At 70.6% G+C, this 115,343-nt stretch carries 73 protein-coding genes, 1 tRNA gene and 4 pseudogenes (2 of these 78 only partly in view); 53 read left to right on the top strand and 25 right to left on the bottom strand.

Features of this window, described 5'->3' with window-relative positions:
• Window positions 1-1,816, bottom strand: the 5' portion of a protein-coding gene (locus tag OHA11_RS25785) for a bifunctional SulP family inorganic anion transporter/carbonic anhydrase (RefSeq protein WP_266500140.1). The gene continues 563 nt to the left of window position 1, outside the view; the window shows 1,816 of its 2,379 coding nt (coding positions 1-1,816); its start codon is at window positions 1,814-1,816; its stop codon lies beyond the left edge, outside the window.
• Between the two features lie 329 nt (window positions 1,817-2,145).
• Between OHA11_RS25785 and OHA11_RS25790 the strand changes: the two genes are divergently transcribed.
• Entirely contained in the window at window positions 2,146-3,489 is a 1,344-nt protein-coding gene (locus OHA11_RS25790) for a hypothetical protein (protein ID WP_266500143.1), read from the top strand.
• Between the two features lie 156 nt (window positions 3,490-3,645).
• Here the strand turns inward: OHA11_RS25790 and OHA11_RS25795 are convergent, their stop codons facing one another.
• Window positions 3,646-4,626, bottom strand: a complete 981-nt coding sequence (locus OHA11_RS25795; protein WP_266500145.1) for an ATP-binding protein — start codon at window positions 4,624-4,626, stop codon at window positions 3,646-3,648.
• Window positions 4,627-4,726: 100 nt separating this feature from the next.
• On the opposite strand from OHA11_RS25795, the gene OHA11_RS25800 reads away from it, so the two are divergent.
• Window positions 4,727-5,578, top strand: coding sequence for an oxidoreductase (locus OHA11_RS25800; RefSeq protein ID WP_266500147.1), 852 nt, complete (start codon window positions 4,727-4,729; stop codon window positions 5,576-5,578).
• Window positions 5,579-5,998: 420 nt separating this feature from the next.
• Here the strand turns inward: OHA11_RS25800 and OHA11_RS25805 are convergent, their stop codons facing one another.
• Window positions 5,999-6,823 carry an HAD family phosphatase gene (locus OHA11_RS25805; RefSeq protein ID WP_266500148.1) on the bottom strand — a complete coding sequence of 275 codons (825 nt, stop codon included), beginning with the start codon at window positions 6,821-6,823 and terminating at the stop codon, window positions 5,999-6,001.
• A 594-nt stretch (window positions 6,824-7,417) separates the two neighbouring features.
• On the opposite strand from OHA11_RS25805, the gene ssd reads away from it, so the two are divergent.
• From ssd to OHA11_RS25840, 7 genes are all read left to right on the top strand, one after another.
• The gene (ssd, locus tag OHA11_RS25810; RefSeq protein ID WP_266500150.1) at window positions 7,418-8,521 is read left to right on the top strand and encodes a septum site-determining protein Ssd; all 1,104 of its coding nucleotides are present in this window, start codon (window positions 7,418-7,420) and stop codon (window positions 8,519-8,521) included.
• A 407-nt stretch (window positions 8,522-8,928) separates the two neighbouring features.
• Complete coding sequence (locus OHA11_RS25815) at window positions 8,929-10,266, top strand: TadA family conjugal transfer-associated ATPase (RefSeq protein WP_266500151.1); 1,338 nt, start codon at window positions 8,929-8,931, stop codon at window positions 10,264-10,266.
• Complete coding sequence (locus OHA11_RS25820; RefSeq protein ID WP_266500153.1) at window positions 10,250-11,131, top strand: type II secretion system F family protein; 882 nt, start codon at window positions 10,250-10,252, stop codon at window positions 11,129-11,131. Before OHA11_RS25815 ends, OHA11_RS25820 begins: the two co-directional genes overlap by 17 nt.
• Entirely contained in the window at window positions 11,128-11,934 is an 807-nt protein-coding gene (locus tag OHA11_RS25825; protein ID WP_266500154.1) for a type II secretion system F family protein, read from the top strand. Before OHA11_RS25820 ends, OHA11_RS25825 begins: the two co-directional genes overlap by 4 nt.
• 160 nt (window positions 11,935-12,094) lie before the next feature.
• On the top strand, window positions 12,095-12,316 hold the full coding sequence (locus tag OHA11_RS25830) for a DUF4244 domain-containing protein (protein WP_266500156.1): 222 nt from the start codon (window positions 12,095-12,097) through the stop codon (window positions 12,314-12,316).
• A 34-nt stretch (window positions 12,317-12,350) separates the two neighbouring features.
• Window positions 12,351-12,701 (top strand): TadE family type IV pilus minor pilin, encoded by a 351-nt coding sequence (locus OHA11_RS25835; protein WP_323186778.1) that lies wholly within the window; start codon window positions 12,351-12,353, stop codon window positions 12,699-12,701.
• A 167-nt stretch (window positions 12,702-12,868) separates the two neighbouring features.
• Window positions 12,869-13,354 carry an Rv3654c family TadE-like protein gene (locus tag OHA11_RS25840; protein ID WP_266500160.1) on the top strand — a complete coding sequence of 162 codons (486 nt, stop codon included), beginning with the start codon at window positions 12,869-12,871 and terminating at the stop codon, window positions 13,352-13,354.
• Between the two features lie 149 nt (window positions 13,355-13,503).
• On the opposite strand, the gene OHA11_RS25845 is transcribed toward OHA11_RS25840, so the two are convergent.
• On the bottom strand, window positions 13,504-16,047 hold the full coding sequence (locus tag OHA11_RS25845; RefSeq protein WP_266500163.1) for a DEAD/DEAH box helicase: 2,544 nt from the start codon (window positions 16,045-16,047) through the stop codon (window positions 13,504-13,506).
• An 80-nt stretch (window positions 16,048-16,127) separates the two neighbouring features.
• On the opposite strand from OHA11_RS25845, the gene bldG reads away from it, so the two are divergent.
• The 14 genes and pseudogenes from bldG to OHA11_RS25915 form a co-directional block, all read left to right on the top strand.
• Window positions 16,128-16,469, top strand: a complete 342-nt coding sequence (gene bldG / locus OHA11_RS25850) for an anti-sigma factor antagonist BldG (protein WP_003975386.1) — start codon at window positions 16,128-16,130, stop codon at window positions 16,467-16,469.
• 151 nt (window positions 16,470-16,620) lie between these two features.
• Complete coding sequence (locus OHA11_RS25855; RefSeq protein WP_266500180.1) at window positions 16,621-17,064, top strand: ATP-binding protein; 444 nt, start codon at window positions 16,621-16,623, stop codon at window positions 17,062-17,064.
• Between the two features lie 435 nt (window positions 17,065-17,499).
• Window positions 17,500-19,905: a sodium-translocating pyrophosphatase gene (locus OHA11_RS25860; RefSeq protein WP_266500182.1), complete on the top strand. Its 2,406-nt coding sequence runs from the start codon at window positions 17,500-17,502 to the stop codon at window positions 19,903-19,905.
• Window positions 19,906-20,131: 226 nt separating this feature from the next.
• Window positions 20,132-20,722, top strand: coding sequence for a small secreted protein (locus OHA11_RS25865; protein ID WP_266500185.1), 591 nt, complete (start codon window positions 20,132-20,134; stop codon window positions 20,720-20,722).
• A 195-nt stretch (window positions 20,723-20,917) separates the two neighbouring features.
• Window positions 20,918-22,438 carry a class I SAM-dependent methyltransferase gene (locus OHA11_RS25870; protein ID WP_266500187.1) on the top strand — a complete coding sequence of 507 codons (1,521 nt, stop codon included), beginning with the start codon at window positions 20,918-20,920 and terminating at the stop codon, window positions 22,436-22,438.
• A gap of 229 nt (window positions 22,439-22,667) precedes the next feature.
• On the top strand, window positions 22,668-22,811 hold the full coding sequence (locus tag OHA11_RS25875; protein WP_266500189.1) for a hypothetical protein: 144 nt from the start codon (window positions 22,668-22,670) through the stop codon (window positions 22,809-22,811).
• Window positions 22,812-23,087: 276 nt separating this feature from the next.
• Window positions 23,088-23,285, top strand: a complete 198-nt coding sequence (locus OHA11_RS25880) for a hypothetical protein (protein WP_266500190.1) — start codon at window positions 23,088-23,090, stop codon at window positions 23,283-23,285.
• A 349-nt stretch (window positions 23,286-23,634) separates the two neighbouring features.
• Window positions 23,635-26,448 carry a type I DNA topoisomerase gene (topA, locus tag OHA11_RS25885; protein ID WP_266500192.1) on the top strand — a complete coding sequence of 938 codons (2,814 nt, stop codon included), beginning with the start codon at window positions 23,635-23,637 and terminating at the stop codon, window positions 26,446-26,448.
• Window positions 26,449-26,699: 251 nt separating this feature from the next.
• Entirely contained in the window at window positions 26,700-30,089 is a 3,390-nt protein-coding gene (gene tmk / locus OHA11_RS25890; RefSeq protein WP_266500195.1) for a dTMP kinase, read from the top strand.
• Window positions 30,090-30,408: 319 nt separating this feature from the next.
• Entirely contained in the window at window positions 30,409-31,614 is a 1,206-nt protein-coding gene (locus OHA11_RS25895) for a DNA polymerase III subunit delta' (RefSeq protein ID WP_266500197.1), read from the top strand.
• A 91-nt stretch (window positions 31,615-31,705) separates the two neighbouring features.
• Window positions 31,706-33,361 carry an alpha/beta hydrolase gene (locus OHA11_RS25900; protein WP_266500200.1) on the top strand — a complete coding sequence of 552 codons (1,656 nt, stop codon included), beginning with the start codon at window positions 31,706-31,708 and terminating at the stop codon, window positions 33,359-33,361.
• 101 nt (window positions 33,362-33,462) lie between these two features.
• A tRNA-Thr gene (locus OHA11_RS25905) sits at window positions 33,463-33,536 on the top strand.
• 255 nt (window positions 33,537-33,791) lie between these two features.
• Window positions 33,792-34,430, top strand: coding sequence for a hypothetical protein (locus OHA11_RS25910; protein ID WP_266500202.1), 639 nt, complete (start codon window positions 33,792-33,794; stop codon window positions 34,428-34,430).
• A gap of 228 nt (window positions 34,431-34,658) precedes the next feature.
• Window positions 34,659-34,802: pseudogene (locus tag OHA11_RS25915) on the top strand (DNA helicase); the annotation flags it as partial.
• Window positions 34,803-34,917: 115 nt separating this feature from the next.
• Here the strand turns inward: OHA11_RS25915 and OHA11_RS25920 are convergent.
• Entirely contained in the window at window positions 34,918-35,808 is an 891-nt protein-coding gene (locus tag OHA11_RS25920) for a hypothetical protein (RefSeq protein WP_266500204.1), read from the bottom strand.
• Window positions 35,805-36,227 (bottom strand): hypothetical protein, encoded by a 423-nt coding sequence (locus OHA11_RS25925; RefSeq protein WP_266500206.1) that lies wholly within the window; start codon window positions 36,225-36,227, stop codon window positions 35,805-35,807. The genes OHA11_RS25920 and OHA11_RS25925 overlap by 4 nt, the downstream gene beginning before the upstream one ends.
• A 94-nt stretch (window positions 36,228-36,321) precedes the next feature.
• Here OHA11_RS25925 and OHA11_RS25930 point away from each other — a divergent pair, with 94 nt between their 5' ends.
• Entirely contained in the window at window positions 36,322-40,296 is a 3,975-nt protein-coding gene (locus OHA11_RS25930) for a CHAT domain-containing protein (protein ID WP_266500209.1), read from the top strand.
• A gap of 808 nt (window positions 40,297-41,104) precedes the next feature.
• On the opposite strand, the gene OHA11_RS25935 is transcribed toward OHA11_RS25930, so the two are convergent.
• From OHA11_RS25935 to OHA11_RS25950, 4 genes are all read right to left on the bottom strand, one after another.
• On the bottom strand, window positions 41,105-41,797 hold the full coding sequence (locus OHA11_RS25935; protein WP_266500210.1) for a response regulator transcription factor: 693 nt from the start codon (window positions 41,795-41,797) through the stop codon (window positions 41,105-41,107).
• Window positions 41,794-43,119 carry a sensor histidine kinase gene (locus tag OHA11_RS25940; protein WP_266500212.1) on the bottom strand — a complete coding sequence of 442 codons (1,326 nt, stop codon included), beginning with the start codon at window positions 43,117-43,119 and terminating at the stop codon, window positions 41,794-41,796. Before OHA11_RS25940 ends, OHA11_RS25935 begins: the two co-directional genes overlap by 4 nt.
• A 7-nt stretch (window positions 43,120-43,126) precedes the next feature.
• Window positions 43,127-45,406 carry an MMPL family transporter gene (locus OHA11_RS25945; RefSeq protein ID WP_266500215.1) on the bottom strand — a complete coding sequence of 760 codons (2,280 nt, stop codon included), beginning with the start codon at window positions 45,404-45,406 and terminating at the stop codon, window positions 43,127-43,129.
• Window positions 45,407-45,782: 376 nt separating this feature from the next.
• Window positions 45,783-46,520 carry an SDR family oxidoreductase gene (locus tag OHA11_RS25950; RefSeq protein WP_266500217.1) on the bottom strand — a complete coding sequence of 246 codons (738 nt, stop codon included), beginning with the start codon at window positions 46,518-46,520 and terminating at the stop codon, window positions 45,783-45,785.
• A gap of 146 nt (window positions 46,521-46,666) precedes the next feature.
• On the opposite strand from OHA11_RS25950, the gene OHA11_RS25955 reads away from it, so the two are divergent.
• Both OHA11_RS25955 and OHA11_RS25960 read left to right on the top strand, forming a co-directional pair.
• Entirely contained in the window at window positions 46,667-47,239 is a 573-nt protein-coding gene (locus OHA11_RS25955) for a TetR/AcrR family transcriptional regulator (RefSeq protein ID WP_266500219.1), read from the top strand.
• 111 nt (window positions 47,240-47,350) lie between these two features.
• Complete coding sequence (locus OHA11_RS25960) at window positions 47,351-47,764, top strand: Tn3 family transposase (protein ID WP_266500221.1); 414 nt, start codon at window positions 47,351-47,353, stop codon at window positions 47,762-47,764.
• 696 nt (window positions 47,765-48,460) lie between these two features.
• On the opposite strand, the gene OHA11_RS25965 is transcribed toward OHA11_RS25960, so the two are convergent.
• On the bottom strand, window positions 48,461-49,651 hold the full coding sequence (locus OHA11_RS25965; protein WP_266500224.1) for a pyridoxal phosphate-dependent aminotransferase family protein: 1,191 nt from the start codon (window positions 49,649-49,651) through the stop codon (window positions 48,461-48,463).
• A 106-nt stretch (window positions 49,652-49,757) separates the two neighbouring features.
• Between OHA11_RS25965 and OHA11_RS25970 the strand changes: the two genes are divergently transcribed.
• Together OHA11_RS25970 and OHA11_RS25975 are read left to right on the top strand one after the other, a co-directional pair.
• A complete protein-coding gene (locus OHA11_RS25970; protein WP_266500227.1) occupies window positions 49,758-50,051 on the top strand; it encodes an acyl carrier protein in 294 nt (97 codons plus the stop codon).
• 29 nt (window positions 50,052-50,080) lie between these two features.
• Window positions 50,081-51,271: a beta-ketoacyl synthase gene (locus tag OHA11_RS25975; protein ID WP_266500228.1), complete on the top strand. Its 1,191-nt coding sequence runs from the start codon at window positions 50,081-50,083 to the stop codon at window positions 51,269-51,271.
• Here OHA11_RS25975 and OHA11_RS25980 read toward each other — a convergent pair.
• Window positions 51,200-52,078 carry an SDR family oxidoreductase gene (locus OHA11_RS25980; RefSeq protein ID WP_266500229.1) on the bottom strand — a complete coding sequence of 293 codons (879 nt, stop codon included), beginning with the start codon at window positions 52,076-52,078 and terminating at the stop codon, window positions 51,200-51,202. The two genes, OHA11_RS25975 and OHA11_RS25980, sit on opposite strands and share 72 nt — an antisense overlap.
• 364 nt (window positions 52,079-52,442) lie before the next feature.
• Window positions 52,443-53,888 carry a wax ester/triacylglycerol synthase domain-containing protein gene (locus OHA11_RS25985; RefSeq protein WP_266500230.1) on the bottom strand — a complete coding sequence of 482 codons (1,446 nt, stop codon included), beginning with the start codon at window positions 53,886-53,888 and terminating at the stop codon, window positions 52,443-52,445.
• Window positions 53,889-54,394: 506 nt separating this feature from the next.
• Between OHA11_RS25985 and OHA11_RS25990 the strand changes: the two genes are divergently transcribed.
• The 4 genes from OHA11_RS25990 (at window position 54,395) to OHA11_RS26005 (ending at window position 59,520) form a co-directional block, all read left to right on the top strand.
• Window positions 54,395-55,819, top strand: a complete 1,425-nt coding sequence (locus OHA11_RS25990) for a cytochrome P450 (protein ID WP_266500231.1) — start codon at window positions 54,395-54,397, stop codon at window positions 55,817-55,819.
• A gap of 163 nt (window positions 55,820-55,982) precedes the next feature.
• Window positions 55,983-56,858, top strand: a complete 876-nt coding sequence (locus OHA11_RS25995; protein WP_266500234.1) for an SDR family oxidoreductase — start codon at window positions 55,983-55,985, stop codon at window positions 56,856-56,858.
• A 64-nt stretch (window positions 56,859-56,922) separates the two neighbouring features.
• Window positions 56,923-57,948, top strand: coding sequence for a 3-oxoacyl-ACP synthase III family protein (locus OHA11_RS26000; protein WP_266500236.1), 1,026 nt, complete (start codon window positions 56,923-56,925; stop codon window positions 57,946-57,948).
• A gap of 273 nt (window positions 57,949-58,221) precedes the next feature.
• Window positions 58,222-59,520 carry a wax ester/triacylglycerol synthase domain-containing protein gene (locus OHA11_RS26005; protein WP_266500237.1) on the top strand — a complete coding sequence of 433 codons (1,299 nt, stop codon included), beginning with the start codon at window positions 58,222-58,224 and terminating at the stop codon, window positions 59,518-59,520.
• 99 nt (window positions 59,521-59,619) lie between these two features.
• Here OHA11_RS26005 and OHA11_RS26010 read toward each other — a convergent pair whose 3' ends face one another.
• From OHA11_RS26010 to OHA11_RS26025, 4 genes are all read right to left on the bottom strand, one after another.
• The gene (locus OHA11_RS26010; protein WP_266500239.1) at window positions 59,620-60,981 is read right to left on the bottom strand and encodes a cytochrome P450; all 1,362 of its coding nucleotides are present in this window, start codon (window positions 60,979-60,981) and stop codon (window positions 59,620-59,622) included.
• A gap of 241 nt (window positions 60,982-61,222) precedes the next feature.
• Window positions 61,223-63,010 carry a hypothetical protein gene (locus OHA11_RS26015; RefSeq protein WP_266500240.1) on the bottom strand — a complete coding sequence of 596 codons (1,788 nt, stop codon included), beginning with the start codon at window positions 63,008-63,010 and terminating at the stop codon, window positions 61,223-61,225.
• Window positions 63,011-63,148: 138 nt separating this feature from the next.
• The gene (locus tag OHA11_RS26020; protein WP_266500247.1) at window positions 63,149-65,806 is read right to left on the bottom strand and encodes a trypsin-like peptidase domain-containing protein; all 2,658 of its coding nucleotides are present in this window, start codon (window positions 65,804-65,806) and stop codon (window positions 63,149-63,151) included.
• Window positions 65,807-65,930: 124 nt separating this feature from the next.
• Window positions 65,931-66,323, bottom strand: a complete 393-nt coding sequence (locus OHA11_RS26025; protein ID WP_266500249.1) for a CU044_2847 family protein — start codon at window positions 66,321-66,323, stop codon at window positions 65,931-65,933.
• 467 nt (window positions 66,324-66,790) lie between these two features.
• Here OHA11_RS26025 and OHA11_RS26030 point away from each other — a divergent pair, with 467 nt between their 5' ends.
• The 3 genes from OHA11_RS26030 to OHA11_RS26040 all read left to right on the top strand — a co-directional run bounded on the left by OHA11_RS26030 (window position 66,791) and on the right by OHA11_RS26040 (window position 71,644).
• The gene (locus OHA11_RS26030) at window positions 66,791-68,068 is read left to right on the top strand and encodes a DUF3500 domain-containing protein (RefSeq protein ID WP_266500252.1); all 1,278 of its coding nucleotides are present in this window, start codon (window positions 66,791-66,793) and stop codon (window positions 68,066-68,068) included.
• Window positions 68,065-69,522 carry a HupE/UreJ family protein gene (locus OHA11_RS26035; RefSeq protein ID WP_266500254.1) on the top strand — a complete coding sequence of 486 codons (1,458 nt, stop codon included), beginning with the start codon at window positions 68,065-68,067 and terminating at the stop codon, window positions 69,520-69,522. Before OHA11_RS26030 ends, OHA11_RS26035 begins: the two co-directional genes overlap by 4 nt.
• A gap of 67 nt (window positions 69,523-69,589) precedes the next feature.
• The gene (locus OHA11_RS26040; protein WP_266500255.1) at window positions 69,590-71,644 is read left to right on the top strand and encodes an NB-ARC domain-containing protein; all 2,055 of its coding nucleotides are present in this window, start codon (window positions 69,590-69,592) and stop codon (window positions 71,642-71,644) included.
• Window positions 71,645-71,682: 38 nt separating this feature from the next.
• Here OHA11_RS26040 and OHA11_RS26045 read toward each other — a convergent pair whose 3' ends face one another.
• The gene (locus OHA11_RS26045; RefSeq protein ID WP_266500257.1) at window positions 71,683-73,344 is read right to left on the bottom strand and encodes a translation initiation factor 2; all 1,662 of its coding nucleotides are present in this window, start codon (window positions 73,342-73,344) and stop codon (window positions 71,683-71,685) included.
• 341 nt (window positions 73,345-73,685) lie between these two features.
• On the opposite strand from OHA11_RS26045, the gene OHA11_RS26050 reads away from it, so the two are divergent.
• The 8 genes from OHA11_RS26050 (at window position 73,686) to OHA11_RS26085 (ending at window position 90,526) form a co-directional block, all read left to right on the top strand.
• Window positions 73,686-74,177: a hypothetical protein gene (locus OHA11_RS26050; RefSeq protein ID WP_266500260.1), complete on the top strand. Its 492-nt coding sequence runs from the start codon at window positions 73,686-73,688 to the stop codon at window positions 74,175-74,177.
• 644 nt (window positions 74,178-74,821) lie between these two features.
• On the top strand, window positions 74,822-75,448 hold the full coding sequence (locus tag OHA11_RS26055; RefSeq protein ID WP_266500262.1) for a restriction endonuclease: 627 nt from the start codon (window positions 74,822-74,824) through the stop codon (window positions 75,446-75,448).
• A 187-nt stretch (window positions 75,449-75,635) separates the two neighbouring features.
• Window positions 75,636-77,204, top strand: coding sequence for an MFS transporter (locus tag OHA11_RS26060; RefSeq protein ID WP_323186662.1), 1,569 nt, complete (start codon window positions 75,636-75,638; stop codon window positions 77,202-77,204).
• A complete protein-coding gene (locus OHA11_RS26065) occupies window positions 77,149-80,583 on the top strand; it encodes a type I polyketide synthase (RefSeq protein ID WP_266500265.1) in 3,435 nt (1,144 codons plus the stop codon). The genes OHA11_RS26060 and OHA11_RS26065 overlap by 56 nt, the downstream gene beginning before the upstream one ends.
• Entirely contained in the window at window positions 80,580-86,504 is a 5,925-nt protein-coding gene (locus tag OHA11_RS26070; protein ID WP_266500267.1) for a MupA/Atu3671 family FMN-dependent luciferase-like monooxygenase, read from the top strand. The genes OHA11_RS26065 and OHA11_RS26070 overlap by 4 nt, the downstream gene beginning before the upstream one ends.
• A complete protein-coding gene (locus OHA11_RS26075) occupies window positions 86,501-87,811 on the top strand; it encodes a M18 family aminopeptidase (protein WP_266500270.1) in 1,311 nt (436 codons plus the stop codon). The genes OHA11_RS26070 and OHA11_RS26075 overlap by 4 nt, the downstream gene beginning before the upstream one ends.
• Before the next feature lie 21 nt (window positions 87,812-87,832).
• Window positions 87,833-88,606, top strand: a complete 774-nt coding sequence (locus OHA11_RS26080) for a thioesterase II family protein (RefSeq protein ID WP_266500272.1) — start codon at window positions 87,833-87,835, stop codon at window positions 88,604-88,606.
• A gap of 33 nt (window positions 88,607-88,639) precedes the next feature.
• The gene (locus OHA11_RS26085) at window positions 88,640-90,526 is read left to right on the top strand and encodes an amino acid adenylation domain-containing protein (RefSeq protein ID WP_266500275.1); all 1,887 of its coding nucleotides are present in this window, start codon (window positions 88,640-88,642) and stop codon (window positions 90,524-90,526) included.
• An 86-nt stretch (window positions 90,527-90,612) separates the two neighbouring features.
• Here the strand turns inward: OHA11_RS26085 and OHA11_RS26090 are convergent, their stop codons facing one another.
• Window positions 90,613-93,414 carry a hypothetical protein gene (locus OHA11_RS26090; RefSeq protein ID WP_266500279.1) on the bottom strand — a complete coding sequence of 934 codons (2,802 nt, stop codon included), beginning with the start codon at window positions 93,412-93,414 and terminating at the stop codon, window positions 90,613-90,615.
• A gap of 350 nt (window positions 93,415-93,764) precedes the next feature.
• Window positions 93,765-94,712 (bottom strand): M56 family metallopeptidase, encoded by a 948-nt coding sequence (locus tag OHA11_RS26095; RefSeq protein WP_266500282.1) that lies wholly within the window; start codon window positions 94,710-94,712, stop codon window positions 93,765-93,767.
• A gap of 256 nt (window positions 94,713-94,968) precedes the next feature.
• Between OHA11_RS26095 and OHA11_RS26100 the strand changes: the two are divergent.
• The 4 genes and pseudogenes from OHA11_RS26100 to OHA11_RS26115 form a co-directional block, all read left to right on the top strand.
• Window positions 94,969-95,508 (top strand): annotated as a pseudogene (locus OHA11_RS26100) (glycosyltransferase family 2 protein); the annotation flags it as partial.
• A 127-nt stretch (window positions 95,509-95,635) separates the two neighbouring features.
• Window positions 95,636-96,814, top strand: a complete 1,179-nt coding sequence (locus OHA11_RS26105) for a tyrosine-type recombinase/integrase (protein WP_266500284.1) — start codon at window positions 95,636-95,638, stop codon at window positions 96,812-96,814.
• Window positions 96,815-96,822: 8 nt separating this feature from the next.
• Window positions 96,823-99,411: a site-specific integrase gene (locus OHA11_RS26110; RefSeq protein ID WP_266500285.1), complete on the top strand. Its 2,589-nt coding sequence runs from the start codon at window positions 96,823-96,825 to the stop codon at window positions 99,409-99,411.
• Complete coding sequence (locus tag OHA11_RS26115) at window positions 99,408-100,019, top strand: DUF6262 family protein (RefSeq protein WP_266500287.1); 612 nt, start codon at window positions 99,408-99,410, stop codon at window positions 100,017-100,019. The genes OHA11_RS26110 and OHA11_RS26115 overlap by 4 nt, the downstream gene beginning before the upstream one ends.
• Before the next feature lie 93 nt (window positions 100,020-100,112).
• Here the strand turns inward: OHA11_RS26115 and OHA11_RS26120 are convergent, their stop codons facing one another.
• Entirely contained in the window at window positions 100,113-100,781 is a 669-nt protein-coding gene (locus OHA11_RS26120; protein WP_266500289.1) for a TetR/AcrR family transcriptional regulator, read from the bottom strand.
• 57 nt (window positions 100,782-100,838) lie between these two features.
• Here OHA11_RS26120 and OHA11_RS26125 point away from each other — a divergent pair.
• A pseudogene (locus tag OHA11_RS26125) lies at window positions 100,839-102,283 on the top strand (MFS transporter).
• Window positions 102,280-102,684 (top strand): cupin, encoded by a 405-nt coding sequence (locus tag OHA11_RS26130; protein ID WP_266500292.1) that lies wholly within the window; start codon window positions 102,280-102,282, stop codon window positions 102,682-102,684. The pseudogene OHA11_RS26125 and the gene OHA11_RS26130 overlap by 4 nt, the downstream one beginning before the upstream one ends.
• 183 nt (window positions 102,685-102,867) lie before the next feature.
• On the opposite strand, the gene OHA11_RS26135 is transcribed toward OHA11_RS26130, so the two are convergent.
• Window positions 102,868-103,749: a glycosyltransferase family 2 protein gene (locus OHA11_RS26135; RefSeq protein ID WP_266500295.1), complete on the bottom strand. Its 882-nt coding sequence runs from the start codon at window positions 103,747-103,749 to the stop codon at window positions 102,868-102,870.
• 132 nt (window positions 103,750-103,881) lie between these two features.
• Here OHA11_RS26135 and OHA11_RS26140 point away from each other — a divergent pair.
• Window positions 103,882-104,238 (top strand): annotated as a pseudogene (locus OHA11_RS26140) (glycosyltransferase family 2 protein); the annotation flags it as partial.
• Window positions 104,239-104,867: 629 nt separating this feature from the next.
• Window positions 104,868-108,374 carry a BTAD domain-containing putative transcriptional regulator gene (locus OHA11_RS26145; protein WP_266500298.1) on the top strand — a complete coding sequence of 1,169 codons (3,507 nt, stop codon included), beginning with the start codon at window positions 104,868-104,870 and terminating at the stop codon, window positions 108,372-108,374.
• A 177-nt stretch (window positions 108,375-108,551) separates the two neighbouring features.
• Here the strand turns inward: OHA11_RS26145 and OHA11_RS26150 are convergent, their stop codons facing one another.
• A complete protein-coding gene (locus tag OHA11_RS26150) occupies window positions 108,552-110,351 on the bottom strand; it encodes a bifunctional 3'-5' exonuclease/DNA polymerase (RefSeq protein ID WP_266500299.1) in 1,800 nt (599 codons plus the stop codon).
• A 188-nt stretch (window positions 110,352-110,539) separates the two neighbouring features.
• Window positions 110,540-111,271 carry a Clp protease N-terminal domain-containing protein gene (locus tag OHA11_RS26155; RefSeq protein ID WP_266500301.1) on the bottom strand — a complete coding sequence of 244 codons (732 nt, stop codon included), beginning with the start codon at window positions 111,269-111,271 and terminating at the stop codon, window positions 110,540-110,542.
• Window positions 111,272-111,378: 107 nt separating this feature from the next.
• Here OHA11_RS26155 and OHA11_RS26160 point away from each other — a divergent pair, with 107 nt between their 5' ends.
• Window positions 111,379-112,560, top strand: coding sequence for a DUF2786 domain-containing protein (locus OHA11_RS26160; RefSeq protein ID WP_266500303.1), 1,182 nt, complete (start codon window positions 111,379-111,381; stop codon window positions 112,558-112,560).
• A 24-nt stretch (window positions 112,561-112,584) separates the two neighbouring features.
• On the opposite strand, the gene OHA11_RS26165 is transcribed toward OHA11_RS26160, so the two are convergent.
• Window positions 112,585-113,151, bottom strand: coding sequence for a DUF4232 domain-containing protein (locus OHA11_RS26165; protein ID WP_266500305.1), 567 nt, complete (start codon window positions 113,149-113,151; stop codon window positions 112,585-112,587).
• 233 nt (window positions 113,152-113,384) lie between these two features.
• Between OHA11_RS26165 and OHA11_RS26170 the strand changes: the two genes are divergently transcribed.
• A protein-coding gene (locus OHA11_RS26170; protein ID WP_266500306.1) for an FUSC family protein crosses the window boundary here: on the top strand, window positions 113,385-115,343 show its 5' portion. Its footprint extends 507 nt past the window's final position; the window shows 1,959 of its 2,466 coding nt (coding positions 1-1,959); it begins with the start codon at window positions 113,385-113,387; its stop codon lies off the right edge, out of view.

The following is a 115,343-nucleotide window of genomic DNA, read 5'->3' on the forward strand; positions in this document are numbered from 1 at the left end:
AGTCGGCGCAGGTCAGGAAGAGCTGCGAGGGCTGCTGCCCCTCCCGCGCGAGCCGGGCCAGCTCGCCACGCACCAGGGGTGCGGTGTTGCGCTGGAACGTGCTGATGCCGCTGGCCAGTTGATGCCCGCTCGGGCGCCCGCCGGGCGGGGTGCTCTCGGGGCGCTCGCAGTGGTGGTTGCGCCAGGGGGTCCAGGGCCGGCAGTGGCAGTGCGAGGTCTCGCCGGTGCCCCCCTTGACGTGGGGTGCGGCCAGCCGGGCTCCGGTGCGTCCGGTCAGCTCGACGGAACCGCCCTGCGCGAGGTGCGTGCTCTGCCAGTCGTGCAGCGACTCGTACGCCGCGTGGTCCATGAAGGAGCCGTCCAGCTCGACCACGGCATCGGCGCCCTGGGGCACGAGGTGCAGTGTCCGGCTGAGGCGCGGCACGGCGAGGAAGGTCAACTGCCCGCGTACGCGCACGTGGTGGACGCCTTCCGAGTCCACCTCGTGGATGATCCGCGTGCGGGTGAGCCGGTGCAGCGCCACGGCCACGGCCACGGCGACACCGACCGTCACGCCTTCGAGGACGCCGAAGCACACGATTCCGGCCGTCGTGACCGCGTACACCGGGATCTCGCGGTGGCGGGTGACCGTACGGATGTGGTGCAGGGACACCATCTGGATGCCGACGGCCATCACCAGGGCGGCGAGCGACGCGAGGGGGATCAGCTCCAGGACCGGGATCATCAGGAGCGCGGCCACTACTACCCAAACGCCGTGCAGCATCGTGGAGCTCCGACTGACCGCGCCCGCCTGCACGTTCGCCGAGCTGCGGACGGCCACCCCCGCGACGGGGAGCCCGCCCAGCGAGCCGGAGACGATGTTGGCGGCGCCCTGGCCGAGCAGCTCGCGGTCGAGGTCGGCGCGCTTCTGCTGAGTCGGCCGCCCGGTCGTGAGCTTGTCCACGGCGATGGCGCCGAGCAGTGATTGGACGCTGCACACCAGCGTGATGGTGAGTACGGCGGCGATGAGCCCGAGCACCGGACCCTCGGGCAGTCCGGCCAGTGCGTGGCTCCGCCAGGACGGCAGGTCGACCTTGGGGACGGTGAGCCCGGCGAGTGCCGCCGTCGCCGTGGCCAGGGTGACGGCGACGAGCGCGGCAGGCGCCCTACGAAGAGCTCGTCCCGCGCTTCCGGGGATCCGGGGCCAGGCCAGCAGGACGACCAGCGTCAGGGCGCTCATCGACAGCGCCGCCACCTGGGAGTGGGCCAACTGGGCGGGCAGCTCCCGCAGGTTGGCGACGACCGAGCTGCTCGGGGAGCCGCCCAGCACGATGTGCAGCTGGGCGACGGCGATGGTGATGCCGATGCCGGCCAGCATGCCGTGCACGATCGCGGGGCTGACGGCGAGCGCGGAACGGGCCACCCGCAGGAAGCCCAGCCCGAGTTGGGCCAGACCGGCGAGGACGGTGATGGCGCAGGTCGTGCGCCAGCCGTACTTCTGGATGAGGTCGGCGGTGACCACCGTGAGCCCGGCGGCGGGGCCGCTCACCTGGAGCGGCGCGCCGCCGAGCCGGCCCGCCACGAGTCCGCCCGCTGCGCCCGCGACAAGCCCCGCCTGCAGCGGCGCTCCGGTGGCGAGGGCGATGCCCAGGGACAGGGGAAGGGCGATCAGGAAGACGGCGATCGAAGCGGACAGATCGGCACCGTCGATACGAGGGATACGAGGGATACGGGGGATCCGTGGGGCTCGGCGGCGGAGTCGGGGCGGGCTGTGGGGCCGCCCCTCGTCCGGCAGGTGTGAAGAGTCGTCGGTGCGGGTGGGGACGCAGGCAGGCATGGTTCCCGTCTTCCTCCGGGGCTACGCGGTCGCTTGGGGTGCGGCCGTGGGTCACGGCGTACAGCGGCGGGATTTTCTCAACGCTCGGTAAATGAATCGTAATGGAGAGTAAAGGACGTGTGCGAAAAAGTAGCGCAAATGGGTCAAGGATCCACTCCGAGGGGTGATTAATCATTTTGATCGGCTTGTCGTATTAATTCCTTCTCGGGTCCCTGAGATCTTGGGGGAGCTGTCGATTTCTGTCCGTTTTTCCCGGGGTTCTCCGGGATTTCACCGAACGGAATCCCCTCCGCGTTGGGCCCGACCGAAGGAAGAAAGGTGGGCGGAACATGGCCGCCACTCAGAGGATCGCCGCGGGCGTCACCGCCGCCGTGGCCTGCGCTGCCGCGCTCGCCGGCTGCGCGATCGGTGACACCGGCGCTGAGGAAGGAGCGTACGGCGACGGCGCACGCGCTGCGACGAAGGGCGCGGGCGCCCCGGCGCCGAAGGCCGCGGCGCCCGAGGCCCCGGCGCCCAAGACCGTGGTCCGTCTGATCGGTGACGGTTCCACCGCCTTCACCGGCGCGCAGCCGCATCTGCCGCGGCCCGAGCGGCTGAAGCCCGGTCAGAAACCGCCCCAGTTCGTGGTCTTCTCCTGGGACGGTGCCGGCGAGGACAGCCAGCGGCTGTTCTCGCACTTCCGCAAGGTGGCCAAGGCCAACAACGCGACGATGACGTACTTCCTGAGCGGCGTGTACATGCTCCCGGAGGGGAAACGGCAGCTGTACCGGCCGCCGCAGCACTCACCGGGCCGCTCCGACATCGGCTTCAATGACGAGCAGGGCGTCAAGGACACCGTGCGGCAACTGCGCGGCGCCTGGCTCGAGGGCAACGAGATCGGCACGCACTTCAACGGCCACTTCTGCGGCGGCGGAGGCGGTGTGGGCCAGTGGTCGGTCGAGGAGTGGAAGGACGAGATCGCCCAGGCCAAGTTGTTCGTCAAGTCCTGGAAGACCAGCACGGGGACGACGAAGGCCTCCCCGCTGCCCTTCGACTACGACGAGGAGCTGATCGGCGCCCGCACGCCCTGCCTCGAAGGGCGGAAGAACTTCATGGGCGCTGCCCGCGAGTTGGGCTTCCGCTACGACTCCAGCGGCGTCGGCAGCCAGGTCTGGCCCAAGAAGGACAACGGCCTGTGGGACCTCTCGTTGCAGCTCGTCCCGGTCCCGGGCCGCGCCTTCGAGACGCTGAGCATGGACTACAACTTCTTGGTCAACCAGTCGGGCACCACCACCCAGGGCAACGGGGCCAAGCACGTGTACTGGGGCGACCAGATGCGCGACGGCCTGCTCGCGGGCTTCTCCCGCGCCTACGAGGGCAACCGCGCGCCCCTGATCATCGGCAACCACTTCGAGTCCTGGAACGGCGGCACGTACATGCGCGCCGTCCGGGAGACCATCGAGCGCGTCTGCACCAAGTCCGAGGTGCGTTGCGTCTCCTTCCGGCAACTCGCCGACTGGCTCGACGCCCAGGACCCGAAGACCCTGGACAAGCTCCGCACCCTGGAGGTGGGCAAGGCCCCGGAGCAGGGCTGGGAGTCGTTCCTCGCGGAGCAGCCCGAGCAGCCCGAGCAGCCCGCACAGCCCGCACCGGCCCCGAAGGGGGTCCCGGGGGCATCGGCGGTCAAGCCGTAGCCACTGGGCGGGCCGGTGGGCGGGTATGCGGGCAGGTATGCGGGCGGGTGGCCAACCAGGCCGGGCAGCCAGTCGGGCAGGCGGTCGGGCAGGCGGTCGGTCAGTCGGGCACGGCGGACCAAGTGCGGGCGCCGCGCCGTCCGTTCGACGTGAGGCTCAGGCCGTGGCGGACTCGGCCTCACGCAGGACGAAGGCGGGGTCGACCTGGGCGGCCAAGTCGGCGCCCGTACGTTCGTTGCCCCAGGACTGCGCGTTCTTCAGGTGGAAGTGGACCATCTGGCGCGTGTAGCGCTCCCAGTCGCGCTGCTCGTACGTGGCGTCCGCGGCGGCCTGGAGGGCGTGCAGCGCACGGCGGTTGTCGTCCTCCAGCTGCTCGAACCGGGGCGGGCGGCCCTTCTCCATGGCGCGCACCCAGTCCGAGTGCCCGACCGTCAGCAGCAGGTCGTCGCCGACCTCGCCCTTCAGGAAGTCGATGTCGTCCGGCCCCTGCACCTTGTTGCCGACGACCTTCAGGGTGACGCCGAAGTCGCGCGCGTACTCCTTGTACTGGCGGTAGACGGAGACCCCCTTCCGGGTCGGCTCGGCGACGAGGAACGTGATGTCGAAGCGGGTGAACATGCCGGACGCGAAGGAGTCCGAGCCCGCCGTCATGTCGACGACGACGTACTCGCTCTGGCCGTCGACGAGATGGTTCAAGCAGAGCTCCACTGCACCGGTCTTGGAGTGGTAGCAGGACACTCCCAGGTCGGCCTCGGTGAACGGGCCGGTGACCATCAAACGGACGGCGCCCCCGTCGAGTTCCACCGGCCGCGCGCAGGCCTCGTACACCGGGTTGTCCTCGCACACCCGCAGCAGGCGGGAGCCCTCGCCGGGCGGGGTCGTCTTGATCATTTTCTCGGTGGACGTGATCCGGGGGTTGGAACCCCGCAGGTAGTCCTTGATGAGCCTCAGCCGGTCGCCCATGGCGGGCATCCGCTCGGCCTCCGCGTCGTCCAGGCCGAGCGCGGGCCCGAGGTGCTGGTTGATGTCGGCGTCCACCGCGACGACGGGCGCTCCGGTGGTCGCGAGGTGACGGACGAAGAGCGAGGACAGGGTGGTCTTGCCACTGCCGCCCTTCCCAACGAAAGCAATTTTCATGTTCAGTAAGGTACCGGCGTGACGGTGTCCGAGGGTCGTCAAACGTGAAGAAGACCACTCATTAGTGGGGTGCGGGCCAGGTGTGCGTAGGGTCGTACTCATGAGTACGACAGGTGCGAACGCCGACCCGCTCGCGGCGCTGGGGTCGCTGCCCGGCGTGGCCGAATCCGTGGAGTCCGTACGCAAGGCCGTGGACCGGGTCTACGGGCACCGCGTCATGCGGCGCCGCAGCAACGCGATCACGTCAGAGGCGGCGCTGCGCGGCTCGCGCGGTTCCGCGGCGCTGTCCGGCGCCGACTGGGGGCTCGAAGAGGTGCGCCGGCGAACCGACTTCAGCGGTGACGACGAGGCCCGGGTGGTGGGCGCCGCGCTCAGGCTGACCGCCGAGTCGGGCCAACTCCTGTCCATTTGGCGCCAGTCGCCCCTTCGGGTACTGGCGCGGCTGCATCTGGTGGCCGCCGCCGACAAGGGGGAGGCGGTCGGGCGTCCGCGACGGGACGGCGAATCCGTCACGGAGACATCCGCGGCCGCCGCCGCGGGACCGCCGTTGATCGAACTCCCGCTGCCGGACGCGGCCGAGGTCGAGGGCCGTCTCGACGGCCTCGCGCGGCTGGTCATCGCGGGGGGTTCCGCACCCGCCCTGGTGACCGCCGCCATCGTGCACGGCGAACTCCTCGCGCTGCGCCCTTTCGGTTCCCACAACGGCCTGGTCGCGCGCGCGGCCGAACGCATCGTCCTGGTCGGCAGCGGCCTCGACCCCAAGTCCGTCTGCCCGGCGGAGGTCGGTCACGCGGAACTGGGCCGCGCGGCCTACGCGTCGGCCCTCGAAGGCTATGTCTCCGGCACCCCGGAGGGCGTGGCCACCTGGATCGCCCACTGCGGCAAGGCGATCGAACTCGGCGCCAGGGAGTCGACGGCGGTGTGCGAGGCGCTTCAGCGGGGGGCTGCGTAGGTCTGCCTGTCGGTACCAGGGTCCCCAGGTCGCTGGGTGCTCTGGGCCACTGGGTGCTCTGGGGCCACTGGGTCGCCAGGTCCCTGAACAGGGTTGCGGCGGTACGGGATCCGTACCGCCGCTGGCATGTTCACCCGGTTACCAAGCGTCCTCGAGATATTGCCCATCAGGTCGGGAACTGTGCCCGTCGCCTGGTGCGGCTGGCCCGTAATCGACGGGTCGACGTCGCGTGGGTGCCCGGTGTTCATGCGCGGTCCGTGGGGCCTCGGTTGCGTTTGAAGGTGATCCTCTCGGATGTCCTTGGTCTCGCGGGCCGTTAACCCCTTTGTACTCCAGGTCCGGAGGAAGCGGAACCCCTCGCTGTACTTCTTTACTTTTAGGCAGATAGGGAGCGAATCGGGCGCGGATGCGGCCGGTGGATCACACGGCTGCCGCCCGCCGACGGCTCGCGTACCAGACCAGCCCCGCCGTGGCGGCCGCCGCTCCTATGGCCGCGGCGGCAACGAGGGCCGGCCGGGGCGGCACGGACAGACGCTGCTTCAGCCGGACCGGGTGGTGGAAGTCGAGGATGGGCCACGCGCGCGCGGTGGCCTCGCGACGCAGCGCGCGGTCGGGGTTCACGGCGTGCGGATGACCGACCGCCTCGAGCATCGGGATGTCGGTCGCCGAGTCGCTGTAGGCGTAGCAGCGGGAGAGGTCGTACCCCTCCGACGCGGCCAGGTCCATGACGGCCTCGGCCTTCGTCGGACCGTACGCGTAGTACTCCACCTCGCCCGTGAAACAGCCGTCGTCTCCCACGACCATGCGGGTCGCCACCACCCGGTCCGCGCCGAGCAGTTCACCGATGGGCTCGACGACCTCCGCCCCCGATGTGGAGACGATCACGACGTCCCGTCCGGCGGTGTGGTGCTCCTCGATGAGGGACGCGGCCTCGTCGTAGATGATCGGATCGATCAGGTCGTGAAGGGTCTCGGCGACGATTTCCTTCACTTGTTGGACGTTCCAGCCGCGGCACAGCGCGGACAGGTACTCGCGCATCCGCTCCATCTGGTCGTGGTCGGCGCCGCCTGCGAGGAAGACGAACTGGGCATATGCGGTGCGCAGCACGGCGCGGCGGTTGATCAGGCCGCCTTGGTAGAACGACTTGCTGAAGGTGAGCGTGCTCGACTTCGCAATGACCGTCTTGTCCAGGTCAAAGAAGGCCGCTGTGCGGGGCAAGGAGTGGTTTTCCACGGGGTCGAGCATATGCGCCCGCCATTCGGGCTAGTGTGGGGCGTGTGGGTTTGCCTGAGATGGCTCTCGGGTACACCATGGAAGTCACGGATCGTTCGCGACCGTGCTAACCCGGTCCGGCTCCTCCCCCCCCGAGTCAGACCGTGGGGACGACCCCCGCTCTCCCCCCCGGCGGGGGTCGTCGCATGTCCGGGTGGGTTTTTCGCCTCACTTTTCTGAACGCCGGGCCCTGTTGTGCGGGCCACGGCGTTCCTTTGTGCGTGCACAGGATTCGTCACTGTGGGTAGTCGCCTTGCTGCTCTAAGAGAGTCGTACAACAGTCACCTATCGGTCACCCGTCGGTCACCGGTTTGGGTGAAGGCGATATTCACAACCGCCGAGTTGTCCACAGTTATTGACCAAGATCCACACGATTTCCTGGATCGCTGCACCGTGATTCCAGCGCGCACCGCTCGCGGAAGTTCATGGCCGGTTCTGTTTGTCCGGCGGCTATGGCTGGTTCGTATCGGCGGTTCATATGGAGGGCCGGTTGCCGGTTCTTCGCGCGGGCGGGAATCGCGGGGCCGCAGGGGCTTCGCGAGCAAGCAGCGAAGGGGGCTGGAGATCGTGGCGGGAGCCATCACACATGACCGGCTGTCGGCCGCCGAGGGGCGGCAGGGCGGACCGTTGATCGTCACGGAGGACGCGGATCTGCTGGACGACCTGCTGAGGCTCTGTGCCGCGGCCGGCGCCCGGCCCGAGGTCCACCACGGGGTGCCTGAGCGCGGCGGCGGCTGGGAGACGGCGCCACTGGTGCTCGTCGGCGACGATGCCGCGCGACGGGTGCGGGGAGCCGCGCGCAGGCGCGGAGTGGTGTTGGTGGGGCGGGATCAGGACGATTCCGGGGTCTGGCGGAGGGCTGTGGAGATCGGTGCCGACCATGTCCTGTTGTTGCCGGATGGCGAACAATGGTTGGTCGACCGGATCGCCGACGTGGCCGAAGGAGTCGGACCGCCTGCCCTCACCGTGGGCGTGATCGGCGGTCGCGGCGGCGCCGGATCCTCCACGCTCGCCTGCGCGCTCGCGGTCATCTCCGCGCGCCAGGGACGGCGCACGCTCCTCGTCGACGCGGATCCGCTGGGCGGCGGACTCGATGTACTCCTCGGAGGAGAGGCCGCCGAGGGTCTGCGCTGGCCGGCCTTCGCCGCGTCGCACGGGCGGGTCGGCGGCGGCGCACTGGAGGAGTCGCTGCCCTCACTGCACGCCCTCCGGGTCCTCAGCTGGGACCGCGGCGACTGCGTCACCATCGCACCCGAGGCCGTCCGGGCCGTGCTGGCCGCCGCCCGGCGGCGGGGTGGGGCCGTGGTCGTGGACCTGCCGCGCCGGATCGACGAAGGGGTCGCGGAAGCCCTCGCCCAGGTGGACCTGGGCCTGCTCGTGGTCCCCGCCGAACTGCGCGCCGTCGCGGCGGCCGGCCGGGTGGCGTCCGCGGTCGGCATGGTCCTGAAGGACCTGCGCGTCGTGGTCCGCGGACCGTACGCCCCCGGTCTGGACGACAGGGAGGTCGCCCGACTCCTCGGGCTGCCACTGGCCGGCGAAGTGCCGGTGGAGACGGGGCTGTTGGCTGCCCAGGAGCGAGGCGCTCCGCCCGGCGCGGACGGCCGGGGGCCGCTGGCCCGCTTCTGCTCGGCGTTCTGGGACCGGGCCGCGGTCGCGGGAGGGACCGCATGAGCGGGGGCACGCGCACGCGTGGCGCCGCGCCGACGCAGGCGGGGTTCTCGGGCGGGCGTACGGATGCGAGTCCGCCTCCACGTCCGGACACGAGGGTGACGGGTCAGTGGGCGGGTGGCGGACTGCCTGCGGATACGGGGCCGACGGGGCGGCGGCGTACGGGCATGACTGAGCTTTCTGACATGGAGGTAGCGGGTCGGCGTGCGGGCGTGGCTGGGCCTGTGGAGGTGGGGCTCGCGGGTCGGCGTGCGGGCGGGATTGGGGCTGGGGAGGCGGGGACGACGGGTCCCCGTACGGACGTGGCTGGGCCTGGTAACGCGGGGCTGACAGGTCGGCGTGCGGGCGGGACTGGGGCTGGGGATGCCGGGCTCGCGGGTCGGCGTGCGGGCGTGGCTGGGCCTTCTGGCATGAGGGTGACCGGTCGACGCACGGGCGGGAGCGGGCCTTTGGACACGGGGCTGCTGGACGGGGTCCGGCAGTGGCTGGCCGAGAGTGGGGCCGAGCCGACTCCCGCGCGTGTGGCGCAGGCCCTGCGGGAGCAGGGGCGGGTGCTCGGGGACGCCGAAGTACTCGGGGCGGCCGAGCGGTTGAGGTCGGAGCTGGTCGGCAGTGGGCCGCTGGAGCCGTTGCTCGGGGATCCCTCGGTGACCGACGTGCTGGTCTCGGCGCCCGACCGGGTGTGGGTGGACCGTGGCGGCGGCCTGGAGTTGACGGACGTCTCCTTTCCGGACGCGGCGGCCGTACGACGCCTCGCGCAGCGCCTGGCGGCCGTGGCCGGGCGGCGGCTCGACGACGCACATCCCTGGGTCGACGCCAGGCTCCCGGACGGCACCCGTCTGCACGCGGTGCTACCACCGGTCGCCGTCGGCTCGACATGCCTGTCGCTGCGGGTCGTACGGCCACGGGCCTTCACACTCCACGAGTTGGTGGCGGCGGGGACAGTGCCGCCGGGCGGGGACCGGCTGCTGCGCGCGCTGCTGGACGCGAGGCTGTCCTTCCTGATCAGTGGGGGCACGGGCAGCGGCAAGACAACACTCCTGAGTGCCCTGCTGGGCCTCGTCGGGCCGGGCGAGCGGATCGTGCTCGCCGAGGACTCGGCGGAGCTGCGCCCCGACCATCCCCACGTCGTACGGCTGGAATCGAGACCCGCGAACCAGGAGGGCGCCGGACTGGTCACGCTCCAGGACCTGGTCCGCCAGGCCCTGCGGATGCGGCCGGACCGGCTGGTCGTCGGAGAGGTACGAGGGCCCGAAGTCGTCGCTCTGCTGGCCGCGTTGAACACGGGTCACGAAGGCGGCTGCGGGACCGTACACGCCAACGCGGCCTCCGGAGTGCCGGCCCGTCTGGAGGCGCTGGGCACGGCCGCCGGGCTCGACCGGGCCGCTCTGCACAGCCAGGTGGCGGCCGCGCTCTCGGTGGTGCTCCATCTCGTACGCGACCGGGCCGGGCGGCGGCGGATCGCCGAGGTGCATGTGCTGGAGCGGGATCCGGCGGGGTTGGTGGTGACGGTGCCGGCGCTGAGGTGGGGCGCGGAGGCATTCAGGTACGAGCGGGGGTGGGAGCGGTTGCGGGAGCTGCTCGGAGGCGGCGGTGACATCGGCGGCATCGGCGGTGTGGGCGGCATTGGTGACATCGGCGGCATCGGGGATGGCGGGGTTGTCGCGGACGGCGGTGTGGCATCGGCCAATTCGGTGAATTTCGTGGGCTCGGTGGGAGGGGTGAGGGGCTGTGACGGGGGTCGGTGAGGTGTCGGTGTCCGTGAGCGCGGCGGTGGTGTGTGCCGGGGCGGCGGCCTGGCTGATGGGCGGGCAGGGGCCAGGGGCGCGGCGGACGCGGTTGGTGTGTGCGGGCGGTGGGGCCGTGGGGGTTGGGCCACCTGCGTGGGAGTGGGCCGTGCGGGCCGGAGAGCGGCTGCGGCGGTTGCACCGGATGCGGGGCGAATGGTGGGTGCTGGTCGCAGGGTTGGTGGTTGGTCTGCTGGGGGCGTCCGTGCTGCCGCTCGTCGTGGGGGCGCTCGGGGTGCCGCTGGTCCGACGGGCCCGGCATGCCGGGGCGGAGCGGCGGGCGCGGGAGCGGCGGACCGACGCGGTTATCTCGTTGTGCGCGGCGCTCGCCGGGGAGGTACGGGCCGGGCGACAGCCGGGCGAGGCCTTGCTGAGCGCGTCCCGGGACTCGGACGGGCTCGGCGGCGGGCAGGCGGTGGTGCTGGCGGCGGCCCGGTTCGGCGGGGATGTGCCCGGTGCGCTCGCCGACGCGGCGCGGCGACCGGGAGCCGAGGGACTGCTGGGCCTCGCCGCGTGCTGGCGCGTCGCCGTGGACCGGGGTGCCGGACTCGCGGTCGGGCTCGACCGGCTGGAGGGCGCGTTACGTGCGGAGCGGGACCAACGGGCCGACCTGCGTGCCCAGTTGGCCGGGGCGCGGTCGACGGCGGTGCTGCTGGCGGGATTGCCGTTGCTCGGACTGCTCCTCGGCACCGCGCTCGGCGCCGATCCCCTGCACGTCGTGCTGCACACGGGCGCGGGGCTGGGCTGTCTGCTCGCCGGTGGGGTCCTGGAGGGCGTCGGCCTGTGGTGGGTGCTGCGGATCGTACGGGGAGCGGAGGCGGGATGAGCACGGAAGTTGTCCACAGGCTGGGGGTCGTGCTGTGCGTGGCGGTGGGGATGTGGGTGCTCGCCCGGGCCCTGGGCGCGGCGCGGCGGGAGCGGAGGGTGCGAAGGCGGTTGAGGGCGGTGTCGGCCGTGGATTCCGCCGTGCTGAGAGGGGCGGCCGCGGAGTCGGTGTACGGCGGGCGGCGTCTGGACATGCGCGGTGAGCTGAGGCGATGGCTGCCGGTCTGCGGGGCTGTGAGCGCTTGTTGGGCGGTCGTCGGGGGTGGGACCGGGGTCGTGGTCGGGCTGGTGGCCGGCTTTGGAGTGTGGCGGTGGCAGCGGAGACCGGCGCCCGTGGAGGAGTTCGACGCGGCGTTGGCCACGCGGCAACTGCCGCTCGCCGCCGATCTGTTGGCTGCCTGCATCGCGGCGGGGGCCAGTCCCGCGGTGGCCGCCCAGGCGGTGGGGGAGGCGCTGGACGGGCCCGTGGGGGAGCGGCTGGCGCGGGGTGCGGCCGAGGTGCGGCTCGGAGGCGAACCGGCCGAGGCGTGGCGAGGGTTGGCGGCCTTGCCCCGGGCCAGGGCGCTGGCCAGGTTGCTGGAGCGGGCCGGCGAGTCCGGCGTACCGGCGGCGGGGCCCGTCGCACGCGTCGCCGCGGAGGCCCGTGCGGAGTGGGGGCGCACCGCCACGGCGCGTGCTCGGCGGGCGGGTGTTCTGGTCACCGCGCCGGTGGGGCTGTGTTTCCTGCCCGCGTTCATCGCGATCGGCGTGCTGCCTGTGGTGATCGGGCTCGCGGGTGGAGTGCTGGGCGGAGGTGGTGGCTGACGTACGGAACGGGGTGAACGACGACTGATCAAGGTCAGTCCGAGGCCCGAGGCCCGAGGCCCGAGGCCCGAGGCCCGAGGCTCAAGGCCCGAGGCAAAGGTCAATGGCCAAAACGTCAACGACCGAAACATCAACGGAACAGAGCTGTACGGGGGTTCGGATGAGCAAGGTAATGCGGGTACGAGTGCGGGTGCGGGCGTGGGTCCTGGCGGGCAGGGTCTGGAAGGCGCGGCGGGATGCCGGAATGGTCACCTCCGAATACGCCATGGGGTTGATCACGGCGGTGGGGTTCGCCGTGGTGCTCTACGAGGTGCTGACCAGCGGGCAGGTGCGTGGCGCTCTGCAGGACATCGTGGGGCGGGCGCTCAATGGGCAGTTCTGAGGCTGGGGCGTCCGGTGCGGAAGTGTCTCTGGAGATGTCCCGCGACCGGGGTTTCGTGACGGCGGAGGCGGCCGTGGTGCTGCCCGCACTGGTCGCGCTCACGATGGGGCTGGTCTGGGCGTTGATGGCGTCGGCCGCGATGATCCAGTGCGTGGACGCGGCCCGGGCGGGCGCCCGCGCGGCGGCCCGGCAGGACCCGCCGGGCACGGTGATGGCGGTGGCCCGTGACGCGGCGCCGAGCGGCGCGCGGGTCACCGTCCGGCGGGAGAGCGACATGGTGCGCGTACGGGTCGAGGCCAACTCGCCGGGGCCCGACGCGCTGGCCCTCGACCTGACGCACGAGGCAGCGGCCCTGGCCGAGGAGACGGTGGGGGCGACCGGATGAGGAGGCAAGGACTCCGACCGCGTACGAGGACGACGACTGGGGCGGCTACGAGAGCGAGTACGAGGTCGCGTATGCGGTCGCGCACAAGGCTCTTCGCAAGGCTTTTCGAAAGGCTTTTCGAAAGGCTCTTCGCGAGGTCCTCCGCAAGGTCGTCCGCGAGGCCCTTCGTGTCGGACCGAGGGTCTGCGACCGTCTGGACCGTGGGCGCGATCGCCGTGCTGTGCGTCGTCTTCGGTGCCCTCCTCGCCATGGGCCAAGCGGTGGTGACCCGTCACCGCGCCGGTGGAGCGGCCGACCTTGCGGCGCTCGCGGCGGCCGATCGCTGGATGGACGGTGGTACGGAAGCCTGCGCACAGGCGGACCGGGTGGCACGGGCCCAGGGCGCCCGCGTCGTGCGGTGTGCCGTCCAGGGCGAGATCTCGGACGTCACGGTGGCGGCGGGTCGAGGACCGTTGACGGCGGAGGTGCGTGCGAGGGCGGGCCCGGCAGGGCCCGTAGGGCCTGTGGTTCCGGCCAGCCCTCCCGGACTGGCGGGGCCGATGGGACCCGCTGGCCGGGCGGGATCGGCGGGATCGGCTGGTCCCGGCGGATCCACGACGTCGGTCGGCGCGACCGGCCGACCCGTCGAGGATGTCGAGGAGGTGGGGCCGTAGTCCTCAGCCCCCGCCGTAGACCGGCAGGAGCCAGGAGCCAGGAGCCAGGAGCCAGGAGCCAGGAGCCAGGAGAACAGGAGCCAGGAGCCAGGAGCCAGGAGAACAGGAGACAGGAGGCGGGAGACAGGCAGCAGACACCACACCGCGCCTCAGCCCTCCCCAACCTGCTCCTCCACGGCTTGCCCCTCTCCGGACGGCCCCTCTCCGGACTGCCCTTTCCCGGACTGCCCTTCCCCGGCCCGCCCCTCCGGCGCCCCCCTCAACAGCACCGTCAGCAACCGCACAGCGCCTCGCTTGTGCAACGGCTCGTTGCCGTTGCCGCACTTGGGGGACTGGATGCAGGACGGGCAGCCGGCGTCGCACTCGCAGGAGGCGATGGCCTGGTGGGTGGCGGTGAGCCACTCGCGGGCCGTGTGGAAGGCGCGCTCCGCGAAGCCCGCCCCGCCGGGGTGGCCGTCGTACACGAAGACGGTGGGCAGGAGGGTGTCCGGGTGCAGCGGGACGGAGACGCCGCCGATGTCCCAGCGGTCGCAGGTGGCGAAGAGCGGCAGCATGCCGATCGACGCGTGCTCGGCGGCGTGCAGGGCGCCGCCGAGGATCTCGGGGTTCACGCGGGCGGCGTCGAGCTGGTCCTCGGTGACCGTCCACCACACGGCCCGGGTGCGCAGCGTACGAGGAGGGAGGTCGAGTTTCGACTCGCCCAGCACTTCACCGGTGATGACGCGACGACGCAGGAAGGAGACGACCTGGTTGGTGACTTCGACGGATCCGTAGCACAACCGGCCGTCGCCCCAGGGGACTTCGATATCCGTCTCCAGGACGGAGATGGAGGTGGTGTCGCGGGCGACCGTCGAATATGGAGGGTTGGCCTCCGCGACCAGGGCGACGGAGTCGTCCAGGTGCAGCTTCTCCACCAGGTACGTACGGCCCTGGTGGAGGTGGACCGCCCCTTCGTGGACGGTTGCGTGCGCGGCCGCGGCGTCGACCGTGCCCAGCAGCCGCCCGGAACCGGCCTCCACGATCTGTACCGGACTGCCTCCGCCGCCGCGGATGTCGGCCAGGTCGGCGGCCCGCTCCCGGCGCGTCCAGTGCCATGCCTTCGTACGGCGGCGCAGCAGGTTCGCGGCCTCCAACTGCGGCAGCAGTTCGCCGGTGGCGGGACCGAAGAGGGGCAAGTCGTCGTCGGTCAGCGGCAGTTCGGAGGCCGCTGCGCACAAGTGGGGTGCGAGGACGTACGGGTTGTCGGGGTCTAGGACGGTGGACTCTACCGGCTGGTCGAACAGGGCATCGGGGTGGTGGACGAGGAACGTGTCCAGTGGGTCGTCGCGGGCGACCAGGATCGCCAGCGACCCCTGCCCGGCGCGGCCGGCGCGGCCCGCCTGCTGCCAGAGGGAGGCGCGGGTGCCCGGGTAGCCGGCGATGACTACGGCGTCCAACCCGGAGACGTCGATGCCGAGTTCGAGGGCGGTGGTGGCGGCTAGGCCGAGGAGTTCGCCGGAGTGGAGGGCGCGTTCGAGGGCGCGGCGTTCCTCGGGGAGGTAGCCGCCGCGGTAGGCGGCCACGCGGCGGGCCAGCGAGCGGTCGATCTCGGAGAGCCGTTCCTGGGCGATCACCGAGATCAGTTCGGCCCCGCGCCGGGACCGTACGAAGGCGACCGAGCGGACGCCCTGCACGGTCAGGTCGGTGAGGAGGTCGGCGGTCTCGGCGGTGGCGGTGCGGCGGACCGGAGCGCCCTTCTCGCCGTGGAGTTCGGTGAGGGGCGGCTCCCAGAGGGCGAAAACCAGTTCGCCGCGTGGTGAGGCGTCGTCAGCGACCTCCAGCACGGGCAGGCCGGTGAGACGGGAGGCGGCGACCGAGGGCTCGGCGGCGGTCGCCGAGGCCATGAGGAAGACGGGAGAGGAGCCGTAGCGGGCGCACAGGCGGCGCAGGCGGCGCAGCACTTGGGCGACATGGGACCCGAAGACGCCCCGGTAGGTGTGACATTCGTCAATGACGACATAGCGCAGGGCGCGCAGGAAGGAGGACCAGCGGGGATGTGACGGAAGTATCCCGCGGTGCAGCATGTCGGGGTTGGTGAGCACGTAGTTGGCGTACTGGCGTACCCATTCGCGTTCCTCGACGGGCGTGTCGCCGTCGTAGACCGCGGCGCGTACGGCATTGCCCAGGGGTTGTGAAAGTTCCTTCACGGATCGTCGCTGATCCGCTGCCAGCGCCTTCGTCGGGGCGAGGTACAGCGCGGTCGTGCCACGGCCGTTCGGCGCCTCGGAGCCGTCGAGGAGCGTCGACAGGACCGGGACGAGGTACGCCAGGGACTTCCCGGAGGCCGTGCCCGTGGAGACGATCACCGACTCGCCGTCCAGGGCGTGCTCGGCGGCGAGTGCCTGGTGGGCCCAGGGGTGTTCGATTCCCGCGGACTGCACCGCGGCGATGACCTCCGCGCGGATCCGGTCGGGCCACACGGCATGGCGACCCTCACGTGGGGGCAAGTGCTCCGTATGAGTGATGCGCGAAGCCCGGCTCGGCCCCGAGGCGAGCCGGTCCAGGATCTCGCCCGGCGCGGGGCGGGATGCGGTGTCCGTCGAGGTTCGATCGGATCGGTGATTCTTGGCCATCGGCATCGAGTGTGTCACTGGCGTGACGGACAATGGACCCAAGGCGTCGTGCACGCCTGCCGGTAAGTGATTGAATGCCATCGCGGCTGGCGAACCGTCCCGGGGGCTCTGCCGAGGTGTCCCTTGGGATGACCGCTCGATAGCAAGGTGCTGGAGGATCCGTGGACCTGTCCCTGTCGACCCGTACCGTCGGCGATCGTACGGTCGTCGAGGTCGGTGGCGAAATCGATGTATATACCGCGCCCAAGCTGCGCGAGCAGTTGGTCGAGCTGGTGAACGACGGCAGTTTCCACCTTGTCGTCGACATGGAGGGAGTCGACTTCCTCGACTCCACCGGGCTCGGCGTTCTGGTCGGCGGCCTCAAGCGGGTGCGTGCCCATGAGGGCTCGCTCCGGCTCGTCTGCAACCAGGAGCGCATTCTGAAGATCTTCCGCATCACCGGCCTCACCAAGGTGTTCCCGATCCACACCTCGGTCGAGGAAGCGGTGGCGGCCACCGACTGACCGGCCGCGGTCCGGCCCGTCCCTGACTGGCCGGTCAGCGACCGACAGCCGGATCCCGGGCCGTGCCCGGGAGGCAGAAGTCAATGGAGGGGGGTCCAGGTCTCGGCGACCCGGCCCCCCGACCGCACGCCCGTAGTTCCGAGGGGGATGCATGGCCACCGTTGAACTCCGCTTCAGCGCGCTGCCCGAGCACGTCAGGACCGCCCGACTGGTGGCGGCAGCGGTGGCGCGCAGGGCCGGAGTGGACGAGGCCGTTCTCGACGAGGTCAGGCTCGCCGTCGGCGAGGCCTGCACTCGGGCCGTCGGCCTGCACCAGAGCGGCGGAATCTCGGCGCCGGTGCGGGTGTCGCTGATCGAGGAGGAGAAGCAGTTCTCCATCGAGGTCGGCGACGAGGCCCCGCACACGGTTCCCGGCGACAAGACGTCGGGCGCCCATGGCGGAGCCGAAGACGCGGACGTCGAGACCGAGGAGGACGAGATGGGCCTCGCGGTCATCAGCGGCCTCGTCGACGACGTGGAAGTGACCGCCGGTGAGAACGGCGGCCTGATCAGGATGAGCTGGCCCACCACGCCGCCGGCCGCGCTCGTTCCCTGATCGACCCCCTGGTACTGCCCCAACCTGTGCGAAAGGGCCCTGCTCAGCAGGGCCCTTTCGCATGCCCGGACCGGCCTGGACATCCTGCCCGGCCCTGTCCGGACCTGCGAACCTGTCCCCTTCCGGACCTCCTGCCCGGCCCCTTCCGGACCTCATGAGCGGTCCTCTTCGGATCAAGCTCCGCGTTTTCGTGAATGAATTCACTATCCGGATTACGATCAACAATACGATCGTCTTTACGCCACGCCGGGCGCCGATGGATCACGCGTCAATGCTTTTGAGGCATTACCGCTTTCGGGTTCCGTGATGGCCCGTGGATCATTTGCTCAAGAGCATGTGAAGGCTGATTCCACTTACCGCGCACTGTTTTGATCAGGTTCCGGTACCTACAATCCGTCCACATCTTGAGCTCGGTCCAAGCGTCAAGGAGGACGAATGGCGGGGCTTTCTACCCCTCATCAGTTTGACCAACCCACAACCTTCGCAGCCGCAGTACTGACCGACGACAACCGTCTCATCGTGATGGTCATCGCGGCCGTCGCCCTTGCGGCGCTTGTCGTCGCCGGGGTCCTGGTACGCCAGGTACTCGCGGCGGGCGAGGGCACCGAGAGCATGAAGAAGATCGCGGTGGCGATCCAGGAGGGCGCGAATGCCTACCTGGGCCGGCAGATGCGCACACTCGGCGTTTTCGCCGTCGTGGTGTTCTTCCTGCTCATGCTGCTGCCCGCGGACGACTGGAATCAGCGCGCCGGACGATCGGTCTTCTTCTTGATCGGCGCGGCGTTCTCGGCGACCACCGGCTATATCGGCATGTGGCTCGCCGTACGCAGTAACGTCCGCGTGGCCGCCGCGGCCCGGGAAGCGACTCCGGCAGAGGGTGAGCCCGAAAAGGATCTCACCGCCGTCTCGCACAAAGCCATGAAGATCGCTTTCCGCACGGGCGGCGTCGTCGGCATGTTCACCGTGGGGCTCGGACTCCTTGGTGCGTCCTGTGTGGTTCTCGTCTACGCGGCCGACGCGCCCAAGGTCCTGGAGGGCTTCGGTCTCGGTGCCGCGCTGATCGCCATGTTCATGCGTGTCGGCGGTGGCATCTTCACCAAGGCCGCCGACGTCGGCGCCGACCTGGTCGGCAAGGTCGAGCAGGGCATTCCGGAGGACGACCCGCGCAATGCCGCGACCATCGCGGACAACGTGGGCGACAACGTCGGCGACTGCGCCGGCATGGCCGCCGACCTCTTCGAGTCGTACGCCGTCACGCTCGTCGCCGCGCTGATCCTCGGCAAGGCGGCGTTCGGTGACTCCGGGCTCGCCTTCCCGCTGATCGTGCCCGCGATCGGCGTACTCACCGCGATGGTAGGCATCTTCGCCGTGGCTCCGCGCCGTGCGGACCGCAGCGGGATGAGCGCCATCAACCGCGGCTTCTTCATCTCCGCGGCGATCTCGCTGGTGCTCGTGGCCGCGGCGGTCTACGCCTATCTGCCGTCCACGTACGCCGACTTGGACGGCGTCACGGACGATGCCATCCTCGGCCACTCCGGCGACCCGCGGATCCTCGCGCTCGTCGCGGTCGCCATCGGTATCGTCCTGGCCGCGCTGATCCAGCAGCTGACCGGCTACTTCACCGAGACGACCCGGCGTCCCGTACGGGACATCGGCAAGACCTCGCTCACCGGCCCGGCCACGGTCGTCCTCGCCGGTATCTCGCTCGGTCTGGAATCGGCCGTCTACACCGCCCTGTTGATCGGCCTCGGCGTGTACGGGGCCTTCCTGCTCGGCGGTACGTCCATCATGCTGGCGCTCTTCGCGGTGGCCCTGGCCGGTACCGGTCTGCTCACCACGGTCGGTGTCATCGTCGCCATGGACACCTTCGGTCCGGTCTCCGACAACGCGCAGGGCATCGCCGAGATGTCCGGCGACGTCGAGGGCGCAGGCGCGCAGGTGCTCACCGACCTGGACGCCGTCGGCAACACCACCAAGGCCATCACCAAGGGCATCGCCATCGCCACCGCGGTACTGGCGGCGGCGGCGCTCTTCGGCTCGTACCGCGACGCGATCCTCACGGCCGCGAACGAAGTGGGCGAGAAGGTCTCCGGCGAGGGCGCGCCGATGAACCTGATGATGGACATCTCACAGCCCAACAACCTGGTCGGGCTCATCGCGGGCGCCGCGGTCGTCTTCCTCTTCTCGGGGCTGGCGATCAACGCGGTGTCACGGTCCGCCGGGGCCGTGGTCTACGAGGTGCGGCGGCAGTTCCGCGAGCACCCCGGGATCATGGACTACACCGAGAAGCCCGAGTACGGGCGCGTCGTCGACATCTGCACCAAGGACGCGCTGCGCGAGCTGACCACGCCGGGTCTGCTCGCCGTACTGACGCCGATCGCGATCGGCTTCACGCTCGGGGTCGGCGCGCTCGGCTCGTTCCTCGCGGGCGCCATCGGCACCGGGACGCTGATGGCCGTCTTCCTAGCCAACTCCGGCGGCGCGTGGGACAACGCGAAGAAACTCGTCGAGGACGGCCACCACGGCGGCAAGGGCAGCGAGGCCCATGCCGCGACGGTGATCGGCGACACGATCGGCGACCCCTTCAAGGACACCGCGGGGCCGGCGATCAACCCTCTCCTGAAGGTGATGAACCTGGTGGCGCTGCTCATCGCGCCCGCGGTGGTCAAATTCAGCTACGGCGAGGACAAGAGCGTGGGCATGCGGGTCCTCATCGCGGTGCTCTCGCTCGCCGTCATCGTGGGCGCGGTGTACGTGTCCAAGCGGCGCGGGATCGCCGTGGGTGACGAAGGCGACTCCGAGCGGGTGGCCAAGTCGGTGGATCCGGCGGTGGTTTCGTAGGCACCGGACAGCCACTGGGTGGCCGGCCGGGCGATTGCCTGGTCGGGTTCCGCTCAACGGGCGGGCGGGCGGCGCGTATTGACGTGCCGTCCGCCCGCCGGTGTGTGTTCACGCCCTGTTCGTGAGCCTTCTCTCGCTTGGTGCAAATGGCTGCAATAGCGGATAAAGTGGACCTTCGTCACGCTGGTGTCGCCCACTCGGCGTGTATGTTCCGGGGCCGAGGGCCATGGAAGGGACCAATCCGGTGAACGAGAAGCTCGCGGCCGCACTGTCCGGCGGTGCGGTACTGGTACTGGCGCTGTCGGGATGCAGCAGTGACGACAGCAGCGACAAGCTGAACTCCTGGGCCAAGCAGGTGTGTGACGCGGTGCAGCCGCAGGCGGGGAAGATCGAGGCCGCCAATACCTCGATCCAGCAGCAGACCTCGGACAACAGCACCCCGGCGGACGTCCAGAAGACCGACGCCCAGGCCTTCCAGGACATGTCCGACGCCTACAAGGCGATCGGCGCTGCCGTGGACGAGGCCGGGGCGCCCGACGTCGACGACGGCGAGAAGAAGCAGAAGGACGCCGTCACCGAGCTGAACACCATCTCCTCGTCGTACGCCGCTCTCAAGAAGCAGGTCGACGACCTCGACACGAAGGACCAGGCGAAGTTCGCCGACGGGCTCAAGGGGATCGCCACCCAGCTCGACAAACTGAGCCAGAGCGGCAACAACGCCCTCAAGAAGCTGGAGGAGGGCGACGTGGGCAAGGCGATGGCCAAGCAGGAGAGCTGCAAGTCCGCCACTGGGTCGCCGTCGGCCAGCAAGGCCTGAGGAACGGACGAGACCTCCCAAGGGGCGCCCCCTGAGGCCGTCCCCTGGGGCAGCGATCGTTCGTCAACCGAAAGAGGGCCCGGTACGCGCGCGTGCCGGGCCCTCGGCATGGGGCCACAGCCGCTTTCCCCAGCCGTCGACTCCGTCTGTCCACAGGGCGCGCGCCACGACGGTGCGAGCGGACACAATGGAGGCGTGAGTAACAGCAGCCTGCCACCGTTGCCCTCGTCCGACCGCACCGACGTCACCGCACGGCTGCGGGACGCCCTCCTGGGCGCCTCCTTCAGCGCCGACGGGCTGCTCGACCTGCTCGGCGCCCCCGCGTACGCGGCGCTGGCCCGCAGCGAGACCGTGCCCGCGCTCCGGGCCACCCGGGGCGACTCGCCGCTGGAGGCGCTCGTCCGGCTGTTCCTGCTGCAGCAGCCCGTGCCGCACGCGCGCGTGGCGGACGTCCTGCCGGTGGCGGACTGCCTGGAGAGCGGCTGGCTGACCCGGACCGGCGGGGACGAGGTCGCGGCGACGGTCGACGTACGGCCGTACGGCGGACCGGGCGGCGAGGACTGGTTCATCGTCTCGGACCTCGGCTGCGCGGTCGGCGGCGCCGGCGGCATCGGCAGCCGTGACGAAGCGGTCGTACTCGGTGTGGGCGGCGCGTCCATGACGCTCGCGGGCATCACGGTGCGTACGCCGGTGGGCTCGGCCCTCGACCTCGGTACCGGCTCCGGAATCCAGGCCCTGCACGCCGTCCAGCACGCGACGCGCGTGACCGCGACCGACCTCAACCCCCGCGCGCTGCACGTCACCGCGCTCACGCTCGCCCTGTCCGGCGCCCCGGCGGCGGACCTGCGCGAGGGCTCCCTCTTCGCACCGGTGGCCGACGACGAGACGTACGACCTGATCGTCTCCAACCCGCCCTTCGTGATCTCTCCCGGCGCCCGGCTCACGTACCGCGACGGCGGGATGGGCGGGGACGATCTGTGCCGCACGCTCGTTCAGGAGGCGGGCGACCGGCTGAACGACGGGGGGTACGCGCAGTTCCTCGCCAACTGGCAGCACGTGGAGGGCGAGGACTGGCAGGACCGGCTGCGGTCCTGGGTGCCGCGCGGCTGCGACGCGTGGATCGTGCAGCGCGAGGTCCAGGACGTCACGCAGTACGCCGAGCTGTGGCTGCGGGACGCGGGCGACCACCGCTCCGACCCGGTGGAGTACCAGGCGCGGTACGACGCGTGGCTGGACGAGTTCGAGGCGCGGAAGGTGAAGTCCGTCGGCTTCGGCTGGATCACCCTGCGCAAGTCGGCGGCCGCACAGCCCTCGGTCGTTGTCGAGGAGTGGCCGCACCCCGTCGAGCAGCCGCTCGGCGACACCGTGCGCGCGCACTTCGACCGTGTCGACTATCTGCGGGCGCACGACGACGCGGCGCTGCTCGCCGGGCACTTCATGCTCGCGGGCGAGGTCGTGCAGGAGCAGGTCGGGCTGCCCGGCGCCGAGGACCCCGAGCACGTCGTGCTGCGCCAGCACCGCGGGATGCGGCGGGCCACGAAGGTGGACACGGTCGGCGCGGGTTTCGCGGGCGTCTGCGACGGCACGCTGAGCGCGGGCCGGATCCTGGACGCCATCGCCCAACTGGTCGGAGAGGACCCGGTATTGCTCCGGGACCGCACCCCTTCCCAGATCCGGCTGCTGGTCGAACAGGGGTTCCTTGAGCCTGCCCGGTGAGTTGCCGGGCCTGCCGAGCGAGTGAGTGGCGGGAGCGAGCGAGTGGGCTGGGCCCCGCCGCGTGAGTTTCCCGGGTACCGGTTGCTGCGCACGCCGGACGCGGGCGGCATGGGACGTGGGGCGTGGATTGCCGACGCGCTCACCGCGGGACACCGGATCGAGCCCCTCCATCGGGCCCCTCCATCGGGCCCCTCCATCGGGATCCGCTACCGGGATCCGCTACCGGGATGTGAAACCGGCCAACATCCTTCTGGCCCCGGACGCTTCGGGCGATCCGTACGCGCGCGTGCTGCTCACCGGGCCCGTCTCCCCGTACGGCGAACAGGTCGGGCTCAGCGAGCCGGTGCGAGTTGTGGGCCGTGGACTGCGGTGAGGTCCGGCCGTACAGCCGGATGGCCAGGTCGAGGCCGTCGACACGGCGGCCGGCCTCGCCGAAGCCCGCGTCGAGTGGGCGGCTCCGCCCGCCTGGCACAGTCGCCTGTGTGCGAGGTGTGGGCACGGCGTGGCGGATGCCGCATGAGGGTGCATGGAGCTGTCCGCTCCGCGTTCATCCAGGGTTCGTTTTCCGGCTTCCCGGAGGTGTCAGCGTCCCGATGCCGGGGTACCGAAGGGCGGACCCAGGGGTACCGAAGGGCGGAGGAGGCGAGCCATGGAGAGCGGACCTGCGATCTTCACGGGATCGGTGTTCGCCCTGTTCGGAGGCGGGCTTCTGCTGTGGACGGCGGTCCGGCTGCGGCAGCGCGCCCCGGTCGCCCACGGGGTGAATCCGGTCGCCTCGGCGGCGGTCGCGGGCTTTGCCGGGACGACCGCGCTGTTCCTCGCCGTGTGGTGTTTCACGCGCACCTGAGTGCCGCTCGCCTCATCGACGCCCCCGCCCTCACCTTGGCCGGGAATGGCCCCCGGGCGTCCGGGAATCGCCGTTCCGCAGCGGTCGTGGACAAGATCCGCAGCCTTCGAGAACGCGGACCTCCGGTAATTGAGAGGTCACCCTCCGGATAAGCCCGAAACGGCAGGTCGGCACTCCGGGCGGCAGGAATGGCGGGAGTCGGGTTACCGTTCGAGTGGCCGTTGCGAACTTTTCCCGTTTGACACGGGGGCGGGATGTACCGTCACACTCCGCAGCGTCAGCATGACCCGACCCCCGGGTTCCAGGCCTGGGGCGAGACCCCCTGCGTCGACCGGAGAGAAGAGCGAAGTTGTCCCCGACCAGCGAGACCGCACACGGCGGCCGCCGACTCGTCATCGTCGAGTCGCCTGCCAAGGCGAAGACGATCAAGGGCTATCTCGGCCCCGGCTACGTCGTCGAAGCGAGTGTCGGGCACATCCGCGACCTCCCCAACGGCGCCGCGGAGGTGCCCGAGAAGTACACCGGCGAGGTGCGCCGCCTCGGTGTGGACGTAGAACATGACTTTCAGCCGATCTATGTGGTGAACGCCGACAAGCGGGCCCAGGTCAAGAAGCTCAAGGACCTGCTCAAGGACTCCGACGAGCTCTTCCTCGCCACCGATGAGGACCGCGAGGGCGAGGCCATCGCGTGGCACCTCCAGGAGGTGCTGAAGCCCAAGGTCCCGGTCAAGCGGATGGTGTTCCACGAGATCACCAAGGCCGCGATCCAGGCCGCCGTCGCCAACCCGCGCGAGCTCAACCAGAAGCTGGTCGACGCCCAGGAGACCCGCCGCATCCTCGACCGTCTCTACGGCTACGAGGTCTCGCCGGTCCTCTGGAAGAAGGTCATGCCGCGTCTGTCGGCGGGCCGTGTCCAGTCCGTGGCGACCCGCCTGGTCGTCGAGCGGGAGCGCGAGCGCATCGCCTTCCGTTCCGCCGAGTACTGGGACCTCACGGGCACCTTCGGCACCGGCCGCGCCGGCGACGCGAGCGACCCGTCCGCCCTGGTCGCCCGGCTGACCACGGTCGACGGCAAGCGCGTCGCCCAGGGCCGCGACTTCGACTCGCTCGGTCAGATCAAGGGCGCGAACACGCTCCACCTCGACGAGGCGGGCGCCCGCGCGCTGGCCGCCGCCCTGGAGAACACGAACTTCTCCGTACGGTCCGTCGAGTCGAAGCCGTACCGACGTTCGCCGTACGCACCGTTCCGTACGACGACGCTCCAGCAGGAGGCCAGCCGCAAGCTCGGCTTCGGTGCCAAGGCGACGATGCAGGTGGCGCAGAAGCTGTACGAGAACGGCTTCATCACCTACATGCGTACGGACTCCACGACCCTCTCGGACACCGCGATCACCGCGGCCCGCGCCCAGGTCACGCAGCTCTACGGAGCGAGCTACCTGCCGGACAAGCCGCGTACGTACGCCGGGAAGGTCAAGAACGCTCAGGAGGCGCACGAGGCGATCCGCCCCTCGGGCGACCGTTTCCGCACGCCGGCCGAGACGGGTCTGACCGGTGACCAGTTCAGGCTGTACGAGCTGATCTGGAAGCGGACCGTCGCCTCCCAGATGAAGGACGCCGTCGGAAACTCCGTGACCGTGAAGATCGCGGGCACCGCCTCCGACGGCCGTGACGCCGAGTTCAGCGCGTCCGGCAAGACGATCACCTTCCACGGCTTCCTCAAGGCGTACGTCGAGGGCGCGGACGACCCGAACGCCGAGCTGGACGACCGCGAGCGCCGGCTTCCGCAGGTCAACGAGGGCGACCCGCTGTCCGCCGAGGAGATCTCGGTCGACGGCCACGCGACCAAGCCGCCGGCCCGCTACACCGAGGCCAGCCTCGTCAAGGAGCTCGAAGAGCGCGAGATCGGCCGCCCGTCGACGTACGCGTCGATCATCGGCACGATCCTCGACCGCGGCTATGTGTTCAAGAAGGGCACGGCACTCGTGCCGTCCTTCCTGTCCTTCGCCGTGGTCAACCTCCTGGAGAAGCACTTCGGGCGGCTCGTCGACTACGACTTCACCGCCAAGATGGAGGACGACCTAGACCGCATCGCGCGGGGCGAGGCCCAGGCCATTCCGTGGCTGCGCCGCTTCTACTTCGGTGAGGGCGACGCGACCGGTGCCGCCGAGGCCGGCAACGGCGACGGGGACCACCTGGGCGGGCTCAAGGAGCTCGTCACCGACCTCGGTGCCATCGACGCTCGTGAGGTGTCGTCGTTCCGCGTGGACGGCAGCGACATCATGCTGCGCGTCGGCCGCTACGGTCCGTACGTCGAGCGTGGCGAGAAGGACTCCGAGAACCACCAGCGCGCCGACGTTCCCGAGGACCTGGCACCCGACGAGCTGACCATCGAGCTCGCGGAGGAGCTGCTCGCCAAGCCGAGCGGTGACTTCGAGCTCGGCGCCGACCCTCAGTCGGGCCACCAGATCATCGCCAGGGACGGCCGCTACGGCCCGTACGTCACCGAGGTGCTCCCCGAGGGCACCCCGAAGACCGGCAAGAACGCCGTGAAGCCGCGTACGGCCTCGCTGTTCAAGTCGATGTCCCTCGACACGGTGACGCTGGCCGACGCCCTCAAGCTGATGTCGCTGCCGCGCGTCGTCGGCAAGGACGCCGAGGGCGTGGAGATCACCGCACAGAACGGGCGCTACGGGCCGTACCTGAAGAAGGGCACCGACTCGCGCTCCCTCCAGGCCGAGGACCAGCTCTTCACGATCACCCTCGACGAGGCCCTGGCGATCTACGCGCAGCCCAAGCAGCGCGGGCGCGCCGCCGCCAAGCCGCCGCTGAAGGAGCTCGGCGCGGACCCGGTCAGCGGGCAGCCCGTCGTCGTCAAGGACGGCCGCTTCGGGCCGTACGTCACCGACGGCGAGACCAACGCCACCCTGCGGTCCGGCGACAGCGTCGAGGAGATCACGCCGGAGCGCGGCTTCGAACTGCTCGCCGAGAAGCGCGCGAAGTCGCCCGCCAAGAAGACGGCGAAGAAGACGGCCGCCAAGAAGGCGCCGGCCAAGAAAACCGCCGCCAAGAAGACCGCGGCCGCGAAAACGGCGGCAAAGAAGACCACTGCCAAGAAGACGACCGCAAAGAAGGCGACGGCTTCCAAGGCGACGGCCGAGGACTGAGACCGAGAACTCGGGTCGCGGACTGTGGCCGAGGGCCGAGGGCCGAGGGGTGAGGTCGCAGACCGTGTCTGGAGAGGGCTGAACCCTTCGGTCCGCTTCCGGTGGGGGTCTTCGGGCGGCGCATCCGGCGCGGGACCGAGTTCTTCACCTTTGGTTCGTGAAACGAACGCCTCCGCACCACTTGGTGTCGGGGGCGTTCGCATGTTCGGGGGCCTCTTCGGGGAGTCAGTGCGTCCCGATAGGCTGGCAAGATGACGCGAGCCGAGCAGCCAACGGCCCACAACCCGGCCCCCGACGACGCCCTGGTCGCAGATTCACGGGAGCGCGCCGTCCGGGCGCTGCTGCGCGTGCCGCAACTGAGGCGGCTCTGGAGCGCCCAGCTGGTGGGCGGCGTCGGCGACGCCCTCGCGCTGCTGGTGCTGGTCCTGCTCGCCCTCCAGGCGGCGGTCTCCGACGGCTCCTTCGGCGGTGGCTACCGCGGTGTGGCCCTCTCCGTGTCGGCGGTCTTCGGGGCGCGGATTCTCGCCACGCTGCTCTTCGGGGCGGTCCTGCTGGGCCCGCTCACCTCCCTCACCTCCCATGAGGGGCCGCTCGACCGACGCTGGACCATGGTCGGCGCGGACGGCGTGCGGGCCGCGCTGCTGATCATCGCCCCCCTGTGGATCGACTGGACGCCGGAGAACGCGCTGGCCGTGCTCCTGGTGACGGCCTTCGTGATCGGGGTCGCCGAGCGCTTCTGGATGGTGTGCCGCGAGAGCGCGGCGCCCGCCCTGCTGCCCGCCCCGCCGTTGGAGGGCGCGACGGTACGCCCGCTGCCGGACCACATGGAGGCGCTGCGGCGCCTGTCACTGCGTACGGGATTCGTGGCGGTGCCCCTCGCGGCGGCCTCGCTGCTCGTCGTCGCGCTGGTCAACAACCTGCTGGGCGCCGGGATCGCGTGGTTCGAGCAGCATCAGGCGGCGCTCGCCTCGTACGTCGCCGCGGGCCTGTTCGCCGCGTCCCTGTCGGTGCTCACGTTCCTCGAACTGCCCGACGCGCGGACCCCGCGAGCGCGGTCGCCGCTCGAAGGGCTGCGCCGCCCCAAGACGGGCACCGGCATCGACAAGGGCCGCACCGGGGCCATCCCCCTCCTGGTGCTCGCCTGCGCGGCCGTCGCCGGGGCGATCGCGGCGGCCGTCGCCGTCGCCGTGCTGCACGCCAAGGACCTGGGCGGCGGGCCGGTGACGTACGCGCTGCTGGTGCTCGCGCTCACCGGCGGTGTCGTGCTCGGCATCCGTACGGCCGCCCAGTTGCTGCCGTCCCTGTCGCGGCGCCGGCTGCTCGCGCTGGCGATCGCCTTCACAGGGATAGCGCTGCTCGCCGCGGGGCTCGTCCCGGACGTCACCACGGTCGTCCTGATCGTCGGACTAGCGGGCGCCGGCGCGGGCGTCGCCGCCAACACCGGCCACGCCCTGCTCGACCAGGAGGCCGAGGAATACCGACGTACGCGTACGACGGAACACCTGCACGCCGTCGTACGGGTGTTCGTCGCCCTGGGCGCGCTGGTGGCTCCTCTGGTGGCCGCCGTCATCGGCCCGCACCGCGTGGAGAACGGCAAGTTCGTGTTCGCGCACGGCGGCGCGGCCTTCACGCTGATGCTGGTCGGCGCGCTGCTGCTGCCGGTCGCCGCCCTGGTGCTGGCCAAGGCCGACGACCGCTCCGGAGTGCCGCTGCGGCACGACCTGAGGGACGCGCTGCGGGGCGGCGACGACCCCGTGCAGGCGCACGCCGGGAAGGGCTTCTTCATCGCACTGGAAGGCGGTGACGGGGCCGGGAAGTCGACCCAGGCCGAGGCGCTCGCGGAGTGGATCCGCGCCAAGGGGCACGAGGTCGTGGTGACGCGCGAGCCGGGCGCCACGCCGGTCGGCAAGCGGCTCCGGTCGATCCTGCTCGACGTGTCGTCGGCCGGTCTCTCGCACCGCGCGGAGGCGCTGTTGTACGCCGCCGACCGCGCCGAGCACGTGGACACCGTGGTGCGGCCCGCCCTGGAGCGGGGCGCGGTGGTCGTCTCCGACCGTTACATCGACTCCTCGGTGGCGTACCAGGGGGCTGGGCGTGACCTGTCCCCGACCGAGATCGCCCGGATCAACCGGTGGGCGACCGACGGGCTGGTGCCGCATCTGACCGTGCTGCTCGACGTGCCGCCGGAGACCGCCCGTGAGCGGTTCACGGAGGCGCCGGACCGGCTGGAGTCGGAGCCCGCCGAGTTCCACGCGCGCGTGCGGTCCGGTTTCCTGACGCTCGCCGCCGCCGATCCGGCGCGCTATCTGGTCGTCGACGCCGGGCAGGAGCCCGAGGCCGTCACGACCGTGATCCGGCACCGGCTGGATGTGGTGCTGCCGCTCTCCGAGGCCGAGATCAAGGCCAAGGAGGAGGCGCGCAAGGCCGCCGAGGAGGAGGCGCGTCGGCGCGCCGAGGAAGAGGCCGCCCGCAAGGCCGAGGAGGAGCGGCTGGAGCGCGAGCGCCAGGAGCAGCTCGCCCGGCTGCGTGCGGAGGAAGAGGAGCGCAAGCAGCGCGAGCTGGAGGAGGCCCAGCGGCGCGAGGCCGAGCGCCAGGCCGAGGAGGCCCGGCAGCGCGCCGAGGCGGCACGCGTGCGTGCCGAGGAGGAACGGGCGCGGCGGCTCGCGGAGGAGCAGGCCCTCGCGGCCGAGGAGGAGCGCCGGCGCAAGCAGGCCGAGGAGGAGGCGCGGCTCCGGGCCGAGGCGGAGGAACGGCGGCTGGAGAAGCAGCGGAAGGCCGAGGAGGCGTTGGTCCGGGCCGAGCGGGCTCGCAGGGCGGCGGAGGCGCAGCGGGAGGCGGAGGCGGAGAGGGCGGCTGAGGCTGCTGCTGCCAGCGCGGCTGCTGCTGCGGCTGAGGCTGCTGCGGCTTCGAGTGCGGCTACCGGTGAGGCTGGTGGTGAGGCTGGTGGTGCTGCGGATTCCGGGGCCTCCGGCGGGACCGGCGGGCCCCGAGGGGCTGGTACCGGAGGGTCGGGTACCGGAGGGTCGGGTACCGGAGGGGCGGCCGACGAGACGGCTGTGCTTCCTTCGGTGCCGGCTCGCGAGGGCGGGCCCGACGCCGAGACAACCGTGCTGCCGCAGCCTCCGGCGCCGCAAGGAGCTGCGGACGAGACGGCTGTGCTGCCACCGGTTCCGCCGGTTGGGCAGCGGTTCGCTGCCGACGAGACGGCTGTGCTGCCGTCTGTCGGGCGCGGGGCCGATGCCGAGGAGACGGCAGTGCTTCCGCCGGTTGGGCAAGGGCCCGCCGCGGACGAGACGGCCGTCCTGCCGCCGGTTGGGCAGGGGGCCGCTGAGGACGAGACGGCCGTCCTTCCTCCCATACGGGAGGACCGTGGCGGCGTGCGGGGGAGTGATCCGGCGGACCGGGTGCCCCCGGGGTACTTCCGTGACGAGCGGCCGGGGTCCGCGGGCACGTCCGACGGCACCGACGCCCGCACGCGCGAGCTGCCTCAGGTCGACGAGGAGGGTGCCCCTCGGCGCCGTCCCCGTTCGGACTGGGCGGAGGAGACTCCGCTGGACGACCTCCCGTCGCTGGCGGACGAGTTGCTGGGTCCCCGTGAGGACGACGAGCAGGACGAGGGGCGGGGGCGCCGGCGGCGCTGACGAGCCTGTCGGCCGGAGGCCGGGCGGGTGTCGGCGCCTCTGACATGGCGGGATCGGCATTGGCGTCGGCCCCGGCATCGGCCCCGGCATCCTCGTGCTCGACGGCTGTGTTGACGTGTGCCGTGGGTGTCGGCGGTGAGCGCGCGGACCGCGTTGTCAGTGCCCTCCCGCACAATGGGACGCGCAGGGCAAAGACCCGCAGGGCACAGACCCGTAAGGCAAAGGCCCGCAGGGCGAAGATCTGTAAGGCCAAGATCCGCAAGGCAATGACGCGCAGGGCGAAATCGCGCACGGCAAGGTGCGACGGAAGGGCGGCCCCATGACCGTATGGGATGACCTGGTGGGCCAGGAGAAGGTGAGCGCGCAGCTCGACGCCGCCGCCCGGGACGCCGACGCCCAGGTCACGGCGGTGGCGGACCACACTCCGGTGTCCGAGGCCTCGAAGATGACGCACGCCTGGCTCTTCACGGGACCGCCGGGCTCGGGCCGCTCCACCGCCGCGCGGGCCTTCGCTGCGGCCCTCCAGTGCGTGAGCCCCGACCGGGCCCTCGGCGGAACCCCCGGCTGCGGTTTCTGCGACGGCTGTCACACGAGCCTGATCGGCACTCACGCAGACGTGCAGATCATCCGCACCGACCTCCTCTCGATCGGCGTGAAGGAGACCCGCGATCTCGTACGCCGCGCTCAGTTGTCCCCGGCGGGCCGCCGCTGGCAGGTCATCATCATGGAGGACGCCGACCGCCTCACGGAGGGCGCGGGCAACGTCCTCCTGAAGGCCGTCGAAGAGCCCGCCCCCCGCACGGTCTGGCTCCTCTGCGCGCCCTCCATCGAGGACGTTCTGCCCACCATCCGCTCCCGCTGCCGTCACCTCACTCTCCGGACGCCGCCCGTGGACGCGGTCGCCGACGTCCTCGTACGCCGCGACGGCATCGAGCCGGACGTGGCGGCCGCCGTGGCCCGCGCCACCCAGGGCCACATCGGGCGCGCCCGCCGCCTCGCCACGGACGAGCGTGCCCGCGCGCGGCGCGCCGCCGTCCTCAAACTGCCTCTTCGTGTCGACGACGTGGGCGCCTGCCTCAAGGCGGCCCAGGAGCTGATCGACGCGGCCTCCGAGGACGCCAAGCAGGTCGCCGAGGAGACCGACGTCAAGGAGACCGAGGACATGAAGGCGGCGCTCGGCGCGTCCCAGGGCGGCCGGATGCCGCGCGGTACGGCGGGCGTGATGAAGGAGCTGGAGGACAAGCAGAAGCGCCGCAAGACGCGTACGCAGCGCGACAGTCTGGACCTGGCCCTGATCGACCTCACGGCCTTCTACCGCGACGTACTGGCCCTGCAGTTCGGCACCGAACTCGCCCTCGCCAACACGGAGATGCGGGACACACTGGACCGGCTGGCGCGCGGTTCGTCCCCCGAGGCCACCCTGCGGCGGATAGAGGCGATCGCCGCCTGCCGCGAGGCCCTCGACCGGAATGTGGCGCCGCTGCTGGCGGTGGAGGCGATGACGATGTCCTTGCGGGCAGGGTGACGTCCCGCTCGGGTATTGACGGAGTCACTCGTACGAGGTCGGGTCGAAAACTCTGAGCAGTCGGTTGATCGCGCAGGGTTACGCTCGCTCGATGTACACCAGCCGCCAGCCCAGCTCACCCCGGGCCACCCGGCCCCTCCGGGCCCCCCGATCTCTCCCGGGCACCCCACCCCTCCGGGCCCATCGATCCCTTCGCGCGTGCGGCACGCTGCTCGCCGTCGCCGGACTGCTCGTCTCCGCCTGCTCCGCGGGGAGTTCGACGAGCACCGCGAGCCCGGCCGGGGCGGCTGTGCTGCGCGCGCTGCCCGAGGCCACCCCGTCGGCGCTGTCCCCGTACTACGGCCAGCGCCCGACCTGGCGCTCCTGCGGTGCCCCCGGCTTCGAGTGCGCCACGCTGAAGGCCCCGCTCGACTACGCCGAGCCGGCCAAGGGCGACATCGAGCTGGCCGTCGCCCGCAAGAAGGCCACGGGCCCGGGCAAGCGGCTCGGTTCGCTGCTGGTCAACCCGGGCGGGCCGGGCGGTTCGGCGGTCGGCTACCTCCAGGCGTACGCCGGAATCGGCTACCCGGCGAAGGTCCGCGCCCGCTATGACATGGTCGCGGTCGACCCGCGCGGCGTCGCCCGCAGCGAGCCCGTCGAATGCCTCACCGGGCGCGAGATGGACGCGTACACGCAGACGGACTCGACCCCCGACGACGCGCGCGAGACCGGCGAACTGGTCGATGCCTTCAAGGAGTTCGCGGAGGGCTGCGGGCAGCGCTCGGGGAATCTGCTGCGGCACGTGTCCACGGTCGAGGCGGCCCGGGACATGGACCTCGTGCGCGCGGCACTGGGCGACGAGAAGCTGACGTATGTGGGTGCGTCGTACGGCACGTTTCTGGGGGCGACGTACGCGGGCCTGTACCCGGAGCGGGTCGGCCGTCTCGTCCTGGACGGCGCGCTGGATCCGTCGCTGCCCGCGCGGAAGATGAACCAGGACCAGACGGTCGGCTTCGAGACGGCGTTCCAGTCCTTCGCCAAGGACTGCGTACGCGAGTCGGATTGCCCGCTGGGTGGCGCGGGCACGTCGACGGAGGAGGTGGGCAAGAACCTGAAGGCCTTCTTCCGGAAGCTGGACGAGGCCCCCATCGAGACGGGTGACGCGGACGGCCGCAAGCTGGGCGAGGCGCTGGCCACGACAGGCGTCATCGCCGCGATGTACGACGAAGGGGCCTGGCCCCAACTGCGCGACGCCCTCGCCATGGCCATCCAGGACAAGGACGGCGCGGGCCTGCTCGCTCTCTCCGACGGCTACTACGAGCGCGATTCCGACGGCAAGTACGAGAACCTGATGTTCGCCAACGCGGCGGTCAACTGCCTGGACCTGCCGGCGGCCTTCTCCTCCCCCGAGGAGGTGAAGGAGGCGCTCCCCTCGTTCGAGCAGGCGTCCCCGGTCTTCGGCGAGAGCCTCGCCTGGGCTTCTTTGAACTGCACGTACTGGCCCGTGATGGCGACCGGCGAACCGCACACCATCGAGGCGAAGGGCGCCGCTCCCATCGTCGTCGTCGGCACCACCCGCGACCCCGCGACCCCGTACCGGTGGGCCCAGTCCCTCGCCGGCCAGCTCTCCTCCGGCACCCTCCTCACCTACGACGGCGACGGCCACACGGCGTACGGGCGGGGCAGCGCGTGCATCGACTCCGCGATCAACGACTACCTCCTCGAAGGCACCCCTCCGAAGGACGGAAAGCGCTGCTCAGGGGCGTGATCACGCGGTCTCCGGGGGTGCCTCCAGGGCGAGTACGGAGCACCCCCCGAAACTGTGTAGACTTACGCCCGTTGCCGATCGCACCATAGTTCTGGCAGCACGCCGCCTTAGCTCAGATGGCCAGAGCAACGCACTCGTAATGCGTAGGTCTCGGGTTCGAATCCCGAAGGCGGCTCTGTGGAAGCCTCAGGACTCACTCGCCGTGACCTGGGGCTTTTGCTTTTTCCGCCCCCCGCGTCGGCCGACACAGCCTCCCCGGTTCGTGCCACCAAATCCAAGGGGTGCGCGAGGGGAGCGCATCAGCGCAGACTTTGTGCGCGGGGGTGCGCGAGGGATGGTGCGGTAGCGCCGTCGAAAGGCGTGGGAAGGCTTCTTGGCGAGCAGGCCGGTTTTGTGGAAACGTTCCAACCCGCACTTCTAGGCTGGGTCCGTGGCAGATCGATTGGACATTCTCCCGTTCAAGACCCTGGTGACGCAGGCGGGTGCCGTGTTGCTGACACACGGAGTCGAGGTCGAGGCGACATCGGTGCGGGGCGTCGCGGAGCACCTCGTCGAGGCCATGGCTCAGCAGGTGGGCATGGACCATGAAGAAGCTGTCCATCTGGTGACCCCGGAAGCCGTCGCGGAGATCATCATGAAGGCGGCAAGTGAAGACGACCAGGGAGTCTCTGGCCCGCACGCGGTGTGCCCGGTGCGGATCGACGACCGTACGGTCAGCGCCCCGGTCGAGTCGCACGGCCACTTGGTCATGGCTGCTTCGCAGGCCGGCAAGTACGCCGGCCTCAACGATGACGGAGCGGCTGCGGCTCACCTCCTGGATCTCGCTACCGAGATTGGCGCGGCCCTCGTGAGGAACCATGCTGATGGGGCAGCGGAGATCTCCATGGGAGTGCTCGACGAACTGGCCGAGTTGGTGGACTCGGTGGCTGACCGTGTCGAGACGAGCGGTTGGAGTATCTGTCCCTGTGGCGATGACCACGACCAACGCTCGGTGGATGTCGGCACGGTCACGGTCATGCGTCACCATGCTGCTCTGGCTCGCGGCCTCCGGGGGCAGGCCGATGGCTAGGCTCGTCAGCGCGCGATGAAGAGTTCAGCACAGAGCCCGCATGGGCCAGAAGCGACGGCTGAGAGGGCACTGGACTCGCTACGAGAAGTGTGACGACTTCAGCAGCACCGCCGCGTCATTGAGGACCAACAGCCCGGCGGATACGCCGTGGGGCTCGTAGACGGCCCCCGGGATCCGTGCCGGTGATCGCGTCAGGACGTCCGCGACGTGGGAGGCGTCGGTCCGTACGAGAAGTATGAGACGACCGACCCCAAGCGCTACGAACGCGAACTCAAGAAGAGACGCAACCAGTTGTTCGTCGCTACGACCCGAGCCCGTGACGCGTTGCGCATTTCCTGGCACGGCAGGCCGAGCCCGTTCCTGCCGCTGTAGGCCTGGTCGAATCTCCAGAGCGATGAGCCGTTCGTCGCGGGGCGGGAGGGTGTCGGTCGCAACCAGGACACGGCTCAGGCGAGCCAGTACCGTGCCCGGGGTGTAGCCGGGTGAGTTATCCATCTTTACGGAGGATGCGGGTGACCTCCAGACCGATATCCCTGGAGAACGTTCCAGAGCAGTTGACTCCCAACTGCTCCGCCAGGTCTCGTCCGTATAGATCCACAGTGGACTCCGCCAGTTCGGCCAGCGTGGCGGCGGCCGTACGGCCGCGTGACCACGCCACCAGGCACGTGACCATGCTGATCACGCCAGAGGGCCACCACCAGCCTGCCAACGGCAGATAGAGCAGTCCCCAGCCAAACAGGCGAGCCTCGGCCGACAGCGCGGTCCGCGCCGCGATGAGTTCCGCACACGTCGCGTCCGGCATGCACAACCACAACCGTGGCCAGAGAGAGGCGAAGTCCACGTCGTACATCAGGTGGACGCGTTCACTAGTGGCGCGGACACGGTCGCCCATCCAGGTCGGCCGTTCCGGATTCACGGGACAGATCTGGTCCCGTGCGATGAGCAGAGCGTCCAGTTCGTAGGCGGTGGCTTCGTGGGAGGCTTCTCCGGAGCCTCGGAGCAGGGCCGTCCGATACCTCTGGTCTGCGATCGACCAACGGGTACGGCGGCGGGCCGTCAGCCAGCGGCTCGCCCTGCCGCGACTCGTGGTCAGCCACAGCCGCTCCACACCACCGCCCACCGCCCGGGCGGCCAGTCCCACAGCGCTTGCCCCGAGCCCGAGGAAGACCACGAACATCAAGACCTGCCCGGTGCCCCGAGACGCTCCGCCGATGCTGTTCACCGCGTCCGCCAGGGCCCTGACGTCGTACCAGCGCTCATGCCCCAGCACCAGCACGCCGGCCCCCGACACGGCCAGAAAGAGGGCCCCCGGCAAAACCAGCAGCGTCAGCCAGCGGTCCGCCGCCCGCTTGCCGAGTTCGGCGAGGAAGGCGTTCACCCTCTGATTCGCTCTGTCACCAGGGATGTGTCGTGCACCGCGCACTGTGGCGGGTCGAGTCGAGCCGTCCAGGTCATGCCTTCGACCCGGGCGCAACGCAGGAACCCTGGACAGCGCAGCACCTCGTGCACGGCGTGCGCGGTCACACCGGGCAACGACCGGTAGCCCACGCCCGGTGGTGGCGTCGTACGGTACCTGCCCATACCGCCGGGTAACCCTGACTGGCGCAACTCCGCGTCCAGATCTGCCAGCAAGGGAGCCACCTCGCCCTCGGTGGCGTCGTTGCGCCGCGCCGCCGCCACGGCCCGCAAGGCCACCGTGCGTGCTGTGCCGGGCGCGGCGATAGGCCCTGTGGTCTCGGCGAGCCTCAGGCACAGCCACGCCAGCGAGTCCGTCGAACTGCTTCCTGTTACGCCCATCGTGCTCCTGTCCGGACAAGCCTCTGCGTCAGCCAAGTAGATCTAGTATGAGGCGAGTTGGTGCATGCGACGGGATCTTTGGTGGGGAGCGTCCGTGGCGGACGACGAGCAATTGACCGCACTGTTCGCCGCGGCGTACGACCGGGCCCAAGCCGTGATGAACGGTGGGGACGGCGAGGTCGTGTTGGGCGTAGACGCGATGGACGAAGCGGCCGAGTTGCACGCTGCCATGGGGCGAAGTAGTTGGGCCTTTTACTACACGGGTCTGCTGGCCTGGCTGAGATTCGCGGCTCGCCGGGATCCTCGGGACATCTCGGACCTCATGCTGGCCTTGCGGGTTTTCGCTGTCTGGTTCGAACACGATCCCGAGCACGTGCCCTCACGGATCCAGAGCGTGTTGCGGGTGGAGGTGCCTGAGTCCGTTGAACCGGCGGTGGAGGGTGCCCCCGTACACCCGTACCAGCTCAACGCCGTCGCCATCGATTTGTTGACCAGCGAACCGCCGGAGCTCGCCGTTGTAAGCGTGGCGCTGTCGCGCGCGGCGATCTTGGTTGCGCTCCCCGACGGTGAGTTGATCCCGGCCTTGTTTCAGAACCTCGGCGCTGCCCTCGTCTCGCTCGGCCTGGCGACCGAGGACCCGGAAATCCTCGGAGAGGCGGTGAAAGTGCAGCGGGCGACAGTGGACAGCGTGCCGAAGGATGGGTACCTGATGCCGATGTGCCTCGCCTGCCTTGCGCTCGCCCTCGGCTACCTGCACGAACACAGCCGCGACCGAAGACATCTCGACGAAGCCCTCGCCGCGATGGAACGGGCTCTGGAACTGACCCGTCACGATGACCCGGAGCTCCCGGACCGGTTGAGTGACCACGCCCAGCTGCTGTTGAGCAAGCACGCGTGCTCCGGTGAGCTGGAGGATGCCCACCAAGCCCACAGTTCCATTGGCTTGGCCCTGGCACTCACGACGGCTGACCACCCACGACGTGCGGTGTACGAGAAGGTCGGCCGTGTGACCGAGTTGGCGGTCGTAGCTCACTTCTCGATGAAGGAGGAGCCGGGGCGTTCGCCCACCATGGTGACGGTGAACGAAGCCCTGGAGGAGATCGCGACGCTGCGCGGGGAACTGGCCGAACTCGCGGACGGCGATCCGCTCGAACGGGCAGTGACAACGTCTGTATTGGCGCTCAAGCACGAGCGACGCTGGTCACGCATGGGCACGTTGGAAGATCTGGAAGAGGCGATCCGGCATTACCACGCGGCCCTGAACCAATTGCCCGAGGACCATGGGCGGTACGCGGAGAGCACGCAGGGGTTGATCTTCTGCCTCATGGCCCGTCACCGGCTGTTTGCGGCGATTGAGGATCTTGAGGAGGTCGTCGCCCTGGAGCGCCGCCTCGTGACGGTCAGAGAGACGGGGTCGGCCGCGCGGCATGCCGTGCAGCTCGTCGAACTGGCTAACGTGCTCATGGGCCGCTACGAGTTGCGAGGCGACGCCGCGGACTTCGAGGAAGCGCTCCAGCGTGGCGAAAAGGCGGTCGAGGTGGCCGAGGAGGGCGGTGAGGAGTGGCTGCTGGCGCGGGTGACGGTGGCACAGGCATTGCTGATACGTCACAGGGACAGGGACGACACGTCGACCGATAGGTTCGATGACCTGGAACGGGCCGTTGACTGGCTGGAGGCCGCCGTCGACGGACTGCCCGCCGACCACGTCAACGCCGGTGTCGCCTTGCAGAATCTGGCCGCCGCGCTGACCGCGCGGTACTACGAGCACGGCGCCCTCACGGATCTGGACACGGCTGCCGAACGGCTGAGGGAGGCCTACGCCGCCGTACGCCTGCATCCTGAGCAGCGAATCAGGGATCACGAGCCGGGGTTGATGCTCGGGCAAGTGCTGCATCAGAGGTGGCTGCGCCACGGGGCGTTCAGCGACCTGGACGAAGCAGTGGCGGTGACCCGACAGGTTGTCCGAGCCGTCCCCGACGGTTGGTCCGACCGGGACGGCGTGCGCGTCAGGCTGGTGCGGTTGCTGCTCGCACGCTACGGCAGGACAGGGATCCGAGCGGACCTCACCGAAGCCAGCCGGCTCGCCCGTCAGGCCGTCCGCGAGACCCCCGAGGACGATTTGAGAGCCTTGAACCGTGCGCGGGCCGCGCATGCGGACGCTCTCCTGACAACACTGCCCGGCGAGCCGGGACCCACTCCGGAGAACACGGCGGAGGCGGTCGGTCTGCGCCGGCAAGCACACACCTCCGCGCCCACGCCTGAGACGTCCGTCGGCCTGGCCCGCGCCCTGGACGCACACCACCGGGCCACTGCAGCCGGTGGACCCCCACCGGACGAAGCCCGTCACCTGTTGGAGACAGCACTACCCAATGAGCGTGGCCGACGCCCCGAAGCGCTCGCCGCCCTCGGTGCCCTCCTGGGACAGTCCCCCGACCCGCCCGCTCGTGAGCGGGCCGAGGAATGCTTCCGCGAGGTCGCGCTGATGACCGACGCGGCTCCCGCCGAGCGGCTGGAGGCCGCCCAGCGCTGGGCCGAACTCCTCGCCTCGCAAGCGAAGTGGGAGCAGGCCGCCAAGGCGTATCAAGTCGCGCTCGCCCTCCTGCCCCAGCTGGCGCCGCACACCCTTGAGCGCACCGACCGCGAGCACGGCCTCGGTTCAGCCACCGGACTCGCGTCCCACGCCGCGGCCTGCTTGCTACGCCTGGACCGCAGTGAGACGGCCATCCGGCTCTGGGAGGCGGGCCGCGGCGTGCTCTGGGAGCAACAGACGGAGACTCGCGGTGATCTCGCAGCCCTACGTGCCACCGCACCCCGACTGGCCCGCTCCTACGAGGAATTACGAGAGCGACTCGATGCTCAAGATCGGGCCGGCTCGCTCACGGACCCATCGACCCCGTACGGCTGGCAGAGCGAACTGGAGGCGCAGCCGGGCATGGCGGCCGAACAGCGCCGACGGTTGGGACAGCAGTGGCAGTCGCTCCTGGAGGAGATCCGTTCTCTGGAAGCCTTTGCCGATTTCCCTCGCCTGCCTGGTGAGCGCGACATCCCTCACTCCGGTGTCACGGGACCGGTCGTAGCGATCCTCACCAGCACCTACGGCAGCTGTGCCGTGCTTCTCGGACCGGACGGGGTCATGGCCCGAGTGCCGTTGCCGGGGCTGACTCCCGGCGCGGTGGCTGAGTACACCGATCGACTCAACGGGGCGCTGAAGGAGGCCGTCGACCCACGGACTTCACACGAGAGGCGACGCGCGGCCGAGGAGTCCATCTCCGCGGTGCTCGAATGGCTGGGATCGACTGTGACAGGGCCTGTGCTTGCCGCGCTCGGGTATCGCCCGGTGGCCACCGGGGAACCGCTGCCGCGCTTGTGGTGGGTGCCGGACGGGGCACTCGCCCAGCTACCGCTCCACGCTGCCGGGACAGCTCTCCAACAGGTCTGCTCCTCGTATGCGCTGACGCTCGGCACGCTGCGCCGAGCGTCAGCGAACACTGCCATGCCCCCAGCGCCGAGGGTCCTGGCCGTCGCCATGCCGCAGACGCCGGGCGCCGAACCCATCGAGGGCGCGGCGGCAGAAGCGCGACATCTCGCCGAGCGGTACGGTGCACAGGTGCTGATCGGCGAACAAGCCACACACGACGCGGTATGCGCCGCTCTTCCCGACTACGAAGTGGTCCACTTCGCCTGTCACAGCGACGGCTCCGGGCTACTGCTCCAGGACCATCGCACAAGACCGCTCACCGTTTTCGAGATTTCCCGTCTGGAGCTTCCGCGGGCGAAGCTGGCCTACCTGTCCGCGTGCACGACATCGCTCGGGCCTCGTCAGCTCGCTGACGAGGCCGTGCATCTGGCCGCGGCCTTCCAGCAGGCCGGGTTTCCGCATGTGATCGGAACGTTGTGGTCGGTGGAGGACGCAGTGGCGAAGTCCCTCTGCGCCGACGTGTACGACGCGCTGCCCGGTCTCGACACGACGTCGGCGGCTGAAGCCCTGCACCGTGCAACACGAGACCTGAGTGAGCGCTACCCCGACAGCCCCAGCCTGTGGGCGGCGTTCGTGCACTTCGGCCCATGAACCCGAGCCGCAAGCCCGGATCGTATCGCTGACCAGGAACGGCAACGGGCGAGGAAGGCGGCCCTTCACCCAAGACTGCCTCGTCACGAGTTGGGACGCCGCGGGCGAAGGTCGGGCGGCCCCTGTTTCGCGGGGCGCCGAGATACTTTGGGGGCTGTCTAAAACGGAGCTTGGTGGACACCAACGTCTCCAACCCAGACCATCAGGTGCGGTTGAGCTTCTTGGGGTGAGGGAGATCGTCCTGGTGTGGCCGTCGATAAACCACTCCGGGGGACGTGACCCGGGTGCACTCCCTGGGAGACAATGAAGGGGCAGCGCTGAGGCCCTGGCTCGAATTGTCTGATGCTGACAATACGGCCGCAGCCAGGAAGTCGGGTCGCTGTCCGGGACTGGAATGTCACCGGTGGCTACCAGGGGAGCGCAAGGGGAGCGCGGACGCCTTTGGACGGTGCAACATGGGGTGCGAACAGCGGGACCGCCACATGTGCTCTGATCTGCGAAAACGGGATTTGATACGACCGCGCAGCACAGCCCGGCATGACCCCTATCGGTCCCGTAATGCGTAGGTCTCGGGTTCGAATCCCGAAGGCGGCTCCAAGGGAAACCGCAGGTCAGGAATCTGACCTGCGGTTTCTTTGTTTTTGACCTTGGAATGTGGGCATATTGCGCTTCGGTCGCCTGCGCATGGAATGCGTAGGTCAGGGTTTTACCCTCCGGGGTCATGATCTGCATGGTCGGGGGTGGCCAAGGGGTGGCCATTTGTGCAGCGGCCGTGCTTTGGAGTAGTTCGAGGGACCCCGGTATCGGACTACGACAGGCGGTCGGTGCTGCTGTCGGGGGCGGCGTGGGCCAGGCCTGTCCGGTAGGCGATGACGACGAGTTGCGCCCGGTCGCGGGCCTCCAGTTTTGTCATGGCGCGCTGCACGTGGGCGCGGACGGTGAAGGGGCTGAGGAACATCCGGTCGGCGATCTCCTGGTTGGACAGGCCGGTCGCGACCAGGGCCACCATCTCGCGTTCGCGTGGGGTGAGCACGGCGAGTTGTTCGGGGTGGTGCGGCGGGGCGTCGTCCGGTGTGGCCAGGAAACGGGCGACCAGGGAGCGGGTCGCGGCGGGGGACAGAAGAGTGTCGCCGTCGGCGATCGTACGCACGGCGTCCAGCAGGTCCTCGGCCCCGATGCCCTTGCCGATGAAGCCGCCGGCCCCCGCGCGCAGCGCCTGAGCGACGTACTCGTCGGTCTCGTACGTGGTGAGGATCAGGATGCGGCTGGCACGCAGGTCCGGGTCCGCGCAGATCTCCGACGTGGCGGTGAGACCGTCCACCTCGGGCATACGGATGTCCATGATCACCACGTCCGGGCGCAGCTCCCGGGTGAGTCTCACCGCCTCCTTGCCGTCGGCGGCCTCGCCGACCACGGCGATGTCGTCGGCGCTGTCGAGAAGCAGCCGGAAGGCACCGCGCAGCAGGGCCTGATCGTCGGCGAGCAGCACCCGGAGCGTCACGGCGCATCCCCTGCCCGTGCGTCGCCCGTCCGTCCGTCGCCTGTCGCTCCGTCAGCCATTCGCCCCTCGCTGGTTGTTGCTCCGGCAGTCCTCCGTGTCGTGTCCTTGGCGGGCGGGAGGGGCAGCTGGGCTGAGACGAGGAAGCCGCCCTCCGGGCTCCTGCCCGCCCAGAGGTGTCCGCCGACCGCAGTGGCACGTTCACGCATCCCGATCAGACCGTAACCGGGCGGACGGTCCGCCGTCGTGGACGCACTCGGTCCCGTGGATGCGGTCGGCGCCGTACGGGCGCCCCCTCCCTCGTCGGCGACGGTGATGGTCACGCGATCGCGGTTCCAGGCGAGACGCACCCGGGCGCTACCAGTGCCGGCGTGCTTGGTCACGTTGGTCAGTGCCTCCTGGACGATGCGGTAGGCGGTGAGGTCCACTCCCGGCGGCAGCGGTCTGGCCGTGCCCTCCTGGTGCACCGACACCTCCAGACCCGCGCGGCGGAAGGACTCGAGGAGAGTGGGAAGCCGGGACAGCCCGGGCGCCGGTTCGGCGGGCCCGGCCGCGTCCCCGGACTGACGCAGCAGACCGACCGTGGCCCGCAGGTCGTCGAGCGCGTCGCCTGTGGTCGCGACGAGCTCCTTCAGGCTCTTACGGGTCTGCTCCGGGCGGGCGTCGAAGAGGTGGGCGGCGACCGTGGCCTGAGCGTTGGCCAGGGTGATCTGATGGGCCACGAGGTCGTGCAACTCCCGCGCGATGCGCACCCGTTCCTCGGCCACTCTCCGGCGCGCCTCGCTCTCCCGGCTCTGCTCGGCCCGCCGTGCCCGCTCCTCCACGGCCGCCAGGTAGGCCCGTCGGTTGTGCACCGAGTGACCGAGTACGCCGGCCACCAGCGGGAACGCCGCCACCACTCCCATCCTGCTCGCGTCCTTCCATGAGAGGGCCCCGAACACAGGGGTGAAGGCGACCAGCAGCGCCGCGGAGGTGAGCAACACCGCGCTCGCCGCGTGCCGTTCGGTGCGCAGGGTGAGCGAGTAGGCGGTGATCACGGCGGGGGCCACGATGAGCGGGCTCAGCAGGAGGCCCAAGAGCGGCACCAGCACGCCGCACGCGGTGGTGGCCGCCATGGCGGCCAGGGGTGCCCGGTGCCGCACCGGCAGCACGGCACAGGACACCACGGCGATGACGTAGGCGGCGGCAGGCGGCGGTGCCAGCGTCCTACCGTCGTCCTGCAGCACACCGCCGAGCAGGCAGAGCGCGAACGCGGTCGCCGTGATCGCTCCCTCCCGCCACCACGTACCGCGTGATCGCGGGGCACCGCCACCCGTGTTCGTCATGGCCGGCTCAGTGCCGTTGCCGGCCGACGGGGAGCCGCGGTATCACTGCGTCCGGCTCGGTCGCGGAGGCCGGGGCATGCCTGCTCAGTTTCTCGCCCTCGATATCCACATTCGGCAGCACACGGTTCAGGATACGAGGCAGCCACCAGGCCCGGTGGCCGAGGAGTGCCAGGACCGCGGGTGCGATCGCCATCCGGACCACGAAGGCGTCGAAGGCGACGGCGGAGGCCAGGCCGACGCCCATCGTCTGGATGGTCGGGCTGTTCATCCCGATGAATCCGGCGAACACGCTGATCATGATGATCGCCGCCGCGGCCACCACACGTCCGCTGTGCCGGAAGCCGTTCACGATCGCCTCGCCGGGGGAGGCGCCATGGACGTAGGCCTCCCGCATCCGGGTGAGGAGGAAGACCTCGTAATCCATGGCGAGGCCGAACACTATGCCGATGATCAGAATCGGCATCAGCGACATGACCGGTCCGGTCTGCTCGATGCCGACCAGGTCTGCCGCCCAGCCCCACTGGAAGACGGCGACGAGGACGCCGAAGGCGGCACCCACCGACAGCAGGAAACCGAGCGCGGCCTTGACCGGGACCAGGACCGAGCGGAAGACCACCATCAGCAGGAGCACCGCCAGGCCGATGACCACGGTCAGATAGGGGACGAGGGCGTCGGACATGGCTTCGGAGATGTCGATGTTCAGCGCGGTGGCGCCGGTCACCAGGACGGTGGCGCCCGTGTCGGCCTCGACTCCGGAGACCGCGCCCCGGATCGCGTACACCAGGTCCTTGGTCTCGCCGCTGTTCGGCGCGGTCCGCGGTACGGCGGTGAGGACGGCCGTGTCCTTGGCCCGGCTGAGCACCGGATCACCGACCGACGCGACCCCGTCCACTCCCCGTACGGTCTTGACGACCAGGTCCGTGGTGGCCCGAGGGTCCGCAGACCCCGAGGACGCCGACGTGTCCACGACCACGGTCAACGGGCCGTTGAACCCGGGGCCGAAGCCTTCCGACAGCAGGTCGTAGGCGCGGCGCTCGGTGGTCTCCACCGACTTGGACTCGTCTCCGGGCAGCCCGAGTTCGAGGCTCAGCGCCGGCAGGGCGACGGCGCCGAGACCGAGTCCGGCGATCATCAGCACGGGCACCGGCCGGCGCAGCACGAACCGCGCCCAGCGGGTGCCGAGCCCGGGCCTGCCGGCCGCGGTGGGCACCGGGTGCGGGCGCTCGCTTTCCGGCCGACGAGACAACCGGTGATGCAAGGGTGCCTTGCGGACGGCGCAGGACAGTATCCGCCGGCCGAAGTAGCCGAACAGCGCGGGGACCAGGGTCAGTGCGACGAGTACGGCAAGGGCCACGGCGCCCGCGCCGCCCATGCCCATCTTGGTGAGTTCGGGGATTCCGACGACCCCCAGCCCGACCAGGGCGATGATGACGGTCGCGCCGGCGAAGACGACTGCGGATCCGGCCGTGCCCACCGCCCGGCCGGCCGCCTCCTCCGGCTCGCTGCCCTGGGCGAGCTCGTCGCGGAAGCGGGAGGTGATGAAGAGTGCATAGTCGATGCCGACCGCCAGCCCCAGCATCAGCGCCAGGATGGCGACGGTGGACGTCAGGCCCAGCGGAACGGCCAGCGCGGAGACCAGGCCGAAGGCGATGGCCACGCCCACGAAGGCGGTCAGCAGCGACAGTCCGGCCGCGACCAGCGACCCGAGGGCGAGGACCAGCACCAGGGCCGCCACCGCCACGCCGATCAGCTCCGTCGTACCGCCCGGTTCCTCTTCCGTTTCCAGGGCCGAGCCGCCGATCTCCACGGTCAGCCCCGCGTCCCGGGCCTGGCTCGCGGCGTCCTCGAGGGCGCTCTTCGTCGGCCCGGTCAGGTCGACGGCGTCCGCGGTGTAGGTGATCGTGGAGTAGGCGATGGTGCCGTCCTCGCTGACAGCGCCGGTCTCATAGGGGTCGGTGGTCGACTCGACCTGATCGCCTCCGTCCAGCGAGCCGAGCGTGTCCTCGACGGCCGCCTTCTTCTCCCCGGCCGTCACCCGCTGCCCGTCCGGGGCCCGGAACACCAAACGGGCCTCGGCACCCTGGGAGTTGCTCTCGGGGAAGCGCTCGTCCAGCAGGTCGAACGCCTTCTGCGACTCGGTGCCGGGCATGGACAGGTCCTCTTCCTCCGCGGCCGGCGCCACGGCGGCGCCGACCACGGCCAGTAGCAGGACACTCAGCCACAGACGAAGCACGCGCCGGCGCCGCCGGAAGGCCCACCGTCCGATCCGGTAGAGAAATGTCGCCACCTGTTGATCACTCCAGACACCGCTAGGCAAGGGGAATGCGCGGGATTCACGCGCCTCCCACACTTCCCTCCGGCGCCCTGCCGGGGCATCGTCCCCCGACGCCGTCTTCCCCTGGTGCACCCGGACCAGCCACGCACGTGTCCTGGTGCCTACGCACCAGAGGCCAGGCCGGCTTGGGCCGGGGCGCGGCTTGCCCTGGAGTTCTTCAGTGACCTGGGTTGCAGCCGGAGGTGTCACTTGCCCCTGTGGCCGGTGCAGCCGGTCTTCGCCTCGGCCGTGCACCGCCCAGTTCGCCGGCGGCTGCCCCTCGCCTTCAGCCAGTAGCGGTGTCTTGCTGGGCAGCGGCCCGCCAGGCCCGCGCCAACTGTGCTGGGCGTCAGGCTTGCACGGTGGGCCGGACGACGATTTCGCTGATGTCGATGCCGACAGGCTGCTCGATCGCGTAACCGATCGCGGATGCGATGGCGGAGGGCGGGATGGCGATCTCGTCGCGCTGTCGGGCGGCGGCCGCCGCTGCTTCGGGACTCGCTCCCTTGCCCACGCCCTCGGTGTTGGTGAACCCGGGTGAGACGAGGGTGACGCGCAGGTGGGGTCCCGACTCCTGCCGCAGGCCCTCGGTCAGTACCTTGACCGCCGTCTTCGTGGCTGCGTAGACACCCTGAGGGGACTTCACGACGTAGGCCGCGGTGGAGGCGACGTTGACGAACTGGCCGGAGCGCTGGCGCCGGAAGACGGGAAGTGCCGCCCCGATACCGTTCAGCAGGCCGGTGATATGCGTTGCGACCATGGCGTCCCAGTCGTCCTGACGCAACTCGTCGAACGGTGACACCGCCATCGTGCCGGCGTTGGAGACCAGGACATCGAGCCGGCCGAACCGGTCGACCGCCGTGTCCGCCAGGCGCTTGAGGTCCTCACGGCGCGTCACGTCTATGACGGCCCCGACGGCCGAGCCGCCCTGCGCCGAGATCTGGTCCACCACCGCGTTCAGCCGGTCCTCCCGCCGGGCCCCGAGCACGAGCCGGGCCCCCTTCTCGGCGAGGTAGGTCGCCGTCGCCGCTCCGATGCCGCTGCTGGCACCTGTGATCGCTATGACCTTGTCCTCGATACCTGGCATGATCAACGTCCTTCCAAGGGGTATGTGTGCAGGTCAGCCCAATGGCATACAGTGGAATTGGGGGAGCCCCCACTTACGTCACACTAAGTGGGCGCGTCTCCGTTTAGCAAGTTGCAGGGGACTGGAGAGGGGAATGGCGACCGCTGATGGCCGGCAGTGCACAACGCCCGTTGCGAGCTGACGCACGGCGTAACAGAGACAAGATCCTCGCGGCCGCGGTGCGCGTGTTCGCCGAGGAGGGGCTGGACGCGCACCTGGAGCGCATCGCCAAAGAGGCGGGCGTGGGCAGCGCAACCCTGTACCGCAGCTTCCCCACCCGGGAGGCTCTGATCGAGGAGGTCTACCGCAACGAGGTGGCCCAACTGTGCGACGCGGTCCCCGGTCTGCTCGCGGCGAAGCCGCCCTACGAAGCCCTGCGCGCCTGGACACGCCTCTTCCTGGACTACGTCACCGCCAAATTCGGCATGGCCGACGCCTTGCGTGCCATCGCCGCGGCGGGAAGCAACCCCTACGGCCACAGTCGGGACATGATCCAGGCCGCCATCACCGCCCTGATGGACGCATGTGTGGCCGCCGGAACGATTCGCACCGACATCAGCCCCAACGACATGGGTGCCGCACTCGAAGGCATCGCCCTCACCTCGGCGAGCCCCGAACAACGACAGCAGGCCGAACGCCTGCTCGACCTCACCCTGGACGGCCTGAAGGCCGGTTCGTGAGGGCGGTTCTGCGTGGGCCAGGAGTCGACGAGGTCAACCGGCGGGTCGGCTGACAGTCGGCAAGCCCGTTACCTCGCGGGAGCTGCTTCGGCGTCGTCACGAACGCAGGCCATGTCCGTCCCCGGCCGAGCCCGTCGGAACGTCTTTCTGCTGCTGCCCGTAGGACGGACGCTCTGTCCTACGGCCCGTCGGCCAGCTCGCGGAGAGCGACGTCATCGTCGACAGTGTCCGGGCAGTTCCTGGATCGCGGTCTTCCGCGAGGTCGGCCGCGTGATCGGCACCGTTCAGCTGCTGCGCCACCTCGCGGACGCCCCACTGTGTCGGCGGGTGGCGGCGGTTACCAACAAGGTCGAGGCGTTCAACGGCTTCTCCCAGCGGATCGGCTTCGGCAACGGCGGCGTCATCACCGACAACGACCCCGTCGAGCAGGGGAAGACCGAGAAATTCAACTCCTTGTTGACCAGCGGGGTCATCTTCCACAACGCCCTGGACATCGCCGAGATCGTGCGCCGGCTCCAGGAGTAGGGCCGGATCGTCAATCCGGAGGACCTGGCCCACATCTCGCTGTACCTGACCGAGCGAATCCGCCGCTTCGACGAGGAAGGCTGGAGTTCTCGCAAGTGGTCGAGCTGCATTGGGTTGATCAGGGGCCCACCGGCAAAAGATGCCACTGGCGAGCTGGACTACGGGAACACCGACTCATGACAGGCGGCTTCGGACGAATCTCTGTCACCGCTTCCGATCTGTCGATTCGGTTGCCTGACTGAGGAATTCGGTTCTTGACGGTGCTTGTCCGGATCCAACAGATCTTGTTCTGTGCTTGTCCGCTACCGGGGATGTGGTCCGGGGTGGCCAAGGGGCGGCCGGACGCCTGTGGACGGTGCAGCACGAGGTACCGGCGCTCAGCACGGTGCTTGTGGTCTGATCGGGCACAACAGCATCGCGCAGCATCAGCCGTCATCAGGCGACACGATCACTCGTGGCCTCGTCATGCGTAGGTCTCGGGTTCGAATCCCGAAGGCGGCTCCGTGGAAGCCTCAGGACTCACTCGCCGTGACCTGGGGCTTTTGCTTTTTGCGGATGCGGCGGCGGATGCGGCGGCGAGCACGGGCTGCGCGGCTGTCCGATCGGGACGGCGGCGCCCATGGGCATCTTCAGGGCGCGACAAGCCCTCGGCCAGCACGTAGGAGAAGGGCTTCCAGCAGTCCGAGGTCGCCTCGGTCACCACCGATCGTTCCTCGGCAGGATGCCTTCCGCCAGTCCTGCCTTCTCGAACGCGGCCAGCAGCCGTGCCAGTTGTTCGTCGGTGTGCGCGGCTGTCAGGGTGACCCGGAGGACTTCGCGGCCGGCGCGGACGCCCGGGTAGGTCATTGGTGCGGTGAACACGCCGGCCTGGCACAGCGTGTGCCACATGCGAAGGCACCGCTCACGTCCCCTGATGAGGACGGGCACCACGGGGGTGGTGGAGGCGCCGGTGTCGTAGCCGAGGGCGCGCAGGCCGTTGTGGAGCTTTTCGGCGAGGTCCAGTACTCGTCGACGGCGCTCGGGTTCGGTCTGGAGGATGTCGAGCGCGGCCAGTGCGGCGGCGACGTTCGCGGGTGAGGCGGCCGCGGTGAACAGTGAGGTGCGGGCGTGGAAGCGCAGGTAGCGGATCACCTCCCGGGGGCCGGCGATGACCCCGCCCACGGACGCCAGACTCTTGGACAGAGCACTGGTGATGAGCAGGGGCTGCAGACCGTAGTGTTCGGCGGCGCCCGCGCCGGTCGGTCCGAGCACTCCAAGGTCGTGGGAGCTGTCGACGACGACATGCGCGCGGTGCGCGTCGGCCAGCCGCATCAGGGCGGGCAGTGCGCAGATATCGCCGTCGACGGAGAAAATCCCATCGGTGAGGATGGTCTTCCCGGCTCCCTCGGCCGCCGAGGACAGAAGTTCCTCCAGGTGTTTCATGTTGCTGTGCAGGAACTTTCGTTCCTCGGCGTCACCCAGACGAATTGCTTCGTCCAGTGAAGCGTGATTGGAAAGGTCGCTGAAGACGTAGTCACCTTTGTCCAGCAGCGGCGAAAGCATCAGATTCGCCTGGTAACCGGACGGGAGCACTGCCGCCGCTTCCTGCCCGAGGAACCGGGCGAGCCGCTCTTCGAGTTCTTCGTGCAGGCCGAGTGATCCGCTGACCGCGCGGGATCCGCCCAGTGAGGTGCCGAAGCGTCGCACGGCCGCCACGGCGGCCTCCCGTACCCTGGAGTCGGCGGCGAGGCCCAGGTAGTCGTGGGACGCGGCCATGATCACCCGTCGGCCCTCGAAGGCCACTTCCGTGCCGTCGAACGTGTCGCTGATGGCCCGGTAGTAACAGGCTCGTCCCGTCTCCTGCAGATGGGACGCTGTCCAGGACCGGCACTTTTCCCACACGTCCATGCGTACGATCTCCAGTTCGGGTAATGCGGCCCTGCCCCCCGACTGTCCGGCAGGTTCCCGTATTCGCTCCACGATGCCATCCCGGGCTGCCGGCACACCAATTCACATGAGGAGTCCCCTTTCGGTCGGCGGTGGTATTTTGAGGATCCTTTCCAAAGTTTTTGTCACGCCGGAGAAAAGCATGTCGTTCGATGAACTGAAAGATATTATGATCGCCATGGGGATTCCCGATTCGGATATCCGTCTGGATGCGAGCCGGGAGGAAGCGGGGCTCGACTCCATCGCCGTGGTGGAACTGGCCCTGCTCCTGCGCAGTGAGCGGGGCCTGCAGGTGACCGAGGACGAGCTCGCGGCCGCCGGCACGATCGGGGACGTCGCTGCCCTCGTCGCCGTACGGTGACCTTCCGCCCGACCGGCCAGGACGTCTGCGTGACGGGTCTTGGCATGGTGACACCGGCAGGCGACGGTTGGCGGACGGGATGGGAACGTGTCTGCGAGGGGCGGGCGACCGCAGCCCTGGGACAGGGGATGCCGGTCGCCTATCTGGCCTGTGCCGCGGGCGACATCGACCCCGCACGACTGGGCAGGGCCCTCTCCCGGAAACCGGACCGCTGCACCCAGTTGGCATTGCTCGCCGCCCGGGAAGCGGTGAACGAGGCCGGGCTGGATCCCGGGCGCTGGGACGGCACGCGCGTCGCGGTCGTCATGGGATCGGGCAGTGGCGGATCGGGCACGCTGGAGGCGCAGCACCGTACGCTGCTGCAGAAGGGGGTGCAGGACATGTCGCCGTACGCGGTGCCGTCCTCCCTGAGTAACAGCGTGTCGGCCCAGCTGGCCATCGAATTCGCGGTCAGGGGCCCCAGTCACACGGTCAGCAGCGCATGCGCCTCGGGGACGACCGCCATCGGTACGGCACTGGACCTGCTGGCACTCGGCCACTGCGACATCGCTCTGGCCGGTGGCGCGGAAGCCGCGCTCACTGCCTTCAACATCGCCGCCTACGACCGGATCGGTGCGCTCTCGCACCGGTTCGAGGATCCTGCCGGAGCGCTGCGCCCCTTCGACGTCGAGCGGGACGGCTTTGTCGTCGGCGAGGGCGCCGGGGTTCTGGTACTGGAGCGCACCGTCGACGCCCGGGCCCGCGGGGCGCGGCTGCTTGCACGCATCAGGGGCTTTGGCGCTTCGTCGGACGCACATCACGTGGTGAGGCCCAGCCCCGACGGCGCCGGGCTCACGGCGGCCATCCGCCGGGCGCTCGCCCGGGCGGGTGCTGTGCCGGAAGACGTCTCGCACGTCAACGCGCACGGAACCGGCACACCGATGGGCGACCGGGTGGAGGCAGCGGTGCTGGCCTCGCTGTTCCCGCATCGGCCCCCGGTGACCTCCACCAAGGGCGTGACCGGGCATCTGCTGGGTGCGGCCGGCGCGGTGGAGGCAGCGCTGACGGTTCTGTCGGTCGGACAAGGCATCGTCCCGCCGACCGCCAACCTGGAGGAACTCGACCCGGCCGTGCTCCTCGACATCCCCACCAAGTGCCGCGAGCAGCCGCTACCGCTGGCGCTGTCGGTCTCCACCGGGTTCGGGGGACAGAACGCCGTACTCGTCGTCGCCCCCGCCTGAACGCGGTGCACGGGCGTACGGTCCGGTTTCCGGGAACGGGAGGGCGGTGAAGTCGTCGGCCAGGGCGGGCAGGGCAACCAGCGGTCGCGGCAGATGCCGGACGAGTCCAGCCAGCAGTTTGTAGCGCAGGCTGGGCACGTAGGCGATGGGTGGGCGGCGCCGGTGGATGGCTCTCACCGCCCGCTGCGCGACGTAGGAGGACGGAAGGGTCAGCAGGCGGGGTGAGGGCGCGATGCCGGCGACTTCGTGGAATCGGGAGACCGTGTGGCCCAGCACCAGCGCGGTCAGGGCTACCGGTGATCTGCGCAGCCGCCGGGAGTGGGCCAGGGACTCGGTCAGGGCCAGGCTGAAGGCCTTCGACGCACCGTAGGTGGTGCCCTGCCAGACAGGGCCGGCGGCCGCCACGGAGGAAACGTTCAGGATCCGCCCCTTGCCGCGCTGAAGCATCGAGGGCAGTGCGGCGTGCAGGAGTCTGGCGGGCGCGACGACATTGAGCGCCAGCATGTGCTGCTCCTGCGCCCACGTGGTGCGTTCGAAGGACCTGCTGAGACCGGCACCGGCGTTGTTGACCAGGATGTCTGCCCCGTGCGCCGCTTCCGCCACCCGTTCGAGATCGGCTTCGACGGTCAGGTCGGCGGGCAGGGCATGAGCCTTGACGCCGTGCTCTGCTTCGAGGCGGGCTGCGAGCCGGCCGAGGGCCTCACCGCTGCGCGCGATGAGAACGAGGTCGTGGCCGCGAGCCGCGAGCGCGCGGGCGATGTCCGCGCCGATCCCGTAACTTGCGCCGGTGACGAGCGCTGTTGCCATGGTCAACTCCTTCGTGCCGCAGCCTGCGGCAGGGCTGCCTGGGTGTGGTGGGCGGTCACGGCCGTCGATGGTGTGAGACCGGTCCGGTTCGGTCGGAAGCGGCGTCACTTCGAGGGCGTCGTCGCTCGTCGATACCCCGGGACCGTCGTACCAACTGCGCCCAAGGGATTCGCTCCGGGACGGCGGGTCCTGTCGACCCGCCGGTCTCGCGGCGAGCGCAGGGCGAGGGACGGGACGGCACCGCAGGGTCAACCGCCTGGCCGGGGTAATAGTCACGTCCTGCCCCGTGGCTTCTGGCCGCCTCGGGCATGGCGTTGCCGGGAGCGCGACATCGCCGTGGCTCATGTCTGCTCAAGCACGGGCCTCACTCGCGATGGTCAGCGGCGGCTGCCGTGTGTCGGTCCGGATCCTCCAGCGGGTCAGACGCTGCCTGCCGATCGCAGGAAGGCGACCTGGGGAGGTTGGTTTCCTCACCCGGCACCATGGGGACGGGCGGCTCCGTTTCGCGCGGTTCTCTGAAAGGGGCGGCCGGGTTCTGACCGCCGGTCATGGCCAGCGCGTGCATCTCGGCCACGAAGGCTGCCGCGAGGGGGCGAGCGTAGGCGCGGTGGGCGTCATCCGCGGCCAGGCACAGGTAGAAGCTGTCTGCGTGCTGGCTGAGCAATGCCATGATTCCCGTGCGTGCGGCAAGGTTCGGCATGGCGATGACGGACTCGGCGGTGCGTCCGTACAGCACCAGAGCATCGGTGCCCCACCGGGGAAAGGTACAGGTGAAGGTGGCCGGGGAACGGCCCCCGAACAGGCGGCGGACGAAGACTCGCGCTCCGGCGGCCCCCAGGCCGACGACGTGGTCAGCGAGCCATGCCATACCCTCCGCTCTGCGCAGCCGCTTGTTCTCCCGCATCTGGTGCCCTACTTCGCGCAGCCGGGCCAGTGGGTCGGCCGTCTCCAGCGGCATGCGCACACGCACGGCCGATACGTAATTGCCCAGCGCGTACGGCGCCTGGGGACCACGCAGGTCCACTGGCACCGCGGCGTATGCGCGGTCGAGCCGCGGGCTTTGGCCCAGGAGGTCCGGACAGGCGCGCACTGCCGCCGTGAAAGCAGCCAGAAACACATTGTTGGGCGAAGTACGGCCTTCCGGCAGCGCGTTCCGGGCCGCTTCCATGACGTCGGCGCTGATGCCGTGCCACCCAATGGTCCGGCCTTCGTCCACCGGCTCGTTGCACGGGTAGCGTCCCGCAGGGGGCAGCATGCCCGCGACCGCATGAACCACGGTCCGCACGCCGGCGGAGACCATCGGTTCGGCTTCGAGTCCCTCAGGGGAGGGCGGCGCGGTGCCGGGCTGGTCGTCACCCAGCAGACGCAGCACCGTGAACAGCGAGGCACCGTCCAGCAGAGCGTGATGGGCGCGCAGCACGAGAGCGAAGTGCCCTGGTGCGGCGTCCTGCACAACGCGCAGCTCCCACAGGGGGCCACCCACGGCTTCCGGCATGCTGCGGCGGACAAGGTCGGCCACCGCGTCCTCCAGGCGCTGACCAGGGCGGAGGCGATCGTGCGTCACATGACGGGAGACGTCCAGCTTCTCCGCCACACGCCAGGAATAGGGGCGTCGCAGCCTTCCTGCGCCATCGGTGTCCGGACGAAGACGAAGCCGCCCCACCGGTGCGAGGCGGTGACATACCCGCTGGTGCATCTGCTCAGGTGTCGGCGCCGGGCCGGGAAAGACGGTCACCGCCGCGGCGGTGACCGGAAGGCGGCAGCTCTCCTGGAGCAACGCCATGATCGCATCGGGCCCGCGCATCTTCATACAACCGGCATCCTTCGTCAAAGCCACAGGCCTCATCGGCCTGCGGATCGGCCCTCGGACAGGCAGGCCTCGGCAGGCCGATGAGGGCCCGCTGAACAACGACTCGCAGCCAATCCCGCATCCGGCGTCGCATCATCAAGGCTCACCAACGGCAGGGTGGGGGCGAACGAGGGCGCCCTCGCGATGACAGGGCCGTGCACGAGGGCGGCACAACGCCAACAGTCCGCCCGGGGGAAAGGTCACGTCCCGCTCACCGGCTCCGTCCGCATCGCCGCCCGGCCACGTCCAGTGCCCCGGACCCTCTACTTCCTGCGTGTGAAGGAAACCGAACAGGCGTGACACGCACGACACCGTCACGTTGATCAAGCGCGCACGACCTCCACAATGCCGTGCCGAGTTCCCCGACCCCCCGCCTGGGCTCGTACCAGGACAACACCGGCGTACGGACAGCAGTCGACCGAGTACACGAGCCCGTCACGGCTGTGTCCGAGCCGAAGGACCCGTCTATGCGAAGCGATACCGGCCGCGAGGCCACGCACCTCGCCATCACGCAGGAAACGACGACGGCCGCGACACCCTCGTACACCAAGACGGTCCGCCCGGGTGCGCTGCCTCTGCTCGGACACGCCCCGCAGTTCGCCCGCAAGCCGCTCGACTTCCTGGCGTCCCTCTCCGCCCACGGCGATCTCGTACGCATCAAATTGGGCTCGCACACGGCGTACGCGGTGTGCCATCCCGCTCTGGTCCACCAGCTCCTGGTCGCGGACCGCACCTTCGACAAGGGCGGCCCGATCTATGACAAGCTCCGCGACATCGGCGGGAACGGCCTGGGCACCTGCCCTGCCGCAGCCCACCGCCGGCAGCGCCGGAGGATCCAGCCCGTCTTCCACCGTGACCGGATGCCGGGCTATGCCCTCCTCATGAGCGAGGAGATCGCCGCGCTCACCTCGCCATGGCGTCACGGACAGTCGATCGACGTGCCCGCCGCGATGCACCAGCTCACCACCGCTGTCACGGTCCGGTGTCTGTTCGACGCCGGCACCGACAGCTCCCGCCTTCCGGCCATGCAGGCACACATCGACGCCCTGATCACCGGCGTCACCCGGCGCCTGGTGTGGCCTGTCCCTGTGCTGCACCGCCTTCCCACTCCGGCCAACCGCCGCTACGAACGAGCCCGACGAGAACTGCGCGAGATCACCGACACGTTGATCCGCGACCACCGCTCGTCAGCGGGGGACCGCGACAACCTGATGTCCGTGCTGACCGCCCAGGACGCCAACGGGGCGTTCCTGAGCGACACCGAAGTCCACGACCAGGTCATCTCCTTCCTCCTCGCGGGGGTGGAGAGCACCGCCAACGTACTGTCGTGGGCCTGGCATCTGATCGGCTCTCACCCCGACATTCAGAAGCGGTTGCACGCCGAGGCCGACACCGTCCTCGTCGGCCGAGCTGCCCGGCTGACCGATCTCGACTCGCTCGGGCTGACCGGCCGGGTCGTCACCGAAACCCTGCGTCTGTATCCGCCGGACTCGCTGATGACCCGCACCACCGCCACCGACACCGTGCTCGGGGGACACCACTTGCGGGCCGGGACGACGGTCATCTACAGCCCCTATCAGCTCCAGCGGCGTGCGGACCTGTATCCCGAGCCCGACCGTTTCGACCCGGATCGCTGGCGAGACATCGGCAAGCCCCCGCCCGGCACGTTCGTGCCGTTCGGAGGGGGCCCGCGCAAATGCATCGCCGACACCTTCGCCCACATCCAGGCGACGTTGACCCTCGCCACCATCGCAGCGCACTGGCAACTCGGCCCGACCCCCGGCCGGCAGGTCCGTCCCGCCTGCCAGGCAGTCCTCGCACCCCACCGGCTCTCCATGCGCCTGCACCAACGCCGGACCTCCCCTGACAGGGACACCGGCGGCCGCCGCTGAGAGCCGGCACGCGCCGCACAGCCACTCGAAAGGGCACCATGACGCATCCCACGATCACAGCAGGCGACGCGCCCCCCAGCACCTACGGGAGCCCCCCGAGCGGCTCCGTCGCCACCTGGTACGCCACCTGGTACGGCGCCTGATGGGCGGTAACACCGTCTCCGTGATCACCGGAGCTTCCCGGGGCATCGGCCGGGCCGTGGCGCTGCGGCTCAGCCAGGCCGGGCGGACCATCGTCGTCAACTACCGCCGAGACACCGCCGCCGCCGAAGACACGGTGGGTGAGATCACCGACCTCGGAGGGCACGCCGTCGCTGTGCGGGCCGATGTCAGCACCGAGGCGGGTATCCAACGGCTCTTCGCGGCCGCCGAGTCCTACGGCCGCCTGGACCATTTCGTCTCCAACGCCGCGGGCACCTCCTTCCGCCCGGCGGCGGAGGTGGCCCCACACCACCTGCGGCTCAGCCACGAGATGAACACGCACGCCTTTGTGCGGGCCTCCCAGGAGGCCGCGCGTCTGATGACCGGCGGTGGGGCGATCGTCGTCCTGACCTCAGTGGGCAGCACCCAGGCCCTGCCCCACTACGCCCTGATGGGGGCGGAGAAAGCGTCACTGGAGGCATGGGCCCGGTATCTGGCCTGCGAACTGGCGCCCCGGCAGGTAACGGTCAACGCCGTGCGCGGCGGACTGGTCGGCACCGACTCACTGGACAAGTACGCAGCCGCAGCCGGCCTCGACCAGACCGACCTGGTGCGCTGCATCCCCCTGGGAAGACTGGGCACGGCCGACGAGATCGCCCAGCTGGTGGCCTTTCTCCTGTCACCCGCAGCCACGTACATCACCGGGCAGGTGCTGGTCGCCGACGGAGGCCTCAGCGTGGCTTCGCCCTTCCCCGGGCGCCCGGCAGCGCCGTTGGACGACGCCGTTTCACGCGCCCGTGACGTCGGCGCCGGGCGGCGGACCGCGGAACACCCGGTACCGAAGAACAGGGAGCCGGCACCTTCGCTGCCCCTGCCCTCAGGGTGCTCGACCCGGTGATCAACGACAGCGCCCCGCGGCCGGACCACACCGCACGCATGCCGACACATTGAAGGAGCAGACCATGATCCCGCCCCTCCCCACCAGTGTGGGCATCCGCAGCATCGGCGGTTACCTGCCGAAGGAGATTCTTGACAACGCGGAGCTGGAAGGGCTGCTCGACACCACCGCCGCGTGGATCGACGAACGCCTCGGCATCCATCAGCGCCACATCGCCGCACCGGACCAGCAGGCATCCGACCTGGGCCTGGCCGCTCTGCAGGAAGCGCTGGACATCGCGGGTGTTCCCCTGCGGAACGTGGATCTTCTGATCTGCGGCACGGTAACTCCCGATCACATGCTCCCGGCCACGGCCGCCGCCATCGCCCACAAAGCCGGTCTCAACGGCGTCCCCTGCTTCGACGTCAACAGCGGTGCCTGCGCGGGCGGCGTATTCGCCCTGGACGTCGGAGCCCGCTATGTCGCGTCAGGGCAGTACCGGTGTGTCGCCGTGGTCCTCACCGACGTCATGAGCAGGATCTGCGCCACCGACGACCGCACCACACGAGCGATCTTCGGAGACGGCGCGGCCTGCTATCTCCTGCAGCCCTGCGAGGCCGGACGGGGAATCGGTGTCACCCTCCTGAAAACCATGCCTGACTGGTACTACACCGCGCACGTGCGGCGCAGTCCCAGCCAGGACCCGCGTGCCAACCTCTTCAGCGGAGACAACGCTCTGGTCATGAACGGTGCGGAGGTGCGCGATTTCGCACTCGACACCATTCCGCACTTCATCCAGGAGGTTGCCGCCGCGGAGGGGATCGGTGTCGACGCAGCCGACCTCATCGTGCTCCACCAAGCCAACGCCCGTCTGATCCCGAAGATCCTCCGACGCGTCGGAGTCTCCGCCGACAAAACGGTGGTCACCGCCGGCTACATGGGCAACACCTCTGGAGCCAGCGTTCCTCTCGCGCTCTGCGAAGCCCTGAAGGAGGGACGGATCCAGCCGGGAAGCCTCATCCTCGCAGTGGCCTTCGGCTCAGGCCTCAGCATGGGCGGAACCGTCATCCGGTGGTGCGCAAAGGAAGACTTCCTGCCCCCGCCGACGTAACCGTCACAGAACCGCTCATCGACCTCGGCCCCATGCCTCGCCACCTGGTTCCCAGGGCTGTCCCAGCCGGGCGCTGCCAGGCCCTCGGGGTCGTGCCCTGAGTCTGCGGCGGCTGCTCCGCAGGCCACCCGGCAGAGCCGCAGGTCAGGGCCCGGCATGTCACCCGCTGGACGTGACCTCTCACTTTGGCGGCAGTTAGTCCAGCGCGAACGGGGAGACACACGCCAACGCGAGGTACGCGCGCCCTCGCCCTGCCTCTTTGGTGGCCACCGAATGATTCAACGCCCGAATGTGGTTGACAGCTGCTTTCTCCGATACGAGCAAGAGCACCCCTCGTTCCGCCCCTACAGCGGATTGATCATGCACGCGGTGGGTCCGGCTCCAGCCGTGCACCGGGTAAGGGAGCAGGTCGCCGACCGTGTCGGACGCATGCCGACCCTTGCTTGGCGGGTCAGCAAGCGAGGCCGCCGCACGGTGTGGGAGGCCGACCCCCACTTCCGCCCGCACGATCATGTGCATGAAGTCCGGCTTGCCGAAGGCACCACCCCTGAGGAAGCGGTCGACGATCTGCTCTGCCTTCCCATGCCCGAGCAGTCACCGCGCTGGGGAATCTGGCTCATTCACGGCTACTCGGACCGCGAGTACGTCCTGTTCTACCGCTCCCACCACGCCGGCCAGGACGGCCAGGCGATGATGGACACACTGACAACACTGTTCGGAACGCGCACATCCATCGCCCCACTCGCCGCCGCCGGCGCGCCGGCCGCCAGGCAGCCCTGGTGGCAGCGCATCCCGGCGCGTGCCATCGCCCAGAACCTGAAGGATCAGGTAGAGGCTTTGCGCCCCACGTTGTCCTGGTCGCCACAACGCCCTCTGACAGGCAAGGCCCGGGTCCAGTCGGCTGCCGTGCCCATGGCATGGCTGCGTGAGACCGGGCAGGCGATGGGAGCCACCTCCAACGACATCTGTCTGGCCGCTCTCTCACATGCCATGCGTCAGTGGCTTCCCGAGAACTGGATCGCATCCGGCCGGAACGGGCGCGACCTGCACGTCTGTCTACCCGTCAGCCTGCGTGAACCAGAAGAACGGTTCATGGTGGGCAACAGACTCTCCGCCTGCCGCATCCCGTTGTCGTTCTGGGAAGACTCCACCCCTGCCCGTGTGACCGCCATCTCCCGGGCAACGGCTCCGGCCAGGACCGAGGAAACGCGGCGGGTGCTCAGGGGCCAGCTGCGTCTTCCGGAATGGCTTGTCTACCGCTTCCTCCGGCAGAGCACGCAGGCCCGAAACGGCTTGGACACAACCGGTCTGGTGCGCCTTCCGGAACGGCTGGCGGTGGGAGCCGACCCCATTGAAACCGTGGTGGTCACACAATTCCTCCATGGGGAGCACGCCCTCGGTGTGGCGTTCCTTGCGTACGGCGACGAAGTCGTTGCCAGCGTCACCGCCGACTGCGCCCTGGATGAGGCCGGAGACCTCGCCACCCTGTGGGCGAGCGCCGTGGAACACATGTGGCACCAAGCCGCTGCCGATTCCCGCAAGTCCATGCAGGTGCCGACGACGTCGACTTGAACGTCCGTCCAGGGGCCGGCTCGTGGGCGGCATGACCTCTATCGGGTTCGTCATGCGTAGGTCCCGGGTTCGAATCCCGAAGGCGGCTCTGTGGAAGCCTCAGGACTCACTCGCCGTGACCTGGGGCTTTTGCTTTTGCGGCGGTGCCAACGTCGCAGGCGTCGGGCCTTCGGGGCGGACTGTGATTCCGTACGTCGCCTTCTCGGGGCGGGACGAGAGGGTCACGGTGTGGGTCGGTAGCAGGTGTTCGAGGAGGACCGTTGATTCGCGGAGTGCGAATTGGAGGCCCAGGCAGGCTCGGGGGCCGATGCCGAAGGGGAAGTAGGCGCCCGGGTGGGTGGGGCGGGCGTCCGGGGTGGTGAAGCGGCGGGGGTCGAAGTGCTCCGGGTCCGGCCACAGTTCGGGGTCGCGGTGGGTGAGGTACGGGCAGACCAGGAGGTCGGTGCCCGCCTCGATGGCGTAGCCGGCGAGGGTGTCGGCCTCGGCGGCGTGGCGGGGCAGGATCCAGGCGGACGGGTACAGCCGGAGTGTCTCGTGGATCAGGGCCTGGATGGCCTGGCGGCGTTCCGCCGAGCCTTCGGCGCCTGCGGCGAGAGCGTCTTCGCGGGCGGCGGGGTTCCGGTCGAGGAGCAGGTAGAGCCAGGTCAGGGTGGTGGCCGTGGTCTCGTGGCCGGCCGCGAGCAGGGTGACCAGCTCATCGCGGATCAACTGGTCGGTGTACTCGGGGCGTTCGGCGGCCGCGTCGGTCAGGACGTGCAGCAGGCCCGGGCCGTCAGGTCCCGCCGACCCAGTGTGGGCGGACTCGATGGCGCGCCGGGCTACCGCGTCGATCCGGGCGAGATCGGTCGCGACGGCGTCCCGGGCGTCGTCGGCGTCGGTGGGGAGAGTCGGAATGGCCGTCCCCACGGCTTCGATGGCTGCCAGTTCGCGCTCGGTGTCGTCATCGAGGGGGTGCCCGGTGAGAGAGCGCCAGATGGCGTCCAGGGCGAAGCGGTGCATCTCCTGCCCGAGGTCGAAGGTCTGCCCGGTGCGGGCGTACCCGTCCCAGCGCCCCGCGGTGGTCCGGGCGGCCTCGATGATCCGCTGTTCGTAGCGGCGCATCCCGGTACCCGTGAACTGGGACTGCAACAAGCGGCGTTGCTGCTTCCACTCCGCCCCGGTGGCGGCCATGACGCCGTCGCCGATCAGCACACGAGCGCGGTGCGAGCGCTTGACGTACCGCTCGGGCTGCCGGGCGAGTACGTGCTGGACCGCCTGCGGGTCGGTGACGAGAACCGTGGGCGTCGGCCCGAGGCGGACCGCCGCGACGCCGCCGAGTCGCTCGCGCACCTGGGACAGCAGCTCGACCAGTTCGCCTCCCTCCGCATGCCATCGCTTCACCAGTCCCGGCTCGGCTTCGGGGACCGGCCGCCCCGTTCCGGGAACGTACGGAAGGGAGCCGAGACCGGCTTCGGTGTCCATGTTTCTTCTCCTGGTCAACTGGTCAAGTGGTCAACTGATCAACCGCTGGGCTTGGCCGAGAACGGAGCGCTTGCTCCACGGACTGACGGACTGACGGACTGACGGACTGACGGACGGACGGACTGACGGGCCGATGGATTGGCGGACCGGCGGACTGTACGGGGGCGGGCGTACCTGGTTGGCGGCCTGCCTCGGTGGTTCGCGGTCCCGCGCCGCCCGCGCCGCGCCCGTCCCGGAAAGGCTAGTCGGCGGGACACGGCGGTGTCTCCCGTGCCTGTTTCAGACGCGGCTCGGCGCGCTGGGCGGGGTTGTAGTCGCCGGGGGTGGCGGCGCAGATGACGTCGTGCCAGTGGGACGGGGAGAGGCGGATCCTCAGTTCGTCCTCGTCTCCCAGCAGGCGCAGGGCGTCGCCGACGAGGTGCCCGGCCCGGATCGAGTTGTTTCCGGGCCAGGCGAACTGGCCGAGTAGTTCGCCGTCCGAGGGGGAGAACAGGCTGATGGTGTCCGACGACATGGCGACCAGAGTCGCGTCGGACGTGATGCCCAGCAGCCCGTCCGCGCCCGGGAGGGGCGGGGTGTGCCCTGCTCTGCTTTCGTCGTCGACCCGCCACCACTCCACGCGGTGGTCCCCGCCGAGCGCGGCGAGCCGGTCACCGTCGGCGCTGAACGCCATCCAACGCTCCGGGATCTGGCTGGTATAGATCAACGGCGCGCCTTCCAGCCGGGCCGTGCGCGTGCCGCGCCGTACGTCCCAGACCTCGACGCGGCCGTGGTCGGCCCAGTCGTCCGTGACGACCGCCACCTCGTCACGGTGGCCCGGACGCGGTACGAGCTGACCGGTGGGGGCGAAGTTGCCGGGCTCCTGCGGGGTGCGTTCGAGGTTCAAGGGGCCGCCGCTCTGCACCCCGGTGCGAGGATCGAGCCGTACGAGTGTGTCGCCCAGGCACAGCAGGGCGAGATCCCCGCCGGATGTCTGGACGATGTCCTGCGGTTGGTTCCACGCCTTGTTCCTGCCGCGACCGCAGTCCCATCCGATGGGCACCCGGGAGCGCAGCGTCTTCGCGTCGTACAAGGCCGCTTCGGTGGAGTCGTCGGACCAGACGAGAAGCCCGTCGCCGCCCTTGCGGGTCACCCAGAGCACGTGCAGGTAGGTGCTCTCCTTTCTGGCGCGGTCCGTGAAGATCTGCCTGGCGGCCCGGATCCGCCGGCCCGGTCCCGATACCTCCAGCCTGCCTTTGGACAGGCGCGCGGTGCGCGAGCCGTCCGGGGAGACGGCGAAGTCGACGGTGGCGGACGCGGATTCCCCCTGGACGGGCTTGGGAATCGGCGTGGGGCGTACCCGGAGCAAGGAGTCCCCGACGACCGCGAGTACGGTTCGCGGCCCGTCGCCGTGGCCGCTCACGGCGATGTGATCCATGGTGGAGCCGGTACTCGGCAGAGCGGCGGTCCAGCGGCGGCGGTTGTCCAGGGCGTCGGTGATCGTCAGGGTCTGGACGGTGTCGCCGGTGGTGCTCCGCTGGTCCAGGACGTGGGTGCCGGTCAGATCGCGGGAGTATCGGGTCGCGTTCAGCTTGCCGCCCGCCCGGTCCGCCTCGGGCGTCAGGGGGTACCAGACGGGCCCCCGCTGTTCGTCGATCAGCAGGGCGGCTCGTCCCCGGTCCAGGGTTTGCAGCGAGTACTGCCGTACCGGCCCGAAGACGCGGCGCAGGCGGTCGCCGGAGGCTGTGTCGTGGATGTCGAGGTAGTGCTCCCAGAGCGGATCCTTCCCCGCCCGCACCTGGTGGCTGACACCGACGGCGATACGGTCTCCTCGGCCGAGCAGCCAGGCCGCGTCCGGGATGTACAGGGCCACGGCCCGTTGGGAGAGGGGCAGGCTGTCCCCGGTCCTCGTGTCCCACAGGCGCGCCAGCGCGTGCCGTCCGGCGTCTTCGGGGCGAGGGGTCTGGAACCGGAAGAAGCGCAGTACGCGTCTGCCGTCCTCGGAGAAGTCCACGGAGGAGGATGCGTAGACGTCTCCTCGAAAGGCCAAGGGGTCCGACAGGACACGCGGGCTGGGGCGATGGTCTCGCGGATTGCCGGACTGACGGTCCGTCAAGTCCCAGAGCAGGACCCTGTCTTCCGTCGTCGCCAGTGCGTAGTGCAGACCGTCGTCGCTGAGCGCGTCGTCTTAGCTCTCCAGGTCGAGGTCCTCGGGGACGCCCCGAAGGCGCAGTGCCCGTGGGGTGCCGTCGAGGGCGCCGGTCACGGCCGTGATCTGCAGAGCGGAGCTGCCGTTCGGCTGGGACACCACCAGCAGAGTGCGGCCGTCCGGCGTGGCACGCAGGGATTTCGCCGTACCCGGCCACAGTCCGCTGCGTGACCATACGGTGTCCTGCGCGCGGACGTACTGGGCGAACAAGGCCCGCTGTGCCTGTGGTGTGTGCCGCGCCGACCAGGCGCCCGCCGCGAAGCGGAACGCGGTGTCCGGTGACTGCTCGGCCGCCTCGTCGGCGAGTTCACTCAGTTCGGTGGCGGCGGCCGTGCGCAACTCCTGCTCGTTTTGCCGGAGTTCACGGTAGGTGTTCACCGCGAGGCCGGTCGTCAGCAGTGCCAATACCGTGACCAGGCCGGTGACCGCCCACAGGCGCCGCAGCCCGCGGCGCTGCCGACGTCGGCCCGCGTCGAGGAAGGCTCTCTCCACCGTGGTGAGGTCCTCGGGCCGTTGGGCCAGCCACTCCAGACCCTGGGCCAGCCGCACCCCGTGCGGCAGGAGACCGGCCGGCCGCCCGAGGGCCTCCCATTCGGCCGCCTCACGCGCCGCGTGCTCCTGCCACTCAAGGAACCCGGCGCCCTCTCGCAGCCAGCCCTCAAGGCGCGACCACTCCCGCAGCAGCGCCTCGTGTACGACGTGTACGGTGCCGCCCGCCTGCCCGGGATCCGCGGCCCCCGTTGCGTCAGTTACGTCGGTTGCGTCAGTTGCGTCGGTTACGTTCGCTACATCCGTGACGTCCCAGACGAGGAGGCGATGTCCGGCCAGCATGCGTGCCAACTGTGCTTGATCAGGCGGCAGTTGGCTGGTCATCACCGTTCGGCGGGTGAAGTTGTCCCGGCCGTCCGGACGAGCCAGCCGCTGGAAGAGCCGACGGGCGGTGTCCTCTGACACGCCGCTCTGCGCGAGGCACTTGGTGAGCGCCGCCTCGGCGTGCCTGGTCAGCGCCTTGCCGACGCCGCCGATCTCCTCGTACGCGGCGTGCGTGAGCGTATGGGCCCTCTTCCGGCGCCACAGCTCGGTGAGAGTGAACTGGAGCAGGGGCAGACAGCCCGGTTCGTCGACCGCGTCGCGTACGAGTCGGGCGCTCAGCCCGGCCTGCAGGCGCAGCCCGGGAACGGCCCTGACCGGTTCGTCGACGGTGAGGGCGAGCGTTTCGGTGGTCATGGGGGCGAGGAACGTGACCGCTTGGCTCAGGGATGCCGAGGTGTCGGCGGCGGTGAGCGATTCCAGAGTGGCGGGCCGCGCCGTCAGCACCACGCGCAGTCCGCCGCCTTGTGCCGGATCGGGGGCGGCGGTCAGGGCGGACAGCGTCCGGAAGGCTCGGAGCGCCGCGTGCGGGTCCGCGGCGGCGTACTCCTCGAACTGGTCGAGCAGGAGCACGGCTCCGTGTGATCCGAGTTCGTCGCAGAGCCGGCCGCGCAGGGCGATTCGCGCGCTCTCCGGGCCGGCACAGGCTTCGCGCACGGCGTTCAGGCGCTCTTGGCGGGCCTCGGTGTCCGGTGCGGCGGCCTGCCAGGCGGCGGTGACTGCCTCGCCGACCCAGGCGTCGGCGTGACTGAGCGCGGTGGCGGCGTGCCCGAACACGGTGGCCGCTGGGGCCGGGAGAGGCGGAGCGGGGGAGGGGTGAGGCACGGCAGCGGGTTGAGTCGCGGTGGCCGTATCCGGGGAGGCCGTATTCGGGGAGGCCGTATCCGTGACGGCCGGAGCCCTGACGGCCAGAGCCCTGACGGCGGGAGCCGGGATGGCCGTATCCGGGATGGCCGTATCCGGGATGGTCGGAGTTGCGGCGGGCTGAGGGGCGCGCAGCGCCGAGGGCGTTCCCCGGCGTCGTAGTTCGGCCAGCAGGCCGGCCCTGAGCAGGGATGACTTCCCGCTGCCCGAGGGCCCGGCGAGCACCGTCACAGGACGCGAGTCGACCGCTTCCAGCAGTGCCCGTACCTCCGGCCCACGGCCGTGGAAGTACCGGGCGTCCCTCTCCTCGAACCGGCCCAGACCACGGAACGGGCACTCCACCCGCACCTCCGTCCCGAGCAACTGGTCCGCGGGAATGAGGTAGGCGGTGCCGCTGAGCTCGTACAGGCCGCGGGTGACGAGCATTCCGACCGCGGCGTTCCGTCGTACGTCCCAGACGGCGGCGCCGCTGAATCCCTGACCGATCGGCACCCCGTGGGCGGCGAGGTCGAGTTGGAGTCGGTCCGCCCGTTGCCGACCGCGCAGCACGCCGGTGGCGTTCACGCCGCGTGGTGCGTCCACGGGGAAGCCGAAGGAGCGGATCTCCCCGCCCCATTCCCCGCCCCCTTCCTCGCTCCTGTCGTCCACGAACGGCAGTGGCTCCGTGCCGTCCACCGGGAGGGCCAGGCGCAGTAACGCGACGTCGTCCTCCGGCCGCCAGGACTCCACCTCGGCGGTGACCGGAGGGCCGGCTTCGGCCCCGGCGAGCAGCGGGAAGTCGACGGTGACCGGTCGGTCCGGGCGGCTGCCGTCGTGCTCCTGGACGACGTGAGCGCACGTGCACACCAGCCCGTCGCCGATGAGGAAACCCGCTCCCGCGACCTCTCCGTCCGGGCCGAACACCCTGGCGGCGCCGCGTTCGTAGCGGGCTTCCGGGGGAAGCCGAAGACCGTCGGACCGAAGACCGTCGGACCGAAGACCGTCGGACCGAACGCCGTCAGGCCGAAGACTGTCAGGCCGAAGACCGTCAGACGTCATCGGACCCGTCCCGTCCTCCCGTGGACTCCCACTCCACGCCTACGGTGAAGTGCGCCTCGGCGGCGGTTCTGGCGAGCACCACACCTGCCTCGGCGGTCACCTTCACTCCGAACTCCAAAGTGATCCGGTCGGGCCGACGCGGCATCGCGCGCAGTGAGTCGACGACGTCCTGGACGGCCGGATGCACCCGGTCGACCGCGTCGCGCAGGGTGTCGGCGGCGCTTCCCACCGTCTCCGCCGTCTGCGCGGGCCGCGGTCGGCCGATGGGCTCGTACGCGTCGGCAGGCGCCCGCCGAGGGGCCGTCGGCGTGGCTGTCGGCGTGGCCGTCTCCACACGCAGCAGCGAGCCGTCGTCGAGTTCGATCGTGGTGATGGTTGCCATGAAGCCGTGAGCCTGCCTTGTGACGAGGAGCTGGATACGTCTTCTTGATCAACGAGCCGCCTGCGGCGTGGAGTCGGGGATGCGCGGGGGTGCCCGGGGATGTTCGAGGGTGTCCGAGGGCGTCCGAAGTGGACAGCAGCCGATTTTTTGCGATCAGTTCCGCGCGGCCCCGGCCCCGGCCCCGGTGCTCGGCCGGCCAGCCTGCCTGCCTGCCTGCCGACCGCGATAGCAGGAGACTCTATTCAAGCAATAAGAGCAGCCTGTCAAATTCGTAAGTGAATTCCATGAATTTTATGCCCGAGTGATTTAAGGATAATTTATTCACGTGAGGATGCATTGAGATTTCGGTAAGAGTGTCGATAACATCGTCAACAATCGTGGCGGGTGGGCGAGCGGGGCCCCAGCTGCGCGCTTCGGTCCTGCCCGCATGGCTGGACGCCCATTTCCAGGCTCAAAAGGAGCTGTTTGTGAGTAAAGAAAGAACCCGTCGAGTACGTGCACGGCGGACTCGGCGAGGCATAGCCGGTGCCGTCGCGGCAATTGCGCTGGTCGGTGGCGGGTTTGTCGCGGCAAATGCTTCGACTGACGTACCGACAGGTAAATCGGCCGCGGGTGTCAAGCGCCCGGTCGACAAGCACGCCACCGGCACCAAGGCCGTGGTCAGCGCCGCCAACGCGTTCCTGAACACGCTGGACGCCGACCAGCAGGCGGAGGTGCTGCTCGACTTCTCCGAGGCGAACGCGACGGCGTGGTCGAACCTGCCGTGCGGGTCGACCTGTCGGCCCGGGATCCAGCTCGGCTCCCTGACCGACACTCAACTGGCCGCCGCCATGAAGGTGTTGAAGGCGGCCATGGGGACCGGCAAGGGCACCGGGTACGACCAGATCGCGCAGATCCTTGAGGCCGACGACGTGCTCAACGCGGAGCAGGGCTCCAGCTCCGGAGCACCGGCCCCGTCGCCCACGGACGGCGCGTCGAGCACACCCTCGGCAGACCCGACCGTCTCGGCCGACCCGAGCTCGTCGGCCACCGGCGTCCCGACGGGTACCCCGCCGTCCGGCGGTCCCGGTGGCGGCGGTGGCATGGGCGGCTACGGCAGCGGTGTCTACTTCATGGCCTTCCTGGGCACCCCCTCGGCGGACGGCACCTGGCAGCTGCACTTCGGCGGCCACCACCTCGCCGCGAACCTCACCTACAAGAAGGGCAAGGTGGCAGGCGCCAGCCCGTACTTCGTCGGTGTCGAGCCGACCACCTGGACCGCGGACGACGGCACCACGTACACGCCCCTCAAGGCCCAGCGCGACGGCCTGCTCGCGCTGACCGGCAGCCTGAGCACGGCACAGCTGGCCAAGGCCAAGCTGTCCACGTCGTACAGCGATGTACTCGTCGGCCCGGGCGAGGACGGCCAGTTCCCGGAGACCAAGGAAGGCATTCCGGTCAGCTCGCTGTCGGCCAAGCAGAAGCAGCTGGTCCTGAAGGCGATCCACCCCTGGGTCGCCAACGTGGACGACGCCACCGCCAAGCAGCTCATGAAGACGTACGAGCGTGAGCTGAACCAGACCTACGTGAGCTACTCCGGCGGCACCGGCCTGGACGCCCAGGGCGACTACGTGCGCATCGACGGCCCCGGCGTGTGGATCGAGTTCGTCTGCCAGAGCGGCCTCGTCTACCGGGACCAGATCCACTACCACACCGTGTACCGGGACCACACCCGCGACTACGGAAGCGAGTTCACGTTCTCATGACCCGACCGCGGAACTGGCTGACCACAGCACTTCGCCTGGTGGCCGGGATCGCGATCGCGGTACCGGCGGCGCTCCTGCTCGGGGCGTCGCCGGCCGCCGCGCACCCGATGCCGCATTCAGTGGTGCAGCTCGATGTCTCCAAGGCATCGGTCACCGCGCGGCTGGAACTGCCGGCCGCCGACTTCTCCACCGCCAGCGGAATCGACGTGACCAGCATCGAACCGGCCGCCCTGCCCGCCAAGGCCGCCGCCATCCGCACCTACCTCGGCAAGCACATCCGTCCGACCACCCTCAAGGGCGAGGCATGGCAGGTCAGCATCGGCGCGCTGAGCCTCAGCAGCACCGAGCAGACCTCCACCGGCCCGTACCGAGAGCTGATCGCCAAGGCCGTCCTCACCCCGCCGGCCGGCGCCGACGTACGGCACTTCACCCTCGACTACGACGTGATCGTCCACCAGGTCGTCACCCACGTGGCGCTGGTGTCCGTACGGCAGGACTGGGCCGCCGGTCAGGTCGGTGAGGGGAGTGCCACCCAGGTCGGTACGGTCCGTCTCGACGTCCGGCACATGACCGTCCCGCCACTGACCGTCGACCTCGGCGACGGCAGCACCTGGCACGGCTTCCTCGCCATGGTCGAACTCGGCGGCGACCACATCCTCACCGGCACCGACCACCTGTTGTTCCTGCTCATCCTGCTGCTGCCCGCACCCCTGCTCGCCACCGGGGGACGCTGGCAGGGGCTGGTCGGTGCCCGCGCCGCGCTCGGGCGGATCGGCCGCATCACGCTCGCCTTCACCGTCGGGCACTCCGCCGCGCTGGCCGCCACCGCCCTCGGCCGCCTGGAGCTCCCCGGCCGGCCGGTCGAGGCGTTCATCGCCGCCAGCATCCTCGTCGGTGCCGTACACGCCATCCGCCCGCTGTTCCCGGGCCGGGAAGCGGTCGTGGCCGGTGTCTTCGGCCTCGGCCACGGCATGGCGTTCTCGTTCGTGCTCGCCGAGATGCAACTGTCCACCGGACAGCTCGTGTTCAGTCTCCTCGGCTTCAACCTGGGCATCGAGCTGGTCCAGCTCCTGCTGGTCTGCCTCGCCCTGCCCTCGCTGCTCGTGATCGCGCGGATGCGGGGGCGGGTGCAGCCCACGCTGCGGGTGGGCGGCGCGCTGCTCACCGGCACGGCGGCTCTCGGCTGGCTGGCCGACCGGCTCGGCGCGCCCAACCCGGTCGCCCGGGCGGCCGACAGCGCCGGATCCCACACCACCCTGATGCTGGCCACCCTCGCGCTGGCCGCGATCGCCGCCGCCGGCTGGACACTGGCCACCCGCCGACGCGCGTTGTCCGAAGCGGGCGAGGGCGGCCGCCTCCGGCCAGGGGCAGGGGCAGGGCCAGGGCCAGGGGCAGGGGCAGGGGCAGGGGCAGGGGCTTTCGGGTCTTCGGCTCTACCGGACACCAGGCAGTGAAAGTCTCTAGAGTGCATGATCGTCAGGCAGTGTGTGCAACGCACTGCGGAGGGTCGAGGGGGCTGTTGTGAGGGTCGAACTTCCGCCGGAGCCGGTGCACTTCGTCAACCGCGACGATGAACGGGAACGCGCGTTGCGCGCGGTGACGGAATGGCAGAGCCGTTCCCGCCCGCTGGTCCTGTCGCTGAGCGGGCCGGGCGGCCTGGGGAAGACGGAACTGGCCGGCCTGATCGCCCGTACGCTGCTCGACCGTTACCCCTTCACCGATGGTGTGCTGTCCGTCGACCTCGACGACTTCCGGGCGGACGGCGTGCTGGACCCCGGTGATGTGCTCTCCCGGTTGCTCGACTCGCTCGATGTGACGCCGGATCGGGTTCAGGCCCAGTACGCGGCCCGCTGCAAGCAGTACTGGACGAAGACGGCCGCCGCGAAACTGGTCCTCCTGCTGGACAACGCGCGCTACGCCTCGGAGGTCGTACCCCTGCTGCCGGCGTCGGGCGACAGCGTGGTGATCGTCACGAGTCACGGTCCGCTCCACGACCTCGAAGCCGGAGCCGCGGTGGATCTGGCGCTGCCGCCGCTGGAGGAGCGGGCGGCAGCGGAGCTGCTGGAGCTGATCGTCCGTGACCACCGGCTGGCCGCCGACCCGGAGGCGGCGCGGGCGGTGGTCCGGCTGTGCGACGGCCTCCCCGCGGCGCTGCACGTGGCGGGCCGGTGGGTTCGCACGCACCGGCTACGTCCGCTCTCCCGTCTGCTCGCCGATCTCCAGGCCGAGTTGGAGGAGAAGGGCGTGTCCGGCGTCGAGCACGTCTGGGACACGGTCTACGCCGATCTGTCCCGCCCGGCGGCCCTGCTCTACCGGCTGCTTCCGCACCATCCCGGCGAGACGTTCACGCTCCATTCCGCCACCGCGTTGTCGGGGCTGGGACCGGAGACCTGCCAGGACGCCCTGGAGGAGCTGGACCGGGCCGGGTTACTGGACCTGCGGCTGCTGTCGCTGACGGAGGCCGGCCAGATGAGGCTGCCGGGGCCGCTGCGGGGGCACGCTCTGCGCCGGTCCCGCCGGGAGGCGGCGGAGGCGCCGGAGAGTGAGCGGGGGGAGGTTGCCGAGGCGCAGGTCAGGCTGGTGCGTTGGTTCGTACGGCAGGCTCAGTTGGCCGACCGGTTCGCCGCGGGGCGGCGGTTGACCGTCGTGGATCTTTTCGACGCCGTTCCCGGTGTGCCGGACGTTCCGCTGGAGGATCCGGAAGCGGTCGAGTACGCGGACGACGACCAGGCCCGGGCCGAGCGGGCCGAACGCGGTGAGCGCGCGGCCCGCTGGCTGGACGAGGAACGTCATGTGCTGTTCGCGTGCTCGCGCCTGGCTCACGGCCGTGGACTGGACACCGAGGTCGTGGCCCTGTCCGAGCCCGTGTGGACGCATGCCCTGGACCATCCCCACCAGTCCGAGGTGACCGAGGTCTTCCGGCGCGCCGTCGACTCGGCGGTCCGGCACGGTGGGAACGCGGGGTGGCTGGTCCGCACGCGCTGCCAACTGGCCAGGCCGCTCTGGGAGTCGGGAGAACTGAGCGAGGCAGCGGTCCAGCTGGACCGCGCGATGTCCGCCCGTGAACTGCTGGGGGACTCCGAACGCGACCGCAAGCTCGCCGCGTCGGCCGTCGAGCACCGCGGCATGCTCAAGGGCGCACGGGGTGAGTGGAGCGCCGCTCTGGCCGACTTCGCCGCCTCCCGCGACATGCACCGGGCGATCCCCAACCCGTACGGCGAACTGCTCCAGACGTATCGGCTGGGCGAGGCGAGCGCCGAGGTGGGCGACCTTGAGGCAGCGCAACAGCTGTTGTCCGAGGCGTACACCGGGTTCGTGGCGAAGAACCGCGAGAGGCTGATCGGACGCTCGGCGTTCGCCCTCGCCGGTGTCCTGCACCGCCTCGGCCGGACGGACGAGGCCCGCGAGCTGTACGAGCAGTCACTCGGGCGTGCCGACAGGCGCCGGTCAGGCTTCGATCTGGCACGCGTCCACGACGCGCTCGCCGAACTCGACGCAGCCGAAGGGAACTTGGCGGAGGCCGAGGAGCATCGCACGGCGGCCCAGTCCGTCCGGCGACGCAACGGCCTTGTCTAGAGCTGATCTGCCGGACTGGCCCTATATCGCCTGCGTCGCTATATCGCCTGCGTCGCTTCGTTGTCCGTGGCCGGGCGCAGTGTGATGGGGAAAGTCCGCTCTCCGACCAGGCAGTTCACCACGATGCCGCCGTCCGGGGTGCTGCTGTCCTGGGTGCCGCCGTCCTGGGTGCTGCTGTCCGGGGTGCTGCGGTCCGGGGCGGGCCGCGGGGAGATCAGCCAGGCGTGCGCGGCCGACAGTGCGATGGCCGGGTCGATCCGTACGACCCGGTCACCTCCTTCGGAGCGTGGTTCGGCCTGGACGGCGTACGTCCGCTCATGGCCTCGGACTCTGAGCAGGCACCCGCCGGACGGCAGCAGGGCCGCGGCCGAACGGCAGCCCGGGTAGGCGGACAGGGCGTGCCGAGTCCATCCGTCGGCGGTCCAGGCCAGGTCCACGGGGGCGGCGGACGCCGGGAGCGGGCGACGGTACAACAGGCCTGCGGAACGGGTGAGTTGTTCGCTCGCCGCGCCGTACTCCACGGCCAGGTGGTGGCCGGGCGGTCCGGTGCCGGCCGGGTGCCGGGTGATCCGGACGTCGGCCGCGGTGGTCTCCACGTGGACGTCGAACGCGGTGGGGACACGCGTGGCGGGCGTGGACGCGGGCGGGGGTAGCAGGCGCGGTGTGGCGTCGTGGGCGGGTGGCGCCAGGCCGAGCAGGGCGTAGGCCTCGGTGCGTAGGCGGTTCACGGCGTCACCGGGGGGTGCGAACGCGGCCTCGGCGGCCGCGTGTCCGGGACCCGGCCGGTACGCCCGCAGTGCGTCGGCGACGTCCTCGGCGCGTTCCAACTGCGGTATGCGGCCGAGGAGTACGCCCATCGGGCTGCCGGGGATCAGTTCGCCGCCGCCTCGGTGGACGCTCACGACGGGGCGGTCCTGGGCGGCGCAGTAGTACAGGGCCGTTGATCCGTGATCGGTGACCAGGGCATCGGCGGCTATCAGGACGGAGGCCCACTCCTCGTGCGGATCCGGCAGGATCATCCCCGAGCCGAGGGCAGGCGCCAAGCGCTCCTTCAGCTCGTACGTACCGAACAGGCTGCGCTCATTGGGGTGGACCACCAGCGCCAACTGGTACTCGTCGTAGGGCAGTTGGGCCGCGAGGCGGGCGGGCAGTCCGGGGTGTCGTCGGAGGAGGGACTCGGGTCCCCAGGTGGAGACCAGGACCAGCAGCGTGCGGGCCCCGGTGCCCAACGCCGCCCGGTAGCCGTCGCGTAGGGGCGACGAGGCGAGGACGCGTTCCAGGGTGAGGTCGCCGATCACCTTCGCCTGCCGGGCGGCCCGCGGATTCGTGGCGGCCAGCCTGGCGACCTGATCGGGGTGGGCCAAGGCGTGCAGCGCTATCGGAGCGTCGTCGTCGTGGGTTCGTCGCAGATATGCCGAGTCGAGTCCGGATGCCGAGTCGGCCGAACCCTCGCCGGGGATCGACTTGTTGAATCCGGCGCCGTGCGGCAGGAGGACGTGCGGGCCGCGCAGCAGCCTCAGGTCGCCCTTCGGGCTCGCGGCCACGACGAGGTCGTACGTGCGACCGCATGCCTCGCTCCACGGCACCGTGCGGCCCCCGAGGGTGTCGATCGCGGCGAGGGTGTCGGCTTCGAAGTCGGAGCCGGGGACGAGAGTGAACAGGCGGGTGATCCGGTCGTCACCGGAGAATATGGGGAGCACGTCGAGCAGGCGATACAGAGCCACCGCCGACCGAGCCGCAAACAGCACCGCTCGCCCGTCGCCCGTCGCCCGTCGCCCGTCGCCCGTCGCCCGTCGCCCGTCGCCCGTCGCCCGTCGCCCGTCGCCCGTCGCCCGTCGCCCGTCGCCCGAAAGTATCCAGTCTACTGGGGGCCGGCGGGCGGATATGGCTGTTTCCGCAGGTCGGGGCAGGTTCCTTCGCGTCGTCGGGCGACATGATCCGATCCTATCGCGCGCTGTTCGACGGTCGCCGAGAGTGATCCATGCCGCACATTCGGCAAGGGTGGTGTGGCATGCCGCGGCTCATCGCGAGGATGGGAGTCATGAGTGACTGGGGAATCGCACTGATCGCCGCGGGTTCGGCGGTCGCGGGCAGCGTCGTCACCGGCTGGTACGCCCGCAGTGCGGGCATCCGGCAGGCCGTCGCGGCACGTCACGCGGGCGACCGTCAGGCGGACGCGATGCGCGAACAGGCGGACGCGCTGCTCGAATCGGTTCGCATGACGCTGCGTGCCGAGTCCGGCCACCGTGAGTTCGCCCTCCGCCGCCAGACCTACGCGGAGTTCCTCGGAGCCGCCGAGGCCAGGATCCTCACCGAACGGAATGGCCGGGGTCAGGCCGATGACGACGTTGTGCTGCAACGTGCCCTGGGCGGAGTGCTCCTGGAGGGCCCGCCGGAAGCCGCCGCCGCGGCGGAGCACCTCGTCGACTGCCTGAGACGCCGTGTGACGCACGACGAACTCAAGCACGCGAAACTGGCCTTCGTCTCGGTGGCGCAGGAGTGCTGCCGGTCCCGGAGCCCTGAAGGGCACTGAGCGCCCGAGCCGCCGACCGCACATTAGTCAGTGTGACGTCGCCGTCTGCCGACGCGCTTCTCGGCCGACTTCGGGCATCTCCTTGGGAGGGAGGGGCGGATCACCGTATGGGTCCGTATGAGTCCGCACGGATTCGCGCACCCTGGTTGGGAGCCCGACACATGGAACGTGTGGGTCGTGGGGGCATGCGGCGGGCGGAGCGCGGTTGACGTGACATGTCGCTGTTCGGGCGGGCGATCCTGTTCTGTGGGATGAGTGGCGGAATGCTGTCCATGAGCCCTCGCCGGCGTCGTACCGCTGGAGCGGAGGGGTGTTCGGCGTGGCCCGAAAGGGCTCTCGTCCGTGTCGAGGAGGAAAGCCTGACTTAGTGTCAAAGGTGCCTGCGCGTAAGCCTGTTGTGCGGTCGGAGTGGCCGTGGGCGGGAGCGCCGAGGGGGATACGGTGCCTTGGACCGATCCGTGCGTGAGGAATGACGGTGCGCGAGTCCGGGGGCAGTGGTGAGCCGCCCGCCGCCCGTGCGCCGGACTGGCAAGTCTCCGAAGCGAGCCGCGAAGTCATCGAAGCGAGCCCCGAAGTCTCCGAACCGTGTTCCGAAGTCTCCGAAGCGTGTTCCGACCCCGACGAAGCCCAGAGGGCCCCAGCCCTTGGTGCTCGCCATCGCGGCCGGTGCGGGCGCCGGGCTCTGTGTCGCCGTGGGGCAGTGGCTGTTGGGCAACTGGTGGCTGCTCGCCGTGCTCGCCGGCCTCTTGGGCGGGGCCGGTGGTCTCTGGCTCACGCAGTGGGCGGTGAGTGCCCGGTGGGAGCGGGTGCATGTGCGCATGCTGCGCTACGAGCTTCCCCAGCTCGACGGGCTTCACCACGAGGACTTCGAGTTCGCGGTACGCGATCTGATGCGGCGTGACGGCTGTTCGGACGCCGTACAGGTGGGCGGGGCCGGAGACAACGGCGCGGACGTGACAGCGACCGATCCGGTCGGCAGGCGCTGGGTGATTCAGTGCAAGCACCGGCAGGACGGGGCCTCGGGATCGCCGGTGGGTACCCCGGATCTGCATGTGCTCAACGGCACCGGCCGGCAGTTGCACGGCGGGGACGTCGTCGTTCTGGTGACGAACGGGCGCTTCACCGCGGGGTGCGAGCCGCTGGCGAAGTCCCAGAAGCTGCATCTGGTCGATCGCGGAACGCTGGGGGAGTGGGCGGCAGGCTCACGACCGCTCTGGGAGTTGCTTCAGCGGCTGCCGCCCTCGCCGGGCAGGCGGTCGGCGTTGTCCTGAGAAACCGCTGTCGTACGGTGATCAGGCTTCGCAACTGCCGCACAACGAACATGAGTTACGGCTTCTGGCTGCGAACGGCGGGCTCGGTTGCCTATGGTGCGCGGAGCCCCTTCGCCCATGCGTTCGCAAAGGATGCCTCCATGCCCGATTCCGTACGGTACGAGGACGTCGTGGCGCGGGGGCGTTCGTGACGTCCGATACGACGGCGACAACGGCCGCGGCCGCGGCAGCGGCGGAGACAGCGCTTCGGGAGCGCCGGTACCGGATCCTGGTCACCGGCTACGCGATCTCCTCGTACGGCACCTTCCTCAACGTGGTGGCGCTCAATCTGTACGTGTACGCCGTCACGGACCGGGCGCTGGCCGTCGGGGTGTTCATGGCCGTGCGACTCGCCGCGGGGTTCGTCGCGGGCCTCGCCGCCGCGGCGGTCCTGGCCCGGTGGTCCGCGAAGGGGGTCATGCTCTGGGTCAACGTGGCCCAGGCGGTGGCGCTGCTCCTTCTGGTGGTGGCACCCGACGGATTCCGTACGGGCACCCTGTTCGCCGTCTCCGCGGTGGTCGGGGCCTCGGGCACCCTGTTCATCGTCACGCTGCGCAGCTCCATTCCGGACATGGTCGGCGAGGGGCGGCACACCTGGGCCAACTCGCTGATGGTCAGCGGACGTTCGATGGCGATGGTGGCCGGGTTCGCGTCGTCGGGCGTGGTGGTGTCGTTGCTCGGCTACACCGCGGCCTTCCTCGTGGACATGGCTTCCTTTCTGGTCTGTGCGCTGACGGTTCTGCTGCTTCCGATGTCCCTCGCGCCCGCGCGCCGCGAGGGGGAGGGAGATGGGGAGGGAGAGAAGCGCGGCCCGGGCGAGGAAGAGAGCCAGGGGGACGAGAGCGTCGCAGAGCACGACAGTGGGAACAGCCGTCGGCGGCTGCCCGCCGCGCTCGTGGCGCTCGGTGCCGTTCCGGTGCTCGGGCTGACGGTGGCGCTGCGCGGTATCGACGCCCTGGGATCCTCCTCGCACAACGCCGCGCTGCCCGTGTACTCCACCGAGCTCGACGCCGACAACCCGGCCGTGTTCGTCAGTGTCTTCTGGTGCGTCTGGGCGCTCGGCAACGTCCTTGTCCAGCAGGTCCTGCAGAGGTACACCAAGCGGACGGGACGCGCGGTCGGCGCTCTGGGTTTCGGGCTCGGCACCATCGCCATGTCGGGCACCTTCATCCTGGCCTTCGCCGGACTTCCCTGGGCCGCGACCGTGCTGATCGCGCTGCTGGCCGGCGCCGCCGACGGCCTGACCGAAGTGTCGTACACCTCGCACCTCCAGACCCTGCCGGGCCCCCTGCGCACCCACGCCTTCGGGCTCTCCGCCACGGTGGAGAACCTCGGGTTCGGCGTCGGCATGATCGTCGTCGCCGCGGCCCTCGACGTCTTCACACCGCTGTCGGTCGTCGGCGTCGCGCACGGCGCCGCCATCGTCATCGCCCTGGTGTACGTGGCCCGGGTGCTGCGGGGGCGCGCCGGAGCGCGGGAAGCCGAGCCGGGAAGCGCGGAGCAGGACGTCAACGGCAACGGCAACGGCGACGACAGCGGCGACGACAGCGGGACCGGGACGGAGACGGGGACCGGGACGGAGACGGGGACCGGGACCGGGACGGAGACGGGGACCGGGACCGGGACGGAGACGGGGACCGGGGCCGGGAAAGGGGAGAGCGGTGCAGGATCCGCGCGTGGCGGTCATCGGGATGGCGCTGAGGTTTCCGGGGGCTGACACGCCCGAGGAGTACTGGCGCGACATCCGGTCCGGGGTGTCGCACGTACGGCCCTTCACGGACTCCGAGTTCGCCGCCGCCGGACTGCCCGAGGAGCTCTACCGGGACCCGGACTTCACCGGAGCGAGCGCGCTGCTGCACGGCATCGACGGCTTCGACGCCGCGTTCTTCGGGATGAGCGGGCGAGAGGCCACCCTGACCGATCCCCAGCAGAGGTTGTTCCTGGAGTGCTGCCACCACGCGCTGGAGGACGGCGGTTACGCCGGATCCGGCAACCGGGGCGTGGGCAATCGGGACGCGGGCGACCGGATCGGCGTCTACGCGAGTGTCGGGTACCGCCTGTACTCACTGCACAGCTATCTCGCCTCCAACATCGGTGAGTCGAGCCGTGGCGACGACTGGGCCACGGTGAAGCAGATCCAGGTCGGCAACTACCCGGACTTCACCGCCAACCGGGCCGCCTTCCGGCTCGGACTCGACGGTCCGGCGGTGAACGTCGCGACCGCCTGTTCCAGCGGGCTCGTCTCCGTCCACCTGGCCTGCCAGGCGCTGCTCGCGGGCGACGCGGACCTCATGGTGGTGGGATCGGCCGCCCTGCATCTGCCGCAGGTCACCGGGCACCGCCATGTGAAGGGCTCGACGATCTCCAAGAGCGGTGCGGTACGGGCCTTCGACGCCGCAGCGGACGGCACGGTCGGCGGCAACGGGGTGGCCGCCGTACTCCTCAAGCCGCTCGCGAACGCACTCGCCGACGGCGACACCGTGCACGCCGTCATCCTGGGCTCCGCGGTCACCAACGACGGTGCGGACAAGGCCGGTTTCGCCGCTCCGGGGGTCGCGGGCCAGCGCGACGCCGTGCTCGGCGCGTTGGACCGCGCGGGTGTCGGGGCCGAGACGATCGGCTATCTGGAGGCGCACGGCACCGGCACCTACAAGGGTGATCCGATCGAATTCGCCGCGCTCAGCGAAGCGTTCCGGCGGCACACGGACCGCAAGGGCTTCTGCGCGCTCGGGTCCACCAAGCCCGCCATCGGGCACCTGGACAGCGCGGCGGGTCTCGCGGGGCTGGTCAAGGCCATCCTGGTGCTGCGGCACGGCATCGTCCCACCACTGGTGAACCTGACCCGGCCCAACCCCCAACTCGGTGTCGAGGAAAGCCCGTTCACTCTGCCGCGACGCGCCATGCCCTGGCCGTCGCCGGGTGACGGAGACGGTGACGGAGACGGAGTGGCCGGCGTCCCCCGGCGGGCGGGTGTGCATTCCATCGGGATGGGGGGCACCAATGCCCATGTGATCCTTGAAGAGGCCCCGGTCGGCCTGGACGCTCCCCGAGTTCGGACCGGAGGTGCCCCCGCTCCCGCCTCCGCCCCCGTGCCTGCCCTGTTGCCCCTCTCGGCGCACAGCCCCAAAGCCCTGGAGGAGTACGCCCGTTCCTTCCGCGATGCCCTGGCACGCCGCCCGGACATAGCACCGGCCGACCTCCTCACCACGACCGCGCTCGGACGTCGGCACCTGCGCCACCGGCTCGTCGTCACCGCCTCCGTCGACGGTTCCACCCCCGCCCTCGCCCCCGCCGACAACCTTGTCAACGGGCTCGACGCCTTCCTGGCCGATGCGCGGAGCCCGGCGCCGCCCGCCGCCGCCACGTACTGCACGGGAACCGTGGACGTAGGCGTAGGCGTAGGCGTAGACGTGGATGCGGCCGCGGACACCCCCGTCACCCCGGTCACACCTGCGTACGTCTTCAGCGGACAGGGCGGCGGCCACCCCGGCATGGCCGCCGCGCTCGCCACCCGCTTCCCCGTGGTGGCCGACGTACTGGAGCGGTGCGCCCGCATCCACCAGGAGGAGACCGGGGAGGCGGGCTTTCTCGGCCGGATCGTCGGTGGTGAGGGCCCGGAGCGGTGGGACACCGCCTTCGCCCAGCCGGCGCTGTTCGCCCTTCAGGTGGCACAGGCCCGGCTCTGGCAGGGGTTCGGCGTGCGCCCGTCGGCCGTCGCGGGGCACAGCGTCGGCGAGTACGCGGCACTGTGCGTCGCGGGAGCCCTGTCGCCGGAGGACGGGATGCGGCTCGTCTGTCGCCGTGGCCGCCTCATGCGGGACACCGAACCCGGCGCGATGCTGGCCGTGTTCGCCCCGCCGGAACACGTACGGCGGTTGCTCGGCGACATCGACGCGACGCGCTACGGGCGCCTCGAACTGGCGGTGTCCAACGGTCCCGCGCACCAGGTCGTCGCCGGTCCGCCGGCCGCGGTCGAGGCGGCCCGTTCCTGGCTGGCCGAGCACGATGTGGCAGGGGAGCCGCTCCCCGTCGACCGCGCCTTCCACACGGCCCTGCTCGACCCGATGCTCGACGAGCTGCGCGCTGCCGCCGACAAGGCCGAACTCCGGCCCGTACAGATGGAGTTCGTCAGCGGACTCGATGGCACGGCGCATCCCGCGGGCTGGCTGCCCGACGCCGACTACCTCGTACGGCAGGCGCGGCACACGGCCGACTTCCACGCCGTGCTGCGCACGCTCGCGCCGAGGGCCGTCCTGGTCGAACTGGGGCCCGGTGCGCCGTTGACCGGCATGGCCCGCCGTGCCGTGCCGGAGACCCTCTGCGTGCCGACGCAGGGTCGCGGCGCGGGCACGGACGGCCTGTGGGCGGCGGTGGCCCGTCTGCACTGTTCCGGCGTGGACCTCGACTGGGCGGCACTCCTGGACGGCTGCGGGGGACGCCGGATTCCGCTGCCCCTCTACCCGTTCCAGCACCGGTCGTACTGGACCGGCCCACCACCGCACCCCGGTCCGGCAGTGGACCGATTACCGGCAGAGGAAGGTTCCGTGGAGCAAGGTTCCGTGCAGGACGGCATGACCGAACAGGCAGTACTCGAACGGGTACGGGCGCTCACGGCCCGGCATCTCGGCTGTCGCGCCGATGAACTCGGGGCCGGGCAGACGTACGTCGGTCTCGGCGCGGACTCCCTGCAACTCATCGGCCTGCTACGGCAGTTGGAAGTCGAGTTCGGCGTACGAGCAACCGTCCGGGAGCTCCTTGAGGAGGCGGGCACGCCGGAGCTCACGGCTCGTCTGATCGCCGGGCGGAGGAGGCGGGAGGTTCCGGTTCCAGCTCCGGGTCCGAGTCCGAGTCCGGGTCCGGGTCCGGCCAAGCAGCCGGAGGCCGGGCTGCTCCGCCCAGACCCGGAGCCCGCGGCCGCCGCAGTGGCCCCGTCCACCGCCGCTGAGCCAGACGGGCCCACGGGCCCGGAATACGCGCTCCGCTCCGAGATCGCCGAGCTCAGTCGGCAGGTCGATCTGCTCGCCGAGACCCAGGCAGCCATGCTGACCCAGCTCTCCGAGGCGATCGCCCTGCTCGGCGCCGAGCGCACCCGATGAGCACGACGGCGGCGGACCGGGCCGCGGAGCTCTCCCGGAAACTCACGGCACAACTCGCGGCGGCCAAGCGACAAGCGGAGGCGCAGACACCCATCCCCATCCCCACCTCCGCCCCCATCCCCACCCCCACGCCCACGCCCACCCCCACGCCCACCTCAACCTCCGCCCCCACCCCGGGGCCCCCGCAACCCACCCTCCACGGCCCCCGCGTAACCCTCCCCGAAGGCTCCGGCATGGTCGGCGACGGCGACGGTGCCGGTGCCGACGCCGGTCAGCGGGCGCACGCCGTTGAACTGGGGCGCAGGCTGGCCGAACGTACCCGTACGTCCAAGGAGTTGGCCCAGCGGCAGCGGGCCGTGCTCGCCGACAGCCGGGCCGTGGTCGGGTTCCGGCGCTCCACGAAGGAGACGCTGTACCCGCTCGCGGCCCGCTCGGCCCGAGGCGCGCACCTGACCGACGTGGACGGCAACGACTACACCGACATCACCATGGGCTTCGGCGCCCTGCTCCTCGGCCACGAGCCGGAGATCGTCACCGAGGCCGTGCGGGAGCACCTCGCCCAGGGTCTGCGCTTCGGCCCCCGGTCGGTCGAGGCCGGTGAAGTCGCCCAGCTGCTGGCCGACTTGACGGGCATGGAGCGGGTGGCGTTCGCGGGCTCCGGTACCGAGGCCAACTCCGCCGCCATCCGGCTCGCCCGCGCCGCCACCGGACGCGACCGCATCGTCATGTTCCGCGGCTCGTACCACGGCCACATCGACTCCGTACTCGGCCGCCCGGGGCCGGACGGCGGTCCCGCCGTACCCGTCTCGCACGGCATCCCGCACAGCGCCGTCTCCGAGGTGCTCGTCCTCGAATACGGCAGCCAGGAAGCCCTCGACACCGTAGACGCGCTCGGCGACACGATCGCGGCGGTCCTCGTCGAGCCGGTCCAGTGCCGCAATCCCGCCCTGCGCCCGGTCGCGTTCCTGCGGGCGCTGCGCGATCTCACGCGGCGCCGCGGCATCGTCCTCCTCTTCGACGAGATGCTCACCGGCCTGCGCCCCCATCCGCGCGGCGCACAGCACCACTTCGGCGTCGTCCCGGACCTCGCCACCTACGGCAAGGCGCTCGGCAACGGCTTCCCGATCGGCGCGATCGCGGGCCGCGGCGACATCCTGGACGGAGTCGACGGCGGCTTCTGGCGGTACGGCGACGACAGCCGCCCGGAGGTCGAGACCACGTTCTTCGGCGGTACGTACATGCAGCACCCGCTGTCCATGGCGGCGGCCAAGGCGGTCCTGACCCATCTCACCGCCGAGGGCCCCGCTCTCCAGGAACGGCTCAACGCCCGTACCGACGCGCTGGCCGAGGACCTGAACGAGTTCTTCAGAACCGAGGAATTCCCCCTGGAACTCAGCCACTTCGGCTCCATGTTCCGGTTCACGCACCGCGCCGACATGGAACTGCTCTACCAGCACCTGCTGTTGCGCGGAATCTACGTATGGGAGTGGCGCAGTTTCTATCTGTCCACCGCTCACACGGACGCGGACATCGAGCGGGTCTCGGACGCCGTGAAGGACTCCCTGCGCGCCCTGCGCGAGGGCGGCTTCTTCCCCACGACCCGAACGAGCCCAGGTCCGAGCCTGCGTCAGCAGTCGCAGTCGCAGTCGCGGCCGAAGGCGACAAGTCCTCGCCCGGCCGCCGACTTCGGCCTGTACTTCTTCGGCGACTACCCGGACGCGGAGGCCGCCGCAGGCAAGGAAGGAGGCGCGGACGGCCGACCGAACGCCCCCCGCCCGTCCGACGCCTACGACCAGATCATGGAGACGGCCCGCTTCGCCGACGAGCGGGGCTTCAGTTCCCTCTGGGTGCCGGAGCGGCACTTCCACTCCTTCGGCGGCCTCTTCCCCAACCCGTCCGTGCTCGCGGCGGCGCTCGCCCGGGAGACCAGCCGGATCCGGCTGAACGCCGGTTCCGTCGTCCTGCCGTTGCACGACCCCGTCCGGATCGCCGAGGAGTGGTCGGTCGTCGACAACCTCTCCGGCGGCCGGGTCGGCATCGGCTGCGCCACCGGCTGGCACGCGCGGGACTTCGCCCTCCACCCGGACCGCTTCGCGCGCCGCAAGGAGATCGGCTTCGCCCACCTCGACGACGTACGGACGCTGTGGAGCGGCGGCACGCTGACGCGGCGGACCGGGGACGGCGCGGAGACCGCGGTACGCATCCACCCGCGCCCGGTGCAGGACATGCCGCCCATGTTCCTCGCCACCTCAGGACGGCGTGAGTCGTACGAGGAGGCGGCGCGGCGCGGTCTGGGCATCGTCACCAACCTGATGAACCAGACGGTCGCCGAACTCACCGAGAACATCGGCCGCTACCGCAAGGCCCGCGAGCAGCACGGCCTCGACCCCGACACCGGCCGCGTGACCGTGCTCCTGCACACCTATCTCGGCGACGACCACGCGACGGCCCGTGCCCAGGCGCTGGAGCCGATGACCCGCTATCTGCGCTCCTCGCTGCAGATGCGCTCCGCGGCGAGCACGCGGGGCACGCGGGGCGGCGATCCGCGGGACGTGGCCGCGGCGAGCGACGAGGACCTGGAGTACCTCTTCCGCCGGGCGTACGACGGGTACTGCGACGAGCGGGCCCTGATCGGCACGCCGGACACGTGCGCGCCCGTGGTGGACGCGCTGCACGAGGCGGGCGTCGACGAGATCGCCGCTCTCGTCGACTTCGGCATGCCCGCCGACCTGATGCGCTCCGGACTCGAACACCTCGACGCGCTGCGCCGGCGCCACCAGGACGCGGCGGGCTCCGTGGCGGCCCGCGCTGGTGTGGGGCGGGGCGCCGACGTCTCCGCGCCCGCGACCGACGCCCAGCGCCGGATCTGGCTCGCCTGCCAACTGGTCGGCGACCCGGCCGCGTACAACGAGATCCAGGCGGTGCGGCTGCGCGGCCCGCTGGACGGTGAGGCTCTCGCCGTGGCGGTGGACGGGCTGGTCGAGCGGCACGCCGGACTGCGGACCGTGTTCCGCCCGGGCAGCGGCGACGAGACCGTACGGCAGGTCGTACGGAACGGCCTGCGCGTGCCGCTGCGGGTGACCGACGCCCGGGAACAGGACGCCGACGAGCCCCACGGGGCCGTCGCGGCGCTGCTGCGGGAAGAGAGCGCGCGGCCGTACGACCTGGCCGAGGGCCCGCTGTTCACCCCACGGCTCCTGACGCTCGCCGACGACGACCATGTCCTCGTACTCGGCCTGCACCACATCGTCACCGACGCCCACTCGGCCGGAATCCTCGCGGCCGACCTGGAGGAGCTCTACAAGGCCGCGGTCGAGGGGCGCCCGGCGCGGTTCGAGGCGCCCGCGGGCAGCACGGTCGGCGCCGCCGAACCCGACCGGGACCCGGCCGACCTGGAGTGGTGGCGGCGGTATCTCGACCCGCTGCCACCGGCGCCCGCGCTGCCCACCCGGCGCCCACGCGGACGCCGGGTGGCGGGCAGCGGAGCCGCCGCCGAGATCCGCCTCGACGGTGCCCGCACGGCGGCCCTGCGCGAATGGAGCGGCCGCCGGGGCGTCACGCTCTTCGCCACGCTCCTCACCGCCTGGCAGCTGGTGCTGCGCGAGCGCTCGGGCCAGGACGAGTTCGTCGTGGGATCGACCTTCGGCCGACGCACACCGGAGACGATGGGCACGGTGGGATTCCATGTCGCGCTCCTTCCGCTGCGGGCCACGCTGACGGAGTCGACGCCGCTGACTGACGCCGTACGGGCCACCCGGGACGCGCTGTTCGCGGCGGACGCCCATCAACACGTCGACCTGGACGCGCTTCTCGCGGCCGTCAACCCCGACCCCGGCAACCCGCGCCCGCTCATCACCGTGTCCGCGGACCTGGACACCGCCCCGCTGGCCGGGATCCGACTGCCGGGGCTGCACACCGAAGAGATCGAGGGCGGCACCGAATCGGCCCCGCTCGAAATGGCGCTGATGGCCATTCGTACGGGCTCGGGTCCGGGGTCTACGGGTCCGGGACTTACGGGTTCGGGACCTAACCGTTCGGGGCTGCGGCTGCGCATCCGCTACGACGCCGATCTCTTCGACGCGGCGACGGTACGGGACTGTCTCGGCGACCTCGACCGGATCCTGGGAACCATGGCGTCGGGCGACGCGGTGCTGGTGCGGGACACCGCCGTGCAGCCGAAGCCTGTCGACGTCACGCGATCGGCCTCGCAGGCCCCTGTCCCGGAGACGCTCCGGGCCATCTGGAAGTCGGTCCTCGACCTCGACGACGTGGCCGACGACGCCAACTTCTTCGATCTCAGCGGCAATTCGATCGCGGCGATACGGCTCGTCAACCGCGTACGCGAAGCGCTGCACGTGGACATCGGCCTCGCGGACTTCTTCGCGGACGCGACCTTGAGCGCGATGGCACGTCAACTCGGTGGTGGCGGTGGTGGCGGTGGTGGCGGTGGTGACGTCGGTGTCGGCGGACCCGAGGAGCCTGCCGACCCTTCCCCTGACCCCGAGGTCATCGACCCCGAGGTCATCGACCGCGCCCCCGCGAGCTACCAGCAGAACCGGATGATCGCAGGTCACTACGCCGTTCCCCAGCCCCAGGTCTGGAACGTGCCGACCAGGATCCGGTTCCGGGGCGCCCTGAACCCGGACGCACTGCGCTCGGCCCTCGCCGAACTGATCGAGCGCCACCACTCGTTGCGTACCCGGTTCGTGCGCGACGGCGAAGGAGCCTGGTGGCAGGAGGTGGTCGCCGCGCCGCCGCTGAGGTTGCAGATCGACGACCTCACCCGCCTCGAACCCGAGAAGCGTGCCGCCCGCGTCGACAAGGTGTGCCGAGCGATGGCCGCGGCCCCCGTCGACCTCACCCGCCCGACACTGCCCCGCCTGAGGCTGCTGCGGGTCGAGCGAGCCGGGCGAGCCGAGCGCGACGAGTGGGTGCTGATGTTCGTCATGCACCACATCTGCGCCGACGGCTGGGCCCACTCCGTGCTCCTGGCGGAGCTGGCCGCGCTCTACACCGCCGCCGTGGCCGGTACCGCGCACCCGCTCGGCGCCCCCGCCGTCCAGGCCACGGACTACGCCCGCCACCAGCTGGAGACGAAGGACCCGTCGGTCGAGGACCGGCGGGCCGCACACTGCGCCGCCTATCTGGAGGGGGTGCCGTGCCGGCTCGACACTCCGACCGACCGCCCCCGGCCCGAGCGGCTGAGCGGTGACGGCGGCACGGTACGCGGTACCGCCTCGGGTGAACTCCGCGCGAAGATGGAGCAGTTGGCGGCCGACCGGCACGTGACGCCGTTCGCGGTCGCGGCAGCCGCGCTCGGCATCCACCTCGCCCGGCTCTCCGGGGAGCGGGACGTCCTGCTCAGCGTCCCGTACGCCAACCGCGAGGCCATGGAGAGCGAGTCGCTCGTGATGGACAGCGAGTCGCTCGTGTCGGTGGTCTCCACGGCCGTGCTGGTCCGGGTGCGGATCGACCCGGCCGAGACGGTCGGCGAGCTGGTGACCCGTACCGGTGCGGGTGCCCTCGGCGTCATGGCGAACGTCCTGCCCACCGCCCGCATCCTCCAGGCGATGCGCGACGCGGGCGCGACCGAGGTCCCCGACCGCGTCCCGAACGGCCTCGCCTTCCAGAACTACGCCGACTCCGACATCGAGATACCCGGCCTCTACGTCGAGGTGGCCGACGTGGCCCCGCCGGTCGCCCGCGCCGAACTCGTCTTCGGTCTATCGCCGCGTCGTGATCCGGGACTCGGCTACCGGACCTTCCTCGAGTATTCGGCCGATCTGTGGGATCGGGAATCGGCCGAAGACCTGCTCGCCGAGTACGTCTCGGTGATCGGAGACTTGTGCGCGCACCCCGACCGCCCGGTCGCCGCGCTGCTCGACACGCACCCAACGCCCCGGAAGGCGGACGCCGAATGACCCTGGCCACCGACCCCAGCCATACCGAGGACCTGCTCGCCTTCCTCCAGAGCAGTTCCTCGCCGTACCACGCGGTGAGCCAGGCCGCGCGCCGCCTGGAGAAGGCGGGCTTCACGGAGCTGAGCGAGACCGAGGAGTGGACGGGGCGCAGGGGCGGCTGCTTCGTCGCCCGCGGCGGTGCGCTCATCGCCTGGTACGTCCCCGAGGGCGCCCCCGCCCACACCCCCTTCCGGATCGTCGGCGCCCACACCGACTCGCCCAACCTGCGGGTCAAGCCGCGGCCAGACATCGGTTCCGCCGGGTGGCGCCAGGTCGCCGTGGAGATCTACGGAGGCGTCCCGCTCAACACCTGGCTCGACCGGGATCTGGGTATCTCGGGGCGCCTCACACTGCGCGACGGCAGCTCCACCCTCGTCAAGGTCGACGAACCGCTGTTCCGCGTACCGCAGTTGGCCATCCACCTCGACCGTACGGTCAATGAGGCCCTGGCCCTGGACCGGCAGCGCCAGACCCAGCCGATCTGGTCCCTGGGCAGACCGGAGCAGGGCGCGCTGCTGCGCCGGATCGCGTACGAGGCCGATCTGGAGCCCACGGAGATCCTCGGCTGGGACCTGATGCTGCACGACATCCAGGCACCCGGCCACCTGGGCGCGGAGCGCGAGTTCCTGGTGTCGTCGCGGCTGGACAACCTGGTGTCCGTGCACGCGGGGGTCACCGCGCTGACGGCGGCGGCCGAAGCCTGGTCGCAGGACGTCGGCGCCGACGCCGAGTCGTTCCGGGTTCCGGTGCTCGCCGCCTTCGACCACGAAGAGGTCGGCAGCGGCTCCGAGACCGGCGCCCAGAGCCCGATCCTGGAACGCGTCCTGAACCGCTCGGTGGCGGCCCGCGGCGGCAGCGGCGAGGACTGGTCGCGGGCGCTCGCGGGCGCGCTCTGCGTCTCGGCCGACATGTCCCACGCGGTCCACCCCAACTACAGCGAGCGGCACGACCCGGACAACCACCCGCTGCCCAACGGCGGCCCCGTGGTGAAGGTCAACGTCAACCAGCGGTACGCCACCGACGGCACCGGACTCGCCGCGTTCGCGGCCGCGTGCGAGCGGGCCGGGGTGCCGTTGCAGCGGTTCGTGTCCAACAACGCCATGCCCTGCGGGACTTCGATCGGGCCGATCACCGCGGCCCGCCTGGGCGTGACGACGGTCGACGTGGGCGTGCCCGGCCTGTCCATGCACTCCGCCCGCGAACTCGTCGGCTCCAGGGACCCCGGCTACCTGGCCCAGGCACTCGCCGAATTCGTCACGACGAGCTGAGAACGCGAGAGGTTGCAGAGCATGTCGGCAAAGACCTTCGCCCTCAAGGGCGCCGACCCGCAGGACGCCTCGCTGCGCGTGCTGATCGTTCCGCACGCCGGCGCCGGGGCGGCGAGCGGTGGCGGCTTCGCGGAGCACGCTCCGGACGACTGGCTGGTGGCCACGGCCCGGCTGCCGGGCCGGGAGACGCGTATCCGGGAGAGCGTTCCGGACCTGCCAGGCCTGGTCGATGACGTCGTGGCCACGGCCCGGGCCCTGCCAGGCACCGCCCCCTTGATCGTCGTCGGGGTGTGCTTCGGCGCGGTCATCGGCCTGGAAGCCGTGCGCGCGCTGCAACGCGAGGACACCGGCCGTGTCACCGGCATGGTGGCCGTCTCGCAGTGGGCGGTGAACGAGAAGCCCGATCCCGAGCGCCGGTTGCTGCGCGACGCGGACGACACCGACGACACCGACGACGTACTGGCGATCCTCGCGGGGATCGGCGGAGTCCCGGAAACACTCGCCGCCAACGAGGAGATGCTCAAGCTGGTGCTGCCGACGATCGTGGCGGACATCCGTGCCGTCGAGGACTACTCGACGGGCCCCGACCCCCTTCTCCGGTGTCCCCTCCTGACCGTGTTCGGGGACGAGGACCCGCTGTGCCCGGAGGAACGGACCGCCGACTGGGCCCTGTTCAGCGAGAACACCCGCAGTGTCTGGCTGCCGGGCGGCCACATGCTGCTGACGGAGAGCCCCGCCCTGGTGGTGGACGCCCTCGTCGGCAACCTCGACCAGTTCGCGACAGAACAGTCATAGATCCCGTACCCGGCCGAACTGAGGTTGACGTCCATGACGACCGTCGCAGTCGATACGCAGCACCGGCTCGACGCGCTCCTGCTCGAACGGTGGGAGCGCGATCCCGGACTCCCCGCGCTCGTCTCCGGCGACACCGTCCTGACGGTGGGCGAGTTGAGGGACCGGGTCCTACGGACCGCCGCGGCCCTGCGCGCGCACGGCGTACGGGCGGGAGACCGCGTCGTCGTCCACCACGAGCGCTCCGTCGAGTTCGTGGTGGCCGTGCTGGGCGCCATGTTCGCGGGCGCCGCCCACGCGGCCCTCGGCGTGGGCGACCCGACACGGCGGATCCTGCGTGCCGTCCAGGACTGCGCACCCCGGGCCGTACTCACCAACTCCGCGCTGCGCGACCGCTTTTCGGACGTACCGGGTCTGTCGGGCCTGTCGGGCCTGTCGGATCTGGTCGTCCTGACGGACGAGAAGTGCGCCACGTACCTGCCGACACTCGAACCGGTACGGGGGAACGCATCGGCGGACGACCCCGTCGCCGTCATCTACACCTCAGGCTCCACCGGCCGCCCCAAGGCCTCGCTGATCAGCCACCGCGCTCTCGTCTCCCGGATCACGGCCCTGCAGACCACGCACCGCATGGACGAGCGCGACCGGATGATGCATCACACGGTGTGCACCTTCGACATGTATCTCGGTGAGTTGTACTGGCCGTTGCTCGCCGGTGCCACCGTCGTCATCGCGGCCCCGGGCCGCCATCGCGACGCGGACCATCTCGCGGCGCTCATACGCGACCAGGGGATCACGACGGTCTACTACGGCGTCTCCCAGCTCGAACTCTTCCTGCTGACCCGCGATCCCGCCGAGCGGTACGACGGGCTGCGGCAATTGATCACCGGCGGCGAACCGCTCGGCCCCGACCTCGTCAAGCGCTTCCACGCGCGCTCCACCGCGACCCTCACCAATATCTACGGGCCCAGTGAGTGCACGATCTACTCCACGGCCTGGGTGTGCCCGCGCGATCCCGACCCGGACACCGTGCTCATCGGCCCCGCCATCCAGGACACCGAGCTGTGGATCCTCGACGAGAACGGCGCCCCGGTGGGCGACGGGGAGCCCGGCGAGCTGTACATCGGCGGCGCGGGCGTCGCCCTCGGCTATCTGAACCGGCCCGAACTCACGGCTGAGCGTTTCCTCACCGCCGAGCGTCTTCCCAACGCCCCCGGGGTGAGCCCGGACAGCCGCCTCTACCGTTCCGGCGACCTGGTCAGGGCGCGTCCCGACGGTGCGCTGGAGTTCCTGGGCCGGGCCGACCGGCAGGTGAAGATCCGGGGCATCCGCATCGAGCCCGGCGAGATCGAGGAGACCGCCAAGCGCTGTGCGGGGGTCCGGCAGGCGGCGGTCGTCGCGCACGGCTCGGGTGCCGAGAAGCGGCTCGCCGCGTTCGTGGTGCCCGAGGAGGCCGTGGCATCGGACGACAGTCTGACGTCGTCCGTACGCGAGGCCCTGCGGACCTGGCTCCCGCCGTACATGGTGCCGTCGGCCATCGAGATGACTGACGAACTGCCCCTGACACCGAACGGCAAGCTGGACCGCCGCCTCCTGGAGGCCCGAGCGGCACAACGGTCGGCCGAAGCCGCGCCTGTGGCCGCTGATGTGGCCGCGGACGCGGACGTGAATGTGGATATGGATCTGGACGTGGAGAGCGTCGTGGCCGAGGTGTGGTGCGAGGTTCTCCAGGTCTCCGCCGTCGGCCGGGACGACGACTTCTTCGACCTGGGCGGCGATTCCTTCAAGGTGCTGCGCGTCGTGGAGACCCTCCGGGAACGGCTGCGGGCGGACATCCCCCTGGCGGCCCTCCTGCTGGAGCCGACGGCGGGGGACTTCAGCGAGGAACTGCGCCGCATCATGGATCAGCGGTCCGCCGGCTGAGCCCACCACGGATGCGGGGGTGTGGGTGTCGGAAAACTCCGGCCCCCACACCCCCGACCTGCCTACCTACTTACCTGTCTACGGACCTACCCCGCGTCCAGAACCGTTCCCGTGAGGACCGGACCCATCGCCTCCTCGCCGTCCTCCTTCGTGAAGGACAGCTGGATCCGCAGTGACTCCTCCGGCTCGCTCACGGTGTCGGTGACGGTGGGTATGGTCACCTCGGCGCTCACCTGCCCTGCGGGGAATTCGAGGGGCAGGTAGAACGATCCCACCTCGGACAGCGGTGTGGCCGGGGTCGGTGACTCGCCGATGTTCTCCTCGACCCAGTCCGGGGCGAGGTCCGTGGTGGACAGTTCGGCGCCGCCGCCGACCGGAACGAAGGCGGAGTTGAGCCACAGGTAGGAGTCGGCGGGCGCCGACTGAGTGATCCGCCAGGTCAGGCTCTTGCCTTCGGTGACCCGGTCCGCGACCGGTGTCGCGCTGTAGGTCGGCATCGGGTCGTCGTTCTCCACGGTCACGCCGCCTCGGTGGCTGCCGACCACGGCACCCTGGACGGCCTTCGCGAACACGTTCCGTTCCGAGCCGGAGCTGTAGCGGGTGTTGCCCTCCACGTCGATCGGCACGTCGACGCTGTCGCTGCCGGGACGCACCGTCACCAACCGGGACGTGGAGTCGTTCGACCCGGGCTTGGCGACGAAGAGCCGTATCCGGCCGCTGCCCTCGCCGGAGACCCGCACCGGCACCTGGTAGGTCCGGACTCCGGAGTCACCCTCCTTGACCTGCAACCGGCCGATGTCGACGCGTGGCATCACGACCGGCCGCACCTCCGCCATGCCGGGGCGCCAGCCCCAGGCGTCCATCAGCCACGCCTGTCCCGACCCGCTGCGAGGTGTCAGCGCAAGGGACTTCACCCGCTTCAGGTCCAGCCCGGCCCTGGTCGCGGCGGCCAGCGGTACGCGTACCTCCTGCCCCCAGTACGAGGCGGTCCGGTCGGTTCCCGGGAGGCCGTCCACGCTGATGCCGCCGAGCTTCGCCTGTCGGCCCGCGGCGTCCGTGAGGGACACGTCCATCCGGGTGCCGGTGGTGTTCGGCGGCACGATGACCCGCAGGGACAGGTCCTTGGCTCCGGCTACGGAGACCGTTCGCCCGGGCTTTACCCGTACCGCGGAACCCGGTGCCGACCACTTGAGCGCCACGGCGTTGCGGTTTGGTTCACGCGACACCTCCCACTCCCACCGGGCGAAGTGCGGTGACGTCCCGGGCTCCTCGGGGTTCAGGCAGGCGGTGGCCGGGTCGGGGTCGACCTGGGCGCACAGCCGGCCGCCATCCACCGTGACCGGGGTGTTCGGCAGGAACCCGCCGGTGCGACGGGCCCCGACGGCGTGGGTGAGGACGCGTGCCGGACCGGCCGACGCCGCCCGCACGTTCGAGCCGTCCAGCAGCGGACGGACCTTGTCGTCCCCGGCCACGAACACCCGGGCCGCGGCGGCTATGTACGTGGAACCGGCGGCCTGTTGCTGCTTGGCCGTCAACCGGGTCGCGGTGCCCGGCTTGCAGACCGCGTCCGGATTCTCCGGGTCGTCCGAGAAGTCGTCCTCGGCGCTCGCCTCGGCCTGGCCCGGCGTCCACTCGGTGTTGAAGAAGTTGTGGTTGGCGCCGACCATGTAGACCGCGCTGTGCAGGGCGGCACCACGGCTGACGCCGCGTGTCCCGTCCACGTAGATCTCACCCTGGAGATCGGCCACATCGCCGTCGCAGCCGGGCAGGATCGTCATCGACGGCACGTCGGGCGCCGGATTCTGCCCGAAGATGGTGGGGCCGATGAGGACCGTTCCGCGGATCTTCCAGCTCACCGGACCCCGGTAACCGTCCTGGTCCGCGGGCGGCTTGACGAGGCTGTCCATCGCGGCCCGGTTCACGCCCTCGCCGCCCCGCGAGTGGCCGACCAGGAGCACGCGGGACAGGTCGGCCTTCGCGGCCTTCCGTACGATCTCCGGGGCCGAGGCCTGTCCGGCGCCCGACCAGTTCGCCCAGTCGGCGAGGTGCTGCCGTACGAGGGACGAACGGGCCTGCGCTCCGCCGTCATCCGCCCGGTCGTCCTGCGCGTTGATGCCGTTGGCGGAGATGGACACCGTCACATAGCCCTGGGACGCCAGCAGTTTCTGATCGTGCAGGTAGCCGCGGTAGCTCGGCAGCGGCTTCGAACCGGCGGGGCAGGGCCACCCGCCCACCATCTCGCCGTGTTCGCCCTCGGAGCTGAAGCAGGAGGCGTGGCGGCCGTGCAGGAACAGGGCCACCGGCCGACGGCCCGGGGCTCCGGTCGGCGCGACCACGGCCGCGCGCATCTCCACCGGGGCGGCGAAGCCGGGCAGCTTGACCGGCTTCAGGTCGTACTCGCCGGAGACGGTCCCGTACGGGCCGGGGACACCGGGGTCCACGCGGTTGGCGGGCGGCCGGGCCGAGGGCTTCGGCGGAGCCTTGGTGCGCCGCCGCTGCGAGGTGTCCGTGTCACCGGCCGCGTCGAGGCGGCGCCCACCGGCCTTCACGTGCAGGTCCGTCGCCTTCCCGAGGCGTACGCCGGCGAGGCCGAGGTTGAACGTACGTCCGTCCTTGGCGCCCTCGGGCCGGCCGAGGAACCGGTCCCCGGCGTAGAACTCGATCGCGGCGTTCCCCATGGTCACCGGCGCGGTCGAGCGCCAGGTCAGCTGCTGGCCGGAGCGGTTGCCGGTGATCTCCCAGCCCTTCGGTAGTCCGCCGTCGGGGTCGGCCGATGGTGCGCGAGGTACGGGATCGGCGACAGGCTGGGCCTGCGCCGGTCCTGGCGACCCCACCACCACCGCGAACAAGGCCGCAGCGGCGACCAATGTGCGCCGGGCATGGATCAACGTCTTCTCCTCAGCTTGGATCCGGCGCCCGGCACCTCAGGTGCCCCACGTTTCCCGGGCGTCTCGCTCTTTCGTGAGAAGAGGATGAGAACCAAGGCCAAAGGGTTGCTCAGTGTTTCATTTGCCGCCGCGACAAGTGGCAGTGGGCAGACCGGAGTTGGCCCATGAGGGAGAGGGAGAGGGAGAGGGAGAGGGAGAGGGAGAGGGAGAGGGAGAGGACTACGAACTGATCCGAGCCACTACGAGCTGGGCCACGCCACTACGAACTGAGGATCCGAGCCACTACGAACTGGGCCGAGGCACTACGAAACTGGGCCGACGCCTTGTGAACTGATCCGGCGCGACAGGGTCTAGGACGCGAGCGTCGCCAGGGCCGGGCCGAAGGCGATGAGCAGCGGGACGAGCGGGGCCAGGGCCGCGGCCGTCGTCGTGCCGCGGCGGTGGGACCGGGTGAGGCGGGGCGGGGGATCCAGGAGGCGTTCCACGCGCTGGTGGAGCAGGGGGCGAGGAGTGGCGCAGGACAGGACGCCCCGGTGCTGGTTCAGCGTGATCAGCGCGAGAGCCGTCGTGAGGTGGCCGCAGCGGCGGGAGGCCGTGTCGTCGGCGGACAGCTCGACCAGGCGGTGGGTCTGGTCGCGGAAGTGCGTGAACAGCGGGATGCCCGGGAAACCGGAGGCCAGCGCCTGGGAGAGGTGCAGGAGCCAGTCGTGGCGGGCGCGGGCGTGGCCGAGTTCGTGAGCCTGGATGGCGTCCAGCTGGTGGTCGGTGAGCCGCCGCAGGGCGCCCGTGGTGACGACGAGCTGAGGCGGGCTGCCCGGCATCCACCAGGCGTCCGGGTACTCGTCCTCCAGCACGAGGAGCGGGCCGCGGGAGTCGCGGAGCCCGGCCGGCAGCTCGGGGGCGCGTTCGCGCAGGTGCGCGCGGCGCAGACGGCCGCGCCTGCGGGCCTCCACCACCTCCCGCGCGAGCATGGCCGTGGTCCAGGCGGCACCACCGGCCAGCAGCAGCGCCAGCGCGGTGGTCCAGGGCGGGGCGGCGGCCAGGTCGTACGACGCGGTCACCGAGGGCGGCGCGGGCGCGAAGACATGGCCGCGGACGGTGTGGAAGACGGCCGAGGCGCTCAGGACGAGCGACGTCAGGCAGCAGAGCAGCACGGTGGCGACCAGGCACTGCCACACCCACAGCCCGAGCACGGGCTCCCGGTCGGGCCAGCCGGCCCGGGTCAGCACGCGGGGCGCCGCGACCGCCGCCGCCAGGGCGACGACCGCCATCAGGAGGAGGGAGATCGATACGGTCATGTCTCGGGCTCCTTCTGGAAGCGGGCGGTGAACACGCTACCTGTCACCGGGCCGATGACGGCAATACGTGGAGGTGCGGGAATTAAGGGATACGGAGGGAGTACGAAGGTGAAGCACGGGCCGGAAACGACCGGGCAGGCCTGAATGCGTACGGCGCGGAGAGCGTCGGCGTACTTGAGGAGTCCTTACCATGAACGGCTAGCATCGCCCTTCGGTATCGGTCGAGGGCCGAGTGGTGGGGGTGGGCGTCGTGTCGATGGGGCCGCGGATCGCGGTGGCCGTGGTGACGATGGGGACCCGGCCCCAGGAGGTCGACGCGCTGCTCGCGTCGGTCGCCAAGCAGGACCTCGCACCCGCGCGGATCGTGATCGTCGGGAACGGCTGCCCGCTGCCCGAGTTCGCCGACCGGCTGGGCCTGCCCGGCGAGGTCACCGCCGTCGAGGTCGACGAGAACCTCGGCTGTCCGGGCGGCCGGAACGTCGCACTGCGGCGGCTGCGGGAGTTCGGCGACGTGGACGTCGTCGTCGACCTGGACGACGACGGGCTCCTCGTCGACCCCGACGTCCTGCGGAGGGTACGGGACCTGTACGCCGCCGAGCCGCGCCTCGGCATCGTCGGTTTCCGCATCGCCGACGAGCACGGCGAGACCCAGCGGCGGCACGTACCCCGGCTCGGTGCCAGGGACCCGATGCGGGGCGGGGAGGTCACCGGCTTCCTCGGCGGCGGACACGCCCTCTCCATGGAGATGCTCGCGCGGACCGGGGACTGGCCGGCCGAGTTCTTCTTCGCGCACGAGTTAACTTGCCCGCCTGCCATGTGTAGTTGATGTGTGTTGAGGGCGTTGCCTTCTGCGTCCCAGCCTCGTTAACCAGCCGAACACGTGATGTGTGCGACGTGTGACTGGATGCAGCGAGGGGGGACAGGTGAGTCGACGGACAGTCATCGGGGATCTGCGGGTACAGGAGATCCGTCGGGGGGACGGCCGGGTCGCGTACACGATCGTGGAACCGGGCGGTCAGGCACATTCCGTGGCGGACGGCTTCCTGCGGACATGCGACGTCGGTACGGCGAGGACGTACGCGTATCTGCTCGTGGATCATCTGCGGTGGCTGCCCTACGAGGGCCTGTCGCCGGAGACGGTGACGTTCTACGACCTCGAGCGGTACATGGGGGCGGTCGGCGCCGAGTTCAGTGGGCCGTTCGGGCAGCCGTGGCGGGACGGGAAGAGGCCTTACCGGCAGAGCACGCTGGTGACCGCCGCGGCGGCGTTGAAGGGGTTCTACGTCCACCAGGGGAAGCTGGGGACCAATGAGGCCGTCGCCAGGGAGTTCGGCGAGACCCGGCTGCCGACGAAGGCCGACCGGAATCGTGCCCTGCTCGGCCATGTAATGCGGGAGACGCCGGCCAACAAGCTGAGGCCGAAGCGGGTGGTTCGGCGGCGTCATCCGAAGCTGCCGCCGGAGGGCACCCGGGAGGTCCTGCTGGAGGACTTCAAGACGGCGCGGGACCGGATGGTCGTGACGTGGCTGGACGACGGGGGCTTCCGGATCGGCGAGCTGACGGGGATGCACCTGATCGATCTGCATCTTCGGGAGAACGCGGGCTGCGGCGAGTGCAGTTCGGCCCATGTGCACATCTGTCACCGTGAGACGAACGTGAACCGGTCCCGGGTGAAGACGAAGCAGGACTGGGTGGTCCAGGACGGGGTCGTTCAAGGCGGCACGATCCGGCGGGTGAGTCCGGCGATGGTTCACACCTACTTCGAGTACATGACCACCGAGTACCCATCGGACGCCACGCACGGCATGCTCCTGGTCAATCTCCGCGGGCCCGCCGCCGGGCTGCCCTGGACAGCTGACTCGGCGCGCAAGCTGCTGAGGAGAGCGGGCTACCGGCTGGATTTGGGTCTGGTCAAGCCGCATATGTTCCGGCATCGGTTCGGCAGTGCTGTCCTCGACGCCGCGGACGGTAATGCGGTGATCGCACGGGATGCGGGTGGCTGGGCGTCCGCGCAAACCGTCGAGGAGGTCTACGGGCACACCGACGTCCACGACCCTGCATTCGTCACCGCACTGAACACCGTGTGGGGTGAGCCGAGTTGAGTTCACCTTTGCGGGCACTGCCTGACCGGGGTCTTGGGCAGGTCGGCCGGGATCGTCTGGAGCTGCTTGAGGCCCTGATCAACGGGCCGAGTTTCGATCCGCTCTTCCGCGGCGATGTGCTGAAGATCCCTCCCGACCATGAGAAGTACGGCTGGGGCTGCGCGGTTCCCGAGTGCCTGCGCATCCGCAACAGCAGCGGCGACTTCTGCCACACCCACCAGAAGGAGTGGAACGAGTACCTGGCCCGGGATCCACGGGAGGCGACGCGGGCTGTGTTCCTCGCCATCGCGGAACCTTTGGAGCCCAAGGAAGGATGCGAGCCGGAACTGTGCGCGATCTGCCCTGACCGGCCCGCTCACGTCCGGTCGAGGCGGATCTGCATGATGCACTACCGGCAGTGGAACAACTACGTCCGCCGGGCCAGGGCCTCTGCCGACTATTCCTCCTGGCTGCGCGACCAGGTCCCCTATCCGCATGGCTACGGGACCTGCCGAGCATCGACATGTGAGCGTCTGGCCGATACGCCGCTGGGGCTGTGTGCACAGCACAGGGAGCGCTACATCGCCGCTGGCCGACCGGGCAAGGCGCGTCTGCCCCGGTCGTGGGAGCGGCACTACGAGCGGACAGGCCAGTCTCTTCCCGTCTTGACCGAGGATCCGTCGGCGTTCGAGGCGTGGTGCGCCAAGCAGCAGCCGGTCTACCAGATCGGGCAGATCAACATGACCGGCATGCGGCCGCTGGCCAAGGCCGAGTTGCAGTGGGGACTGGAGGCCCATACCCGGGACGGCAGCCGCACCCAGTGGTCGGTCACCGACCTGCGGATGCTGACCAATGAGTGCCGGGAGTATGACGTCGACTCCATCGCCGGTCTCGATCTGGACCAGGGCAAGACAAGATCGCGGCAGATCGCCCGGGAGGTCCTGAGTCGGCTCCGGCCGATCTACTACACGAAGGAAGACAGCCGAGAGGCCGGGTTCATCGAGACCGAGCACTTTGGACGCCGGTTCCCGGGCACGGACACCTGCTTCGACTTGTCCGCGGTGCCGCAGCGCTGGCTGCGTAACGTGCTCTGGGACCATGTCGCCAGTCTGTTGCAGTCCGTGAACTGCCCCCGGTCCCGCGGCCCACTGGACTCGGCTCGACGGGGGCTGTCGGAGCTGGGAGCGTTCTTGGAGGTCGAGGCCCCGGAGGGCGGGCACGACCCGAAGCTGCTGACGAGCAGGCACGCGGAGAACTTCGCCGCCGATCACCGGCACCGAGCTGCCGGCAACCTGCCATCGCTGGTTCTGCGCCGCACCGACGGCTCGCCCGCGACGGTGACCAAGGCCAGCGCCAGGACCACATTCAACTACGTACGCAAGGTTCTCTACGAACTACTGGAGAGCGGGAAGGCCGACGCGATCGGCCTGGACCGGGCGTTCATCACTGCGCTGCCGCGTGGTGGAAGGAGCCAGGGCCGCAAGCGGCGTCCGTTCGACGATCGGCTCGCGCGAGCCCTGGCCGACGAGGACAACCTGCAGCGATTCGCCGCCACTTGGGATGGCAACGACCGTGGGCTGCGGGACGCCTGGGAGACCCTGGTCTACACCGGCCGACGGTGCTCGGAGGTCCTGAAGCTCCGCTTCAGCTGCATCTCCTACCTCAACGGGGTCCCGATGCTCTGGCACGACCAGACCAAGGTCGGCAACCTCGAGGAGGGGATCCGTATCCCCGAGTACCTCTTCACTCGCCTCGACAGCCGGCGCAAGACGACGCTTCAGCGCTTCGAACGGCGGCAGGGACGCCTGCCCACCGTGCTGGAACAGGAGCAGATGGCCCTGTTCCCCACCCACGTGAAGAACCCACGGGAGACCGAGTCGATCTCCTACGGCTTCTTCAGCAGCTCCTTCCGGGCCTGGGTGACGACGCTCGACCTGGGACGGGGAGTCCCGCATCAGGCTCGCCACACCCTGGCCACCAAGCTGCTTCGGGCCGGGGCGTCGCTCACGCACATCAAGAAGTACCTCGGGCAGGTCTCCGAGCGCATGGCCGAGCACTACGTCGACATCGCCGGCTCCGAACTGGACGACCTCCTGCCCCGCGTCTGGGTCGGCGGGCCCGGCACCGCCAACCCCGGCGAGCCGCTCTTCGACACAGCCACCAACCCGCTCAGCCGGGAGACCGCATTGGCCATGGCGGTGGACGTGGGACGCCGGTGCACACCGACCCTGGGCGGCCTCTGCACGGCCCAGGTCGTCGTGGACGGCGGAAAATGCCCCAGGAACCTGGACTGCGACAGCTGCGACAAGCTCGTAATGACCGGCGCCGACCTCCTCTACTGGCGACGCAAGCGCGAGCAGTGGTATTCCATCGCCGAACGAGCCCCGGACGACGCCACGGCCGACTACCTCCACAAGGTCTTCGAGCCCACCGCACGGGCGATCGACGGCTTGGAGAAGGCCCTGGCCGGGCTCGGCCTGCTCGACCAGGCGCTCGCGATGGACCTGCGACGCCCGCAGGACTACTTCAGCCACATGTGGAACACCGGCTTCCCCGTCGAGGAACTCACCGACGTCGGCGCCGACGACTTTGACGATCAGGAGGACGAAGTCGCATGAGCGGCAGTACATCAGCCCAGACCGCCCGCGCCGTCCAGGCCCGTCGGCAGCACACCGAGAAGCTCCTCGTCCGGGTTCGGGACGCGCTCGCGGCGATACGCAAGGAACGAGCCCCGGTGACCGTCCGGGCCGTCGAACGACGTGCTGGCGTCTCACGCGCCTTCCTCTACCAGAACGCCACCGCCCGCCAGCTGGTCGCCGAGGCTGTTGCCCAGGCCGAGGGCCGCCAGGCCCGCAGCAGACAGGAAACCGCCGATGCGGTGGAGGCATCCTGGCGCGAGCGCGCGCTGAACGCCGAGGACGCGCTCCGGCACGCGGTGGCGGAGATCCAGGCGCAGCGTCGGCACATCGGCGAACTCATGGGCCGGATCCGGGACCTCGAGCTGGACCTGCCCGCGGACGCCGTCCAGCGCCTGACCACCGAGAGCGCCACCCTCAAGCAGCAGCTCCGCACGCTGACCGCGGATCACCACACGCTGACGACCCGGCTCGCCGCCGCCCGGGACAACAACCGCTCCCAGGATCGGAAGATCGCCGAACTCCAAGCGCTCCTGCTCGAACAACAGCCATCGGGATCCGTCCGCCACCTCCGACCTCTCCAGGGGTGACTTCATCAGCATGAAGGCGAGTGCATCGCCCCCTGCAGACGGGGCAAGTGCCCAGTCAGGGGCCAGGCGCACATCGTCGGCTGCGGAACCCCGTCAGCGGGTGGCGAGAAGGCCATCCACCAGGGCTTGGAGCCCATCCTGGTAGGTGTCTTCGGTGGTCAGTGGCACCCAGTGGTCCGCGACCTGTGCCAAGCGGGGGAGTTCGCTCGGGTCGAGAGCGGCGAAGACTCGCTCCCGGTATGTGAGACGGTCATCGTCTGCGCGCCGCCGGGCCGCCGTCGTCCGGATCACGATCTCTCCGGCGGTGTAGTACCAGATCGCGCGGTATCCGTGTACGGCCCGCTCAGGGGACAGGCCGCACTCGACCAGGCCGTCGACGATCTGCTCGACAAACCACAAGGCGGATGCGGACATCAAGTCGTCGGCGGTCAGCACCTCCACGATCCAGGGGCAGACGGCGAGCGCCTCGTGGATCGCGGCAGCGGCGACGACGATCCGCTCGCGAGGCTCGGCGGGCAGTTCGGGTCGGTGGAGCGTCCGCGCTGCGTAGTCGTCCAGTAGCAGGACGAGTAGTTCTTCCTTGTTGCGGACGTGGTGGTAGAGCGCCATCGGCGTGCTGCCGATCTCCGTGGCCAGCCGCCGCATGGTCAGCCGATCCACGCCTTCCGCGTCCACGATCCGGCGGGCCGTCTGGATGACCTCCTCTCGGGAGATACGGGGAGGTCGGCCGAGTGCTTTGCGCGGTGCGGACGGTTGTGGCATGCCTTCATCATCCTCCAGGCCTCGACAGCGGCGATCCCCTAAGGCTACTTTTCTTACATGTATAAAAAATCGCGAGAGTGCCCCGGAGTGGTGCTTGCGGCGGCAGCCGTCGCCCAGTTCGCCATCGCCCTGGACCTGTCGGTGGTCAACGTCGCGTTGCCCGCGATGCGCACCGCGCTCGGGTTCGCACCGCTGGACCTGTCGCGGGTCGTGCATGTCTACGCGCTCACGCTCGGCGGATTTCTGCTGCTGGGGGGCCGCGCATGCGACCTGTACAGCCGGCGTCGGCTGTTCGTGCTGGGCCTGGCGGTCTTCGGGCTGTGCTCGCTGGCGGGCGGGCTGGCACAGGCACCCTGGCAACTGATCGCCGCCCGCGCGGGTCAGGGCCTGGGGGCCGCCGCGGCCACCCCGGCCGCGCTGGCGATGCTCACGACCACGTTCACCGAGGGCCCACAGCGTGTGCGCGCGCTCGGGGTGTGGAGCGGGGTGAACGCCGCGGGCGGAGCACTGGGCGTGCTGGCGGGTGGGCTGCTGACCGACTACGCGGGTTGGCGCTGGGTCATGCTGATCAACCTGCCCATCGTGGCAGTGACTCTCGCGCTGGTTCTCGCAGGCGTGCCCGCCGAAGCACGCCCCGCCCGGCGCGAGAGGTTGGACCTCCTCGGCGCTGTCCTGGCCACCGGCGGAGTCGGGCTGCTGGTGCTCGGTGTCGTCCGCACCGACGCGCAAGGGTGGGAGTCTCCAGCCACGTGGGCGATGCTCGTCGCCGCCACCACGCTCCTGGCCGCCTTCGTCTACGCCGAATCCAAGGCTCCCGCACCGCTGTTGCGCCTCAGTCTGCTGCACAGCCGCTGGGTCGCCGGCGCCAACGTGCTGGTCTTCTTTTCCACTGCTGGACAGTTCGCGGCGTTCTACTTCGTGTCCCTGTACACGCAGCAGGTTCTGGGCATGGGCGCCGCCGCTACCGGCGCCGCGTTCCTGCCATTCTCCGCGAGCCTGGTCGCGGGCAGCCTCGTCGCGACCCGCGTCACCGCGGCACGCACCCCCGTGCGGCCCTGGTGCCCGGTGCCCTGCTGGCCGCCGTGGGCCTGGCCTGGTTCACCTTCATCAGTCCCGACGGCGGCTTCCTCACCGACGTGCTCGGCCCCTGCATCATCACCGGCGTCGGCGTCGGACTGGTCATAGCCCCGATCGTTGCCGCCGCGACCACCGGCGTCGCCGCCCGCGAGGCCGGCATGGCCTCCGGCCTCATGAACAGCTCCCGCCAACTCGGCGGCTGCATCGGCCTGGCCGCCCTGGCCACGATCGCCGCACACCGCACCGGCACGGCCACCGACCCCGCCGCGCTCAACGACGGTTACGCCTTGGGCCTGGCCGCCGCCGCCCTCTTCGTGATTGCGGCGGTCGTGGCAATCAGTGTGCTGCCCCGCCGCCGGGCCGAAACACCTGCGCCGCGACCTGCCGCCCCTGCAGAGAACCGACTGGAAGGAACGCCGTCATGACGACGACACCCATCTCACCCATTGACCTGTTCGCCTCAGCGCTGCACATCCACCCCGACGGCGATGTCCAAGCCGCCGAACGGCGGATGACGAGCAGCGACTCCGGCGCCTGGCAGATCGCGACGTTCCATGTGGAGACCGACGCCGACGTCCACGCCGACCACTGGGAGATGCACCCGGAGGCCGAGGAGGCGGTGTGCTGCCTGACCGGCGGTGTCCGCCTCTACTTCCGTCCCGCGAGGACCGGCGGCGCCGAGGACATGGTGCGGTTGCAGGCAGGCACCGCCGCGATCGTCCCCCGGGGGCGCTGGCATCGCCTGGAGCTGGCCGCCCCCAGCGACCTGATATCGATCACCCTTCGCCACGGCACCCGTCTCGAAAGGCGCACGGCCCCTCGCTGAGCGGAATGTGGCCCGGCAGATGTGCTGCCGGGCCACCAACTCGCCCTGAACTACGGGCACCTTCTGAACCGTCGGGGCATCGTGGTCGTAATTGGCGCCGGTCGCGCGACCGGGAACGTGCTCGGCGTGTCCCATGAACAGTTCGCGATCTTCCACGGAGGGCTGAGGCCCGGGCGATGAGCTTCAGAGGATCGGCGGGCGACCCAACCGGGTCAGACGCCATACCGTGCGCCACTTCATCGGCTTGCGCGGGCCGCACGGAGTCCGAGCGCCCTCGATGAAACCGCCCCACCACGCTTTCAGACCCGTCAGGGACCGCATCCGCAGCATTGTGAGGAGGATCCACACGCCGAGATAGACGGGAATCAATGGCATCGGCAGTCGGCGGCGGGCCAGCCAGACACGGTTCCGGGCGGTGAACCGGTAGTAGACCGCATGTCGAGCGGGAGACGTTTTCGGATGCTGGAGGACGAGCTCGGGTTCGTAAAGGATCTTCCATCCCGCATCAAGCGCACGCCATGCCAAATCAGACTCTTCATGCCCAAAGAAAAACTCCGCCGGCCACAAGTCGATCTGCCGGAGCATGGGCATCGAGAAGGCGTGGCCTCCTCCGAGGAAGGCGGTCACCAGACCGCGGCGCATCGGATCGTCCGCGCGCAACCGGGGCACCCAGCGTCGCGCCGTATGTCCGTGTTCATCAGCGACCCTGAAACCGATGATCCCCAGCTTCGGGTCCTCCGCGAACAACTGCTGGACCTTGCGGAACACGTCGTCGGCGATGAGCAGGCCGTCGTCGTCCAGCTCGATGACGACGTCGACCCCGCCCGAGTCGCGCAACATCTCCAGACCGACGTTGCGACCGCCGGGGCAGCCCAGATTCTCCTCCAGCGGGACCTTGGTCACGTTCGCCGGGACGTCCACGTCGATGAGAGGCGTCGCATTGCCGATCAGCACCACCCTCGCCGGAGGCACGTCTTGCTTCTCCACCGAGGCGAGCAGAGCCTCCAACTCCCTCGGGCGAGTACCCATCGTCACGATGACGACTCCGAGGCGCAGCAATGACATGACGGCAAACTCCAGTGGTCGACGAAGACGCCGATGCTAGCCGTGAACGGAGCACCTCTGGCACGTCGAATACATGTCTGCGAGGTGAGTCTCCTGGTGAAGGGGTGCGCCCTGTCTCCTCAGGTAAGAAAACACGAGGAGACCGACCTGGCGTGGCGGGCCGCCGACGCCGGCTGGACCATCCGCTACGAGCCCGAACTGCTGCTCCAGCACCCCAAAACCTCACCCGCACGGCACGCCATCTACTACCGCGTCACCGCCCGCAACCGCGTCTGGCTGGTCCGGCGCCGGCTGCCGCTCCCGCTCATCCCGGTCCACCTGGCGGTCTGGATCGCGCTGACTCTCGTACGGACGCGGTCCGTCGGCGGGCTGCGGGCCTGGTTCGGCGGCTTCGTGGAGGGGCTCCGGGCACCGGCGGGAGAACGCCGCCCGATGCGCTGGCGGACGGTATGGCGGCTGACGCGACTGGGACGGCCGCCGATCATCTGAGTCGGCCCGGCCCGGCCCGGCTTTTGCTTGCGGGAAGCCCCGGTCGGCTGTGGCCTCGGAGGGCGGACGCGTGCTGTCGCGTCGTCCTCGGGCTTGCCCTTGAACTTGTCCTCGGGCCCGCGCACGGATGTTCCCGGACCCGTTCACGCGTGCTCCTGAGCCCGCTGACGTGCTTTAGGACCCGATCGCGACGGTGACACTCCCCCGAGCCGCGGCGACTTACGACGCCAACCGCGTACCGGAGCGACCGGGTCCGAGTGATGATCAAATCAGGCCACGCCAACCGATCGCTAACATTGGGGCGAACGGTGTGGCGAGGCACAGAGTTTCGCCCGAGGGGCGGCGGGAGCGGCGGATTCAGGCCGCTGACGGCCGCGGATGGTCGCTGATGGCCGTCGACGGGAAGAGGCGGACAGGTGGACGGCGGACAGCGGTCGGAGCGGGGGGCCGGGCAGCGCCCTGGCCGATCGCCCGTCCCGTCACCTGCCCCATCACCTGCCTCGTCACCGGCCCCATCACCTGCCCAATCACCTCCCCCGTCACCTGTCCTTTCGTCCGTCCCGTCGCACGTCCCGCCTGCCGGACCGTCGGCCGGGGCGATGCTTGGGCTGCCGTCGGAGGGGGCGCACATGCCGCCGCCCGAGCTGTGTTCCGGGCTGCGGTTCGGACTTCTCGGACCGACCGTCGTGTACGGCGCCGACGGCACGCCTCGGCCGGTGAGCAGCGCCAAGGGACGGGTGCTGCTCACCGCTTTGCTCCTGGAACCGGGGCGGGTCGTCTCCGTCGACGTACTCAAGGACGCGCTCTGGGGCGGGACGCCACCCGCGTCCGCGCACGCGTCGCTGCACAACCACGTGACCCGTCTGCGACGGCTCCTGGACGCCCCGGACCGGCTGAGATCGGTGCCGCCCGGCTATCGACTGCGCGTCTCCGAGGGCGAGTTGGACGTACGCCTCTTCGAGACCCGGATCGCCGCCGCCCGCGCGGCACACGCACGACGGGACTGGGAACGGGCCGTGACCGAGGCAGGGGCGGCGCTCGGGCTGTGGCGCGGCACCCCACTGAGCAGTATGCCGCCGGGGGCCGGGGGGCTCTCGCTCGTCCAACGCCTGGCGGAGGCAAGGCTGTTCGCGCTGGAGTGCCGGTACGACGCGGAGCTGGAGCTGGGCCGCGGGGTCTCGGGAGGGGGCGTACGGCTCGCCGGCCTGGCGCCCGAACTGGCCGCGCTGGTCGCGGAGTTCCCCCTCCGGGAGGCCTTCCACCGCCAGTTGATGATGGTCCTCTACCGGACGGGCCGCCAGGCCGAGGCCCTCGCCGTCCACCGAGACCTCCGGCGCACCCTCATCCGCGAACTCGGCGTCGAACCGGGGCTCGCGGTGCGGGAAGCCCACCTGGAGATCCTGCGGGACCAGGATGCGGGGACGGGGAGTGATGGCGTCACTGGTGATGCCTTCACTGTTGAAGGGGCCGGGGACCGGACCGGTGACGGAGTGGGTGACCGGGTGGGTGACCGGGTGGGTGACGGGCCAGGTGACCGCGTGGGTGACGGAGTTGGTGTCGTTGAGGCAACGGCTCCCGCCGATCGGCAGTCGGCCGACGGCGACGACGGCGACGACGTCTCCGCGCTGCTGCCCGCCGAGCCGCCCTCGACCCGCACGGGCCTCGTCGGGGCGGCCCGCCCGCCCTCAGGGGAAGCAGCTCTGGTTGCTCTGGTTGCTCTGGTTGCTCCGGTTGCCCCGGCTGCATCCGCGGCTCCCGCGGCTCCCGCGGCTCATACGACTCCGGCTGCTCCCACAGCCCACGCGGCCCACGCGGCCCACGCGGCCCACGCGACACCCGCCGTTCCGAAGGTGCCGGTCAGCGTCCCCCGTCCCGCCCAACTCCCTCCCGCTCCCCTCTGCTTCACGGGCCGCGCCGAGACCATCGGCGGCCTGCGCGCCGCGCTCGTGGCGGCCCGGGGCGGGCACCCGCGCGTGGCCGTCATCAGCGGCATGGCGGGCGTCGGGAAGAGCGCGCTGGGTGTGCGGGTGGCACACGGGCTGCGGGCGGAGTTCCCGGACGGCCAGCTGTACGTACGGCTGCACGGGGCCACGCCGGGTGTGCCGCCGCTCACCGTCGGGCGGGCACTCGCCGCGCTGCTCCGCGACCTGGGCGTGGAACCACGGGGTGTGCCCGAACACCCCGACGCGGCAAGCGCGTTGCTGCGCTCGCTGCTGGCGCCCACCCGCACCCTGCTCGTACTGGACGACGCCGTGAACGCCGCGCAGGTCCGCCCCCTGCTCCCGGCGGGCCCCGGTTGCGCGGTGATCGTCACCAGCCGTTCGCCCCTCACCGCGCTGGACGGTGTGACCCGCTTCCCGCTCGCTCCCCTCTCCGCCGAGGAGAGCGCCGAGCTGCTGCGGGCGGTCTCCGGACGGGACGGCCTCGACGGTACGCACCCGCTCGTCGGCCTCACCGGACGGCTGCCGCTCGCGCTGCGGATCGTCGCGGCCCGGCTGGCAGCCCGCCAGGTCCTCACACCGGACGCGCTCGCCGGCCAACTGGCCGCCAGTGACGGACGGTTGCACCACCTTGAGTACGACGACCTCAGCGTGCGCCGCTCGCTCGCGGTGGCCCTCGACGCGCTGCGGGCCTCGGACCGCGAGGCCGACCGGGATGCCGCGCTCGCCCTGCGCCGGATCGGCGCGCTCGACCTTCCGACGTACGGGGTCGCGCTCCTCGCCCGCCTCCTGGACACCGACGAACGCCGCACCGAGGCCGCCCTCGACCGCCTGGTCGACGTGGCCCTCCTCGACGAAACGACATACGGCCGCTACACCCCACACGACCTGGTACGAGACTTCGCCCGCGAGGCCGCCCGGGAGACGGACGGGGTTGCCCGGGAGGCGGACGTGGTTGCCCGGGAGACGGCCGAGGAAGTGGGGGAGGGGGAGGGGGAGGAAACGGGGACGAAGGCCGAAGCCGTAGGTCTCGGCTCCATGGGTTCCGGGCCCACCAACCCCCACCCCACCAACCCCCACCCCACCGACATCGCCCTCCACTGGTACATCGCCTCCGCCCGTCAATGTGCGCTCGCTCTGCTCCCCTCCGGTGTCGACCGTGACAACCGGCTGGGCGCGACGGCGGCCGAGTCGGAGCGGGCGGGCGCCGGAGGCGGGGAAGCCGCGCCGTTCGCCTCGGCCGCCGAGGCCGTCGCCTGGGGCGACCGCGAGGTGGCGAACGTCGTCGCGCTCGTCGAGGGCCGCGCCGCCGCGTCCCCGCTCGTCCCCGTTCTCGTACGCGCCCTCTTCCCGTACCTGCAACGCCGTGGCCGGCTGCGCGAGTTGGCGGCGCTCGGGCGGCGGGCGCTGGACGTGGCGCGGCGGCTGGGGGACGACGCCGCCGAGGCGATCGCGCTGTCCGACCTGGCGGGCCTGTACTTCATGCGGGGCCAGGCGGGCAAGGCGCTCGTCCTGACCGACCAGGCCCTCGCGCGCTGGCGCGGCCTCGGCGTCGTCTCGCGCATCCAGCGCTGCCTGAGCAACCGCGGGCTGCTGCTCGAAAGCCTGGGCCGGTACGTCGAGTGCGAGCTCGCCCTGCGCGAAAGCCTGGAACTGGCACGGGAGTTGGGCGACATGGACGGCGAGGCCGTCGCCTACAGCAACCTCGGCAACCTCCACGAGCACACCGACCCCCGCGCCGCCATCGAGTGGCACGAGCGGAGCCTCGCGCTCGGGGAGACCATGGGCGACTCCCGCGTCCGTGAGTCCGGGCACTGCAACATCGGGTACGCCCACCTCGCGCTCGGCGAACCGGCCCGCGCGCTGGAGCACTTCGACCGTGCCCTGAGCGTCTCGGACGGCGTCGACTGGCAGAGCGGATCCCAGACCCGCCTCGGACTCGTCCGCGCGCTGCGCGCCCTCGACCGCCCCGAGCGGGCCGCCCGCGAGTGTGCCCTGCTGCTGGAACGCGCCGAACAACGCGCCGACCGCTATACCGCCGGTCTCGCCCGGCACCAGCAGGGCCTCCTGCTCGCCTCGGCGGGCCGCACCGGCGAGGCCCACGAGCAGTGGGAACTGGCCCTCGACGAGCTGGACGGCACCGACACCACGGTGACCGACGAACTGCGGGACCTACTGCTGAGCCGCATCAACTGACCTTCTGCACAAGGAGATTGATTGCAGGGGGGACCGGAAATACGCAGGGCGCGTCCCGCGTCCCTTGCCCTCCCGCGTCCCTTGCCCTCCCGCGTCCCTTGCCCTCCCGCGTCCCTTGCCCTCCCGCGTCCCTTGCCCTCCCGCGCCCCATCCCCTCCAGCGCCCTTCCCCTCCCGCTCACTTCGCGTCCGCATAACACTCCACCACCGCCGTAGTGAACGGAAACCGCACCGGTGTCTCCCCGAACGTCAGCCGCCCCGCCAGCTCCGCCGCCTCCCGGATGGCCTCGACCACCGCGTCGGCCTCCGCCGCCGGACAGTGCACCATCACCTCGTCGTGCTGGAAGAAGACCAGCTCGGCCGCCATGTCCCGGCAGGCGCGACGCAGTGCGGCGAGTACGAGGAGGGTCCAGTCGGCGGCGCTGCCCTGCACGACGAAGTTGCGCGCGAAGCGGCCCCGGGCACGGGAGTTGCTGGAGGCGTACCCCGGCACCCACTCGTCGCCACCGGACCCACCGGACCCGCCGGAGCCATCCGAACCGCCGGAGCCGTCCAAACCGCCGGACCCCACAGCGCGGCCCGAGCCGGCAGCGCGCCCCGAGCCGCCGAAGGCCGCCTCCCCCGACTCGTCCTGCGCGCTCTCCGGAATCCCCGCCTCCTCCCCCGAGGAGTCCGACCCCACCGCCGGCGGGCAGGTCCGCCCCAGCCACGTCCGTACGAGCCGCCCCTCCTCGCCCTCCCGGGCCGCGTCGTCCACGTACGCCACCGCTCTGGGGAAGCGGCGGCGCAACAGCGCGAGGTTCTTCAGGCCGTCGCCGGACGTCTGGCCGTAGATCGCGCCGAGCACGGCCAGCTTGGCCTGGGCGCGGTCGCCGGAGAAGGCGCGGTCGGACACCGACTGGTAGAGGTCGGTCTCCCGCCCGGCGACCTCCATCAGGCCGGGGTCGCGGGAGATCGCGGCCAGCACCCGCGGCTCCATCTGGTCGGCGTCCGCGACGACGAGCCGCCAGCCGGGGTCGGCGACCGCGGCACGTCGGATGACCTTGGGGATCTGCAGCGCACCGCCGCCGTTGGTCACCCAGCGCCCGGTGACCGTCCCGCCCGGCAGGTACTCCGGTCTGAACCGCCCGTCCCGCACCCAGTCCTGGAGCCACGACCAGCCGTGGGCGACCCAGATCCGGTACAGCTTCTTGTACTCGACGAGCGGCTTCACCGCCGGATGGTCGACCGTCTCGATCTCCCAGCGCCGGGTGGATTTGATCTTGATCCCGGCCTGCGCGAAGGCCTTGATGACGTCCGCGGGCAGATCGGGCCGCACCCGGCGCCCGAACGCCGCCGACACCTCGTCCGCCAGCTCGGCGAGGCGGCGCGGCTCGCCCCCGCCCGCATACCGCTCGCCGAGCAGCTCGCGCAGCACCTCGCGGTGCACGTCGGCGCTCCACGGCAGCCCGGACGCGTTCATCTCGGTCGCCACGAGCATGGCCGCCGACTCGGCGGCCGTCAGGAGCCGCATCCGCCCGGGATGCGCGGTCGCCTCGTGTCTTCGCTGCTGTTCCCCGTACACCTCGATGAGCTGTGCCAGCGGTACGTGGACGGGGCGGGGCTCGAAGAGGGAGGACTGCGAGCCGGGCTCGGCGGAGCGCTGCGGTGGATCCGGCGGTACGGGGCCGCCGCGGAGTCTGCCCAGGGCGGCGGCCACCGAGCGGGGTTCGCCCAGCCGTCCCTCGTGGCCGAGGAGGAGGGTCTCGGCGGCCTCCATGTCGTAACACCGCTCCACGCGGACGCCCGCGTCGCGCAGGCGCGGGTAGACCTCGGCGGTCGCCCGCCACACCCAGCGTGTGACGTCCGGCCGGGACCGTACGGACTCGGCGAGGTCGGGCTCCCGCAGGAGCGGTCCGGTGGGCAGCCCGTCGGGGCCGAGGGGGGCGAGCTCGGCGCCGCCGTCCTCGGCCGGCGCGAGAGCCCACCGGTCGGTCATGACTGCGAGTCTCGCAGGAGGGTCTGACAACGGCCCTGACCTGCGAAGTGTCCCTGAAGCGCGAGTTCAGGGCCGTACCGCGAGTTCAATGCCATGTCCGGCGCCGGGCGCAGGGCGCGGCCGGTCACTCCCCCGGAGAGACCGGCCATTCTTCCCGGAGAGACCGGACATTCCTCCCGGAGGGCCGGTCAGTCCTCCTGGAGGGACTTCCGCACCTCCTCCAGCGCCTCCGCGATGTTCGCCTCGACCGCCGTCTTGTCGACGCCGAGCCCGCTGAGCAGACCCTTCCCGGCCTCGTGCTCCAGCAGGGCGAGCAGGATGTGCTCGGTGCCGATGTAGTTGTGGCCCAGGCGGAGAGCCTCGCGGAAGGTGAGTTCGAGGGACTTCTTGGCGTTGCTGTCGAAGGGGATGAGCGCGGGTACGTCCTCGGAGCTCGGCGGCAGGGCGGCGGTCGCGGCCTCGCGCACGGCGTCCAGGGAGACGCCCTGCGCGGTGATCGCCTTCGCCCCGAGGCCCTCGGACTCGGTGATCAGACCGAGGACCAGGTGCTCGGTCCGGATCTGGTCGTTGCTCGCGGCCCTGGCCTGTTCCTGGGAGACCACCACGACGTTCCTGGCCCGTGGCGTGTACCGGCTGAAGCCCTGGCTGGGGTCGAGGTCCGACTCCGCCTTCGGCACGAACCGCTTCTGGGCCGCCTGCCGGGTGACCCCCATGCTCTTGCCGATGTCCGTCCAGGATGCGCCCGAACGCCGGGCCTGGTCGACGAAGTGGCCGATCAGGTGGTCGGCCACGTCGCCGAGGTGGTCCGCGGCGATCACCGCGTCCTGGAGCTGGTCGAGTGCGTCGTCGTGGACTTTCTTGATGGCCTCGATCAGGTCGTCGAGGCGTACGGAGGTGGTGCCGCGTGGGTTCGTGGTCATGTGTCAACCTTAGGTTGACAGTGGAAGGAGTGTCAACCCCGAGTTGACACCCCTTCGCGTCCCGGGCCCAGGGCAGGCCCTACCTCACCCCGTGACACGATCGAGCAATGAGCAGTACGCCCAGCAGCGTGGAGCGCGCCTTCGAGGCCGCCCTCTACGCCGACACCGACGCGGCCCTCGACACCGGCGCCTCACTCCTCGCCGCCGACCCCGCGTCCGACGCTGAACTGACCCGCCGTGGCGAGGAGTTCATCGAGGGCGCCTGGCGGCGCGGCTGGCAGCCCGCCGATGTCGTACGGATCGTGCGCCGCGAGCTGGACGACATACACGTACGCCTGGTGTCGGCGCTGATCCTCGGCGAGAGCGGCCGGAACCGGCAGCCCCGCGGCCCGCGCTGGACGGCACAGCTCGAAGAGCTGACCGCCGGGACGGCCGGGACGAAGGCACCACCCCGCACCGAACCCCGAACCGACCGCTTCTCGCACGCCACTGCCGTACTGGGGCTGTACCGGCTGCTGCTCCGCCTGCCCTCCATCGAGCCGCTGGACGTCCACGTACCCAAGGGGGCCGTCGGCGCCCCGAAGGACTCCCGGAACTCCGGGGGTTCCGGGGACTCCCGCATGCTCACCCGCATCCGCGCGCTGCTCGCCAAGGCCGAGGCGACCGGGTTCCCGGAGGAGGCGGAGGCGCTGAGCGCCAAGGCGCAGGAGTTGATGGCGCGGCACAGTATCGACGAGGCGCTGCTGGCGGCCCGTACGCACGCCAAGGACGCGCCCGGCGCGTGCCGCATCGGCGTGGACCCGCCGTACGAGACGGCCAAGGCGGTACTCCTCGACGCGGTCTCCGGGGCCAACCGCTGCCGGGCGGTCTGGAACGGATCCCTCGGCTTCTCGACCGTCGTCGGCTTCGAACCCGACCTGGAGGCCGTCGAACTCCTCTACACCTCACTCCTCGTGCAGGCCACCGCCGCGATGACGAAGGCGGAGGCGGGCCAGCGGGCGGGCGGCAGGAAGCGTACGAAGTCCTTCCGCCAGTCCTTCCTCGCCGCGTACGCGCATCGCATCGGCGACCGCCTCGCCGACGTGACCGAGGGACAGGTGACGGCAACGCAGGGGGAGTTGCTACCGGTTCTCGCGGCCCGCGAGGTGGCGGTCGCGGACGAGACGGAGCGGATGTTCCCGGACACCGTCACGACCCGGATGCGCGGGGTGAACGACGCGGCCGGCTGGGAGGAAGGAGCCGCCGCGGCGGACCGGGCCCAGGTGAGAGCTCGTCCGCCACTGCGGTGACCCGTGGTTCAGGGGGGCGGCGCCTCAGTCGCCGGCGCGCTGGAGGGGGCCTACGGAGGCGTCCGGCTCGCTCGCGCTCCGCAGCGCGACCTCGCCGTACTTCCAGGGGAAGGACAGATCGACGCCCGCACCGGGCAGCCCGAACTTCACGGTCGTCACGGCGGCCCCCTTGTTCGCATCCCCCGCGGGCCCTCGTACGTACGTGATCGTGAAGGCGGTGGTCTCGTCCGCCTTGAGGGTCAGCTTCTCCGGCTGCGCGTCTTCCTCCGGGTCGAGGGTCCAGGAGGTGCCGCCCGCGGTCAGGTCGACGCGGGGGAAGCCCTCCAGGGTGCAGTCGGCGCCGGACCGGTTGGTGAGGGTGACGGAAACGCTCCCGGTGTCGCCGGCGGCCGGGGCCTCGCTCGCGGCGACCTCCTGTCCGACCTGGTCGGCCTTGCACGCGGTGGAGCCGGCGCTGGAGCGGGCGGGGGATGCCGAGTTGTCGGCCTTCTCGCCCCCCTTGTCACCGCTGCCGCCGTCGTCGCAGGCGGTCAGGGTGAGGGTCGCCACGAGGGCGGTGAGTGCGGAGACGGCTATCGGTAGGGCGCGCATGGCTTACCTCTGACTTCCGGGACCTGCTTCGGGGTCCGGCTTGCGGGACTTCTGGGGCGTGACGGTGCTCGTAGATCATCGGTCATCGGCCATCGCCGACGGTGACCGGCCACCATCGCCGACGGTGACCGGTCACTATCGCCGATGGCCACCGGTCACCGTCGGCGATGGCCTCCGTCACCGTCGGCGATGGGCCTCCGGTCATCGGCCATCGCGCGGCGTACGCTGGCGCGGTGAGCTGGCGACGAGCGCTGAAGGACACCGCGCGCTCCGGCCTCGCCGTGGAGAAGAAGCGGCTGGAACCGCTCATCGCGGTGCGCGGAGCCGCGGGACTCGCGATCGTGATCGCGCTGAGCCTGTGGCTGTTCGGCCCCGCGGCGGCCGTGAGTTCGGCGTTCGGGGCATTCCAGGCGGCGATCGCGACGTTCCAGCGCAGCTGGCGCCCCCGCCCCGAACTGGCCATCGCCTCCGGTGCGAGCCTCGCCGTGTCCACGTTCGTCGCCTACCTGGCCATCTCCTCCGAGCCGCTCTTCCTGGCGCTGCTGGTGGTGTGGACCTTCGCCGCCGGGATGAGCTGGGCCGCGGGCCCGACCATCGGCCTGATCGCCTCCTCGAACGTGGCGATGATGCTGGTGACGGTCACCCTGGCGACCTCCGTCGCCCAGGCCGCGGGCCACGCCGCGATGATGATCGTGGGCGGCCTGGTGCAGGCGGCGCTGATCGTCCTCTTCCCCGTACGACGCTGGGGCGCCCAACGCGACGCACTCGCCGACGCCCTGGCCGCCGAGGCCGACTACGCGCGCCGCCTGCGCCACGACCCGGTCGCGCCCTTCGATCCGCAGCCCCTGATGGAGGCCCGCAACGCGGCCGCCGTCACCCCGCGCCAGGCCCGCCGCCGCCCCGCCGAACTCCACGGTGCCCGCGGCCTCGCCGAGCGCATCCGCCCGGTCCTCGCCTCCCTCGCCGACCCCGCGATGGGCGTCCCGCCGGAGGGCCCCGCCCGCGACCGCGTCCGCGAACTCCTCGCCTCCGCCGCCACCCTCCTCGACGCGGCGGCCCACGCCATCCGCCAAGGTGAGCCGGTCTCCGCCCCACCGACGGCCCTGGCCACCTTCCGCACCCCGCCCACGGGCAGCATCCTCACCGGAGCCCCACACCGAGCGGCGACCCGCCTCAACACGCTCCTACAGGACGTGGTGGAAACGGCAGGGGGCGCCCCGACCCACCCAGGAGAGCAAGAACCCGCGCACTCAGCGCAGAGCGACGGCCAGCGGACATCACCCCCACCCCCCACCGCCCCAGGGGCGCGGGGAACTGCGCGCTCAGCCCACCACGAGGGTCAGCCGACGCCGACCCGAGCCCCCACTCACCCAGGGGCGCGGGGAACGGCGCGCTCAGCCCACCACGACGGCCAGCCGACATCGACCCGAGCCCCCACTCACCCAGGGGCGCGGGGAACTGCGCGACCAGCCCCCACGACCCGCAGCCGCCCCACCTTCCTCGCCCTCATCCCCAAAGCGCTCAAAGCCATGCGCACCGAACTCCACACGGGTTCCCCCATCACCCGCCACGCCACCCGAGTGTCCGCGGTAGCCGCCACCGGCTACCTCCTCGGCACCTGGCTCCCCCTCGGCCACGGCTACTGGGCCCCACTGACCTCGGTCATGGTCATGCGCCCGGACTTCTCCCAGACATACAGCCGGGCCGTGGCCCGCCTCGCCGGCACGGTCATCGGCGTGGCCGTAGCCACCGGCGCGGTACAGGCCGCGTCCCCCGGAACGCTCCTCTCCGGCACCCTCGCCGTGGCGAGCGCCGCACTCATGTACCTCCTCATGCGCACCGGCCAGTTCGCCACCCAGGCCTGCATCGCCGCGTACGTCGTCTTCCTGCTCGGCATGGGCGGCGAGGAGTGGACCCAGACCGTGCCCGAGCGCGTCCTGCTCACTCTCCTCGGCGGACTCCTCGCGATGCTGGCGTACGCCGTCTACCCGGCCTGGGAGACCCCGCGCCTGCGCAACCGCCTGGCGGACTGGCTGGCCGGGCAGGGCCGTTACGCGGGCGCCGTCATCGGCTCGTACGCCGACCCGTCCGCGAGCAACGCCCCGGACGTCCGCGGCGCCCTGCTCGCCGCCCGCACCGCCCGCGTGGCCTGGCACACGGCCGTGGCCCGCGCCACCGCCGAACCGGTGCGC

The organism is Streptomyces sp. NBC_00878 (genome assembly GCF_026341515.1).
Classification (GTDB): domain Bacteria; phylum Actinomycetota; class Actinomycetes; order Streptomycetales; family Streptomycetaceae; genus Streptomyces.

Bases quoted from the DNA above. Each gene is read 5' to 3' on its own strand.
- OHA11_RS25800 (WP_266500147.1), top strand. From the start codon at position 4,727: ATGAGTACGACAGGTGCGAACGCCGACCCGCTCGCGGCGCTGGGGTCG.
- tmk (WP_266500195.1), top strand. From the start codon at position 26,700: ATGACGCGAGCCGAGCAGCCAACGGCCCACAACCCGGCCCCCGACGAC.
- OHA11_RS26005 (WP_266500237.1), top strand. From the start codon at position 58,222: ATGATTCAACGCCCGAATGTGGTTGACAGCTGCTTTCTCCGATACGAG.
- OHA11_RS25985 (WP_266500230.1), bottom strand. From the start codon at position 53,888: ATGAAGATGCGCGGGCCCGATGCGATCATGGCGTTGCTCCAGGAGAGC.
- OHA11_RS25970 (WP_266500227.1), top strand. From the start codon at position 49,758: ATGAGGAGTCCCCTTTCGGTCGGCGGTGGTATTTTGAGGATCCTTTCC.
- OHA11_RS26010 (WP_266500239.1), bottom strand. From the start codon at position 60,981: ATGGACACCGAAGCCGGTCTCGGCTCCCTTCCGTACGTTCCCGGAACG.
- OHA11_RS26145 (WP_266500298.1), top strand. From the start codon at position 104,868: ATGCCGCCGCCCGAGCTGTGTTCCGGGCTGCGGTTCGGACTTCTCGGA.
- OHA11_RS25790 (WP_266500143.1), top strand. From the start codon at position 2,146: ATGGCCGCCACTCAGAGGATCGCCGCGGGCGTCACCGCCGCCGTGGCC.
- OHA11_RS25855 (WP_266500180.1), top strand. From the start codon at position 16,621: ATGGCCACCGTTGAACTCCGCTTCAGCGCGCTGCCCGAGCACGTCAGG.
- OHA11_RS26095 (WP_266500282.1), bottom strand. From the start codon at position 94,712: ATGACCGTATCGATCTCCCTCCTCCTGATGGCGGTCGTCGCCCTGGCG.
- OHA11_RS26150 (WP_266500299.1), bottom strand. From the start codon at position 110,351: ATGACCGACCGGTGGGCTCTCGCGCCGGCCGAGGACGGCGGCGCCGAG.
- OHA11_RS26130 (WP_266500292.1), top strand. From the start codon at position 102,280: ATGACGACGACACCCATCTCACCCATTGACCTGTTCGCCTCAGCGCTG.
- OHA11_RS26135 (WP_266500295.1), bottom strand. From the start codon at position 103,749: ATGTCATTGCTGCGCCTCGGAGTCGTCATCGTGACGATGGGTACTCGC.
- OHA11_RS26165 (WP_266500305.1), bottom strand. From the start codon at position 113,151: ATGCGCGCCCTACCGATAGCCGTCTCCGCACTCACCGCCCTCGTGGCG.
- OHA11_RS25925 (WP_266500206.1), bottom strand. From the start codon at position 36,227: ATGGGCGTAACAGGAAGCAGTTCGACGGACTCGCTGGCGTGGCTGTGC.
- OHA11_RS26115 (WP_266500287.1), top strand. From the start codon at position 99,408: ATGAGCGGCAGTACATCAGCCCAGACCGCCCGCGCCGTCCAGGCCCGT.
- OHA11_RS25845 (WP_266500163.1), bottom strand. From the start codon at position 16,047: ATGGCATTCAATCACTTACCGGCAGGCGTGCACGACGCCTTGGGTCCA.
- OHA11_RS26000 (WP_266500236.1), top strand. From the start codon at position 56,923: ATGATCCCGCCCCTCCCCACCAGTGTGGGCATCCGCAGCATCGGCGGT.
- OHA11_RS26155 (WP_266500301.1), bottom strand. From the start codon at position 111,271: ATGACCACGAACCCACGCGGCACCACCTCCGTACGCCTCGACGACCTG.
- OHA11_RS26085 (WP_266500275.1), top strand. From the start codon at position 88,640: ATGACGACCGTCGCAGTCGATACGCAGCACCGGCTCGACGCGCTCCTG.
- OHA11_RS26075 (WP_266500270.1), top strand. From the start codon at position 86,501: ATGACCCTGGCCACCGACCCCAGCCATACCGAGGACCTGCTCGCCTTC.
- OHA11_RS25955 (WP_266500219.1), top strand. From the start codon at position 46,667: ATGGCCGGCAGTGCACAACGCCCGTTGCGAGCTGACGCACGGCGTAAC.
- OHA11_RS25815 (WP_266500151.1), top strand. From the start codon at position 8,929: ATGAGGGTGACCGGTCGACGCACGGGCGGGAGCGGGCCTTTGGACACG.
- OHA11_RS26035 (WP_266500254.1), top strand. From the start codon at position 68,065: ATGACCCGACCGCGGAACTGGCTGACCACAGCACTTCGCCTGGTGGCC.
- OHA11_RS25795 (WP_266500145.1), bottom strand. From the start codon at position 4,626: ATGAAAATTGCTTTCGTTGGGAAGGGCGGCAGTGGCAAGACCACCCTG.
- OHA11_RS25980 (WP_266500229.1), bottom strand. From the start codon at position 52,078: ATGGCAACAGCGCTCGTCACCGGCGCAAGTTACGGGATCGGCGCGGAC.
- OHA11_RS26160 (WP_266500303.1), top strand. From the start codon at position 111,379: ATGAGCAGTACGCCCAGCAGCGTGGAGCGCGCCTTCGAGGCCGCCCTC.
- OHA11_RS25960 (WP_266500221.1), top strand. From the start codon at position 47,351: ATGTCCGTCCCCGGCCGAGCCCGTCGGAACGTCTTTCTGCTGCTGCCC.
- OHA11_RS25900 (WP_266500200.1), top strand. From the start codon at position 31,706: ATGTACACCAGCCGCCAGCCCAGCTCACCCCGGGCCACCCGGCCCCTC.
- OHA11_RS25895 (WP_266500197.1), top strand. From the start codon at position 30,409: ATGACCGTATGGGATGACCTGGTGGGCCAGGAGAAGGTGAGCGCGCAG.
- OHA11_RS26070 (WP_266500267.1), top strand. From the start codon at position 80,580: ATGAGCACGACGGCGGCGGACCGGGCCGCGGAGCTCTCCCGGAAACTC.
- OHA11_RS25880 (WP_266500190.1), top strand. From the start codon at position 23,088: ATGGAGAGCGGACCTGCGATCTTCACGGGATCGGTGTTCGCCCTGTTC.
- OHA11_RS25835 (WP_323186778.1), top strand. From the start codon at position 12,351: ATGTCCCGCGACCGGGGTTTCGTGACGGCGGAGGCGGCCGTGGTGCTG.
- OHA11_RS25805 (WP_266500148.1), bottom strand. From the start codon at position 6,823: ATGCTCGACCCCGTGGAAAACCACTCCTTGCCCCGCACAGCGGCCTTC.
- OHA11_RS26080 (WP_266500272.1), top strand. From the start codon at position 87,833: ATGTCGGCAAAGACCTTCGCCCTCAAGGGCGCCGACCCGCAGGACGCC.
- OHA11_RS25965 (WP_266500224.1), bottom strand. From the start codon at position 49,651: ATGGACGTGTGGGAAAAGTGCCGGTCCTGGACAGCGTCCCATCTGCAG.
- OHA11_RS25990 (WP_266500231.1), top strand. From the start codon at position 54,395: ATGCGAAGCGATACCGGCCGCGAGGCCACGCACCTCGCCATCACGCAG.
- OHA11_RS25830 (WP_266500156.1), top strand. From the start codon at position 12,095: ATGAGCAAGGTAATGCGGGTACGAGTGCGGGTGCGGGCGTGGGTCCTG.
- OHA11_RS25865 (WP_266500185.1), top strand. From the start codon at position 20,132: ATGGAAGGGACCAATCCGGTGAACGAGAAGCTCGCGGCCGCACTGTCC.
- OHA11_RS25860 (WP_266500182.1), top strand. From the start codon at position 17,500: ATGGCGGGGCTTTCTACCCCTCATCAGTTTGACCAACCCACAACCTTC.
- OHA11_RS25825 (WP_266500154.1), top strand. From the start codon at position 11,128: ATGAGCACGGAAGTTGTCCACAGGCTGGGGGTCGTGCTGTGCGTGGCG.
- OHA11_RS25950 (WP_266500217.1), bottom strand. From the start codon at position 46,520: ATGCCAGGTATCGAGGACAAGGTCATAGCGATCACAGGTGCCAGCAGC.
- OHA11_RS26025 (WP_266500249.1), bottom strand. From the start codon at position 66,323: ATGGCAACCATCACCACGATCGAACTCGACGACGGCTCGCTGCTGCGT.
- OHA11_RS26050 (WP_266500260.1), top strand. From the start codon at position 73,686: ATGAGTGACTGGGGAATCGCACTGATCGCCGCGGGTTCGGCGGTCGCG.
- OHA11_RS26120 (WP_266500289.1), bottom strand. From the start codon at position 100,781: ATGCCACAACCGTCCGCACCGCGCAAAGCACTCGGCCGACCTCCCCGT.
- OHA11_RS25940 (WP_266500212.1), bottom strand. From the start codon at position 43,119: ATGACGAACACGGGTGGCGGTGCCCCGCGATCACGCGGTACGTGGTGG.